Raw genomic sequence first — 113,207 nt, 5'->3', positions numbered from 1 at the left:
AGCGGCGTCAGCGGCTGGTGGTTGGCTGGATTCCTGTCGAGATCCTGTTCGTAGGGATTGCCCATCCCGTCCTCCGCTAGCGCATGCCCCCCAAAATCGGAATCGATTGTTGGGACATGCGCAAGATCTAAAGTGTTACAGCGTCCTTTGCGCGTCCGAAAGGACGCGCGGCGCTGTAATGTCTGATCGACAACTTCTAACCACAGGCTTCCGGCCCGTCACCACCAACGATGCCACGATAGGGCTCGTTTGGCGCAATGATGATCTAGATAAAGTAAGCGAAAGGGCATCGTTTACCCTCGCTCGGTTTGACTTTTGTCGACAGCCGTGAATAATGTCAGCGAGGAGATGGCATGGCGATCCGACCGGCAGAACAGCTTATCCACAAGGCCGCCTGGCTCTACTATGCCCATGGCCTGCGCCAGGACCAGGTAGCCCGCCAGCTCAAGATTTCCCGAGCCTCGGTCGCCATGTATCTGCGCAAGGCGCGCGAGACCGGCATCGTCAACATCTCGACCTCGACTCAGCTTTTCACCGACGACGTCATGGCGCGCAAACTCGAAGACGCATTGAAGCTCGATGCCGTCTGGATCGTGCCGGAAAACGGCCATGTCGCCGATCCGTCGACCGACATCGCGGTGCTGGCGGCCAGCGTCTTTCTCGAACTGATCAAGAAGGGCGATCGCATCGGCGTCGCCTGGGGAAGGACCATCTATACGATCGCCGACATCATGTCCTATGCCGATCTGCAGGATGTCACGGTGGTGCAGCTCTGCGGAAATCTCGGAGCCCCCTATTCCTACCGACCCGACCAATGCACCATGGAAATCGCCCGCCGGCTCAATGCTAAGGGACTCAATTTCTATGCGCCGCTGGTGCTGACGACAGAGGAACTGGCGCGCGGCCTGCGCGCCGAGCCGGTGATCCGCGAGCAGTTGTCGGGCATCAGTGCATGCAATCTGGCGCTTTACTCGGTCGGCACCGTCGACGCCGACAGCCATGTCGTCAAGTGCGGCGCGCTGACTGCCAGCGAAATGGAGGCGCTGCGTCGTGCCGGGGCTGCCGGCGTCATTGCCGGTCAGATCATCGACGCGCAAGGCAAGGCGCTCGACTGCAGCTACAACAGGCGGATCATTTCCGCGGAGCTGTCATCGCTGCGCAAGATTGAAAAGCGTCTCGTGGTGGTGCAGGAGGACAGCAAGTTCGGGCCGCTGGTGGCGGCGATCGCGGGTGGGCTATGCACGCATCTGGTGGTCGGCGCCCGGATGGCGCGACGGCTTCTCGATCACGCCGGACCGGCAGCAGAAAAGGTCGCCTAGAGAACACAAGCCGCCGCGGAGGCATTGTCATCAAGGCGTCGCGGCATTCCTGTTCACAAACGAAGAGAAATCGGACGAAGCGAACATGAAGAACCTGTGGAATGACGGCGACGCAGAAAAGCTGGTTGCCGACTATGCAATGAAGGGTGTTGCCCGCGACCTGGCGCTGCGCGTCTACACGACCAGGCTTCTGGGCGGCGAACCGCGGCTTGTCCTGCATGGTGGCGGCAACACATCGTGCAAGACAAAGGCCACCGACCTCGTCGGCGACGAATGGGACGTGCTCTGCGTCAAGGGCAGCGGCTGGGACATGGGCGTCATCGAGCCGCAGGGCCTGCCGGCGGTCAAGCTCGGCGCGCTGCTCAAGGCGCGGTCGCTCAAAAAGCTTTCCGACGAAGACATGGTGGCGCTGCAGCGGGTGAACCTGATCGATCCGTCTTCGCCCAACCCTTCGGTCGAGACGCTGCTGCACGCCTTCCTGCCGCATAAATTCGTCGACCATACGCACTCGACCGCCATCCTGGCCATCGTCGACCAGGACGACAGCGAGGCGCTGAGCAAGAAGGTGTTCGGCAACAGGATGGGGTTCGTGCCCTACATCATGCCGGGCTTCGACCTGGCGAAGGCGGCTGCCGATGTCTTCGACGCCGACCCGACGGTCGAAGGCCTGATCCTCGACAAGCATGGCATTTTCACCTTCGGCGACGATGCCAAGCAGGCCTACGACCGGATGATCCATTATGTGAACGTCGCCGAGGATTTCATCGCCAGCCACGGCAAGCCACGCACCGAGAAAGCCGCCTTGCCGGCCAGGCTGGCGAAGCCTGCGGAGATTGCGCCGATGCTGCGCGGCGCAGTGGCGGTGGCGCGCGGCGAAGGCCGCTTCGACCGCATGATCAGCGATTTCCGCACCTCGGACGCGATCGTTGATTTCATCAATTCGGCAAAAATTGCCGACTATGCCGGGCGTGGCGTGTCGACACCCGACCTGTCGATCCGCATCAAGACCGGGCCGATGGCGCTGCCGGCGCCCGACGCGGACAAGATCGGCGACTACAAATCCGTCATTCGCCAGCATGTCGAAAAATTCGCCAAGGACTATCGCGCCTACTTCGAAACCAACGACGCGCTCGATGATGTGACGCGCACGATGCTAGACCAGATGCCGCGCCTGACGCTGGTGCCGGGGCTCGGCATGTTCGGTCATGGCCGCACGCTGAAGGATGCGAAGATCGCCTCCGACGTCGGTGAAATGTGGATCGAAGCGGTGCGCGGCGCCGAAGCAATCGGCGATTTCCATCCACTGTCCAAGGCCGACCTGTTCCCGCTTGAATACTGGTCGCTGGAACAGGCCAAGCTCGCCTCCAACAAGCCGAAGCCGCTGACCGGCCAGGTTGTGCTGGTCACCGGCGGCGCTGGTGCGATCGGTGCCGCCACGGCAAAACTGTTCGCCGACAACGGCGCTCATGCGGTCGTCGTCGATCTCGACGCGGCAAGGGCGGCGGAAGCGGCAAAAAAGGCCGGCAACGGTTCGATCGGAATCGGCGCCGACATCACCGATCCGGCGCAGATGCGCGCTGCCTTCGACAAGGCCGTCGCCGTCTACGGTGGCCTCGACATCCTCGTGTCGAATGCCGGTGCGGCCTGGGAAGGCAGGATCGGCGAACTCGACGACGCCACTTTGCGCAAGAGCTTCGAACTCAATTTCTTCGCCCACCAGTCGGCGGCGCAGAATGCGGTGCGCATCATGCTCGAACAGGGCACCGGCGGCGTGCTTCTGTTCAACACCTCGAAGCAGGCAATCAATCCGGGTCCGAAGTTCGGCGCCTATGGCATGCCAAAGGCGGCGACGCTTTTCCTGTCCAGGCAATATGCTGTCGACTACGGCGCCCATGGCATCCGCTCCAATGCCGTCAACGCCGACCGCATCCGTTCGGGGCTGTTGACCGACGCCATGATCGCCAGCCGTTCGAGCGCGCGCGGCGTGTCGGAAAAGGAATATATGGCGGGCAATCTGCTTGGCCAGGAAGTTACAGCCGAAGACGTGGCCCAGGCCTTCCTGCATCAGGCGCTGGCAGAGCGCACCACCGCGAATGTGACGACAGTGGATGGCGGCAACATCGCGGCGGCGTTGAGGTAGTGCATGTCGCTCAAAACGCCGCACATTTTCGGGCGGTACGAATTGAACCGAACGGCTTGCGAATTTGGCGCTGGCGCCTGTTCGCTCCGGGCAATTCCGCCCTGACGTGAAACATGCGGAAAAAGGTGGCAAAGATCTTGGCAAGCTGCGCGAGTTGTTAGGCCTACTGCTCGCCGGGGGTGAACTGCCCCGATCTGTTCAACGACCAAGACAGGCAGTGCTATCGGCACGTCGGCTGTGAAACAACCGAGCCGCTTGCAACAAACTTGTTGCAAGCGGCTAGAGATCCCCGACACAGTGATTTTGACGCTAGGATTGGCTGATATATCCATCCCTTCGTCATCCCAGGGTCTGCGCCGCGTCGCTTCGCTCCTTGCTCCGCCCTGGGATGACGAAGACATGGTGGCTTGGCTAATCACCAGCGTCAGAGATGATGGCTGCAGGCCGGCCGGCAGCCATCATCAGTCAAAGAACCAAATCCCCTGTGTAGAGGAAACTAGATCCAGGTGTTGAGGGCGCTGTCCGCTCTATCGAATTACTTGGCGTTCGGGTTCGGCATCCAGGCCGGCATCGCGACATCGGCATGGGCGAACTGCGGCAGCTTGGCCGAGAGGTCTTCCATGTTCTTGATGTCCTTGTCGATCAGGTCCTTCTGGGTGATCAGCGTCGGCGGCACGATGACGTTGCGGCCGGGGTCTTCGCCGGCCAAAAGCTGCGCCAGCGCGCGCACCGAAACCTGGCCGACGACGGCCGGGTTGGTGGCAGCCGTCGCCGCCCAGGCGCTGTCGGGCTCGCGCATCGCGGCGATGTCGGATGTCGAGATGTCGGCCGAATAGATCTTGATGTCCTGGGACAGACCGGCCTCGTCGACGGCGATCTTCACCCCCTTGGCGAATTCATCATAGGGCGCGAACATCACCTTGATGTCGGGGTTGGCCGACAACACCGAACGGGCCTGGTTGGCGACGGAATTGGCGATCGGATTGTCGAGCGTGCCGAACATCGCCGCCTCTTTGATGCCCGGATATTTCTTCTTGAACTCGACCCAGGTCTCGTTGCGGCGGTCGAGCGGCGCGATGCCGGCGACATAGACGTAGCCGGCCTTCCAGCTCTCGCCATTGTCCTTGATCGCCTGCTCGAGCGCGAGGCGTGCAAGGTCGCGGTCGGACTGTTCGATCTGCGGTATCTTGGGGTTTTCGACATTGACGTCGAAGGCGACGACCTTGATGCCGGCGTCGACCGCGCGCTGGGCCGCTTCCTTCATCGATTCCGTCAAGCCGTGCTGGATGATGATGCCCTGGACGCCGAGCGCAATGGCCTGGTCGACCATGTCCGCCTGGAGGGCGGCATCCTGGCGGCTGTCGAGGACGCGCAGATCGACGCCAAGCGCCTTGGCCTGCGCTTCGACACCGGACAGATAGGCCTGGAAGAAGTCACCGGTCGAGAGATAGCGGACCAGCGCGATCTTGACGGCGCCGGGCTTGTCGAACGGCGCCGGCCTGTCTTGCGCCATTGCCGGTAGCTGCATCAGCAGCGCGGCACCGGCAGGCCCGAGTGCTGCCTTCGCCAAAAGTCTTCTTGTGATCTTCATGGTGTTTCCTCCACTTGTTGAAGTCAAATTTCAGCCGGCCGAAAATCCTATTCGTCGAAATCCTACCGCTTGCCCCTGCCGGAAAGGGCGAAGGTGAAGACCAGGGCAACGACGAGCACCGCGCCCTTGATGAAATCCTGCGTGTAATAGGGCGCATTCATCATCGTCAGGCCCTGCAGCAGCACGCCGACAAACACCGCGCCGACAGCCGTGCCGAAGGCGTTCGGCTTGGCGGCGCCAAGGACCGCATAGCCGATGAGCGCCGCCGCGACAGCGTCGAGCAGCAGATTATTACCCGAGGCGATGTCGCCGCGTCCAAGCCGGGCAGCGAGCAAAATGCCACCGATCGAGGCAAAAACCCCTGAAATAACGTAGGCCCAGATTTTGTATGCCTTGACAGGCGCGCCGGCGAGCTCGGCAGCCCGTTCGTTGCTGCCGACCGCATACATCATGCGGCCGAAACGGGTGTATTCGAGAAAGAACCAGATCAGCACCGCAAGCACCAGCAGGACGACGACCGAAACCGGGATGAGGTTGGGGATGAAGAAATCGAAGCGGTGGCGGCCGAGCGCCAGGAAGGCGGCGCCGAATGTGCCGTTGGCGACCGAGCCATCGGGCATCGTCATCCCGGTGGCGATCGAGCGGCCCTCGGTCGGGATGCGCTGCAAGCCGACGAGCAGGAACATCATGCCGAGCGTCGCCAGGAGATCCGGCACGCGCATACAGACGATCAGCCAGCCATTGATGAGCCCGACGATGGCGCCGATCAGGAGACAGGCGACGACCGCGACGACGGCGTTCTGCTCTAGCACCACCATGACATAGGCGGCTGCCATCATGGCGCTGGTGGCGACGGAGCCGATCGACAGGTCGAAGCCGCCGACGACCAGGGTGGCGGTGACGCCGAGCGCCAGCACGCCGGTGATGGCGACGGACTGGAAGATGAAGACGGCGCTCTGCGGCGAGACGAAGCCATCGGCGGCGATGGCGAAATAGGCGATCAACCCGAACAGCAGAACGATGAAGCCATAGCGGATGGCATGCTCGCGCGCCGCTGCCAGCCTTACCCAACCCGAACTCATGCCCTCTCCATTCCACGTCCCATTATCTGCCCGCCTCACGCTGCGCTGTGCAGCGGCCCGCCCGCCACTTCGGCCAGCAGGCGCTCGAGGTCGATGTCGGCATTGCGATGCTCGCCGACGATTGTCTGCTCCGACATCACCAGGATGCGGTCGGCGGTCTCCAGCGCCTCATCGAGCTCGGTGACGAACAGCAGCGTCGCACGGCCGTTGGCGCTCGCCCGCAGCTTGGCCGCGATATCGCGCCTGGCTGAAATGTCGACGCCCTGAAACGGCTCGTCCAGGATGAACAGTCTTGCCGCCTGCGATGTCCAGCGGGCGACCATCACCTTCTGCTGGTTGCCGCCGGAAAGGGCGGACATTTCGTCCTTCTCCGAGCGGCAGACGATGCCCAATTCGCCGATCTGCCGGCGAGCGATGGCGCGCTCGACGCGGCGGTTGAGGACGCCCAGACGCGACATCCGCCTGTGGAACGGCAGGCTGATATTCTCCTGGATGTTGAAGTCGCCGACGATCCCGTTTTCGCTCCGGTCCTTGGCGACGAGAAACACGCCGGCGGCGATCGCTTCGCCTGTCGACCCCGGCGCATAGGCTTTGCCGTTCAGCACCATGGTGCCGGACAGCGGCTTGCGGACGCCAAACAGCGTCTCGGCGAGCGCGGTCTTGCCAACGCCGACGAGGCCGGTGATGGCAACGACTTCGCCGTCGCCGAGCGTCAAAGAGATCGGCCCGGAACCTTCGGCAATGCGCAACCCGTCAATCGTCAGGACAGGTCTGGCCGAATTCCTGGCGACGATCCGGTCGAGGTGGATCTTGCGGCCGAGCATGGCGTTGACCGCGCCTTCATAATCGAGCGGCTTGCTGTCGAAGACACCTGAGACGACGCCGTCGCGCATCGAGACGATCCGGTCGGCAAGCCGCCTGATGTCCGACATCCGGTGCGAGATGTAGAGGATGGCGACGCCCTGCTCGCGCAGCCTGTCGAGCAGCGCGAAAAGCCGGTCGGCCTCGGCGCTGGACAGAGACGAGGTCGGCTCATCAAGGATCAGCACTTTCGGCCGATGCGCCATGGCGCGGGCAATCGCCACCATCTGGCGATCGGCCAGCGAGAGATCGCTGATCCGGGCTTTGAGGTCGATCATCAGCCCCATGCGGTCGGCAACCGCCTTTGCCTCGCGGCGCACCCGGCCCGGATTGAACAGGGTCGGCGCGCCGCTGCCGCTCAGCCTGTCGAGCGTCAAATTGGTAGCGACGTCGAGATCGGCAACGACACCGTCATTGATGTTCTGATGAACGGTGACGACGCCGGCGCGGATTGCCTCCGCCGGCGTTTTCGGCGCGAAGTTTTGGCCGGCGAGGCTCATCGTGCCGCCGCCGCGCTCGTAAACGCCACTGATGATCTTGACCAAGGTGGATTTGCCGGCGCCGTTGGCGCCCATCAGCACGGTCACTTGACCGGCATGCAAATCGAGCGAGACGCCGCCAAGCACCTCGATAGGGCCGAAGGATTTCCTCAGGCCGTCAACGCGGAACACGGCATCATTGCCCATTCGTTCCTCCCTGGCGACGACGCTATGGGCTGTTCCGGCAATTGTCAACACGATTGACAATTGCCAGAGAGCTTCCTAGCTTGGACCAACCGCCTTGGGCCCACTATGATGGGAGCACATCAGCGGGAGGGTGAGGATGACTGGGAAATTGCCGTTCGAAGCACTGTCGGTCGACACCCTGGCAGCACGCCTCGGCGCCAACCAGGCGCTGTGCTCGCATATCGGCAAGGACACGAGCCGCTGGAAAGTTCGCGAGGTCGGCGACGGCAATCTGAACCTGGTGTTCATCGTCGAGGGTGCGCAGGGAGCGGCCGTCGTCAAGCAGGCCCTGCCCTATGTCCGCCTGGTCGGCGACAGCTGGCCGCTGCCGCTGAAACGTTCCTTCTTCGAATATCACGCCCTGACGCGGCAACAAGCGAGAGCGCCGGGCTCGGTGCCTGATATCCATCACTTCGACGAAGGCCAGGCGCTGATCATCATGGAGTATCTGTCGCCGCACATCATCCTGCGGCGGGCGCTGATCGAGGGCCGGCAACTGCCGAACATCGCGAGAGACATCGGCCTGTTCATGGCCCGCACCCTGTTTCGCGGCTCCGACCTGCATATGGCGACCAAGGATCGCAAGGCCGATCTGGCGCTGTTCGCCGACAATGTCGAGCTCTGCGACATCACCGAGAACCTGGTGTTCTCGGACCCGTATTTCGACGCCAAGATGAACCGGCATACGAGCCCGCAGCTCGACAGCATCGTCGCAGAGTTGCGCGCCGACCGCGACCTCAAGGTCGAGGCGCAGCGGCTGAAGCATATCTTTGCGGCCAATGCGGAGACGCTGCTGCATGGCGACCTGCATTCCGGCTCGATCATGGTCACCGAGGCAGAAACGCGGATGATCGATCCGGAATTCGCTTTCTACGGCCCGATCGCCTTCGACGTCGGCATGCTGCTCGCCAATTTCTGGATGGCGTTCTTCTCGCAGCGCGGTCACGAGCAGAACGGCAAGCGCGACGCCATGCGCGCCTATCTGCTCGACGTGACGGTCGAGACATGGTCGGTATTCCGCAGCGAGTTCTCGCATCTGTGGCGAACCGAGCGCACCGGCATGCTCTACCAGAAAAGCCTGTTCGAGGACCAGGGCGACAGGCTCGGCGCCGAGCAGGCGCTCGACCACATGCTGCACCAGATCTGGACCGACATGCTGGGTTTTGCCGGCGTCGAGGTGCACCGGCGCATTCTTGGCCTCGCGCACAATGCCGATTTCGAGACCATTGCCGACGCCGATCTGCGCGCCACATGTGAGGCAAAGGCGCTGAAATTCGGCCGTCATATCGCCGTCAACCGGCGCCAGATCCACAGCATCGATGAGGTCAGCAAATTGGCCGCGCTGATCGAACGGGAGAACAGAATTTGAACGTCGGCGACCGCCACTACCGCACCATCTGGCTGAGCGACGACGGGCGTTCGGTGGAGATCATCGACCAGCGCTGGCTGCCGCATGATTTCCGCGTCGAAAAAGTCGACACCGTTGCCGGCATCGCCACGGCGATCCGCGACATGTGGGTACGCGGCGCGCCGCTGATCGGCGTCACCGCGGCCTATGGCGTCGCCATGCAGATGGCCGACGACCCTTCCGATGCGGCACTCGACGGCGTCTGGGAGGTCTTGCACGAAACCCGCCCGACGGCGATCAATCTGCGCTGGGCGCTTGATGAGATGCGCAATTTCCTGCGGCCGCTTCCATCTGGACATCGCGCCGAGGCTGCTTACCGGCGCGCCGGCGAAATCGCCGACGAGGATGTCGGCCTCAACCGCGCCATCGGCGTCAACGGGCTCGAAATCATCAGGGAAATCGCGGCGTGCAAAAAACCGGGCGAGCCGGTCAACATCCTGACCCACTGCAACGCCGGCTGGCTGGCCACCGTCGACTACGGCACCGCCACGGCGCCGATCTATCTTGCAACGGAAGCCGGCATTCCCGTTCACGTCTATGTCGACGAAACCCGCCCGCGCAACCAGGGCGCCCAGTTGACCGCGTGGGAGATGGCCGGCCACGGCGTGCCCCATACGCTGATCGTCGACAATGCCGGCGGCCATCTGATGCAGCGCGGCCAGATCGACATGGTCATCGTCGGCACCGACCGCACCACCGCCGCCGGCGATGTCTGCAACAAGATCGGCACCTATCTGAAGGCGCTGGCCGCTGCCGACAACGACGTGCCGTTCTACGTCGCGCTCCCGTCGCCGACCATCGACTGGACGGTTGGTGACGGGCTGGCCGAAATCCCGATCGAACAGCGCTCCGGCGACGAGGTCTCGCTGGTCTGGGGCAAGAGCGCGAATGGCGAGATTGCGCAGGTCCGCATCTCGCCGGAGACGACGCCCGCGGCAAACCCGGCCTTCGACGTGACACCGGCGCGGCTGGTCACCGGATTGATCACCGAGCGCGGCGTCGCCAAGGCTTCGCGCGACGGCTTGAAGGCGATGTTTCCCGGACGGGGATGATCCTGCTCCCAGGGTTACTGCTGAAACGGTTGGCGGCGGGCCCTTAAACATCAAGACTGACGGCTCGCCGGACCCCTGCAAAGATCCGGCCTTGCGGGCAATGCCAAATGCGATGTCGCTCCACCGCATGATCCGACAGGGCCGCCACCTGCTGGTCCAACGACGGAACTGCGGAATTGGCTCTCGTGAACGCGTTCGTCCCAAATCGGATTGCCAATCCTTGGTAGTGTGATTATACCAGTTACTAAGGTGACGATCGGCAGGGCCATCGTTGGAGAGCAGGAGTACGGCTAGATGACAACGATTGCGCTGTTTGGTGCCGGCGGCAAAATGGGTTACCGCCTGTCGACCAATTTTCGCGGCTCTCCCTACATCATACGCCATGTCGAGGTCAGCGACGCCGGCCGCGAGCGGCTGAAGACCGGGCTGGGCATCGAGGCGGTCAGCGCCGATGAAGCGCTGAACGGTGCCGAGGTGGTGATCCTAGCGGTTCCCGACACCCATATCGGCAAGGTTGCGGCCAGCATCGAGGGCAAGCTTGCGTCCGGCACCATGGTAGTCGTGCTCGACGCCGCAGCGCCTTTCGCCGGTCATTTGCCGAAGCGGCCGGACCTGACCTATTTCGTCACCCATCCCTGCCATCCGCCGATCTTCAACGACGAGACCGACATGGCGGCCAAGAAGGACTATTTCGGCGGCGTCAAGGCCAAGCAGCATATGGTCAGCGCGCTGATGCAGGGACCGGAGGAGGATTTCGCCAAGGGCGAAGCGATCGCCAAAATCATCTGGGCCCCGGTGATGCGGTCGCATCGCGTCACGGTCGACCAGATGGCGCTGCTCGAGCCGGGCCTTTCGGAGACCGTCTGCGCTTCGCTGCTGGTCGTCATGAAGGAAGCCGTCGATGAGGTCGTCGCGCGCGGAGTCGACCAGCAGGCCGCGCTCGACTTCCTGCTTGGCCATATGAATGTGCTCGGCGCCGTCATCTTCGGCGAGACCAAGGGCGTGTTCTCCGACGCCTGCAACAAGGCCATCGAGTTCGGAAAGCCGGTGCTGATGCGCGAAGACTGGAAGCGGGTCTTCGAGCCGGAAGAGATTGCAGCGAGCATCCAGCGCATCACCTGAGGCGGAAGCCGCCGAAAATCATGGAATAATATTGAGCCGGCTTATAATTGATTGATTTGCGCCAGGCGCGTCCTATGTCACCGCGGTGACCCTGCCCGCCGCATCGAGGCGACAGCCGACTCGCGCCTGCCGAACCTCGACGCCGCCTTGTCTTGCATAGTGTATGCGCACCTCGATCCGCGCCGTGAGTGCGCCCCGAAATTGCTGCAACGCACCTGCGCTTACCGCTTGAACACGCACGGCGCCAAGCGGCGCCGCGGCCGACGCGATCGCCGTGCGGCAGGCGCGCACCACAGCTGGTGGGATACCGGGTTTGGCTTTCAGTGGCGCCATAAACGGATAGCCATAGGTGTTCGGCGCCAACGCGTCGCGACCAGTTCCGGAAGGCCTGAGCTTGCGCGGCAGGATGGCGAATTGTCTCGCGGCCATGGCCTTGGTAGTGGCTGGCGTGACGCCGGCATTGCTGCTCGCGGCTTGGCCGGCGCCCAGGGCCGGGTTGCCTAGCTTACCTCCTGGAGCGGTGGCCGATGGGGACGAACGGTCGCCCACCCCGACACCTGTGGATAGGCCCCCGCTTGCGCCGCCGAGGTTGCCGCTGACGCCAAGTCCGGCACCGAGCGATCCGTTGCCCGCGCCGAGCGATCCGCCAAGGCTTGCTCCCCCTACTCCGTCGACGCTCGAGCCGCCCGCCACAGAGGCGCCTTTCGAGCCGGCGCTAAGGCCAGCACCGACCCCGACACCGCCAAGTTTACCACCAAGCCCCGCCTCAAGAGCCGAGGCAGGGCCAATTGCGATCGCGACTGTCAATGCGGCTGCGACGTATTTGTTCATCATTATACTCCTCCTGCGGCATGTATCTCGGTCCACGGAAATGCCCTTCACGATCAGCCCTCGCTAGTGAGCGCCGAGCTTCGGCGGCCGCGTCGGGAGCAACGCGTCGGGAAGCGCGATGGTCGCCACCAGGACTGGTCGCGATGGTCTTTTGGCCTTCACTTTGTGGTTTTCCCGCAACCCCGATTGACGGGCTGGTCGCGAGCGCACGGACACATCTGCACGCGAAGTTGCGCCGGCACGCGCTTTCGGATCGCGGTTGATACGCTCGGTGCGACGCTCATCCCGGGCCTTTTCAATGTCAATCGCCTTACGCGCAGCGCTGAGCTCGCGGGCCAGGCCGATGGCTTTGTTGCGCTCTTGCTCCAACGCCACGCTCAGATCCATCGAGACGCGGCTCGCTTCCTGCTTTGCCGCGTCGCGTTCCCGGCGGGCGCTGTCGAGATCACGCGCAGCTGAATCTGCCCGTTCGCGCTCCAGTTCGAGTGCGTCGCCAGTTCGCTTTAAAGCCGCCTCTGCCACCTGTCGTTCCCTGATGGCGCTGGTGCGCGCGGCCACAGCCAGATCCGCGCTTGCCTTAAGCGCGTCGATAGTCTGGCGCGCCGCGGTGAGTTCGTGTTGGAAGCGCTCAGCCTTGTGCCGCTCTTCATCAAGCGCTCGCTGCGCCTCTGCCACAGAGGCCTCCATAGAGTGACGCGCTTCAAGCATGGCGGCCTTCTCGTGATCGGCGAGAATGGCTTTGGCCTTCAAGCCTTTGACTTCGCGTTGCGCCACTTCCAGATCAAGCGCGAGCTCTTCGGCTCTTCGCCGCTGCTGTTTTAGGGCCTGTCCTTGTTCAGCCATCATGTCGGCTACCGCACGCGCCTGCGCGCTGGCGTCGCGGGCGCCGCGCTGCATCACGGCCAGTTCCGCTCGCGCCGCCGCCAATTTGCGGCCGTCATGGTCACCGCGAGCCGGCGGCACGCTCTTCCTGAGCGTGTCGACTTCCCTCAGCGCCGCAAAGAGCTGCTGTTCCAGTGTGCCGCGGTCAGTCCGCACCGCATCGAGTTCCCGCACCAAGGCGTCAGCCCGTTGACGCGCCGTCGCAAGGTTCTGATTATGTCGGACGGCATCGTTGCGAGCAGTCTGGCGAGCCGCAAGTGCTTCCTCACGAGCTGCCGCAATTTCCATGCGAGCGGCGGACAGCTCATTCAGCAATGCCCCTTGCAGAGCTTGCTGTTGCTCCGCTGCAGGCTGCCAGGGTGTGTGGGGACCGCGCACGCTCGGTTGCGCCTCGGCCTGGCCGTTCTCGACACTGGCGCGTTGCGAAGCCACGGCCGAAGAGCCGTCGCTGGCTGCGTCCGCCGGCGGTTCGGGCGCTTCTTGTTTGACCTCCACCGAACCTGTGAGATCAGAAGCCGAATTTTGTATCAGTTTGACGGTTATGTCAGCCCGTTCTTGACGGCCGCTCCTGGCTTGCAAGCGATCGGAAATCAGCTTTGCCAGCTCTTCCTCACGCAGACCTGCGGCGGCAATGCTCCCGATCAATGGAAGGTCAAGCGTGCCAGTCGAGTCGATAGTGAAAGTATGGTTGAGCTGCAACGCTTCCAGAACGCCATCGCGCAAGGCAGTCCATTGCCAAACGTGCAGTTCGATCGTGTCTCGCGGGGCAAGTCTGTCGTCAGCCTTCGGCCGACCGTGTGCTGCAGATCCCAGCAGCAGGATGATACACAACGAAATGAGGCACAGAATGGCGCTGCAGCTCCTGCCGCACATGCCACGCAATGAAGCCAAATGTCGTCGGTCAGAAAAGCTTGGCGCGGGGCTGCAGGATGGCGGCCTGAAACTCTGCACGAAAGTCATAGCTGCACCTCACCGGCAACGCGACCCTTGCCGCGAACGGATTCATAAGGAAAACCGCGCGCAGGCTGGGGTCGCGGAGAAATTCCACAACCACGACGCGATACTAGCAAAGCCTGCGCGTATCGCTGAGCACCGAATAAGGCTTAGGAGTGTCTCCTCCTTACTTATTTATAGCGCCCTCACCCGAGAATCATACCCCTTAAGGTGGTGGTTCTCCGGCTTGGCCAGCTGCAGGCGCATGGTAGGGAACGAAGTATCGCTCTGGTGGGATGACTCTCCGGTGGCCGGTGGCTGATGCAGGAATCGCTTGCTTCTCATCAGATACATATCATCTGAATTTGTGGTTGACTCATTATACCAGTTGTCTTAGCTGTTGGAATGGCTTTGGCCAGCCGGGGCCGGGCTGAAATTGGGCAGGTGGCAGGTGGAGGGCAGCCTAAGGACGGACCGACCCGGATGATCCGCCCGCCGGCAAAGGACCCGATCCGCGACACCCGACGCGATTCGCCTGACAAACTGGAATGCATTTCAGCCTGGGCCGCGGAAGCACAGGCTTTTTCAATGGGAGGAAATCATGAAACTCACTCGCAGAATGACATTTGCGGCTTTTGCCGGCATGCTGGCGCTTGGCGCCGCCGCACCCGCCTATGCGGCGGATCTCATTGCCATCATCACGCCCTCGCACGACAACCCATTCTTCAAGGCCGAAGCCGTCGGCGCGGAAGGCAAGGCCAAGGAACTCGGCTACGAAACGCTGGTGCTGGTCCATGACGACGACGCCAACAAGCAGTCCGAGCTGATCGACACGGCGATCGGCCGCGGCGCCAAGGCGATCATCCTCGACAATGCCGGCGCCGACGCCTCGGTCGCCGCCGTGCAGAAGGCCAAGGACGCGGGCGTTCCGTCGTTCCTGATCGATCGCGAGATCAACGCCACCGGCGTCGCCGTCGCGCAGATCGTCTCCAACAACTACCAGGGCGCCCAGCTCGGCGCGCAGGAGTTCGTCAAGCTGATGGGCGAGAAAGGCAACTACGTCGAGCTGGTCGGCAAGGAATCCGACACCAATGCCGGCATCCGCTCCAAGGGTTATCACGACGTCATCGACGACTATCCGGACCTCAAGATGGTGGCGCAGCAGTCGGCCAACTGGAGCCAGACCGAGGCCTATGCCAAGATGGAATCGATCCTCCAGGCCAACCCGGACATCAAGGGTGTGATCTCCGGCAACGATACGATGGCGATGGGCGCCCATGCCGCACTTGCCGCCGCCGGCCGCAAGGACGTTATCGTCGTCGGCTTCGACGGATCGAACGACGTGCGCGACTCGATCGCCTCTGGCGGCATCAAGGCCACAGTCCTGCAGCCGGCCTATGCGCAGGCGCAGATGGCAGTCGAGCAGGCCAACGACTTCATCAAGAACAAGAAGTCTCCGGCCGAGGAAAAGCAGCTGATGGACTGCGTCCTGATCAATGGCGACAATGCCGCCAAGCTGGAAACCTTCGCGCTGACCAACTGAGCCGGTGTGACATCAATCGCAAGGGACGAGCTCCCGGCTCGTCCCTTGCTTTCATTTCGTGGGTGCCCTGACCGCCATGCCGAACAAGCCGACATGTTGAACAAGCTGACTTGGCCGACCGTTGCCGTGATATTTGGCATCAGCCTGACCGCCTGCAAGATCCTGCCGACACCGTCCGCGGAAGATGGCGGCAATGCACCGGCCTTCGATGCGGACAAGATGGTCGGCGATATCTGGGCTGCCAAGGTGGTGCCCTATGTCAAACAGAAGGCCGGATCGTTTCCCGAGGTTCACGCCCTGGCGAAAGCCGATCCTGCCGCCGCCGGCGCCAAGTATGGCAATCCCAGGAAGCAGGCGAATTCGCCGTGGACCTTCGCGGTTCGCCTCGAAGGCAAGATTGTTGCGGCGAACACACAGTCACGCGCGGCAACCATGGATGTCGATGCCGACGGTGACGGCAAGGCGGATGCGCGGGTGCAGATCGGACCCGCGATGCGTGGCACCGCGCTGCGCGACAGCCTCGACTTCATCCAGTTCAACGATTTCACCAATCAGATCGACTTCGCCCAGTTCGGCAAGGCGTTCAACATCCATGCCGACAAGACGGTGCTCTCCAAGCTGCCGCGCGAAGCGCTGGAGGGCCGCAGCGTCAGGGTCGTCGGCGCTTATGTCATGGGCAGTGGCCAGGACTTGCCGCTGGTGACCCCGGCGGAGGCAGAGATCGGGCCGAAGCCATGACTGCCGCCGGCGATCAAGATGTCATCCTGAAGCTGGAAGACGTCTCCAAGGTCTATTCTGGCACAGTCGCGGTCAAGCGCGCGAATTTCGAGGTGCGCAAGGGCGCCGTCAACGTGCTGGTCGGCGAAAACGGCGCCGGCAAATCGACGCTGATGAAGATCATCGCCGGCGTCGAACAGCCGACGCTCGGCCGCATCCTGCTGGAGGGCGAGGAGGTTTCCTTCTCCTCATCCGGCGACGCGGTGAACCGCGGCATCGGCATGGTGTTCCAGGAGCTGAACCTGTTCGGCAATCTGACGGTCGCCGAGAATATTTTCGCCACCCGCGAGATCACCAACCGGTTTCGCAAGATTGACAGCCGGGAACAGGAGCGACGTGCGGCCGAATTTCTCGAGCGCCTGCAAGCCGGCATCCGGCCGGATATGCTGGTCGAGGATTTGCGCATCGGCCAGCAGCAGCTGGTCGAGATTGCCAAGGCGGTTTCGCTCGATGCGCGCATCCTGATCATGGACGAACCGACCTCGGCGCTGAGTGCGGCGGAAGTCGAGATCCTGTTCAAGGTGATCGCCGACCTCAAGGCGCGCGGCGTGGCGATCGTCTACATCTCGCACCGGCTCGAGGAGCTGATCCGCATCGGCGACACCATCACCGTGCTGCGCGACGGCCGCATCACCGGCCAGGAGAAGATGAAAAACGTCGACACGCAATGGATCGTGCGGCAGATGATCGGCTCCGACGCCAAGGACTTCGCCAAGGCCGACGGCCATGTTCCGGGCGAAGAGATCTTCCGCGCCGAGGACATCTGCCTGCCGCGCGTGACCGGCGGGCTTGCGGTCGATCACGTCTCGCTGTCGCTGCGTGCCGGCGAGATCCTCGGCATATACGGCCTGATGGGCGCCGGGCGCAGCGAGCTGTTCGACTGCATCATGGGGCGCCACGGCCATGCCACCGGGGCGATCTTCATTGCCGGCAAGAAGGTCAGAGAACGCGACACCACGAGGCGCATCCGGCGCGGGCTGGCGCTGATCCCCGAGGACCGCCAGCGCGAAGGGCTGGTGTCGATCCTCTCGGTCGCCAGCAATCTGACGCTGGCCAGCCTGTCGCGGTTTGTGCGCCTGTTCCATATCAGCAGCGCCAAGGAGAACCAGGCGGTGACGCAGATGGTGCGGGAGCTGGCGATCAAGGTCGCCGACCCGGCACAGGAGGTCTCGTCGCTGTCGGGCGGCAACCAGCAGAAGGTGGTGATCGGCAAGGCGCTGCTCACCGGACCAAAGGTGCTGCTGATGGACGAGCCGAGCCGCGGCATCGATGTCGGCGCCAAGGCCGACGTCTTCCGCACCATGCGCAAACTGTCCCGCGACGGACTGGGCATTCTGTTCGCCACCTCCGATCTCGACGAGGTGATGGCGCTGTCCGACCGGATCGCGGTGATGAGCAATGGAAAACTGACCGGCTTGTTCGATCGCGCCGAGGCGACGGAGGCGGCACTTGTCGCCGCATCGGCGCTTGGCCACGGGCCGGTCCCGCACACGGAGAGCCACGCCCATGACTGACATCCCGGCCAAGGCTTCGGTTGCCTCAGCCTCGAACGGCTCCGTCCTGCTGACGCTGATGAAGGCGAGGACGTTCATCGCGTTGATCGCCGTTCTGATCTTCTTCTCGATCGCGGCGCCGAATTTCCTGTCGGCCGCCAACCTGATCCTGATGTCGAAGCACGTGGCGCTGAACGCCTTCCTGGCCATGGGCATGACCTTCGTCATCATCACCGGAGGCATCGACCTCTCGGTCGGCTCGATCGTCGGCCTGTGCGGCATGGTCGCCGGCTATCTCGTACTCAACGGCATCGACCTGCAGGTCGGCTATACGATCTATTTCAACGTCTTCGAGATCGCACTGATCACGCTGGCGGTCGGCATATTGATCGGCGCCGTCAACGGATTGCTGATCACCAGGCTGAATGTCGCGCCGTTCATCGCCACGCTCGGCGTGCTCTATGTCGCACGCGGCCTGGCGCTGCTGTCGTCGGATGGCCGCACCTTTCCGAACCTCGTCGGCAAGCCCGATCTGGGCACGACCGGGTTCAGCTTCCTCGGCGCCGGCCGGCTGCTCGGCCTGCCGGTCTCGATATGGATTCTTGTCGTCGTAGCAGTTGGGGCGGCCTATCTGGCGAAATACACCCCGCTCGGCCGCCACATCTTCGCCGTCGGCGGCAACGAACGGGCGGCGCGGATTTCGGGCGTCAGGGTCAACATGGTGAAGATGTTCGTCTACATGTTCTCCGGCTTCTGCGCGGCGGTCGTCGGGCTGATCATCTCGTCCGAACTGATGGCCTCGCATCCGGCGACCGGCGAAAGCTTCGAGCTCAACGCCATCGCCGCGGCGGTGCTCGGCGGCACCTCGATGTCGGGTGGCCGCGGCACGATCGGCGGCACCATCGTCGGCGCCTTCGTCATCGGTATCCTTTCCGACGGGCTGGTGATGATGGGGGTGAGCTCATTCTGGCAGATGGTGATCAAGGGCCTCGTGATCATCGTCGCCGTCGTCGTCGACCAGGCGCAGCGCCGGCTGCAGAGCCGGGTGACGCTGATGCAGATGGCAAAGGCAGGCTGATGGTGGCGGAACTGCGTGGAGCGCTGATTGGCTGCGGCTTCTTTGCCGTCAACCAGATGCATGCCTGGCGCGACATCGAAGGCGCCTCGATCGTCGCCATCTGCGACCGCGACCCGGAACGGCTCACGGTGGTCGGCGACCAGTTCGGCATTGAGCGACGCTACACAGACGCGGCGGCACTTTTTGCCAGCGAAAAGATGGATTTCGTCGATATCGCCACCACCGCGCCGAGCCACCGCCCGCTTGTCGAGATGGCGGCACAAAACCGCGTCCCGGCGATCTGCCAAAAACCGTTTGCGCCGTCGCTTGCCGATGCCAAGGCTATGGTGAAGGCATGCACCGATGCCGGCGTGGCGTTGATGGTGCATGAAAATTTTCGCTGGCAGTCGCCGATCCAGGCGGTGCGCGCCGTGCTCGACAGCGGCGACATCGGCACACCCTTCTTCGGACGGATCTCGTTCCGCTCGGCCTATGACGTGTTTTCAGGCCAGCCCTATCTGGCGAGAGGAAAGCGCTTCATCATCGAAGACCTCGGCATCCACAGTCTCGACATAGCCCGCTTCCTGCTGGGCGACGTTTCGACGATCACGACCCGAACCGCTCGCATTAATCCCCAAATTGCCGGCGAGGATGTCGCAACCATGCTGATGGACCACAAGAGCGGCGCAACGTCTGTGGTCGACTGCAGCTATGCGACCAAGCTCGCCATCGAGCCGTTTCCACAGACACTGGTCGAGATCGACGGCAGCGACGGCACGATCCGGCTCGAGCACAATTACCGGCTCACCGTCACCGGCAGGAACGGAACGGCGGTCAGTGACGTCTCGCCGCCGCTGCTGCCCTGGGCATCGCGGCCATGGCACAACATCCAGGAAAGCGTCGTCGCCATTCAAAGGCACTGGGTCGACTGCCTGGCCAACGGGACCGAGCCGGCAACCTCGGGTGCGGACAATCTGAGGACCTTGGCGCTGGTCGAGGCCGCCTATGCGGGGGCGGCGAGCCGCGAGCCGGTGCAGCTCGACGCTTTGCTGAGATGAACGCCGACGCCTTCCTCCTCTATGGCGCGCACGCGGTCGAGGCCGAGCCGGTCAGGTTGCGCGCCGGCGCGCTCAGCGCCGACTTCGTCAACGGCAATCTGCGCACGATCCGCCATGTCGGCATCGAACGACGCCGCCTTGTGATGACGCCTTCCGCGATCACCCAGATCGGGTGAATCAGCTGTCGGAATTCATCACCCGGAGTTCATCACCCGGAGTTCATCACGTAGAGCGCGCGTGAGCGCTCGAGGTGCTTGATCATCGCCTTCTCGGCGCGATCCGCGTCCTTCTGCTCGATGCGGCCGATGATCTCTTCATGCTCGGTCAGCGTAAAATTTTCCTTGCCGGTCCAGATCAGCATCTCGGTGTGATATTCCTTCAGCCAGCCAAGCATCGCTTCGCTGACCGCGACATAGATCGGGTTGCCAGATATCGCCGCGATCTGGGTATGAAACTTCATATCGGCGGCTATGAAGGCTTCGGAATCGCCGCGAAAGCTGCGCTGTTCGGCAACGGTCGCCCACAATCGCTGCACGTCCTCGGCGGTTGCCTTTTCGGCGGCTTCCCTGACCATGCCGCGCTCAAAGAAGATGCGCGCGTTCTTGAGGTGCTCCAGCGTGTCCTTCGACGACGACAGGATGATCTTGGCCGCGCCGTCGACTTGTCTGATGATCGACTTGGCGGTCAGCTGCAGCACTTTCGCCCGCTCGCCATGCGAGATCGCGACGAGGCCCATATTGCTCAACGCCTGCATCGCCTCGCGGATCGCCGGCCTGCCGACCTCGAAGCGCTCCATCAACTCGCGCTCCGACGGCATGTCGTCGCCCGGCTGCAATTCCCCGCTGGTGATCAGGCGCTTCAGCCTCAAAAATACTTCGTCGGAAAGTTTGCGCCGGACGATCGGCTCCGAACGGTTCATCGTCGCGAATCACTCCTTTGACCGGTCTCTATTTAGCATTGCCACGAGGATTCCCAGAATGCCTGCCCGAGCAGGATATCGCTTGCAATACTTATGTACTCATTATACCAGATTTCGAAGATCAGGGAATTTTTTTCGAACTATGATCACCCTCACCTATCGCCTCGAAACCTCAGGCAGCATCGAGGCGCTGGCGGCCAAGATCGCCAGCGACCAGTCGACAGGAACCTTCGTCGCGCTGGCCGGCGAGACCGAAGAGCTCAAGGCGCGGGTGGCGGCGCGGGTTCTGGCGATTAGGCCTCTGCCGGACGCCGATCGCCCGTCCCTTCCCGAAGCCGGGGACGGGCCCTCCAAGCGCGCGGATGTCGACATCGCATTTCCGTTTGATGCCATCGGCACTGATCTTTCGGCGCTGATGACCATCGCCATCGGCGGTGCCTTTTCGATCAAGGGTCTGTCCGGCATTCGCATCATCGATATGAAGCTGCCTGAGGAATACCGGGGCGCGCACCCGGGTCCGCAATTCGGTGTCGCCGGCAGCCGGAGGCTGACCGGTGTGAACGGCCGCCCGATCATCGGGACAATCGTCAAGCCGGCGCTTGGGCTGCGCCCGCCCGAGACGGCCGCAATGGTGGGTGAGCTGATCGCCGCCGGCGTCGATTTCATCAAGGACGACGAGAAGCTGATGAGCCCGGCCTATTCGCCGCTGTCGGAACGGGTGATAGCGATCATGCCGCTCGTCCTCGACCATGAGCAGAAGACCGGCAAAAAGGTGATGTATGCCTTCGGCATCTCGCATGCCGACCCGGACGAGATGATGCGCAACCATGATCTGGTGGCGAAGGCCGGCGGCAATTGCGCCGTGGTCAACATCAACTCCATCGGCTTCGGCGGCATGGCTTACCTTAGAAAGCGCTCCAGCCTGGTGCTCCATGCCCACCGCAACGGCTGGGACATTCTCACCCGTCACCCCGGCCTCGGTATGGATTTCAAGGTCTGGCAGCAGTTCTGGCGGCTGCTCGGCGTCGATCAGTTCCAGATCAACGGCATCGCTTCGAAATACTGGGAGCCGGACTGGTCCTTCATCAGTTCCTTCGAGGCGGTGACCACGCCGATCTTTTCGCCTGATGATTGCGCATTGCCAGTCGCCGGCTCCGGCCAATGGGGTGGACAAGCCCCCGAAACCTACCGGCGAACCGGCCGAACGGTCGATCTTCTCTATCTCTGCGGCGGCGGCATCGTCAGCCATCCTGACGGGCCGGGCGCCGGCGTGCGCGCCGTGCAGCAAGCCTGGCAGGCGGCCGTCGATGGCATACCGTTGGCGGACTTCGCCCTGAGCCACCCCGAACTGGCGCGGTCGATCGAGAAATTCGGCGACGGCAAAGCGGCCTGACGCCATGCAAAGCCTGCTCCTGAGCTACTATGGCGATGACCTCACCGGCTCGACCGACGTCATGGAGGCGCTCGAGCTCGGCGGCGTGCCGACCGTGCTGTTCATGCGCCAACCGGACGAGGCCCTGCTTTCGCAGTTCGGGCACTGCTGTGCGATCGGCCTGGCCGGCACCAGCCGAAGCGAGACGCCGCAGTGGATGGACATGCATCTCCGAGGCGCCTTCGCCTGGCTGAAGACCCAGAACGCCGAGATCTGCCACTACAAGGTCTGCTCGACCTTCGATTCCAGCCCGGCGATCGGCAGCATCGGCCGGGCGATCGAGATCGGCCGCTCGGTTTTCAGCCAGGACAGCGTGCCGCTGGTGGTCGGCGCGCCGCAGCTCAAGCGCTACACCGCTTTCGGCCATCTGTTCGCGGCTTACCGCGACAAATATTTCCGTATCGATCGCCATCCCGTAATGAGCCGCCACCCGACCACGCCGATGGATGAATCCGACCTGCTGATCCATCTGTCGCGCCAGACGGACCTCACCTGCGGCCTGGTCGATCTGGCGACGCTGCAGTCGGCGTCCCGATCGGAAGCGTTCGATCGCTTGCTCGCCGATGGCACCAACATCGTGCTTTTGGACATCGCCAGCCTGCAAACTCAGGCGCTTGCCGGCAAGGAGATATGGCGCGTTCGCCGGCCGGGCGGCACTTTCGTCGTCGGCTCTTCGGGCATCGAATATGCGCTGCTGGCCGAATGGGTCGCCAACCGGACCGTCCGTGCCGAGCCCAGCTTTTCGCCGCCGGGTGCGGCCGACCGGATCGCGGTGGTCTCGGGCAGTTGCTCGCCGATAACGGAGCGACAGATCCGGCATGCTTTGACGGACGGTTTCGACGGGATCGCGGTGGACCCTGTCGAACTGGTTTCCGAAGCCTCCAGCGATGCGATTGCGCGCGCGGTTTCCGCCGGCCGTGCCAGCCTGGAAGCCGGTCGCAGCGTCGTCCTCTACACCGCCCTCGGCCCCACAGCCGACCGGGGCGCCGAGATCGACCGGCAGGAAGGCGCCCGCCACAAGCTTGGCCGCGGCCTCGGCGAACTTCTTCGCGAGCTGACGATCCAACAAAAATTGCAGCGCGTGGTCATTGCCGGCGGCGATACGTCGAGCCATGCGCTCGGCCAGATAGGCGTTGATGCGCTGACGGTCATGATGCCGCTGCCCGCGTCGCCAGGCTCGCCGCTTTGCGTCGCCCACTCGCGCGTCAAGGCAATCGACGGACTGGAGATCGCCCTTAAGGGCGGGCAAGTCGGAACCGATCGCTATTTCTGCGCCATCCGCGATGGGCTCGGCGGCTGACAGGATTGCCTGATCTCACGACTTCTTGAACACGGCGCGGTTACCATCGCGCGTTGCCTGTCCCACATTAGGCGCCGGATGCGTAGCGGCGGGGCGGCGCACAACGCTCAAGCCGGGGCTGACCACGGCCCGCCGAGTGAACCAGCGGGATGCCGCGATGTCATTCAGACCATTGCTTGGTGAAGGACGGGTCCAGAGCCAGGAAGAGAAGTCGGAGCCCCTGCAAACCGCGTCATGGGGCAGTTCGTCGATCGTTTTCGACAACCGGCGGTGGGCGTGTCGCGAGGCGGAGCTCTGCTGGACAGCCCCACATCATCTGATCGTGCTGACCGAAGAAGGCGGAACCTCCCATAAGTCCATCCGGCACGAGGCGAGATCGCTCTACGACGGAATGGACCGTCCCGGAGCCCTCACCTTCGTCCCCGCAGGTGCGGAGCGGCAGGGCTTCTATCGCGATGTAAACCTCTCCTACTCAGCCTTGTGGATCGATCCCGAGATCAGACTTCCTGGCTGCGAACGCTTGAGAGACCTGCCGATTCTGGTGAACAGAAAAGACGTGGTGATCGCCACTCTGCTGAGTTCGCTTCGCGACGAGATGGCACTCGGCCATAGGCCGGACACTGCCTATATCGAGCATCTGGTCGCACTGGTCAGCCTCCGCGTGGCCAACCTGAACCGCGAGCAACACCCGTCAGTGCGTCACGGCTGTCTCAGCCGTCGCGCGCTTGGTCGCGTTCGGGCTTACATCGATGCCCATATGAATGCTGACGTTTCGCTCAGCGAGTTGGCAGTCGTCGCGGGCATGGCCGTCGACAGTTTTGCACGCCGATTCAAGGCGACGACCGGCCTTGCACCCTATGCTTATGTTATCGAGGAACGCGTGCGGCGAGCCGAGATACTGCTGCGCGAAACGGGTATGTCGATCGGTAGCATTGCCTTTCGGCTCGGCTTTTCAAGCCAGAGCCACTTCACCACGACTTTCCGGCGTCTCAGGGGCATGACGCCTCGGGCCTATCGGGTGAATTCTTCTCCGGAATCCTGATATTGCCGCCGGTTTCTTGAAAGAAAGCCGCCGCGCGCCTTCCCACCTCCAAGGTCGATGAGTGACAGAACCCGACGGTACGCCATCGGGTCAAGTCGCCGTCTTCCGTTCTTGTCATTGCGACTGGGAGATCATGCATGGCCGAAACTGACAACAGAAACGGGCCGACTCGTCGAACGGTTCTGGAGGGCGGGGTGGTGACCGGCGTGCTCCTGGCTACCGGCATACCGGTGTACGCCGAGCCGGCCGGCGCCGTTGCGGCGGCCGCATCGCCGACACCGGCGCCGACCATGCCGATATCCCTGCGGATCAACGCGAAGGATTTTGCCGTCGAGCTCGACCCGCGGACGACGCTGCTCGACGCGTTGCGCAACCACCTCGGCCTCACCGGCTCGAAGAAAGGCTGCGACCACGGCCAGTGCGGCGCATGCACGGTGCTCATCGATGGCCGCCGGATCAATTCCTGCCTGACGCTTGCGGCAATGCATGAAGGCGATGAGATCACCACGATCGAGGGCCTGGCCGTGGGCGACCGGCTGCATCCGGTGCAGGCTGCCTTCGTTGCCCGCGACGGCTTCCAGTGCGGTTACTGCACGCCGGGCCAGATCTGCTCCGCGGTCGGTATGCTGGGCGAGGCCAGGGCCGGCTGGCCGAGCCATGCGAGCGCCGACGTGGCAGCGGCTTCTGTCGCTCTCACCGATGCCGAGATCCGCGAGCGGATGAGCGGCAACATCTGCCGTTGTGCCGCTTATCCGAACATTGTCGCTGCAATCCGAGACGCGGCAGAGGGGGCGTGAGCAATGCAGTCCTTCACCTATGAGCGTGCGGCGAGTGCCGAGCAGGCAGCCGCCGCGGTCGCGGCCCGGCCGGACGCCAAGTTCATCAGCGGCGGCACCAACCTGCTCGACCTGATGAAGCTCGAAATCGAGCGCCCAGCGCATCTCGTCGACATCAGCCGGCTGCCGCTCGATCGGATCGAGGAGACGGCGGCAGGCGGGCTTCGGGTCGGCGCCCAGGTCCGCAACAGCGATCTCGCCGCCGATCCGCGGGTAAGGTCACGCTACCCGATGCTCACGCAAGCGCTGCTGGCGGGAGCGTCCGGCCAGATACGCAACAAGGCCTCGACCAGCGGCAATCTCCTGCAGCGCACGCGCTGCCCCTATTTTTACGACCGCAACATGCCTTGCAACAAGCGCCAGCAAGGTTCGGGCTGCGCGGCGCTGCAGGGCTTCAATCGCATGCACGCCGTACTCGGCGCGAGCGAAGCCTGCATCGCGGTCCATCCCTCCGACATGGCGGTCGCCATGGCCGGGCTAGACGCCAGGATTGAGACCATATCGCCCGGCGGCGAGACCCGGACGATCCCGATCGGCGATCTCCATCGATTGCCCGAGGCGACGCCGCATGTGGAGACCGCGCTCGGCCACGGCGAGATGATCGCCGCGGTCACCCTGCCGCCGCCGCCGCCCGGCCGGCAGGTTTACCGCAAGGTGCGCGACCGTGCCTCCTACGCCTTCGCGCTGGTGTCGGTGGCAGCAATCGTCGAGAAAAGCGGCGATCGTATCCGAAGCGCTCGGATCGCCATCGGCGGCGTGGCCGCGAAGCCCTGGCGCGCGACGGAGGCGGAGCGCACCCTCGCAGGAGCGGCGGCGTCCGACGGCGCTTTTACCGATGCGGCCGAAGCCGCGCTCGCCGGAGCAGTCGGGCATGACGGCAATGATTTCAAGATCCCGCTGGCGAAACGGACGATGCGGCACACGCTCGCTGCTGCCGCCGAGAGTGCGTGAGGTGACATGATGACAGAGACGAAGACCTCGAACCGTCCGCGCGAAACACGCAGCGGCATCATCGGGCGTCCATTCGATCGCATTGATGGTCCGCTCAAGGTGAGAGGCGACGCCACCTACGCCTACGAGACTACGCTGGAGGGCATAGCCTTTGGCTATATTCTCGGCGCCGCCGTCGCCAAGGGGCGCATTGCCGAGATCGACACCGCCGAAGCCGAACGGGCGCCGGCAGTGCTGCTCGTCATGACGCACCGGAATGCACCGGCCCAGCCGGATTTCGGCCCGGCGGTCACGCCGACGGTGCCGGAGGTCTTCACGCGCGCCCGGCCCGCGCTCAACAGCGAGCGGGTGCGCTATTACGACGAGCCCGTCGCACTGGTCGTTGCGGAGACGTTCGAGGCGGCACGCGCTGCCGCCGGCCTCATCAAAGTGCGCTACGACGAGGAGCCGGGCCTCTACGATTTGCCGGCGCATGTGGCCGACGCCTACGCACCAAAGCGGACCAATGCCGGCTTCGAGACCGACAGCGTGATCGGCGACTTCGAGAGCGCCTTTGCCGCGGCTCCGGTCAAGGTCGATGCCACTTACCGGACGCCCTTCGAACATCACAATCCGATGGAGCCCCATGCGACGCTCGCCGCCTGGTCAGGCAACGAGCTGACGATCCATACATCGGCGCAGACCCTGGCGAATCCGGGCGGGCGTCGCCAGCACGCTTCGCATCCCGCCCGAGCGTGTGCGCATCGTGAGTCCGTTCATCGGCGGAGGCTTCGGCTCCAAGCTGATTGCCCATGCCGATACAATCCTGGCCGCGCTTGCTGCGCAGGTCCTGCGGCGTCCCGTCAAGATCGCGCTGACGCGACAACAGATGTTCGCCAATGCCGGTCATCGCGCAGAGATGATCCAACAGGTGCGTCTCAGACGGCGATCTTCTCCAGCGCATCCGGCACGGACACCGACGGGCGGCTCAGCGGGATCGCGCACGACGTCTGGTCGGCAACGTCCAGTTTCGAGGAGTACTGCGAGCAAACAGCAGTTTTTGCCCGCTCGCTCTATGCGGCGCCGAACCGTGTCACCCGGCATCGGCTGGTTCCGCTGGATATCAACCGCGGCGAATGGATGCGCTCGCCCGGCGAAGCCCCGGGCATGCTGGCCTTCGAATGCGCCATGGATGAGCTCGCCGAGCGGCTCGGACTGGACCCGATCGAGCTCAGGATCCGCAATGAACCGGCACAGGATCCTGAGCGCGGCGTGCCGTTCTCCACCCGCAATCTCGTTGCCTGCATGGAGGAAGGGGCACGCCGTTTCGGTTGGGAGCGGAGAAACCCGACGCCGGGCAGCACCCGAGAGGGCCGCAAGCTCATCGGCTACGGCATGGCGGCGGCGATCCGTCCGAACTACATCGGCGCGGCGACGGCGCGGGTTGCGATCGACCGGGACGGCCGGGTGACGGCGCGGCTCGACATGACGGATATCGGGACCGGCACTTATACGATCCTGACCCAGATCGCTGCGGACAGCCTCGGTCTGCCGATCTCGTCCATCAAAGTGGAGCTTGGCGACAGCCGCTTCCCGCGCACCGCCGGCTCCGGCGGGTCCTGGGGCGCGGCGAGCGCGGGGTCGGCGCTGCACAACGCCTGCAACGCCCTCAAGGAACGGATCCTGAAGGCGGCGCAGTCGAGCGAGGCCTCACCGTTGCGTAGTACGAACGCCACCGAGGCAAGTTTTGCTAACAGCGAGGTCAGGGTCGGCCAGAGGTCGGCAGGCCTGGCTGACCTCATCCGGCGGATCGCTCCCGACGGGTTCGAGGCCGAGGGTTCCGTGGCCGCCGGCGCTGCCACCCCGTCTTACAAGGCTTACTCGCAGCATTCCTATGGCGCGCATTTCGCCGAGGTCGCAGTCGATTGCGATACCGGTGAGATCCGCATGCGCCGAATGCTGGCGGTGATGGGCGCCGGTCGTATCCTCAACGCTAAGACCGCGCGCTCGCAAATCATCGGCGGCATGACCTGGGGGATCGGTGCGGCGCTGATGGAGCAGACGGTGCTCGATCGGCGCTATGGCCACTTCGTCAATCACGATCTTGCCGAATATCACGTCCCGACCAACGGCGACGTCCCCGAGATGGAGGTCGTCTTCCTCGAGGAGCATGACGACAAGGCCAATCCACTTGGCGCGAAGGGTCTCGGCGAGCTCGGCGTCTGCGGTGCCGGGGCTGCAGTCGCCAACGCCATTTACAACGCGACCGGCGTGCGGGTGCGTGAATTTCCCATCACCTTGGACAAGCTGCTGCCTGCCTTGCCGGTGATCGCCATTTGACGCGGCAAGTTATCAGCTCTTCCCATCGCTTCTTCTTCGAGCACTTCAGGGGCAAATGAGGCAGCCCACGCCTGCATGCAGATCCTAGCCGCGCGGGAACATATTGCCGCGTGAAATGTCCGTCCCGGGTGGAAATTCCGGTAACACGCTGTACTATCTGCGAAAATACCGAAATCGGGAGGCTGCCGGTGCAGACCAAGAAGATCATCAACGACGGCAACCGCACTGTCGACGAGATGCTGGAGGGCATTCTGGCCGCGCATCCCGGCCGTCTCAAAAGCATGGAGGGCAGCCCACGCTCGATTGTTGCCCGCGATGGACCTCGCCAGGGCAAGGTTGGCCTCGTCATCGGCGGCGGCTCCGGCCACGAGCCGACCTTCCTCGGTTTCGTCGGCAAGGGGCTGGCCGACGCGGCGGCAATCGGCAATGTTTTTGCCTCGCCGCCGCCGGACCCGATCCTCGAATGCGCCAAGGCGGCCAGCGGCGGCGCCGGCGTGCTGTTCATGTATGGCAACTATGCCGGCGACGTGATGAACTTCGACATGGCTGCAGAGATGGCGGCGATGGATGAAATCGAGGTGCGCACCGTGCTGACCACCGACGACGTGGCATCGGCGCCGCGCGACCAGAGGCAAAAGCGCCGTGGTGTCGCCGGCAATTTCTTCATCTTCAAGGCCGCCGGTGCCGCCTGCGAGCGGATGCTGTCTTTCGACGAATGCGAGCGCATCGCCAGGAAGGCCAACGATCACACCTTCACCATGGGGGTCGCTCTTTCGCCCTGTTCGCTGCCGCAGACCCGCCGGCCGAATTTCGAGATCGGACCGGATGAGATGGAGATCGGCATGGGCATCCATGGCGAGCCGGGCATCGCCCGCGGAAAATTGAAAACGGCCGACGAGATCACCGACGAGATGCTGGACAAGATCGTCGACGAGATGGCGCCGGCACGCGGCGACAAGGTCGCTGTGCTCGTCAATTCGCTCGGCTCGACGCCGCTGATGGAACTCTACATCATGAACCGGCGCGTCAAGCAGCGGCTCGATGACATCGGCGTGTCAGTTCACGCGACCTGGGTCGGCAATTATTGCACCTCGCTCGAAATGGCCGGCGCCTCGGTGACGCTGATGCATCTCGACGCCGAATTGCAGACCATGCTCGACTATCCTTGCGACTGCGCTATGTTCCGCGCCGGCTGAAGGTGCATCCATGACATCCATCGATGCAGCCGATTTGAAAAGAATGTTCGATGCGATCGCGGTGGCGATCGAAGCCGACAAGGACAGGCTCTGTCAGCTCGACGGCGTCATCGGCGACGCCGATCATGGCATCGCCATGGCGCTCGGCTTTGGGGCGGTGCGCGATGCGCTGGCCCCGCTGGAGCTCACGGCAACCGAGCCGACAGCTCTCCTCAACACTGCGGCGAAGTCGTTCCTCAACGCAGTCGGCGCCTCGTCAGGCCCGCTCTACGCGACGGCCTTCATGCGTGGTGCGGCTGCCGTCAAGGGCAAGGCGGCCTTGGAGGGCGCCGACGTCGTCGGACTGTTCCAGGCAATGGCGCAAGGCATCCAGGATCGCGGCAAGGCCGAGATTGGCGAGAAGACGATGGTCGACGCTTGGCTGCCGGCGGCGCAGGCCGCGGCCGCTGCCCATGCCGCCGGCAAGACCCTGTCCGAAAGCCTGGCAGCCGCCCTCGAAGCAGCCGAACGGGGCGCCGAGGCGACCAAGGATATGATCGCCGCGAAGGGCCGCTCCTCGCGGCTCGGCGAGCGGTCGCTCGGGCACATCGACCCCGGCGCGGCGTCGGCGGTCACCGTCATCGGCGCGATGCGGAAAAGCCTGGCTTAGCCCAGCTTCGCCGCGTCGAGCGCGTCGATCGCCTGGACATTGCCGGCCGATGGCCCGTTTTCGTCGAACTCCGATGCGAGCCAGGCGTCGACGATCGACTTGGCCAGTTCCGGGCCGATGACGCGGGCGCCCATGGTGATGATCTGGGCATTGTTGGATTTGGCCGCGCGCTCCGCCGAATAGGTGTCATGGGTGAGTGCTGCGCGAATGCCGGGCACCTTGTTGGCCGAGATGGAAACGCCGATGCCGGTGCCGCAAAACAGAATGCCGCGATCGTTCTCGCCGTCGAGGATGGTCTGGGCGAGCTTCTGCGACAGGTCGGCATAGTAGCCCGCCTGGCTGAGATCGCTGACGGCGAGGCCGGGTTTGGTGGCGAGATGCGCGGCAATGACGTCGAGCAGCGGTTTGCCGGCACTGTCGGCTCCAATGGCTATTTTCATTTTTCTGTCCTTTCCTATTCGATTGATTCAGATCGCCGCCGAGGCGCGTTGAAGGATGTCGATGTAACCATCCGCCTGCCAGGCGGAGCGGCCAATGAACAGCCCGTCGATATGAGGCTGGCCGATCAACTCGGCGGCATTTTGCGGATTGACGCTGCCGCCATAAAGCACCGGCGGTATGGCCGGCAGGAGATCGCCGGCGATCTTCTTGATCAGCCCCTGCTGCCTATCGGCATAGTCCGCACTTGCCGGAATGCCCTTGTCGCCAATCGCCCAGACCGGTTCGTAAGCAAACACGATCGTCGCCGCCTTTGCCTGGCCTTCGAGGTATTGCAGCGCGCCACGCACCTGCATGGCCAACACCGCGTCGGCCTGGCCGCTGTTGCGTTGCGCCAATGTCTCGCCGACGCAGATGAGCGGCACCAGCCCGTGCTTTACCGCCGCTGCGGTCTTGAGGCCGACCGCATTGTCGGTCTCGCCGAAATGCTCGCGCCGTTCGCTATGGCCGAGCTCGACGAGGTCGAGCCCGCAATCCGTCAGCATCACGGGCGAGATCTCGCCGGTCCAGGCGCCGGCGTCGGCCCAGTGCATGTTCTGGGCACCGACCTTGACCCGCGTCGATGCCAAGGCTTTCTTGACCTCGCGGACCGCGGTGAAGGGCGGGATGACGAAGGGGTGGATACGGTCGTCGAAACCGGGGACGAAGCCCGCCAGCGCGTCAGCGAAGTCAATCGCCTCGGCCAGCGTCTTGTTCATTTTCCAGCTTGTGCCGACCCAGTAGACCATGTGTCCTCCTCAAATCTTCTCGACCAGTGTTAGCGAAACACCGGCGCCATCCAACACCTCACGCATCTGCGATTCCAGTTCGCGACCGGTGAAGACGGCGTCGAACGCCTTGAGATCGGTCAGGAAATGCAAGGCCGTGCGGCCGAACTTGCCGTGATCGACCAGCAGATATTTACGCGCGGCGGCGGCCATCATCAGCCGCTTGGTATGAACCACTTCCTGGTCCTGGTGGAAGGCGGAAGCGCCATGAATGGCCGACGACGACAGGAAGGCCACATCGGCGCGCAACGATCTCAACGTGTCCTCGGCAAGCAGGCCGAAGAAACCGTGAAACTTCTTGCTGTACTGGCCACCGAGCGCGATCAGGGTGATGCCGCCAACGCCTGCCAGCTCCTGGATAACGGCCAGATTGTTGGAGATCACCGTCAGCGGGCGGAGATCCGCAAGTTGGCGCGCAATGCCGCCCGCCGTCGAGCCGTCGTCGATGATCACCGTCTGGCCCGGTTCGATGACAGCCACGGCGGCAGCCGCGAGACGCTGCTTCTCCTCGGCGGCCTGCTTCTGGCGGTAGCGGAAATCGCTCTCGAACAGGCCGCTCGGCTGGATCGAGGCGCCGCCGCGCACCTTGCGCAGGAAGCCGCTTTCCTCAAGCTCGTCGAGGTCGCGATGGACGGTCATCTTCGACACGCCGAAGCGGGAGGCAAGGTCATCGACACTGGCCGTGCCGGTGTCCATCAGAAAATCCATGATGCCTTGCCGCCGGCCGTCGCTCTTCATCGTCCAGCCCCTGAATCCGACCCGCTGCGAATCCGCGGTGGCGGAAACCGCGATTTCACACCATTATAACAGAGAAAATCGCATAGTTGTCAAATTTTTTGTGATGGTGTTATCTTTTATCGGGATATTACTCGCTTCTGATTGCTGCCTTGTAACAAGAATTGCTCCCGGCGGCATGGCCAAAGGTTGCGGTTCTCCGGAAATCCGGCCAGAAGCATCAATGGGCTGAATGACGACCGGACAGCTCGCAACATCGGCTTGAAACCAAATACGGGAGACTATTGGGTGGCTCGCATCACATTGAGACAATTGCTCGACCATGCCGCCGAACACGGCTACGGCGTGCCTGCCTTCAACATGAACAATATGGAACAGGGCCTTGCGATCATGGAGGCGGCCGAGGAGACCAAATCGCCTGTCATCCTGCAGGCGAGCCGCGGCGCCCGCGCCTATGCCAACGACGTCGTGCTGGCCAAGCTGATCGACGCGCTGGTCGAAATCCACCCCGATATCCCGGTCTGCATGCATCTCGACCATGGCAACAACGAAGCCACCTGCGTGACCGCGATCCAGCACGGCTTCACCTCGGTGATGATGGACGGATCGCTGAAGGAAGACGGCAAGACGCCGGCCGATTATGGCTATAATTCCGGCATCACGCGGCGCGTCGTCGACATGGCGCATTGGGGCGGTGTGTCGGTGGAAGGCGAGATCGGCGTTCTCGGATCCCTGGAGATGGGCGGCGGCGAACAGGAAGACGGCCACGGCGTCGAGGGCGCCGTCAGCCACGACCAGCTGCTGACCGATCCGGAACAGGCGGTGCAATTTGTCAAGGACACGCATGTCGACGCGCTGGCCGTCGCCATGGGCACCAGCCACGGCGCCTACAAGTTCTCGCGCAAGCCCGACGGCGCGGTGCTCGCCATGAATGTGATCGAGGAGATCCACCGCCGCCTGCCGAACATGCACCTGGTCATGCACGGCTCATCCTCGGTGCCAGAAGAACTGCAGGAGATCATCAACAAATATGGCGGCCAGATGAAGCCGACATGGGGCGTGCCGGTCGAAGAGATCCAGCGCGGCATCAAGCACGGCGTGCGAAAGATCAACATCGATACCGACAACCGCATGGCGCTGACCGGCGCGATCCGCAAGGTGCTGACCGAGAACACGAGCGAGTTCGACCCGCGCAAATATCTGACGCCGGCAATGGCCGCGATGAGGAAGCTGTGCAAGGAGCGCTTCGAGCAGTTCGGCACCGCCGGCAATGCGTCGAAGATCAAGCCGCTGCCGGTCTCGGAAATGGCAAAGCGCTACAAGTCTGGCAGTCTCGATCCGAAATTCGGCTGACGTATTCTGGTTCTAAGCAGGAGCCGAATCGGCTCCTGCTTATCTATTCTGTTCGCGGCAAAATCGCCGTCCTGCCGGTCTCGATGAACGGCGCCCAATAGTCGACCGACTCGCGGATCATGGCGACGACCTGATGGTCGACAGGCTCGCGTTCGCGAAACGACAGTTCGAGGCAGATCTCGTTGTCGACGCCGCCGCCGCGGCGAAGCGTCTGCAAAAATTTTTCCGGGGTGATGCGGCCGTCCTTGTTGTAGGCGGCGATGAACGGCCAATGGCCGCCCTTGTTCATCGACGACTGTTTGATGTGGATGATCGGCGATAGCCTGGGGAAGGCTTCGGCCCAGGCATAGGGGTCGATGTCGGCCGGATTGCTCGAGGTCACGTCGCCATGGTCGATATCGACCATCATCTTCATCGGGATGGCCATGCCGGCCGCTTCGATCTCGTTGTGCAGGGTCCGGCAGCTCTCGATCGTATGGCCGAATTCGCGGCCGACCGACATCGGCTCCCAGAACAGATGGGTTAATCCGGCCGCCTTGGCGTGCTCGGCGACCTCGCGCCAGCATTCCAGTGCGATCTCGAAAAGCCGCGCGCGACGCTCCGGATCGTCAAAATCCCTGTGCGTGAAGATCGCGAACTGGGTGCCCATGCCGCTGGCGCCGAGCTCGGCCGAAATGTCGGCAAAGGTCTTGAACCAATCGACGTAGTAGCGACGCACGTCGGCGTCGGGATGGCCGAAATGGTTGAGCCGCCCATAAGGACCGGTCATGCCGGATGTCACGCGCACGCCAGTGCGGTCGAGCGCGGTGCGGAACAGGCGGACGAATTTCGAGATCGTCGCCGCAGGCCAGCCGGGATTGACGAATTCGTGCGTGAGCTGCACGTCACGGATGCCGATGTCGTAAGCGATCGCGTCGATCAGATCGTCCGGTTCGGCAAAACGGTTGACCAGCGGATTGGTGTTGAGGGAAAGCGTAAAACTCATCAGCCTGCCCTCACCAGTCGGCCAACGCACCAGTCCTCGAAGGCGGCTCTTTCCGCGGCGGACAGATGCAGGCCGTGTTTGGTGCGCCGTTCGAGAATATCGGCTGATGTCAGCGCCCATTCATGCTCGAACAAATAACTGGCCTCGCGTTCGAAAAAATCCTTGCCGAAGCACCGCCCCAGATCGGTGAGCGACCTGGACGCACCGACCAGAACGCGCGTCCTGGTGCCGTAGAGCCGGCCATAGTGCTTGACCAGCGATGCCGGCATCCATGGAAATTCGCGGCCGAGATCGCCGAGAAACTGCTCAAAGTCGGCATTGGCGATATCGCCGCCCGGCAGATAGCCTTTTGACGTCCACGGCTTGCCCATTTTCGGAAAGAACGGGGCGATCCTGTCCAGCGCGTGCTCGGCCAGCTTGCGGAAGGTGGTGATCTTGCCGCCGAAGACCGAGAGCAGCGGCGCCTGCCCGGCCGATGCATCGAGCTCGAAAATATAGTCGCGGGTTACCGCGCTTGGATTGTCGGCGTTGTCGTCATAGAGCGGCCGGACGCCGGAAAACGAGTAGATGACATCATCGCGGGCAAGTTCGCGCTTGAAGTAGCGGTTGACCACCCCGATCAGATAGTCGACCTCGCTGGTATCAGCCTTCACGTCTTCCGGCCGCCCATCATAGGGAATGTCGGTAGTGCCGATCAGGGCCAGATCGTTCTGGTAGGGATTGATGAAGATCACGCGTTTGTCGCTGTTCTGGACGAGATAGGCCTGCCGCCCTTCCCAAAATTTCGGCACCACGATGTGGCTGCCCTTGACCAGCCGGACATTCCGCTTGGAGTTCTGGCCGGCCACGCGGTTGATGATGTCGTTGACCCAGGGACCGGCGGCGTTGATCAGTGCCCGCGCCCGAACCGTGGTCCTGACGCCGGTTCGACTGTCGCGCATCTCGACCGACCACAGGTCGTTTTCACGTCGGGCGGCGGTGCAGGCGGTCCTGGTAAAGACCTTGGCTCCCCGTTCCGCCGCGTCGAGCGCATTGATGATGACGAGACGGGCATCGTCGACCCAGCAATCGGAATATTCGAACCCGCGCTTGAATGCATGTTTGATCGGCGCGCCTTCGGGCGCGGTGCGAAGGTTGAGCGTGCGGGTGGCCGGCAGCCGCTTGCGGCCGCCGAGATGATCGTAGAGAAACAGGCCGAGCCGGACCAGCCAGGCCGGCCGGTCGTCAGGGCTGTGCGGCAGCACGAAGCGCATCGGCCAGATGATGTGCGGCGCCGATTCAAGCAGCACTTCGCGCTCGATCAGCGCCTCGCGCACTAGCCGGAATTCGTAGTATTCGAGATAGCGCAGGCCGCCATGGACGAGCTTTCCCGATCGCGAACTGGTGCCTTCAGCAAGATCGTCTTTTTCGCACAGGATGACGGAAAGCCCGCGGCCGGCTGCGTCGCGCGCGACGCCGGCGCCATTGACGCCACCGCCGATGACGAAGAGATCGACGATTTCGGTGGCGCCGCTCATCTCGCGGGGTCCTCAGTGGCTAGATTGTGTTTCATGGCTCTGCGACCTCAGCATGGGTTGACCGGTGGTAGCCCGGCGATGAAGCGGCGCACCTCTTCGGCCGCCTGCTCGGCCGCATAGGTCACCGTGCGCACCGATGCGCCGGCGATATGCGGCGTCAGGGTGACATTCGGAAGCTGCAGCAGCGGCCAGTCGGCAGGCGCCGGCTCGACCGCGAACGTCTCCAGCATGGCGCTGCCGATATGGCCTGAGACCAGCGCATCGTAGAGCGCGTCGTAGTCGACCAGCGGCCCGCGCGCGGTGTTGACGAAAATCACCCCCGGCTTCATCCGGGCGATGGTGTCTTTGTTGACAAGGCCGCGGGTCTCCTCGGTCACCCGGGGATGAAGCGTGACCACATCGGAGCGGGACAGGAGATCGTCCAGCGCGACCAGTTCGACGCCGGCATTGCGGTCTTCGGCGCTCAGTTGCACATAGGGATCGGTGACGAGGATGCGGCAGCCGAAGGCGCGCAACAGACGGACAACCTTGGTGCCGATATTGCCATAGCCGATGACGCCGACCGTCATTTCGTTGAGCTCTCGGCCGGTGCGGTCGGCGCGGTAGAGATCGCCGCGCCATTCCCCCTTGCGCAACGCTTCGTGCCCGACTCGGATCAGCCGCGTCTCGGCAAGGATGGCGCCGATGGTGAACTCGGCCACAGCACTTGCATTGCGGCCGGGCACATTGACGACGGTGATGCCGTGGGCTTTGGCGGCGGCCATGTCGATGTTGATCGGGCCGCCGCGCGAGACCGCAACCAGCTTCAGCGCCGGCAGACGCTGCATCATGGTCTCGGAGAGCGGCGCAAGCTGGGTGACGAAGATCTCGGCGTCGCCGATGAAATCGACCACCTCGTGCGGATCGCCAAAATACTCCTTGACCTTGTCGAGGCCGAGCGCCGCATTGCCGAATTCCATCGGCTCGTCGGGCCAGGCCGCCTCAAGCGTACGAATGTCGAGATTGTCTCCGCAGGCCTCCTCGATTTTCTCGCGAAACACTTCGGGAAGCATGAAGCGGTCGCCAATGATTGCAATCTTCTCACGCATGCTCGACTTCTCAGTTTGCCCTGGATGCGGCCATCGACCGCCAGACCGGCCGCAGCGCCTCATGCGCCAATGTGTAGGACGGAACCGCCCGCTCATAGATCGCTGCAAGTTTTCGGTCGCTCGGTTCCGCCGCGCCAAGCAGCGGCGTGACCCATTCGCCGACGCATTCGTCCATCGACGCGTATTGGCCGACGCAGACCGCAGCGATCATCGCGGCGCCCGCCGCACCGGCTTCCTCGCGTTGGCTGGTGCGAATGTCGGCGCCGACGACAGCACCCAGGATCTTGCGCAGAGCCGGGCTTCTGGCCGCACCGCCGGTCAGCCGGATCTCGCTCGGTAGCGGCCCCATGGCGGCATAGCAATCGCGCGACGCGAAGGCCAGTCCCTCGATAACGGCGCGGACCATGTCGGCGTAACCGTGCCGCGACGAGATGCCGACGAAACCGGCCCTGGCATTGGCGTCGACGAACGGCCCGCGCTCGCCGGCCTCCGACACATAGGGCTGATAGAGCAGCGAGGCCGGCTCCGATGACGATATCCATTCATCGACCAGCGCGATCATCTCGCCGTTGCTGCGGGTAATGCCTTGGGAGGCGAGAATGCCGGAGGCGAGGCTAAGGATCCAATCGATGTTGAGCGTCGCTGCCATGTTCGATTGCATCTGCGCAAAGACGCCGGGCGCCGGCATCGTCATCGTGTAGCCGGTCCTGGCCTCGTTGAGCAGCACCTCGTCCGGCGTCTGAGCAAGCCGCATATGCATGCCGGTAGAGCCGATGATGGAGCAGCCGGGCTTGCGCTCGCGGTCGAGCAGGCCGGCGCCGAGCGCGGTGCAGGCGACGTCGACATAGGCGAGCACCACCGGCGTACCGGAAAGCAGCCCGGTCGCTTCGGCAGCCGCCGCCGACAGCCCGGCGCTCTGCCTGGTGCCGTCGACGATTGGCGGCAGCAGATGCCTGAGATCAGCGACGCCGAGCACCTCAAGCACATCGTCGCAATAGCCACGAGTGCGGAAGTCACCGAAGGTGAAGGTGCCCTCGGACGGATCGGTGGCGCGGTCGCCGGTCAGGTTGAAATAGAGCCAGTCCTTGCAATGAAATGCCGTCGTGGCGCCGGCAAGCATGTCAGGCGCGTTGCGCTTCATGAAGGCAAGCTGCGGTCCCTGCTGGCAGGCGGCCAGGCCGCTGCCGGTCTTTTCGAAACGGAGCCGGTCATCGGGCCGCGCGCGGATCTCCTCGACTATCGCGGCAGCGCGCGCGTCGAGCCACAGCCAGCCCTTCGCGACCGGCTCACCCTCCTTGTCGATCAGCCAGGTGCCGTCGCCCTGCCCGGTCACGGCGATGGCGATGGTGCGGCCGGCGAGGTCCGGCACCTTGTCGGCAAGCTGGCGCAGGGTGGTCGCGGTATCGGCCCAGGTGCGCGCCAGATCCTGCTCGGCGCCTCCGCCCGGCAAGGTCTCATACCGGTTCGGCAACGCCGCGGCCGCGAGCTGCCGGCCCGCCGTGTCGAAGGCGACGGACTTGATGACAGACGTGCCGGCGTCGATGCCGATCAGCACATCCCGCATCAGGCAAGCTCCATGCCGTGCGAAATGGCCATGCCGCTGGACTGATCGAAGACGTGCAGGTTTTTCGGATCGATGCTGATATTGATCGGCGCGCCAAGCTCCAGCCGGGTCCGGTCATGTTCGACCAGGACGAGCGAGCCGCCGGCGAAATCCGCGGCGATATGGGTCTGATCGCCGAGCCATTGGTTGGCCGAAACCGTGGCCGGCACGCCGTCCTTCGAGCGGCGAACCGCATAGGGTCTGATACCGATGACGACCCGCTGCCGTTTGAGCAATTCGTCGCGAACCGAGCCGCTGAACGCGTCCTTGTCATAGTCGAGCGAAAGCCCGTCGGGCAGTCGCAAATTGATCTTGTCGGCAGCCGTGCCGACATAGGCCTCGAAGACATTCATCGGCGGCTCGCCGACGAAGGTGCCGGTGAACAGGTTGGCCGGCCGCTGCTTGAGCATATCGGGCGTATCGAACTGCTGCAGCACGCCGCCTTCCATCACCGCGATCCGGTCGGCAAGCGCGTTGGCCTCGGTCTGGTCGTGGGTGACCAAGATTGCGGTCAGGCCGCGCTCCTTGATGAAGTGCTTGATGCGGCCGCGCAGCACGGCGCGAAGCTGCGGCTCGAGCTGGCCCATCGGTTCGTCCAGCAGATGCAGGTCGGCCTCGCGGATCAGCGCCCGGCCGAGGCTGGCGCGCTGCTGCTGGCCGCCGGAGATGGAGCTTGGATAGCGCTCCAGAATGTCCTCGATCTCGAGCAGCTTGGCGATGCTGGCGACCTTCGCATCGACGTCGCTTTTCCGCAGCTTGGCCGCCTTGAGCGCAAACGCCATGTTCTCGCGCACGGTCAGCGGCGGATACAGCGAATAGCCCTCGAACGCCATCGCCACATTGCGCTTGACCGGCGGCAGCGTGTGCACCTTGCGGCCGGCAACCGAGATGGTGCCGCGCGAGACCTCCTCGAAGCCGGCGATCATGCGCAATGTCGAGGTCTTGCCGCAACCGGACGAGCCGAGCAGTGCGACGATCTCGCCTTTGTCAATTTCCATCGTCAGATTCTGGACAGCGTGCACACCTCGGTCGATCGGGCCGTAGAACTTATCGACGCCTGAAATGGTGAGTGCGCTCTGGCTCATGCCGCTTCTCCGCTGTGCAAATTGACGACGTTCTTCGAGCCGATACGGTCGCCACTGGCACGATCGAACAGCAGGGCGCCTTTGCCGTCGACGGCGATATGGGCCCTGCCCTCGATTTGACCCGCTGTTCCGGCCGGCCGGGAGACCAGGATTTCGCGGCCGCGCACGGTGCGCACCAGCGTGACAATCTTTTCGTTGAGCGGCGTCTCCGCCTCGATCGTCACCGGTATGGCAGCGGGCGTTCCGTCGTCGACGAAGCGCAGCGCTTCGGGCCGCAAGCCGATCACGCAATCGCGGCCGACCGTCGCGTCATAGGCGCCGGTCAGATGGACCTGAACATTCGACAGACCGACATAGATGCCCTTGGCATCGCGCGACGGCTTGACGTCGAGCAGGTTGATTGTCGGATCGCCGAACAGCCGCGCGATCTCGATGTTCGCCGGCTCACGATAGATCTGCTCGGGCGTGCCAAGCTGCTTGATGACACCTTGCGACATCACCGCGATGCGATCGCCGAGCGCCATGGCCTCCTTGTAGTCCTGGGTGACGTAGACGACGGTCGCGCCGCGATCGGCCAGCAGCCTCGGCAGTTCGAGCCGCATCTCGAAGCGCAATTTGGCATCGACGTTGCGCAAGGGGTCGTCGAGCAGCAGCACCGGCGGCGAGCCGACCAGAGCGCGGGCGAGCGCGGTGCGCTGCTTCTGGCCGTTGGACAGCGCCCGTGGCTTATGGCTGAGCACGTGGCCGATCTTCAGCAGCTTGGCGACGCTCTCGACGCCCGCCTTCATCGCATTTTGTGACGATCGCTTGGCCTGAAGCGGCGTGGCGATGTTGTCGAAGGCGGTCATGTGTGGAAACAGCGCGAAATTCTGGAACGCCATGCCGACGCCGCGGAACTCGGCGTCAAGATCGGTCATGTCCTCGCCGCCGATGAAGATCTTTCCCTCATCGGGGTCGATGACGCCGGCGACGAGCCGCAGCAGCACCGTCTTGCCGGCGCCGGACGGTCCGAACAGGACCAGCGTTTCGCCGTCGGCGACGCTCAGCGACAGATTGTCGAGCACAGTCTGGCTCTTGTAGCGCTTGACGACATTTCGCAATTCGAGGCTGGCCATCGGAGCTATCCTTTCACCGCGCCGAGCGACAGGCCTTCGACGAGATAGCGCTGCGCATAGAGGGCAAGCGCCAGCGTCGGCGTGATCGACAGCACGATCGCCGCCGAGATCTGGCCGTACTGGATGCCGGAGGAGGTGATGAAGGCGAGCGCGCCGACCGTCACCGGCTGCTTGTCGGCCGAAGCGAGCACGAGCGCGAAGATGAAATTGTTCCAGGCGAAGATGAAGGCGAGCAGGCCGGCAGCCGCGATGCCGGGGCCGGCGAGCGGCAGCGCGATCTTGCGGAAGGTGGCGAACCAGGAATGGCCGGCGATGCGATAGGCATATTCGATATCGGCCGGGATGTCCTCGAAATAGCCGCGCACGATCCACAGGATCAGCGGCAGGCAGATCAGCTGATAGACCCAGATCAGCCCGATATAGGTGTTTGCCAGTCCAAGCTTCTGGAAATAGAGGGTCAGCGGCAGCAGCACCAGCAGCGCCGGCGCAAACCTAAACGACAGCAGCGTGAAGGCGATGTCCTCCGAGCCGCGGAATTTGTGCCGGGCAAAGGCATAAGCAGCGGGAACGCCGAGCAACAGCGCAACGGCGACCGAGGTGACCGACAGGAACACCGAATTCCACAGGTTGCGCATGAAGGCAATGTCGAGCGTTCCGGCTGCCGTCGTCAGCTTTCCGGTGATCAGCGCGGTGTAGTTGGCCAACGTCGGCTTGAAGACAAGCTGCGGCGGAATCCGCAGGATGGTTTCGTTGGTCTGGAAGGACATCATGAGGATCCAGACGATGGGGAACATAAAGAAGATAACGACCAGGGTCAGTGCTGCGCCGCGCAGGATGCGTTCGAGAAGCGAGGTGTGTTCCATCTCAGCCTCCTATGCCTGGCCGCGGGCGCGTTCGCGCAGCCGCAGCCAGTTCTTGATGAAGATGTTGGAGAGGAAATAGGTGATCGCCCACAGGATAATCATCAGCGCCGCCGAGCGGCCGACATTGGTCGACTGGAAGAAGTTGAGGTAGGCCTCGACCTGGAAGACGGTCAGCGTGTCGCCCGGACCGCCCTGGGTCATGGCATAGATGATGTCGAACTGCTGGATGGAATCCAGCAGACGGAACAGCGTCGCCGTCAGGATGTAGGGCGTCAGCATCGGCAGGGTGATGCGGAAAAACACGAAAGTCCTCGGCACGCCATCGAGTGCTGCCGCCTCGAAGGGCTGCGTCGGCAGGCTGCGCAGCCCGGCAAGCAGAAGGATCATGATGAAGGGCGTGTAGACCCAGATGTCGACAAGAACCACGGTGAAAAGTGCGGTGGACGGCGACGAGGCCCAGCGGAAATCCTGCAGTCCGATGAGGCTGGCGAGATAGCTCAGCACGCCGAAGCCGGGATTGGTCATGAGCTTCCACATCAGCGCAGCGAGCGCCGGCGCCGTCATCAGCGGCATCAACAGCATGATCGAGATGAAATTGTTCAGCGTCGAGCGCTTCTGCAGCAGCATGGCGATGCCGAGACCGAGAAGCAGTTCGAGCAGCACGGTGATACCGGCATAGAGCAGCGATATCTCCAGCGTGTTCCAGAACCTCGGGTCAGTGAAAAAGGAGATATAGTTGTCGCCCCAGTTGAACTGCCGCGCCCAGGGCTGGCTCAGCCGGTAGCGCTGGAACGAATAGACCACCGATGTGAAGAACGGGATCAGGATGCCGATGCAGACGAGCAAGGCCGGCAGGCTGAGCACATAGGGCAGCACCCTCTTGCTGATCCTGAAGCCGGAAGGCCTGTTTCTTTGCATTGTTGCCGCAGTCATCGTGGCTCTCACCCGTCATCTCTGTTGTTTCGCCCTGCCGGCCGCCCAGGGAGCAAGGCGGCCGGTTGGGCGAGTGGCGGCACCGCCAGTGTTGAGCATCCGATTTCCCAAATCGGTTTCCACTTTTGGGTCCGATGCTCCAGGCGCCGCTTTGCAGTGAAATCGCCGGCTGGCCCGCAGAAGCGGGCCAGCCGTTCGCCAGGACTTTAGCCGAGCCCGGCTTCCTTGAGCTGGCCGTCGACGCTGGTGGCCAGCATGTCGAGGCCTTCGTCGACCGGCACTTCCTTGGCCACCATCTTCTGCAGCGTCGCCGCCCATTCGGTGGTGAGATCGAAGAACAGCGGCTGCGGGGTGAACTTGATGCTGGCGCCCGGCGCCGAGACGTCGAACATCTCGACATAGCCCGGATAGCTCTTGTTCAGCTTCTCGCGGAACATCTGGTCGTTCCAGACCGACTGACGGACCGGATTGACGAAGTCCATCTTGGTAGCACCGAACAGTGCATGCTCGGGCCCGGATGCCCATTGCATGAAGTACCAGGTGGCGTCCTTGTCCTTCGAGAAATTGGACATGGACAGCGACCAGATCCAGATATTGGGCGTCGGAGCCTTGGCGGCGGGATTGGCCTTGAAGGCGGAGAAGGCAAGCTTGCCGGCCATCTTGTTGTCGCCGCCGTTCATGAAGTAGCCGAGGATGTCGGCGTCGAAAATCATCGCCGAGGCGCCGGCGCCAAGATCGGTGCCGACCTGATACCACGTGTAGGTCGACCAGTCCTTGGGGCCGCTCTCCTGGATCATCTGGACCCACTGCTTGTGGAATGCCTTGGATTCGGCGGTGTTCATCGCGGCCGACAATTTGCCGTCGGCCGAGACATTCAGATCTTTCTGGTCAAAGTTGGCGTAAGCCGAGAGGAAGCCGGGATGGATCGTCGCCCAGGAGCGCGAACCGCGCACGCCGATGCCATAGACGCCGCCGCCAACATCCTTGGTGAGCTTCGCCGCCGTTGCGACCATCTCGTCCATATTGCCGGGAACGCCGACGCCGACCTTGTCGAACATGCCCTTGTTGTAGGTGATGTTGTTCTGTTCGAAACCCCACGGAATGCACCACTGCTTGGCGTCGTCGGAACCAAGCACGCCGCCGGGCTGGCCGTTCCAGGCGCAGGACTTCCTGACACCGGGCAGGAAGTCGTCCCAGGCATAGTTCACGTTGGTTTTGGTCGGGTCTTTGATCCACTCGTTGAGGTCGGTAATCCAGCCGGCCGGGCCGTAGGTCCAGGTCATGTAGGCGCCGGTCATGAAGGCATCGTATTCAGGCGAGCTGGCCGACAGCGCAGCGGTGACTTTGTCGAAATAGACGTCTTCCGGGAAGACGTCGTAGACGACTTCCATGCCGGTCAGCTTCTTGAAGTTTTCGAGGTTGGCGATCATCGCATCGGCGTAAGGATGCTTGTTGAGCAAGAGCTTGATGGTCTTGCCCTTGTGCGCCTGCCAGTCGAAATCCGCCGCCAGCGCGCGGGTCTGCCCCAGGTTGAGCAGCGTGCCGGCCGTGCCGGCGGCAAGGCCCATCGCGCCGAGGCCTTTGATCAGCCCACGACGATCGACTTGTCCGCGCAGGAACGCGTCGATCAGGTCTTTCTCTTTCTCATGCATTGTCTTCTCCTCCACAGGGTAGTTTCAATCGAATGGTTGCCGGCTACCCGACCGGCGTCTGCTCCACGAGTGATCGCGCCGTCCGCTCATCGGTGACCAGGCCCTTGAGATAGCGGCCCTCCAATACCGATTTGATGGCACGAACCTTCACCTTGCCGCCGGCAACGGCGACAATCCTGCGATTGCTGATGTCTTCGCGCGCCAGCGCCAGCGCCCGGTTGGAAAGCGTCGTCTCGACCGCTTTTCCAGCATCGTCGAAGAAATGGCCGAGCAGTTCGCCAACGCCGCCCTTGCGACGTATCTCTTCCATTTCGCCCTTCTCGATCATGCCGGTGGCGACCAGCGACGCCTCGCGCTCGGCGGTGCCGATACCGGCAATGAGCAGGTCGGCGGCCTTGCCGAGATCGAAGACCTCGCTGATGCCCTTCTGCCCAAGCAGCACGGTTCGATCCTCGACCGTGTTGGCGAACATCGGCACCGGCATCACGTAGGCTTCGGCGCCGGTCCGTTCGGCCAGGCGGTGAATGACGTCGTGCGGATTGGCCGAGAACTTGCGCGTCAGGCCGCCGAGCAGCGAAACGAAGCGGGTCTTTTCGGCCGATATGCGCGGCAGATACTCCACGCAGGCGGCGAGCGTGCGGCCATGACCGACGCCGATCAGCGTATCCTCGCCGCGTTCGATCTCACGCTTGAGGAACTGCGCGCCGGCAATGCCGAGCGCCTTGAGCGGCAGGTCTTCGCCATCGAAGTCGGGAACGACCTCGCAATAGTCGAGACCGTAGCGGCTGGACAAATCGTCCTCAAGCGCGACGCATTCCGACACTTCGCCGTCGATATAGACTTTGACCAGCCCTTCCTGATTGGCCTTGGTGATGAGGCGATGCGCCTTGAGGCTGGTCAGGCCAAGTCGCTTGGCGACCTCCGACTGGGTCAGGCCGCCAGCATAATGAAGCCAGGCGGCACGCGTAGCCATACTGGTTTCATCGTCGCGCAGCAGGCCGTTTCCAAAACCAACCATTTCCGCCCTAAGATATTTTTATCAGTTCATGCAAAATTTTTCACAAGCCGTTGCAGGAGTCAAGCACCGCGCGGTTCAAATCATACCAAGAGGGCACAAAAGCCCGCAGGAGGGCGATCGTGAGGGTTAGCACGAGACACACGGGCGCGGCTTGGGTTCGCTCCCTGACTTATCTGGTCATGAGCTTTAATCCCGCATGCGCCACGGCAATGCGAGCGGCGAGCGCGGCGTTGTTGCGGACCAGCGCGATGTTGGCTTTCAGGCTGCGGCCCTGCGAAAGCTCGTTGATGCGGGCGAGCAGGAACGGCGTCAGTTCCTTGCGCCCGATGCCGCGTTTCTCGGCCTCTGCCACCGCTGCCGTGATCGTGCCGTCGATGAAGGCCGGATCGAGCGCATCCACTTCCGGAATTGGATTGGCGACGAGGATGCCGGTGCCCGAGCCGATCTGCTCGTGCAGCAGCATGGCCTGCGCAATGTCCTCGGGCGTATCGAGGCGGTGATCGGCTTTCAGTCCGCTGGAGCGCGTATAGAAGGCCGGAAAATCGTCGCTCTGATAGGCAATCACCGGCACGCGCTGGGTCTCCAGATATTCCAGCGTTTTTGCAATATCGAGGATCGATTTCACGCCGGCGCAGACGACGGTGGTGCCGGTCTGGCCGAGTTCGGTCAGGTCGGCCGAGATATCGAAAGTAGCCTCGGCGCCACGATGCACGCCGCCGACGCCGCCTGTCGCGAAAATGCCGATGCCGGCGAGTGCGGCGATCCGCATCGTCGCCGAAACCGTGGTTCCGGCCGACCCGCCGCCCACCATGATGGCGGCGAGGTCGCGCCCGGACGCCTTGGCCACGTCCTTTGCCGCTGCCAGCGGCTCGAACTCCCGGTCACCGAGCCCGACTTTGATCATGCCGGCGACCACCGCGATCGTGGCTGGCACCGCACCGTTCTCGCGCACCACGGTTTCGACGCCGCGCGCAGTCTCCAGATTGGCCGGATAGGGCATGCCATGGGTGATGATCGTCGATTCCAGCGCCACCACCGCGCGGCCTTCACGAACTGCTGCCGCGACTTCGTCGTTCAGATGGAGAAGGGAAGGTTTCATCGTCATTTCGCTTTCAGAGTTCGGCTCGCGTTCAAGCGGGAATGCGGTCCATGCCGGCGGTGAGGAAGCGCGGCGACAGATCGGGATGAACGCTGGATTCGCTCTCGGTGGTCAGCGTGGCGAGCAGCGCCCCGGTGCGCGCCGCGTCGAGCACGGGATCGCCCGAAAGCACCTTGTACATGGTGCCGGCAATCATCGCGTCGCCGGCGCCGGTGATGTCGACGGCGCGGGCCGGGACGGAACGCATCGTCGCCACGCCGCCCTCGGTCGCCACCGCAAATCCATGCGCGCCCATGGTCACGATCACCTCGCTGGCGCCGGCCGCACGCAGCGCTGCAGCAGCCTCCTTCGGCTTAAGCCGCTTGTCGGCATCGGTGATGCCAAGCATCATATTGGCCTCGTCATGGTTGGTGAACAAAAGGTCGATGCCGGACAGGTCCTTCGGCAGGCGTGCCGATTTCGGCGACGAGACCGTGTCGACGGCGAGCTTGAAGCGCGCGCCCTGCTTGCGTGACATCAGCGCTGCGATCGTCGCGGCCGGCAGGTTGCAATCGATGAACACCCAAGTTGCCGAAGCAAGATGCGGCCAGAAACGGTCTAGATAGGCTGGCGAAAACAGATCGAAGATCTCCATGTCGGCGATGCCGAGCACGAGATCGTTGTTGAGGTCGAGGATCGCCGCATATTCCGCCGTCGGCCGCTCCGTCGTGGTGATGACCTGGCTGACATCGGCGCCGAGGTCGCGCAGATGCCGCACCAGCGAGCGACCGGTCTCGTCGTCGCCGACAATCGAGACGAAGCTTACGTCGACGCCGAGGCGGACAAGGTTCTCGGCGACGTTGCGGGCGACGCCGCCGAAGCTGCGATAGCCGTCGACCGGGTTCGACGTCCCGAAGATCAGATCCTTCTTGGCGTGGTACTTGCGGTCCAGGACGGCGCCGCCGATGCAGATCATGCGCTTGGAGGCCGGCAACACATAGCCACGACCAAGAATGTAGCCCTTGTTGACGAGTTGGACGATGTGCGCCGCGACGGTCGAGCGGGCGATGCCGAGCGCGGTCGCTATATCCTGCTGGCCGGCGAAAGGGTTCGCCGCGATGAGATCGAGAACCGCCTGTTCTTGTGCTCCAAGGTCGTCCATCGCCTTACCCGGCCCGCGCAATTGATGCTGAACTATAATAAACAACAGATGATGTTGTCAACATTTGTTTGGCGGGCCTATCGATGCCAGTCGCTGGTACTGGTCAACGCCTGGCGCCGCATCACATTACTTGTTGCCGATGGCAAGAACTTTGAAAGCAAGCGGATGAACGAACAGGAGTTGATGTCGGAGCTGGAGCAGTTGGTTTCCGAGGATCGGAACCCGAGGACGATGGATATCGACCTGCTGCCGACCATCGAGATCCTGCGCAGGATCAATGACGATGACAGCGGCGTTCCGGCCGCCGTCGAGAAGGTCATTCCGGAAATTGCTGCCGCGGTAGACCGGATCGTTAGTGCGTTTCAAAATGGCGCGCGGCTTGTCTATATCGGCGCCGGCACGAGCGGCCGGTTGGGAGTTCTCGACGCCTCGGAGTGTCCGCCAACATTTGGCGTGCCCGAGGACATGGTGCTCGGCCTGATCGCGGGCGGCCCCAAAGCGCTGGTGCGGGCTGTGGAAGGCGCCGAGGATGATCCGCAACAAGGCATCAAGGCCCTGCAGGACATCAAGTTGACCGCCGACGATGTGGTGGTCGGCATCGCGGTCAGCGGCCGCACACCCTACGTCATCGGCGGCTTGACCTATGCAAGGCAGGTGGGAGCAACGACCGTGGCGCTTTCCTGTAATCCCAGGTCAGTCATTGCCGGCATTGCCGACATTGCCATCTCTCCGCTTGTCGGCCCCGAGGTTCTCGCCGGCTCGACCCGGTTGAAGTCGGGAACCGCGCAAAAGCTGGTTCTCAACATGCTGACGACAGCCAGCATGATCCGGATCGGCAAGAGCTATCAGAACCTGATGGTCGACCTCAATCCCAGCAACAAGAAGCTCGTCGCCAGGGCGGTCGGGATCGTGATGCAGACCACCGGCTGCACAGCACAGCAGGCACGCCGGGCGCTCGATCAGACCGACAAAGACGTCAAGCTGGCGATATTGGTGACGATCACCGGGATGGGCATCGAAGAGGCGCGCAAGGCGCTCGACAATGCGGGCGGGTTTTTGCGAAAGGCGATCGGCGAAAAGACGCTGTGAAGCCGCCTGGATACCGGGATACTGGTATACTGGACAGATCGACTTCGACAAAGGCAGGGCATGGGACCTTGCTCACCAACCGGATCCATCCGACACATCATTTCGACAGGGGATTATCGAGATTCGGCAATCGGTCGGCGATCGCGTCAACGGAGCCTAACAAGTGATGATTGCAAAAAGTGGCGAACCAATCTGGGCCGTCGGCCTGATGACCGGCACCGTGCTGGACGGCAATATCGATGTTGCGCTGATCAAGACCGACGGCGAGCGGATCGCGGATTTCGGCACCTACACGCTGGCGCCCTACCCCGGATCGATCCGGACGCTGCTGGAGGAGACGCTGGATCAGGCCAGGGCGTGGAATTTTGCCGGGCCGGAGCCAACAATCTTTCGCGAAGCCGAAGAAGCGCTGACGCGCGCCCAGTCAGCAGCGGTCAAGGACCTGGTCGAAAGCTACGGGCTGACGATGGCCGATATCGGCGTCGTCGGCTTCCATGGCCAGACAGTGCTGCATCGCGCCCCGCAAACCGGCCGGCTCGGCCAGACCCGCCAGCTTGGCGATGGGGCGTTGATGCATGCCATACTGGGGACCACGGTCGCCTATGATTTCCGTTCGGCCGACATGCGCGCCGGCGGGCAAGGGGCGCCGCTGTCGGCCGCGTATCACGCCGCGCTGCTGCGCGATGCCGATATCAGCGGCGACACTGCGGTGCTCAATCTCGGCGGCGTCGCCAACATCACCTGGTGGGACGGCAAGGACAATGTCGTCGCTTTCGACACCGGACCGGCCAATGCGCCGCTGAACGATTTCATCAAAGCGAAGCGTTTGGGTGAGATGGACCGCGACGGCGCTCTGGCCCGCGCGGGCACCGTCGATGAAGCCCGGCTCGCCAAGCTCCTGCAGCATCCCTACCTAGCCAAGCCCTATCCAAAATCGCTAGACCGGTTCGATTTCGGCGCGGCCATGGCGGATGGGATGAACGCTGAAGATGGCGCCGCACTGCTGACGGCGTTCACCGCCGCAGCCGTCGGCAAGGCGCTCGACCTCCTGCCGCACCGGCCGAAGCGTCTGGTGGTCAGCGGCGGCGGCCGCCACAACCCGACGATCATGGCCATGCTCGCCAGCCGCGCCGGCATCGAAGCGGTGCCGGCGGAGGCGCTCGGCTGGAAGGGTGACGCGGTGGAGGCGGAGTGCTTTGCCTTCCTTGCGGTTCGCGTGCTCAGGGGCCTGCCGATCAGCTTTCCGACCACCACCGGTGTGCCACAGCCGATGCGCGGCGGGCGCCTTGCCGGCTAATCAAGCCAGCAATTTTTTCTGCAGGAAGACGCGGCTGCGGCCGATGGGAAAATCGGGAAGCACGCCGAATGGCCGATATCCCTGACGCTCACAGGCCTTGACCGCCTGGGGATTGAACGTGTCGATCAAGGCGCCGTGACAGCCGCGCGCGACGGCTTCTTGTTCGGCTGCGTCCAGCATCCTGCCAGCCATGTGCTGGCCGCGCAGTCGCTCATCGACCCAGAGCCATTGCACATAGAGCCAGCCCCAGGCGGTGTATCCCGAGATGCCGGCGACAACCGCGCCGTGCTCGTCGCGCACGAACACGGCGAGCGCCTTCCTCCCGGCCGCACCGACATCGCTGTCGTTGAACGCGCTGAGCCGCTCCCCGAGAAAAGCGAGCTCTTTCGGCGACGGGTCGGCGGTGGTTTCAAGCGTCGTGTTCATCGCAGGTCCAGACAGCCTCACAGCCGGATACCCGTATACTGCGCCGCGCGTCCTTGTGGACGCTGTGGCACTTTCATTTGCATTTATCGAAGGACAGGAGGGGCGCGCAAGCTCTGCCGCGGCGTGGCTCCGCGACTACACGGACCGCGGCGAATGCCACGCCGCCGCCGAAGCGGCAACCAGCATGAGCAACGCTGCGACCATGGCCGATGCCGCAAAACCAAAGCTGGAGTAAAGCGGTCCGAAGGCCGTGGTGCCGACAAACACCGCGAGATAGGTCACTGCGCTGTTCAAGCCCATGATCGTGCCGCGCCGCGCCGGATCGAGCGCCGAGAGGCGCATCACCAGGACGTTCAGCCCGAAATGATTGGCAAGACCCCAGACCGCGACCATCGCGATGGTCAGATGGAAACTGCTGCCTGCCGCGGCGAGCGCGACATAGACGGCCGCGACGAGAAGATAGGCGAACGGCATGACGCGTCGCGCGCCAAGCCGATCGATCACGCCGTCAAGCAGCGCCGCCATGCCGAAGCCAATGCCATAGGCGAGCGCGGCCAAGCCGTTGGCGCTGACCGGCCGGCCCAAGCCGTTCTGAAGGTGATCGCCAAGATAGCCATAGACGCCGTAGAAGGCGGTCATGAAGGCGCCGCAGGCGACCAGAAGCGGCACTATGCCGGGAACGGCCAAGGCGCCGAGCGGCGTCGGCGCCGGGCCGCTTTTCCTGACGTCGCTCAGCGACGTCAGCGTAAGGCCGGTCAACGCGAGCGCCGCAAGCACCGCGACCGCGGCGAACACGGCGCGCCAATGGACGAGATCGGCAAGCACCGCCGACAATGAGACGCCGGCGACCATGCTCAGGGTCCAGCCGGTCAGCACGACGCCGATCGTTCCGCTTTCGCGCCCAGGCGGCGCGATCGCAGCGGCGCTGGTATAGATTGCCGGCATGGCGATACCGGCAGCGATGCCGGCGAGAAGCTGGGCCGCAACTAGCGCTGTTACTGTCGGCGCGGCGGCGCTGGCGAGAAGCGCTATCGCCAGCAGCAGCAAGGCCCCTTGCAGCATGCGGCGAGCGCCAAGTCGGTCGATATAGCGTGCCAGGAACAAGGCGCTTGCGGATGTTCCGAGGCCGAACGCAGCGGACGCGATCATGACGGCCGGCACGCTCGTCGCAAACGACGCGGCCACCGCCGGTGCTATCGGACCGAGAACCAGCGAGTTCGAGCCGATCACCGCGATGCATCCGGTCAAGAGATAAGCGAGCGCCGGAATAGGCGGCCTTGCCGTCAATGTTGCGACTTGATCACTGTTCGTCATACGACGATAATCGCCGTATTAAATTCTGTATCAATAAGGAATTTCACCATGGATGAAGAAACACATGGCATTCTGCAGAACAGGCCTGCTGCCCGCGATGTCGACGCAACCGACCGAAAGATATTAGGCGTTCTGGTCGATGACGCCACGGTCAGCTATGCCGAGCTCGGCGATCGTGTCGGCCTGTCGCCGCCGGCCGCGCATGAACGGGTGAAGCGGCTTCGGCGCAGCGGCGCCATTCGCAACACCGCGGCAATCATCGATCCCAAGGCGGTGCGCAAGCCGCTGCTTGCCTTCGTGCATATCGACACCAAGGGCTGGGGAAAGACCCCCGAACTGATGGCGATCTCTGAGCATCCTGAAGTCGAGGAGATTCATTCGGTGGCCGGCGACACATGCATGCTGATCAAGGTCCGCACCGAGGACACAAGGGCGCTCGAAGGCCTGCTGTCGCGGCTTTACGAAACGCCCGGCGTGACCTCGACGCGAAGCTACGTGGTTCTGTCGACCTATCTCGAGCGGCCGGTGCAGCCCGGGATCACAACCGAATGGCCGGCACCCCGGCACATGGCCAAGCCGCTGTATTAGGGTCGCTTTGCGTTCAATCAACCAAGCTCCAGGGTCGTAATCGCAAAGACACCCGACTGCGCGAGCTGCGGAGCTTTTCCCCTGTACATTCGAGCCGTCTCGAAACCCGGTTGAAGACCGGCGGACGACAGCAAAGCTGCAAAACTTCCACTGGTCTCGGGAACATCGAGATGGACGTCTTCGGGACCGGACCTGTGCGCGAGCGCGGCGAAAAGGCGACTTGCCGCTTCCAGGCTGTTGGCAAAGAGTGGACCGATCTTGCAGCCCTCCCGGCATCGGCGCGCGACACCGTATCCTTCGATGGCGCCATCCCTGACGATCGCCAGCGCGACGTGCGGCGGGCGCAGCCAGTGTTTCAGGAAGGATCGCCTCGGAGCGGGAAAGAACCGGCTGTCGTAGTCCAGAACGTCGGGCACGAGTTCCGGGCCTATGGCGCGAATGCCACTGTCGACTTCTGCCGGACCGTTCGGCGATCCGACGAAGCGGATCGTCCGGTAGGCCGGCACAAAGCCCATGCTGCGGTAATTGGCCTGCTGTTCGACGACACCATCGAGGCCGATCGTGCGGTCGCCGAGCCGCGCCATGCCGGCATCCCAGACCGCCTTGCCATGACCCTCACCGCGCCTGTCCGGCCGACAGATGTAGAGGCCGATGAAACCGAAATCCTCACCATAGGCAACAGCCGAAATACCGGCCACCATCTCGCCATCGACAAAGGCGCCGATGAAGCCCTCTGGATCCGCCGCATGGAACGCCACGGCATCGCCGAGGCCGGGATTCCAGCCCTCGACTGCCGCCCAGTCGACAAGGATTTTTACATCTTCAAGTACGAGCGTTCTGATCGTTCGGCGCATTGCGATCACTCGGCGGCAACGGTACCGGGGGCAAAGGATTTCAATGCGCCACGATAGGGCTTTGCCAGTGGGTTTGCATAGGCGCCACGCTTGGACGTCGACAGACCGAGCGCAATCAGTGCCTCGGCCTGCTTGACCGCGGCGCCGACGCCGTCGATGACCGGAACGCCGAATTCCCGCCGCAGCGCGGCGGCGAGATCGGCCATGCCGGCACAGCCAAGCACGATGGCCTCGGCACGATCCTCCTCGAGTGCGCGCGCGATCTCGCCGCGCAGCTTCAGGATCGCATCGGAGGTTGGGTCTTCGAGCGCAAGAACCGGAATGTCGGCAGCGCGCACGCGTGCCCGCCCCGCCATGCCATAGCGCTGCACCAGCGCTTCGACCGGCACGCGCGAGCGCTCGGTCGTGGTGACGACGGTGAAGCGCTGGGCGATGAACGAGGCCGTGCTGAGCGCTGCCTCGCAGATGCCAATGACCGGAATGTTGGCCATGGCGCGCGCGGCATCGAGGCCGGTGTCGTCGAAACAGGCGATGATCGCGGCTTGCGCACCCGAGCGCTCGCCGGCGGCGATCTCGACCAGCAGGCCCGGCACGGCAAGCGCCTCGTCGTAATAGCCTTCGATCGAAACCGGCCCCATCGACGAGGTGACGGCGGCGATCTCAGTTCCGGCGCCGGCCACGAGCCGCGCCGCCGCTGCAATGGTTTCGGTCATGCTGGCGGTGGTGTTCGGATTAACAACGAGGATTTGCATGCGGTTCTCAAATTCGCGCCCGGCGACGGCCGACATAGAGGATTGCGCCGAGCGTCAGCAGGATCACCAGGAACGAAAATACCGTCGTCACGGTGCCCAGCGCATAGAGCACCGGCGTCGTGACATTTGTCGTCATGCCGTAAATTTCGAGCGGTAGCGTGTTGAACGTGCCCGAGGTCATCAGCGTGCGGGCGAACTCGTCATAGGACAGCGTGAAACCGAACAGGCCGACACCGATCAGGCTGGGAGCGATCATCGGCAGCACGACATGCGCGAAGGTCTGCCAGGAGGTCGCGCCCAAGTCCCGCGCGGCCTCCTCATAGGCCGGCGAGAACCGGTTGAAGACGGCGAACATGATCAGCACGCCGAAAGGCAAGGTCCATGTCAGATGGGCACCAAAAGCAGACGTGTACCAGGCGGGACGAAAGCCGATCTGCTGGAAGACGACGCCAATGCCGAGGCTAATGATGATCGACGGCACGACCAGGCTGGCGACGGCCAGATAAAACAGTGCGGTGGCGCCGCGAAATTTTTGGCGGAAGGCAAGACCGGCAAGCAGCGACACGCCGACGGTGACGATCATCACCATCAGGCCGAGGATAAAGGAGCGTTTGAAGCTGCCGCCGAAATCGCCGACCGCCTGGCGCTCGAACAGATTGGCGAACCAGTGCAGCGAAACGCCGTTCAGCGGGAAAGTCAGCCCGCCATTCTCGCCTTGGAAGGAGAGGATCAGGATGGCCGAAAGCGGGCCGTAGAGGAACAGCACGAAAAGGGCGAAGAACGCCGCAAGCACGTAGAATTCGAAGGTGCGCTTGTCATGGCTCATCGCCTCACAGTTCCTTTCGGATGTCGACGATGCGCAGGATGCCGGCGACCATCAGCAGCACCAGCACCAGCAGCACGACCGCGTTGGCGGCCGCCGCCGGATATTGCAGCAGCGACATCTGGTTCTTCATCATCAGCGCGACGGAGGCGCTCTGTCCGCCGGACATCACCTGCACCGTCGAAAAATCGGCCATCACCAGCGTGACGACGAAGATGGTGCCGATCGCCATGCCGGGCTTGGCGAGCGGGATGACGACGTTCCACAGCACCTGCCAGCCGGACGCGCCGGCATCGCGCGCGGCCTCGATCAGCGACTTGTCGATGCGCATCAGCGTGTTGAAGATCGGCGTCACCATGAACAGCGTGTAGAGATGCACCATGGCCAGCACCACGGCGAATTCGGAATAGAGCAGCCACTCGATCGGCTTCGGGATCAGCCCGATCTCAACCAGCGTCGAGTTGACCAGCCCGTTGCGGCCAAGCACCGGAATCCACGAGATCATGCGGATGATGTTGGAGGTCAGGAACGGCACCGTGCAGACCAGGAACAGCACCATCTGCATGGCCGTGGTCCTGATATGGAAGGCGAGGAAATAGGCGACCCAGAAGCCGATAAGCAGCGTCAGCGCCCAGACGATGGCGGCGTATTTCAGCGTGTTCAGATAGGTTTTCCAGGTGACCCAGGAGCCGAGCGTGTCGGCGTAGTTGATGGTCAGGAAATCCGGATACATCGCCGCGAAATCGTAATCCCAGAAGGAGACCACGGCGATCATCAAGATCGGCAGCAAAAGAAACGCGCCGAGGATCAGCGCCAGCGGCGCCGCCTGGAGGTAGGGGACGACGGCGCCGATCGAGACGCGGCGGCGCCTAGCGGGTTTGGCTTCGATCATTCCAGGACGTTCGAGCACTGCTGTCATCAAAATCTCGGTAGGCTGCGAGGCGGCTGGAGCTGCGTCCCTTCTCCCCTTGTGGGAGAAGGTGGCCGAGCGAAGCTCGGTCGGATGAGGGGTGCTCCAGCTTGGCCCGACGGCGATCCGTCCAACACCGCTCAACCGTCTTGGCGCTGCGCGCCAATCCACTTTCTCCCACAAGGGGAGAAGGGGAAGAGGTTGCGCTACGCCGCGATGAACTCGTTCCAGCGCCTCACCATGTAGCGGTCCTCGTCCATGACCGAGTTCCAGCAAGCGACCTTGCCCATGCGCTCGACGAAGGAGCCGCCGTCGCGCACCGCGCCTGCCTTCTCCATGACCTTGCCATCCGGCGCCATGATGTCGCCCTTGGCCGGCTTGCCGTCGACCCAGTAGCCCCATTCGTCCTCGGACATGAACTGCTTGGCCGTATCCATGGCGGCCGAGTAATAGCCCTGGCGATTGAGGTAGGCGCCGACCCAGCCGGACAGGTACCAGTTGATATATTCGTAGGCGGCGTCGAGCTCGGCGCCTTTGAGATGCGCCGCCAGGCCGAGGCCGCCGCCCCACGAGCGATAGCCTTCCTTGAGCGGCTGGTATTTGCAGGCGATGCCCTTGGAGCGGACCGCAGCGACGGCCGGCGACCACATCGACTGGATGACCACTTCGCCCGAAGCCATCAAATTAACGCTCTCGTCGAACGATTTCCAGAAGGCACGGAACTGGCCGTCCTGCTTGGCCTTGATCAGGAAGTCGATCGTCTTGTCGATCTCCTCCTTGGTCATGTTGCCCTTGTCGGCATATTTGATGTTGCCCATGGCTTCCATGATCATCGCCGCATCCATGATGCCGATCGACGGGATGTTTAGAATGGCGGCCTTGCCCTTGAAGGCCGGATCCATGATGTCGGCCCAGGTGGTGATGTCGCGACCGACAAGATCGGGGCGGATGCCGAGCGTATCGGCATTGTAGATGGTCGGAACCATCGTCATCCACTCCGTCGGCTGCTTGGCGAAGGTCCTGGCGTCCTGCGCCTCGACGAAGCCGACCGTATGCGGCGCGGTGCCCTGGGCGATGACGCTGTCGGGCGTCAGCTTGCCGGTGATGAACAGCGGCACGATCTTGTCGTAATATTTCAGCTTCTTGACATCCATCGGCTGCATCACGCCGGACGGATACACTTTCTTGGCGATCCAGTATTCGATGTCGGCGATGTCGTAGCTGTCCGGCTGGGTCACGGCGCGCTGCGCGGCGGCGTCGGAATCGGTCGCGGTCATTTCCAGCGTGATGCCGAGGTCGGCCTTGCACTTGTCGGCAATGGCGTTGAGGTTGGAAACGCCGGTGCCGAACTGGCGCAGCGTGATCGGGTTCTGCGCCCAGATCGTCGGAAACCCTGATATGGCACCTGAACCGGCGGTAAGACCGACGGCGGCAGCACCGGTCTTGAGCAGCAAGCGGCGGGAAATTCCTGTCTTCTTGTCGGTGGTGTTGGTCATGTCAGTTCCCCTGTTTTTGATTGGTGGTTCTGGTTCAGGAATCGAGACGGCCAAGGACAATCGCGTCCTCGGCGTCCCAGGCGATCGGCACCGCGTCACCGACGGCGACCGGCTTGGCGAAGAAGCTGGTGTCGTCGACGATGACGGTAAAATCCTCAATGCCGGCGCCATTGACCGAGAGTTTTACGGTCGAGCCGCGATACTCGATATTGGCGGCGATGCCGGTGAAGCCGAGCCCGGTGGCCGGCGGGTCGCCGATCCGCACGTGGTCGGTGCGAATGGCGATATCGATCGGCTCGCCGATCGCCCTGCCCTGCCCGCTGGCCGCAAGCGAGGCGCCACCCGGCACATCGAAGACAACCATGCCGTCGCGGCTGCCGCTGACGCGGCCGGAGACGACGTTGTGATCACCCATGAAACGGGCGACAAACGCAGTGGCCGGCCGCTCAAAGACGGTGCGTGGATGCGCCGCCTGCTCGATGCGGCCGTCATTCATGACCACGATCAGGTCGGCGAGCGCCATCGCTTCCTCCTGGCTATGGGTGACGTGGACGAAAGTGATGCCGAGCGACGTCTGCAGCTTCTTCAATTCCGCGCGCATGCGGATCTTCAGGAATGGATCGAGTGCCGATAGCGGCTCGTCGAGCAGCAGCGCTTCGGGATCGGTGATGAGCGCGCGGGCCAGAGCGACGCGTTGCTGCTGTCCGCCCGAAAGCTGCGCCGGGCGGCGGCTGGCGTAGCCCTCCATCTGCATCAGCTTCAGCATATCGAGCGCCCTGGCGCGGCGCTGTTCCTTGCCGATACCCTTCATCTTGAGACTAAACGCAACATTGTCGATCAGGTCGAGATGCGGAAACAGCGCGTAGGACTGGAACATCATGGCGGTGCCGCGCCTGGCCGGCGGCAGGTCGGTGACCACAATGTTGCCGAGACGCACGTCGCCGCTCGATATGCTTTCGTGCCCGGCAATCATGCGCAGCGTCGAGGTCTTGCCGCAGCCGGACGGCCCGAGCAGGCAGCAATAGGTTCCCGCGGGGATTTTCAAGCTGATGTCTTCGACGGCAGTGGTGGCACCATAGATTTTCGAAACGGACACGATGTCGATTTCGGCGGCTTTGGACATCCGGCTTCCTCTCTAAATCAACTTAATCAAAGCATCATGCATGCCAATTGCCCTAGATCGGCCTCAAACAGTTGATTCCTTGGGAAAATCAGGATTGCCTTCGGCTGCCCCTCGAAACGGCACGCCTGCGAATGCACAAATTATAGGCGATAGCCGGCGATTCCCGCAAAAATCGTATGCAATCTTTTCCGGCATCGTATTCACTTTGGCCCTCTGCAAGCGACCCGATTCAGGGTAGAAGGGTGCCGGGACCATCATCATGAATATAGCCGACCAGACTTTCCCTGCTGTCGACAGTGCCAACGAGGATCGGGCCCAGGCGATTCGCGACCAGTTGCGCGACGCGATCGTCGACCGCCGGCTGGCGCCCGGAACCAAGCTGTCGGAAGGCGAGGTCGGCACTTTATTTGATGTCAGCCGCACCGTGGCGCGCGCGGCGCTGCAGATGCTCTCCTTCGAAGGCCTGGTGCGGACTGAGCGCAATCGTGGTGCCTTCGTCGCCAACCCGTCGCCGGAGGAAGCGCGTCAGGTCTTCGCTTCGCGCCGGCTGATCGAGCCCGGCATAGCGATTGCCGCAGCCGGGCGGATGACGCCGGACCATGTCGCTGCCTTCAAAGCGCAGCTCGATGAAGAGGGCCGCTTCATTGCCGAACGCGGACCAAATGCAAGACGGTCGGAAATCAAGGCTTCGGGGGATTTTCACCTGCTGCTGGCTTCGGTTGCCGGAAACGCCATCCTCCAGCGCTTCATGGAAGAACTGGTGGCGCGGTCATCGCTGGTGATCGCGCTCTATGGCCGCTCGGGCGTCTCGAGCTGCGGCCATAGCGAGCACATGAATATCCTGGAGGCGCTGGAAAATGGCGATTCCGAACGCGCCAGCGCGCTGATGCTGCACCACATCGACCATATCGAGGCCGACCTCGATCTGCGCGTCAGGAGCGGTCCGGCGCTCAGGCAGGCGCTCGAGTCCTGACGGTCATTACCGGAGGGACGCGAAAACCGCGCCCCTCAAAGCCGCTCGGCACGGATCTTCAGGATCTGGTACAGCAAATCGCGGATGCGCCGCAGCCTCATCGACAACTTCTGGCTCATCTGCATTCCAGTTCTGTTTCGCCACTGCCTGCGTCTGATCGCCTCACTCAGAAGGCTTGGGCCGCCATGGCCATTCCAACCAGCGAGGTGGCAACCCCCGCGGTGCGGACCGTCGTCGGCCAACGGCCGAGCTTGAAGACGGACAACACCCCGATCGCATGCAGCATCGACGTGGCGAGCATGAAACCAGCGGCGTAGGCGATGCCGCCGGCGCTCTCGGGAATCTCGAGGCCGTGGGCGTTGCCGTGAAAGAGGCCGAACAGGGCCGTCAGCGCCGCGGCAGCGGTCAACGGCAGCGGCCTGGCGAGGCCGACCATGGCGCCGAAGACCACCAGCGACAGCGCGATGCCGGTTTCAAGCGCAGGCAGGCCGATGCCGGCCATACCGAGCAAGGCCCCTGCGATCATGGCCGAGAGAAAGAACAGCGGGACAATCACAATGCTGCGGCCCCCGGCGCGAGCGCCGATGATGCCGACCGCGACCATGGCGAACAGATGATCCACGCCGAACACCGGATGTTCGAGGCCGGCGAAAAAGCCGTGGACGTGAGCGCCGCCGCTATGGGCAAACGCCAGCGACGGCGTGAGGGCGGCGAGAGCTGAAAGGATGCCAAGTCTTGCTGATGTTTTCATGGTTATACCTGTTCGATGAGAATGACGGGCTTTTTGGTTTCAGTGTCCGGGAATGGTGAATTGCGAAGCGGCGGAACGGTCTGCAAGGGCCCGCGCCGCGGCGAAGCCGAGCGGCTTTTGCTCAGCGCCATCGTGATAGATGAAAGCGAGGCGGCGGCGATGCGATGTCAGGCGCGCCGGCAGCGGGTGATAGGCGACGCCGGTGCCGCCGACGAGCGGCATGACCGCGCCGACGTCGACCAGATCCTCGGTTTCGACGCGCAAGAGATGAAGCCGCACGCCGTCCGCCCTCTCGCCAACAAACGGTATGCCGGCCAGACGCAAAAAGCTGGATGGGTCCGGCGCCCGCGCAAAGCCTTCGAGGAAGGCGGTTTCGACAAGGTCGAGGTCGACCGATGCGGGATCAACCGGCGGCTCGTGAGCCTTCTCCGGCAGATGCGGCGTCTGCCATTGCAGCGGCTTGCCAGCGGGCCCATTGTGGCCGGGGGCGTGCGGATGGTCATGATGGCCGTTCGGCCCGTGATGATGGTGGCCTTCGTCATGGCCATTATTGTGGTGATGATGATCGTCGTGCATGGTCAAAAACTCACCGGTTTGTCGATGATGGATTTGTGCTTGCCGAGGTTGCCGTGGGCGACCATCGAGCCAAGCGCCTCGACGACGACACGCACACCGAACAGCGCCGTGATGTCCGAGGTGTCGTAGGGCGGCGAGACCTCGACCACTTCCAGCCCGCAAATGCCGGGCGCCGTCACCAGCCCAAGCAGCTTGAGCGCCTCGCGCGGCAGGAAGCCGCCCGGCTCCGGCCAGCCCGTGCCGGGCACGAAACCGCAGTCCAGGCTGTCGACGTCGAAGGAGATGTAGACGGCGTCGGTGTCCTTCCATGCGAGCTCGAGCGCGATTTCCGCCGCCTTCTCAAGGCCCATCTGCTCGATGTCGGCAATGGTCAGCACGTTGGTGCCGCGCTTCCTCGCCTCGGCGACGCCGTAGCGGGGGACCTGCCAGCCGCCGATGCCGAGTTGCACGAGATTGGTCGCCGAGACGTTCGGCAGGTTGGTCGCCCAGTACCAGGGCGTGGTGTGCATGCGCTCGTCGAGATCCTTTTCCTGGATGTCGATATGGCGGTCGAAATGGATGATGCCGATGCGTTTCGAGGTCACGTCGGCGATGCCGCGCACGCAGGGAAAGCCGATCGAATGGTCGCCGCCCAGCATGATCGGCAGCGCGCCCGACGAGGCGACATGGCTGACGCCCTTGGTGATCTGGTCAAAACTCTTTTCGAGGTTGGCGGGAATGGTGAAGACGTCGCCGGCGTCGCACAGCGTCATCTGCTCGCGTAGATCGACGCCGAGCTCGTAATTGTACGGCGTGTAGAGCGCTGAGATACGGCGGATACCTTGCGGGCCGAAGCGGGTTCCCGGCCGGTAGGTGGTGCCGCTGTCGAAAGGGATGCCGATGACGGCCGCGTCATATTTGCCGACATCGCGGACGTTCTCGACATAGGGCGCCTTGAGAAAGGTGTTGATGCCGGCGAAATGCGGCAGCTCGCCGCGCGCGAATGTCGGGATCGACTTGTCGACGATCGACTCCGATCCCGGCAGGCCCATGTCGAGTGCCCATTGCTGCTCCTTGCGCCAGCCGCTTTCTGGCAGCTTGCCCTCGGCCTCGATCGACTTCCAGCCCTGCGTGCCGCGGGCGTCGAAATCGGGATGGTGAAAGCGTTCCCTGGCCTCCCGGGCGACGAGCCCTGCCCGGCGGTGGCTGCGTTCGGGGATATTTCTGGACATTCACGGTCTCCGTTACGACGCCGTCGTCGCCATTGCTGTATCCGGCCGGGTCGTCCCGACCATCGCGGCCACCTTGGCCAAGTGATGAGACGAAGCCCGGGTCTTGCGATCGAGCTTCAGATCGTAGGTGATCGTCGCGCCGTAAGCCGACGGGAACTGCGGATCGTGGCGCACCTTGTCGAAAACCAGCACACGGGTGCCGAGCTTGAAGGCCTCGCCGATATCGTGGGTGACCATCACCACCGTCATGCCGTGCTCGGTCCACAGCTCGGTCAGCAGGTCGTGCATCTCGACGCGGATGCCGGGATCGAGCGCACCGAACGGCTCGTCGAGAAGCAGGATCTGCGGACGGCCGAGCAAGGTCTGCGCAATCGCCAGCCGCTGCTGCATGCCGCCGGAGAGCGATGCCGGATAGAGATCGCGCGCATGGGCGAGCCCGACCCGCTCCAGCATGGCTTCGGCCTCTTGCCTGACCTTTCTGCGCCTGGCGCCGAAGACGCGACCAAACGGCCCGCCGGAGCGAAAGTCTTCGACCAGCAGCAGGTTCTGGATGGCGGTCAGATGCGGAAACACCGAATATCGCTGAAAGACGATGCCGCGCTGCGGCGTCGGCTCGGGAACGATCGGGCCATCGCCGACGATGACGACGCCGCTGCTCTGCTGCTCCTGGCCGAGCAGGATGCGCAGGAACGTCGATTTTCCACAGCCGCTGGCGCCGACCAGCGACAGGAATTCGCCGGCTTCGGCAGTGACGTTGACCCGCTCGAGCACGCGGGCATCGCCATAATTCTTTTCCAGTCCGTGAACGACAATGCGGCTCATCTGGCCTCCACCGGATGCGCCCAAGGGGACATCGCTTGGGAAAGCCGCACCAGCAGCCAGTCGGTGATCACGGCAAGCAGCGTGATCCAGGCGACATAGGGCAGGATGACGTCCATCGAGAGATAGCGGCGGACGAGGAAGATGCGGTAACCCAGCCCTTCGGTCGAGGCGATGGCTTCGGCAGCGATCAGGAACAGCCAGGCCGGCCCGAGTGCCAGCCGCACGCAGGTGATGAGGCGTGGCATGATCTGCGGCAGCACCAGCCGCAAGATCATGGTCCAGCTGTTGCCGCCAAGCGTCTGTGCCTTGGCCACCAGTTCGGACGGCAATTCCATCACCCGGTTGGCGATGTCGCGCACCATCACCGGCGCGACGCCAAGGGCGATCAGCGTGATCTTGGCCGTTTCGCCGAGGCCGAGCGCGATGAACAGGATCGGCAGCAGCGCCAGCGGTGGGATGACGCAAACGACGGTGACAAACGGCAGCAGGAAGGCGCGCACCCGCGGGATGAAGCCGATGGCGATGCCGAGCGAAAGCGCGGCGAACGTGGCCACGCCGACGCCCGCAAACAGCCTGAGAAGACTGGCATAGGTGTCGACCCATAGGATGAGGTCGCCGGAGCGTTTGTCCGGAACCGTGGCAAGGTCCAGAAAGGCCGACCACATCTGTGGCGGCGAAGGCAGCAGCTTGTCGCTGGGATTGACGGCCAGCCGTTGCGCCGAGGCGATCAGATAAGCGATTGCCACGAACAGGAACGGCAAGCCGCCGAGGAACAAGGCGCCGCCGCGCGAGACCTTCGTATTGATCATGCGAAGGCGTACCCTCGGCTTCGGCCGGGACGGGCGCGTGATGCCCTCCCCGCCCGTCGCGGAAGCTTCATCCCTGGCACTCATTCCCTTGGCCAGCATGTCGCGTCAGGGCGTTGCGGTTGCGGCCTCGGCCATGAAGGCTGGATCGAAACGCAGCTTGACGTTGTTGGCGTCGCCCAGCGTGGATCCGTCGGGAAAGCTCATACCGACCATGTCGACACTCGTCGCGTTGGTGCCGAGGATGCCGTGGCTGAACAGGAAGTTGCGGACCAGATCCATCGTCTTCGGCAATTCGGCGCCGTTGGTGAACTCGACCGCCTTGGCGGGGTCGAAGAACATTGCCGTCGAAGCAAGCTGCGCGTCGAAGCCGGCGAGGTCCGTACCGGACGCCTTGGCCATCTCCTCCTTGGCTGCCTTGCCTTCCGGCGTGTCCGAGGTCATCAGCTCCATCACCTCGTACCACGCGCCGGCAAGCGCCTTGCCCAGCGCAGGGTTGTCCTTCAGCGTCTCGGTGTTGACGACCATCATGTCGATGATCTCGCCGGGAATCTGCGAGGAATCGAACACTTTGTGCGCACCCGGCATGGCGACGATCTCGGACACCAGCGGATTCCAGGTGACGACGGAGGTGACGTCGCTGGTGCCGTAGGCGGCGACCATGTCGGCGTCGGAGGTGTTGACAACGGTGATGTCCTTCTCGGCGAGCTTGACCGTGTCCAGCGCCCGCGCCAGCAGGTAATGCGAGACGGAGAGCTCGACGAGATTGACCTTCTGGCCGGCAATGTCGGCGAGCGCGGCCTTGTCCTTGAGGATCACGGCATCATTACCGTTGGAGAAGTCGCCGATGATCACGGCGGTGGTGTCGACGCCGCCGCCGGCGGGGATCGACAGCGCGTCCATGTTGGTCATCGAACAGCCGTCGAAGCCGCCGGCGGTGTACTGGTTGATGCTTTCGACATAGTCGTTGATGCGGGTGATCTCGACATTGATGCCGTTTCTGTCGGCCCATTTCTTCATGATGCCGCTGTCGGCAAGATAGCCCCAAGGCATCCAGCCGACATAGATCGACCAGCATATCTTGAAGTCTTTCTTGGGCGCCGCGTCGGCGGCGGAAACCATGGGAAGGCTGAGTGATGCGGCTAGGATGATTGCGGCCAGCTTGCGAAGCATTGCGTACCTCTGTTGGCGATCCGGATTGCGACCGGACTTTTTGTTGGGGTTTGCGGAGCGCGCATCCGGGAGAGGTTCGCGCCAGCAAACCCGTGCAGGGTTCTCCCGGGATTTTGGCCCGCCGTGTTCCGCCGGATGCCTCAGTGCATCCCTGGCGGTCGCATCTCTTGGACCAGCACCGCTGTGTTGCGGCCGGAACCCTAGACGCTCTGCACATTACCAACGAAGCAAGGAGCATGCCAAAGCCGAATTATGCCAAAAGGCCGGGATTTGTGGAGCTGTGCGGCTTCGAGCGTTCGCACGAGTGACGCGAAAATCATCGCATCGCCGACGGATTGGGCAGTTTGCCGGATTGCGAGCTAGCAAGACATCCCGATCGAACCCGCCGGTTTCATCGAGTCAACCGCGGCAAAGACGGCGCTCGCCTCGCTGACGATGGAAACGTGATCCTTGGCTGCTTGTCCTGCGGCAGCGCCGTCGCCGCGCATGATTGCGGTAACGATGACGTTATGCTCCTGCCAGGATTTGGCCAGGCGGCCCGGCAGCATGAATTGCGCGCGCCGGAACGGCGCCAGCCGGCTGCGGGTCATGACGGTCAGTTCATAGATGTGCTTGCTGTGCGCGCCGCGATAGAGCCGAGTGTGGAATTCGGTGTTGAAATACTCGTAGTCCTCCTCCGCACGCAGTTGCACGAGGCGCGCGGATGCCTGGTGCTCGATTTCGAGCGCTCGGCGCTCGGCGGTGGTCATGCGCTCGGCTGAGAACCGCGCGCAGATCGCTTCAAGCTCGGCCATGCTCTCGAACATCGAGGCAAGGTGCTCCTGCGTCACCACGGCGACGGTGGCGCCGCGGTTGGGCCGCCTTTCGACCAACCCCATGGCGCTCAGCCGGCCAAGCGCCTCCCTGACGGGGGTGCGCGACACGTCGAAACGGGCAGCGAGCGAGGCCTCGTCGAGCTTTTCGCCGGGGCGCAGGAAGCCGGTGACGATCCGGTCGCCGATCGCCCTCACCATCTGATCGACGGTCGTTCCCGACCTGATCAAGCTGCGCTTCCTCGACATTCTCCTCCGTCCAGTCTCTTGCAGAGTCGAGTGGCTCGCCGAAACTTTCGACTCGGACGCGTCCTCTATGCCTCAATTTTAATCTACCTGTCAAACTGACTATTCGAAAGGCAGAAAGTGTATGCAATTGCCTTTCTCTTGAGCACGGCAAATCGGCACGGTAACTGATTTAATTGGATAAATTCTATCTTTTGAACTGGCACAGCGATTGCATGCACTTTTACGAGAAGGGAATTAATCGACCCGAAAAGGGTTCAACAGGGAGCATTCACATGACCGAGAGATTCATGCTTAGCCGCCGCCTTAGCCGCCGCGAGTTGCTCAAGACCTCCGCCGCCGGAGCGGCGCTCGGTCTGGCCTCGGCGTCATTCCCGATCAGCAGGGCGTTCGCCGCCGCCCTCACTGTCGGCTTCATCTATGTCGGACCAAAGGACGACTACGGCTACAACCAGGCGCATGCCGAGGGTGCCGCCACATTGAAGGCCATCGAGGGCGTCTCCGTTGTCGAGGAGGAAAACGTCCCCGAGACGGTCGATGTCCAGAAGTCGATGGAATCGATGATCAACCTCGATGGCGCCTCGCTGATCTTCCCGACCTCGTTCGGCTATTTCGATCCGCACATGCTGGCCATGTGCGCGAAATTCCCCGACGTGCAGTTCCGGCATTGCGGCGGCATGTGGAACAAGGACAAGCATCCGATGAATGCCGGTTCCTATTTCGGCTATATCGGCTTGGGCCAGTATCTCAACGGCGTCGCCGCCGGCCACGCCACCAAGACCAAGAAGATCGGCTTCGTCGCCGCAAAGCCGATTCCGCAGGTCCTGCTCAACATCAACTCCTTCCTGCTCGGCGCACGCTCGGTCGACCCGACCATCACCTGCCAGGTGATCTTCACCGGCGAATGGTCGCTGGCGGTCAAGGAGGCGGAAGCCACCAATGCACTGGTCGATCAGGGTGCCGACGTCATCACTTGCCATGTCGACAGCCCGAAAGTCGTGGTCGAAACGGCGGCGGGACGCGGCGCCTTCATCTGCGGCTACCATGCCAATCAGAGCCCGCTGGCGCCGGAAAAATATCTGACCGGCGCGGAATGGAACTGGGCGAAGGTCTACAAGATGTTCGTCGACGACCTCGTGGCCGGCAAGCCGCTGCCCAATTTCACGCGCGGCGGACTGGCCGACGGCTTCGTCAAGATGAGCCCGCTCGGCCCCGCCGTCAGCGAGGCGGCGCGCGCGCAGTTCGACGGCACGCTCGCCGAAATGATGAAGGGCGGCTTTTCGGTGATCAAGGGACCGTTGAAGAACAACAAGGGCGACGTCGTCGCAACCGAGGGCCAGACCTTCGTCGAGGCCGCGATCGAGCTGGAAAGCATGGACTATCTCGTCGAGGGTGTCGTCGGCTCGACCGCTTGAGCATGGATCGGAGACGGGGGCCATGGCAGACACCGTGAGCAGTGCGAGCGTGCCAGTGATGCTCGGCGCCCAGGGCTATCCGACGGCGCTCGAATGGATCGCCCGGCGGGCGGAAGCCTTCGTCATCCCGCTCGCGGCACTGATCGTCGGCATGGCTCTGTTCAGCCTGTTCATCGCGCTGGTCGGCAAGTCGCCCATGCAGCTCTATGAAACGATGTGGCGCGGCGGCTTCGGCTCGTGGTTCTCGATCCAGAACTCGCTGTCGCGGGCCGCACCCTTGCTGCTTGCGGCGCTCTGCGTGGCACTGCCGGCCCGGCTTGGCCTCGTCGTCATCGGTGGCGAAGGCGCGATCGTGCTGGGGGGTGTTGCCGCGGCTGCGATGGGCGTGGCCACCAGCGGCGCCCCCGCCTTTTTCGTTATTCTTGCCATGGGCGTGGCGGGCCTGGCCGCCGGCGGCATCTGGATCGGTGCCGTCGGCGCGCTGCGCCACTACCGTGCCGTCAACGAAACGATATCGAGCCTTTTGATGGCCTATATCGCCATCGCCCTGATAAACCATCTGGTGGAAGGGCCGCTGCGCGATCCCGCCTCGCTCAACAAACCCTCGACCGAGCCGCTGGCTGAGACCTACCGCATCGGCAATATTCCGGGCATGGACGTGCATTGGGGCCTGGTCGTCGGTGTGATCGCCTGCATTCTGTCCTGGCTGCTGATTGAAAAGACCCGCTGGGGCTTCGCCGCCCGCATCGCTGGCGGCAACGTCAGGGCAGCCCAGGTGCAGGGACTTGCCGTCGGGCCGCTGATCGTCGGTTTCACCGCGCTGGCCGGCGGCTTCGCCGGCCTTGCCGGCATGCTGGAAGTCGCCGCCGTGCAAGGCAGCGCCAACGCCTCGCTCGCCGCCGGCTATGGGTATACTGGTATCCTGGTCGCCTTCCTCGCCCGCCACAATCCGCTCGCCATCATCCCAGTCGCCTTCCTGCTTGGCGGCATCGACGCCTCCGGCGGGCTGATCCAGCGCCGCATGGATCTGCCCGACGCCACCGTGCTGGTGCTGCAAGGCATGCTTTTCGTCGTCATCCTGTTCAGCGAAACCTTCTACGGCCGCTTCAAGGCATTCAATCCCGACCTCTGGCAGAGGGGCGATCTCTTGAAGGGGCCCGATCTCTTGAAGGGGCCCGATCTCTTGAAGGGGCCCGATCTCTTGAAGGGGATTGCCTGATGGACGCGACCGAGATCGGCCTCTGGGGCGTTCCGCTCGCCATGCTCGGCGGCGCCATCCGCGTGTCGACGCCCTTCATCTTCGTGTCGCTGGGCGAAGCCATCACCGAGCGTTCGGGGCGCATCAATCTCGGTCTCGAAGGCACGCTGGTGTTCGGCGCGATGACCGCCTATGCCGTGGCGGTGATGACCGGCTCACCATGGCTCGGCCTGCTGGCCGCCGCCGCCGCCGGTCTTTGTTTCGGCCTGTTCCACGGCTGGATCTGCAAATTCCGCGGGGTTAACGACATCGCCATCGGCATTGCGCTGATGCTGTTCGGCTCGGGTCTCGCCTTCTTCTTCGGCAAACCGTTCATCCAGCCCTCGGCGCCCGACCTGCCGGCCATCCCCTTTGGCGGCTGGTCCGATGTTCCGCAGGTGCAGGCGGCGCTCAGCGTCAACGTGCTGTTCCTGATCGGCGCAGCACTTGCCGTGTTCCTGTGGTGGGCTTTCCGCAACACCCGCGCCGGCCTGATCCTGCGCGTGGTCGGCGACAGTTCCGACGCCGCGCGCGCCATGGGGCTCAACCCGAACACGGTGCGCCTCCTCGCCACCGGCCTCGGCGGCGCGCTGGCCGGAATCGGCGGCGCCTATCTGTCGCTCTACTATCCCGGCAGCTGGACCGAGGGCATTTCGTCGGGACAGGGGTTGATGGCGGTGGCGCTGGTCATCTTCGCGCGCTGGAACCCGCTCGGCTGCTTTGCCGCCGCGCTGCTGTTCGGCGGCGCCGGCGCGCTCGGGCCGGCGCTGCAATCAGTCGGCGTCACGCAAGGATACTACCTGTTCTACGCCGCACCTTACATTCTCACCCTCGTCATCATGATCGCCACTTCGTCGCCGAGCCGTTCTCTGGCTGGCGCGCCGGGCGAACTGTCGATCACCAAATGACGTTTCCAGACTGGAGTTTTGCTCAATGAACGCCAGAGCCGAGGTCACGCAGCGGTACATCGACGCCGACCCCTATCCATGGCCCTACAATGGCGAGCTTCGGCCCGACAACACGGCGCTGATCATCATCGACATGCAGACCGATTTCTGTGGGCCGGGCGGCTATGTCGATCATATGGGCTACGATCTGTCGCTGGTGCGGGCGCCGATCGAACCGATTAGATCGGTGCTGTCTGCCATGCGGGCGAAGGGCTACACCATCATTCATACGCGCGAGGGCCACCGGTCCGATCTCGCCGACCTGCCGGCCAACAAGCGCTGGCGCTCGCGCCGCATCAATGCCGGCATCGGCGACCCCGGACCCTGCGGGCGCATCCTGGTGCGCGGCGAGCCGGGCTGGGATATCATTCCGGACCTCTATCCGGCCGAAGGCGAGCCGATCATCGACAAGCCGGGAAAGGGCTCGTTCTGCGCCACCGACCTGGAGCTGATTCTCAACCAGCGCGGCATCGAAAACATCGTGCTGACCGGCATCACCACCGACGTCTGCGTGCACACGACGATGCGCGAAGCCAACGACCGCGGCTTCGAATGCGTGATGCTGGAGGATTGCTGCGGGGCGACCGACTACGGCAACCATCTCGCTGCGATCAAGATGATCAAGATGCAAGGCGGCGTGTTCGGCGCGGTGTCGAACTCGGCGTCCTTCGTTGCCCAGTTGCCATGAGGTTCGACCATGAGTGACCGCGGCAAAAAAGCGCTTGGCGTCGAGACCATCGGCATGAGCATGCGCTTCGGCGCCTTCACCGCGCTGGACGACGTCTCGATCAAGGTGCCGGCGGGATCGTTTCATGCGTTGCTCGGCGAAAACGGCGCGGGCAAGTCGACGCTGGTCAAATGCATCATGGGTTTTTATCACCCGACCGCCGGCGACATTCTGATCGACGGCCGCGAGGTCGGGATCGCCAGTCCGAAGGATGCCTCGGCGCTCGGCCTCGGTATGGTCTACCAGCATTTTGCCCTTGTCCCGTCACTGACGGGTGCAGAGAACCTGGTCATCTCGCGCGAAAAGGTGCCGGGGATTATCGACTGGCGCAACGAGCGCGCCGCCCTTGCCCAATTCATGGAGCGGATGCCGTTCAAGCTGCCGCTCGACGTCAAAGTGGCCGAACTCGCCGCCGGCGAGAAACAGAAGCTCGAAATCATCAAGCAGCTTTATCTCGGCCGCAGCTTTCTGGTGCTGGATGAGCCGACGTCGGTGCTGACCCCCGGCGAGGCGCAGGAAGTGCTGGGCCTCGTGCGCAGCATGACCAAGGCGGGCGACCTCACCGTGCTGATGATCTCGCACAAATTCCACGAGGTGACGGCTTTCGCCGACGACATCACGGTGCTGCGCAAGGGCAGATTGACCGGAACTGGGAAAGTATCGGAGCTGTCTCACAAGCAGATGGCGGCGATGATGATCGGTGACCAGCCGATCGCCGCGCTCGACAGCCGCGCTCCAGTGCCTGTCGGCGCCAGGCAAATCCTGACGGTGAAGGCACTGAAGGCGCCCGACCGCACCGGCCTGAGGACCATCGACATCGGCGAGCTCGATGTGAAATCGGGCGAGATCGTCGGTGTCGCCGGTATCTCCGGCAACGGCCAGAAGGAGTTTTTAGAAGTCCTGGCCGGGCAACGCACGCGTGATGCCGGCGACGTCCTGGTGAAGGGTTCGCCCTACGGCGCCAGCCGCGCCGAGGCACGCACGCTCAATGTGCGCTTCATCCCGGAGGAACCGTTGCGCAATGCCTGCGCGCCGAGGATGACGGTTGCCGAAAACATGGCCTTCCGGACCTTCGACTTGAACGAGGCCGGCAAACCGATCAGCTGGATCAGGATGAGTGCCATCAGGGACTATGCGACCCGCCTGGTCGAGCAGTTCAAAGTCAAAACCGCCTCGCTCGCCTCGCCGATCGCGTCGCTGTCCGGAGGCAATGTGCAGCGCGCGGTGCTCGCCCGCGAACTGACCGGCGAGGTCGATCTTCTCATCGTGTCCAATCCCTGCTTCGGCCTCGACTTCTCGGCGGTCGCCGAAATCCGCGCCCGCATCATGAAGGCGCGCAATGCCGGGGCGGCGGTGCTGCTGATGTCGGAAGATCTCGATGAGCTGCTTGAACTTTCGGACCGCATTTTCGTCATGTCCGACGGCGCGCTGGTCTATGAGACGCCGATCGCGCAGGCGAGCGTCCAGACGATCGGCGAGCATATGGCGGGACATCACTGATGGCGGAGATCGACGCGCTGCCGTTTCCGTTTGGCTGCAAGCCTGAGGCGATGGCGCTGGTCGTGATCGACATGCAGCGCGATTTTGCCGAGCCGGGCGGCTTCGGCGCCAGCCTCGGCAACGACGTCAGCCGGGTGGTGGCGATCGTGCCGACGGTGAAAAGGCTGATCGAGGGATTTCGCGCAGCCGGCCTGCCGGTCATCCACACGATGGAGTGTCATCGGCCTGATCTCTCGGATCTGCCGCCAGCCAAGCGTAGTCGCGGCAATCCGTCGATCCGGATCGGCGACGTTGGCCCGATGGGCCGTGTGCTGATCGCCGGCGAGCCGGGAACGGCGATCCTCGACGAGCTTGCCCCGCTGCCTGGCGAGATCGTCATCGAGAAGCCTGGCAAGGGCGCCTTCTACGCCACCAGCTTCGGCGAGGACCTGAATCGGCTCGGGGTGCAGCAGCTCGTCTTCGCCGGCGTCACGACGGAAGTCTGCGTGCAGACGACGATGCGCGAGGCCAACGACCGCGGCTATGAATGCCTGCTGGCCGAGGATGCGACGGAGAGCTATTTTCCGGAGTTCAAGGCGGCTGCGCTGGCCATGATCAGGGCGCAGGGCGCGATCGTCGGCTGGACGGCGACAACGGACCAGGTGCTCAAGGGAATTGCCGATGCCTAACATTGCATACCCGGCTCTCATCCATGGGGGCTGGCGTGATCTGGCATTCGAGCATTTTCGCGACGGCATCACGGTGCATTGGCTGCTCAAGGGCGGACCGGCCGAACCGTCCGTAGCCATCCTGAACTATCGGCCCGGCGCCGGCGTGCCGCGCCATCGCCATGCCGCACTGGAAACCATCGTCGTGCTGGAAGGCACCCAGAGCGACGAGAATGGCGACTATCTTGCCGGAAGCGTGATCCTGAACCCGGTCGGGACCGAGCATTCGGTATGGACGAAAGACGGTTGCGTCGTGCTGATCCAGTGGAATTTGCCGGTGGTCATTCTGGACGAGACGAAATGAGCGACATCCGCTTCGATATCGGCAGCCTGCACGCGGCCTATGCCTCCGGCATATCGTTTGCGGCCGTCATCGAAACCGTGCTTCAGCGCATAGCGGAAGCGGACGATCCCGGCATCTTCATCCATCTGGCGAGCAAGGCGGGCCTGCTCGCCGAAGCCGAGGCACTCGGCGGATTCGATCCCGTGGCAAAGCCGCTCTGGGGGGTGCCGTTCGCAGTCAAGGACAACATCGATGTTGCCGGCATGCCGACCACAGCCGGCTGCGCCGAATACGCCTACTTGCCGGCGAAAGACGCAACCGTCGTCGCGCTTCTGAGGGCGGCCGGGGCGCTGGTCGTCGGAAAGACCAATCTAGACCAATTCGCCACCGGCCTCGTCGGCGTACGCACGCCCTGGCCGATCCCGAAAAATACGATCGATCCGAAACTGGTGCCGGGCGGCTCCTCGTCCGGCTCGGCTGTGGCGACGGCGCGCGGCATCGTTTCTTTCGCGCTCGGCACTGATACTGCGGGCTCCGGCCGCATTCCCGCCGGCCTCAACAACATCGTCGGACTGAAGCCGACGGTCGGCGCGCTGTCGGCCGCCGGCGTCGTGCCGGCCTGCCGCACGCTCGACTGCGTCTCCGTCTTCGCGCTCACTGTCAATGACGCCTACAGCGTCTTCAGGGCCGCGGCGGCAAAAGATGACGCCGATCCTTACTCGCGCTCCATCGCGGCGCCGTCACTCGGTCCGCGTCCACCCGTTCTGTCTGTCGGCGTTCCGGCAAAGACGGACCGGGAATTTTTTGGCGACGCGGCCATGCAGGCGGGATTCGAAACGGCGCTGCGGAAGCTGGAAAAACTTGGCTGCCGACTGATCGAAATCCCCTTCGGCGATTTCTATGCCACCGCCAATCTTCTCTATGAAGGCGCCTGGGTGGCCGAGCGCTATGCGGCGATCGCGGATTTCATGGACGTGAACGAAGCAGCCATGCACAAGGTGACGCGCCAGATCATCGGGAGCGCACGAAAACTTTCCGCAGCCGATGCTTTCAAGGGCCTGTATGCGTTGCAGGCCTACAAGACCAGGCTCGCGCCTGTTATCGCCTCGGTCGACCTCTTCTGCGTGCCGACGGCGCCGACGCACTATTCGCTGGAGGCTGTTTTGGCCGATCCGATCGTCACCAACAGCCGGCTCGGCACCTACACCAACTTCGTCAATCTGCTCGACATGTGTGGCATCGCCGTACCGACGGGCAAGCGCGACGACGATCTGCCGATGAGCGTCACCTTGCTTGCCGCTGCCGGCAAGGACGCGTTGACGGCGACGCTGGCCAGAGAGCTCCATGCGGCCAGCGGTCTCGGCCTTGGCGCGACAGGCTGGGCGATGCCTGCCAGCGTCGCCAAAACGCCTGATTTCGATGACGGCATGATCGAGATCGTGGTAGTCGGCGCGCACCTGTCGGGAATGCCGCTCAACGGCCAGCTCTGTACGCTAGGCGGCCGAATGAGCAGGGCCGTCAAGACGGTCGCCTCCTATCAGCTCTATGCGCTCGCTGGCCAATCCGTGCCGAAGCCGGGGCTCGTGCGTGTTGCCCATGGCAACGGGAAGTCGATCGATGTCGAGGTCTGGCGGCTTTCAGCGGACGCGTTCGGACGCTTCGTGGCCGCGATCCCGCCGCCGCTCGGCATAGGCACGATCGAGCTCGATGACGGGACATCGGCCAAGGGCTTCCTGGTCGAGACCGCCGGGTTGTCACGAGCTATCGACATTTCGGCCTATGGCGGTTGGCGTAGCTTCATCGCAAAGGCCGGCGGAGAGCAACTGGAAAGCGTTCCGGCCGATTGAACGACCGGCCGTCGAGCCGGCAGCGTCAGCGCGACCTAAAATCGTAGCAGCGATGCGCGGCGTGCCGTCGCGCCGTATGCCGTAAGCGATCCGTATGTGCGCGTGCTCTAAAGTTGCACTGTGATTTGGCAGGCGTCAGCACGCGCTTGCGACCGCCGGAGACTTCGCGATGCGAACAAGCCGTGCAGTTGCCCCAACAGACTCCGTCGGGACTCATCGGGCCCGGAGATGCTTCGTGCTGTCGGGCATTTCTTTACGCCGGATGCTGTCGAGGGCCACGGCGATATTTCTCAGCCTGTTGCCAAGCTGGGCGTTCGCGGGAGATCAGCCTCCCGATTGGCGCCTGAACGCTCGTATCGTTGCCGTCGGGCTGCCCGACGTGGCCGGCGTGCGCGAGGTGGGGCGCTTTCATGTCGGCGGGCCGATACCGGGAAATCCGGAATTCCTTATGGCGACGCGCGAAGGGCGGATGCTCGATCCACTCAGGGTCCTCGTCGCCGTGGGCAGCAATTTCGGCGCACCAGCGGACGATCCAGCGCTTGAGGTCGGGGCGATCCTGTCCATCGATCCGCGCGCCGGCAAGTCGGGTGGCACCATTATCGTTCCGCAAGATCTCACCGGCAACGGCGGAGATGCGAGGGTTCAGCTCTACACGGCGCAGAGCGAACGGTTTCTCAACCGGCGATACAATGCCGGAGCTCGAACCGCGCGCCTCGCAGCCGCATCCGGACCGCGATACATTTCGATCAACAACGCCTTCGGAAGACCCTGGATCGCTAACGCGCCGAACGGATTGGCTGGCGAGGGCAGCGTCACCGTCATCGATCCCGACGGTGCGCCGCTCGCCAACGCGCCAAGCCGCGAGGCCGGCGGCGTGTTCGCCGGCCGGCATACCGATCGCGAGCAGGCGCCGAAAGCACAGCCCAGCGGCTGGCTTGGCAAGCTGCTGAATTATCAGGCAAGCGGCCAGCTGACATCGGGCGGAATGCAGACGGGCGCGCTCGGAACGGCTTTTCTCGGTCCCTCGCCCGACGGCAGCGGCTTTGCCGTGTTCGCCGCGGTCACCGCGGATGGTGGCGTGGTTCAAATCCATGTCCAGGACGGCGTCGACGGCTTGGCCGCCCGGGGCACGGTGAGCGCCGGCCGGGGCATCGGCGACGATCCCGGCGTCATCGGCCTCGCCTTCAAGTGGAACCCGGACCGTGCTCTTTACATCGCCGATCCGGGGCGTGACCGACTGGTGCTGCTTGAATTGGAGGACGACCGGCGGCATTTCACGGTCGCCAGGACCCGCACGATCTCGCTGCCGCAGTTCGACCGTCCGGTCGACGTCGCCGCCGCAATTCCCGAGATCGCCAATCCGCAATTCTCGAGCCACACGACGCTCGCCGGCGGGTCCGATCTGTTCGTCGCCAATCGCGGCGACGGCTCATTGCTGCGCTTGAGCCAGGACGGCCGGCTTCTCGCCCGGGCGACGATCGAGGTTCCAGGGGTCGGCCCTTTGGGAGCCGATCGCCTTCGCGCGATTGCGACGTCGGCGGACGCACAGCATATCTGGATAACGATTGGCGGCGAGGTTCCGGGATTTCCGGGCCACGAAGGGGCGCTCGTCGAGGTTGGGGCCTTCGACGAGCACGGCGCGGCGGCAGCGACGCAGGAGACACAGAGCGCTGCCGCCGACGCCAATCTTGCGGCGCGCGGAAAACAGGTGTTCCAGACCGATTACACGCGGCGCATGGGCCTTGGCCCATTGTTTAACGCAATGTCCTGCGTGGCCTGCCACCCCGGTCCCGGCGGCGCAAGCACCGACGAAAGCCATTTTGCGCGCAGGATAGCCCATATGGATCCGGGGTCCGGACGCACGGTTCCAATCGACCATCCCAACAGTCCGGTCGCCAGGCGCTATACACTCGACGGGGGCGCCAGCAACGCGACCGTGCCGGCGGCGATGCCGCGCCAGGCCAACGTGATTTCGCTGCGCATGCCGCTCGCTCTCTACGGTATCGCCAGGATCGACGAAATACCCGACAGCGTCATCGAAGCGCAGGCGGTCAGCAAGGGCGACGGCATCAAAGGCCGCGCCCATCATGTCGTCGATGGCCAGGGCGCATCGCGGGTCGGCCGATATGGCTGGAAGGCTGATGTAGCCACTCTCGAAGACATGGTGGCGAACGCTTTCGCAAACGAACTCGGCGTCACCGGCCCGAGTGTCAGCCGCGAGGCGGGCGCACAGCCGATCGAAGACGATTCCGCACAGATCGAGGCGGTCGCTTCCTATCTGCGAGCGCTGCGCCTGCCCGATGGGGCAAAGCCATGAGCCTCGCCCTGACGCTCTCCCATGCGCCGGAAAAAATGCGCCCGGTCTTGCCTGGCGTCATCGTTGCTGCGGCACTCGCCCTTGCCGCCGGCTGGATCGCCGGCGGACTGGGCGAGCCGCTGTCGCGCAACCCGGTCCTGGTCGCCATGCTCTTCGGGCTGCTGATCGGCAGCAGCTTCGCCTGTCCGGACGCCTTGCGCCCGGGGCTCGACTTCACCAAGCGCTATCTGTTGCGGCTCGCCGTGGTGCTGGTCGGCTTCCGTATCACGACGCGGCTGTTCCTGGATTTGGGGTTCATGCCGCTTGCAGTGGCGGCCATCGAGCTGATCTTGGTGCTGACGCTGCTCTACGCCATCGCGCGCAAGCTGTTCAGGCTCGACGCCGAGATCGCGCTGCTTGTCGCGGTCGGCAGCGCCGTCTGCGGCGCCGCGGCGATCCTCTCCATGGCCGCGCTGGTGCGTGCACGCGACCAGAGCGCCGGCATCGCCATCGCCTTGATCACGCTGAGCGGCACGGTGGCGTTGCTCGCCTATCCGGTCATGTTTCTGGGCGGTTGGCTGCCGCATCTCGACGACCGCCTCTATGGCGTGTTCGTCGGGGCGAGCATTTTCGAGCTGGCGCAGGTCTACGGCGCCTCCTTCGCCATTTCCGACGACGCGCTGAACACCGCCACACTGGTCAAGCTCAGCAAAGTGCTGATGCTCGTCCCGCTTCTGCTGGCCGCCGGCCTGGTGTTTCGCAGCCGCAACAAGGCGCAAGAGGCCGCGCCAATCCCGTTCCCGTGGTTCATCGTCGCGTTCATCGCTGTGGTGATGCTCAATTCGGAGATCACCCTCAATCCGCAACTGCGCCGCGTCATCCTCGATGTCGACCAGTTCCTGTTCCTGATGGTGATGATTGCGCTCGGCATCACCACCCGGGTCGGCCGGCTCGGAGAGGCCGGCGGCGCCTGGCGCCTGATCGGCGTCGGTTTCGTCGGGGTGGCTCTGTCGGCGGCCCTGGCCTATGCTGCGCTGATCCCGTTCTCGGCGACCTTCCTGGCCGCGTCACCCTCATCGCGCCAAAGCGCAATGCTCGGCAGCCCTGGCGGACGGCTTTTCGCCTCGGTCGGCTGCGCCAAATGCCATGTGCCGGCGCTGGAGGGCGCCAACGGCGAAGTCGAGCTGTACTCCGACCTTTTGCTGCACGACATGGGGCCGGCGCTCGACGACAAGATCGCCCAGGGCGATGCTATCGGCGCCGAATGGCGGACCGCGCCGCTCGTCGGCATCCGCCTGCGCCACCGCTACCTGCACGACGGCCGCGCGACCACGCTGCGCGACGCCGTCTTCGCCCATGGCGGCACGGCGCGGATCGTGCGCGACCGCTTCTTCGACCTGGACGAGACCGATCGCCAGGCGCTCCTCGATTTCGTGGCGAAGCTATGATGCGGCTTTATCACGCCACCACCGTTTTTGATCGGCCGAACTGCCATGTATGAAGCCGTCATCGCAAAGCTGAACCATCTCGACGGACCCGACCTGCTGGCGCCGCTGGTCCGCGACGTGTTTTGCGGAAACATAGCGCTCGTGTCCTCGTTTGGCGCGGAATCCGCGGTGCTGCTGCACATGGCGGCCTCGATCGACCGGTCGCTCCCCGTCATCACGCTCGACACCGGAAAGCTGTTTTCGGAAACGATCGCCTATCGCGCGCAGCTGACGGCTCTGCTCGGCCTCACCGATCTGCGCGTCGTCACACCTCAAACGGATGTCTTGCGGGCGCTCGACGGCGCCGGATCGCTGCACCGCCGCGATCCGGACCGGTGCTGCCAGATCCGCAAGGTTCTGCCGCTCGAAAATACGCTGACTGGCTTCAAGGCCTGGATTTCCGGTCGCAAGCGATATCATGGCGGGCTTCGCGCAGATGTTGCGACGCTCGAGGAAACTGACGGACGCCTGAAGATCGATCCGCTTGCCCGCTTCACCCGCCAGCAGATCGAGGCCTATCTCGATCGCTATGATCTTCCCCGGCATCCGCTGCTCGAAAAGGGCTATCTCTCGATCGGGTGCGCGCCGTGCACGGTCGCGTGCGGCAGCGCGGACAATCCGCGCGCGGGTCGCTGGAGCGGACTGTCGAAGGTGGAGTGCGGGATTCACCGGTCGCCCATTGCCGCTCGCAATTCGGCCGCGTCTGCCGCCTGATTTCGAGGTCGCGCAGGCATCCAATCGACGCTTGCACTCGGCCGTTGCCGCTTCATCTGCCAAGCCCCTACGAATTGTCGCACGATTGCGCTACCCTAAGGTCAATCTGGGCGGCGGGACGGTCATCACGGCACGACCTGACGCTCGATATTGGTCGAGCGGGAGCCCCGATGACCGCCCTAGACACCATTGACGCCGATGCGAGGCGCCCACTCTCGGGCACAGGCCGGATCGCCAAGCTGGCGGCGCCGCGCAGCGCCAGGATATTGAGGCGGAACCGCGTTCTCGAAGCGATCGGTCTGAAATCGCGTTCGAGCGTATGCTGGGTGGCCGCGCCGGCCGGCTACGGCAAGACGACGGCGGTCATCGACTACCTCGAAAGCGTCGCGGCACCGCATGTGTGGTTCCGCATCGACGAGGGCGACCAGGATATCGCGCGCTTCTTTCAATATCTGGCGCAGTCACTCGCCTCGCCCGCGGTTGGGAACATGCCCGTCTTCGGCGTCGAGTATGCCGAGCAACCGAAGGAGTTCGCCAGGCGCTTCTTCAGAGCCTATTTCGCGCGGTTGAAGCCCGGCACCATACTGGTCCTCGACGATTTGCAGGACGCCGACACGCCCGAATTCCGGGCGGTGCTTTCCGTGATGTTCCGTGAGCTTCCTGAAACGGTCCGCTGCATCTGCGTCTCGCGCACGCTGCCCCACGACGAACTGGGCGATCTCGTTCTCAAGGGCCAAGTGACCGTTATCGATCGATCGGCGCTCGAATTCTCGACATCGGAAGCGCGCGATTTTGTCAAGCTGCGGTCGAGGAACGGCGCCGTTCCAGTCGATGTCGAAGCGGCGCGCGGCTGGGCGATCGGGCTGGTTCTCCTCGCCGATCACGGCTCGGCGGTCGGACCTGACGAGACGAGCGGGACAGCAGCCGGCGGGCAGAATGCGCTGTCGGACGTTCTCGGCCGCCATTTCTTCCTTTCCCTCTCCGCCGCCGATCAGGACATGCTGCTGAAACTCAATCTGCTGCCCGAGATCAGCACCGAACTGGCGGACGTGATGATCGGGTCGGGCGAAGCGGGCAAGCTGCTCGACAGGCTCTACAAGCGGCAATTGCTGGTCACGCGAACGGAAAACAGCCGCGACGTTTTCCACCTGCACGACCTCTTGCGGGACTTCCTCGACCGACGCTTCGCACAGCGTGTGACGGCAGAAGAGCAGAAGTCGCTCAAACAAAGGGCGACAAAGGTGCTCGCCGACGCCGGTCGTTATGACGAAGCCATACACCTCGCCTTGCAGGCAGAGGACTGGGACCAAGCGAGCGGGCTCATGCTGAGCCGGGCGGAGGCCGTGCTGGCGCAGGGACATCGAACGACCTTCATCGAATGGGTCGGCCGGTTGCCGGAAGCGTTCATGAACGGCTGGCATTTCTATTGGCTGGGCGTGGCCCACATGCCGAACGACGCCGCGGCAGAGCACTGGCTGTCGAAGGCATGGCATGCCTTTGGCGAGGCCGACGATCAACGCGGGCTATGTCTTACGGTGTCGCGAGCGGTTCTGGTCAAGACGGACAGTTGGCGCACCTATGAGGGTCTTTCGGCCTGGACCCGCCGGGCGTTCGAAATCATCGAGCGCGGCCTGCCGGAACTGCCTTCCGAGGAAGCGATGCTGGTGCGCATCGGCATGGTGCGGGCGCTGAACTTCGGCGATGAATACTACCGCAACAGCCCGGCTGGGCAAGCGCTGGAAACGGAACTGCTGGAGCGGCTGACCCGGAATCCCGAGCACGACCCAAGCGGCTTGCGGCTGCTTGCCAGCGAAACGCTGATCGAGCATTCGGTATCGATCATGCGGGCGGATCTGTTCACGAAGGCGGTCGACAGCATTGTCGAGGATTTGAGCGACAAGGATGTGCTGCCTTGGGTCCTCGGCATGTGGCTGGTCGAGTTTGGCGCCAAGAGTGGCCGTTACTTCCCGTATAAGAGACGGGGTTTTCCCTACTCGTCGGCCGAAGCGGCGTTGCGCGAGGCGATCGCCATCGGTGAGCGCGAGTCGCTCAAGGGTGTGGAGTTCGGTGGCCTGTATCATCTTCAGATGCAGATGAAGTTCCGAAACGACTTTGCCGAGCTCGACCAGGTGGTCGAACGCCTCGCCGAGATCGCCGACAGCCGTTTCAGCACACAGGTCGCCATCGTCGCCAATTGCTATGCCGCGCTTCATGCCAGGCAAGGCGATTTCGCGGCGGCCTATGAGGATTGCGAGCGCTTCATGGCGGCGAGCGAGGCCGCCAACGAGCCGATGGTCGAGCGCTGGGCGCACTACATCACGAAGTTCCAGGTGCTGCTCGCCGACAGGAAGCCGCGCGAAGCCGCCGCGCTACTCAGCGACCTGCTGCCGCGGCTGGACGGCGGCGCCCGCAAGCGAACCGAGATATGCATTCTTGCGGCGGCCGCGCTGGAGAGCCTGTGGGACCAGGATCCACGTTACGGCGATCGGCTGAAGGTCTTTATGGAGGCGCTGCGCGACATCGCCTGGCCAATGGTGCTCCTCAACGTTCCGGAATTGCTCGCCGAACTGCTTGGCGATGCGCTTGAGCGCGGCATCGAGCCTAAGCTTTGCCGGTCGCTTATCCGGGAACGCCGATTGGACGCGCCGCAACGGCGGCCCACCGCCTGGCCATGGCCGCTCAAGGTCCACGTCCTCGGAGGCTTTCGGCTCGAACTCGATGGAAACCCTCTTAATCTCGGCGCCAAGCCACCGACGAAGGCTCTCGACATCCTGCGGGTACTGGCGATCTCGAAAGACAACACCTGCTCCCTGGAGACCCTTCAGGACTGGCTGTGGCCCGACCTCGACGGCGACCAGGCGCGGGCAGCATGCGAGCAGGCGCTGCATCGGCTGCGCAGGCTGCTCGGGCGGATCGACCTCATCGTCCAGCGCGAAGGCAAGCTTCGCCTCGCGTCGGACAAGGTCTGGGTCGACCTCGCCGACTGGGATCGACGGCTCAAATCCGTGACGACAGCCAATGGCGAGGCGGCCGGGCTGCGACCGGAAGCGGAAGCGCTGTTCCTCGCATTCCCCGGTCCGCTGTTTTTGCACGAGCGAGCCAGCTTCTGGTCGCTCGCCGCCGCCGAAAAAGTGCGTCGCGATCTGATCGATCTTGGATTGCGGATCGGCCAGCGGCTGGAGACAACCGGCAACGTCCAGGAAGCGCGCTCGGTCTATCTGAGGGCGTTGGACCTCTATCCGGATGCCGGACCCGTCTGCAAGGCGCTGATCAGGGAGCGGCTGTCGCGCCGCGATTTCGAAGGCGCGGTCGACGACTATGCACGCTACGAACGGGCGCTGCGTGCTGCCGGCGAAGCGGCGCCCGCTGCGGAATTACGCGCCTTGGTCGAACCCTATCTTGTGCGGCACACGCGCTGAAGACGGTGCTTTGCGCTGTCTGGCGAAACACCAGGCTATCGTCGCTCTGGCAGCCACCCCTCAAGCTCCGAGCAGGATGTTTGCTAACAGCTAGACGGCGGCACACGGATCGTTTTGTTCAGACAGGTCGTGCTGCACGCACCCAATCGAGTCGTGCGGCGGGGACAAGGCCGTAATTGTAAAAATTGATACCGTCGACGTCCGGCGCCAGCGCCGGCTTCACCTTGGCGGCGAGGATTTCAGGGCCTGCCATTTCCGGATAGAAGAGCCGGTAACCGGCGCCTAGGAATTTCTCTGCTCCGAGCGCGGTGCGGCCAGCCGCCATCAGGCCCGTCACGTCGCTGGCCTGCATGTCGTAGGCACAAAGGATCGCCCCGTCGCAGACCTTGCCGAGCGCTGCTAGATCGCAGCCGCCGAGCCAGCCGTTTCTCAGGTCGATGACGAGGACACGTGTCCCCGGATCGGCAACCTCGCGCAGTTCGGCGACAAGGCTGGTCACCGGCTCGAACCGCCGCAACAGATAGGCGTGGAGTTGCGGCCAGGGCAGAAAGGTGTCGAGGCCACTTGCGGGAAATTCTGGAAAGCGCCGTTCAGGCACCGCGCGCTCACACGCCTCGGCTATCCACTGCTTGACGAGCTCACGCGCCGCCTGGCCTTCGATGCCGGCAGCAGCGGCGCGGGCGAGGCAGGACGGACAGAAGCACAGCGACAGAAGAAAATCGTCTTCCGGCGTCAGCCCGACACCATCCTTCTCGTGATGGTATTCATGGGCGAAGCCCATGAAGGACGGGCTTTCAAGTTCGATTCTGTCCGGCTTGTAAGTGTGCGTAACGTCGGCGACGAGCGCGCGGACATAAGCGCGCGCATCCGGATGCGATGGGCACAGATTGTAATAATTGGGATCGCCAAAAGCGTTGCGGGTGACGGCCTGCGGATAAAGCATGCCGAGGCGGGTATTGTGCAGGCAGGCCGTCCAGCACGACACCTGGAGGCCGCCTGCCTCGCGCCGTTGGATAAGTTCGGCCAGAACGTCGCCGCCTTCCGTGATCACGTCGGCGACCTTCGGCTGGATCACGAGATCGGCCCATCGGGCGGCGGTTGGCTTGAAGTAGATCGTGCCGTCCTCCGGGAAATAGGCTTTGCGGCGCGGGCTGCGCGGCTGCAGGAAGCGACCGGCGTGATAGGAGGTCGCGAGACTGATCATGTTGAGCCCGGCGCGCTCGACGAGATCGCGTTCGACGGCTTCCAAGCCCAGATCCTGGACATCCCAGGGGTAGGTCCACATCGAAAGCTGCATGAAATCTCCTCGGTTTTCTATAATGGCGCCGTGAGCAAACGCGATTGGTTTCCCGTCAGCCTTCCACCGGTTCGGCGACCTGCAACAGGCAGTCTCCCGCCTCGCACATCGTGTGCAGCCGGCGCGAAAGTACGATGCCGCCTTCGGCGAAATGCAGGGCTTCCTCGGCAAGATCGAGTCGTTCGAGGTCGTGATACCAGCCGGCCAATTGTCCGGCGCTAACGCCGTCGCCGAGCCTGACGGCGGGTTCGAACCAGCCGCGGCGGGTGGCGTACAGGCCCTGACCGTGCCGGGAAAGCGAGAGCACTCGCGTCGGCGCCGAAGGCTTTGACTCCGGCGAAAGAACCGGCGCCTCGACCACGCCAACGGCGACCATCAGATTGTCGATCGCGCGAGCGGTAATCGCCATCGTATCAACTGTTGCGGTGCCGCCGCCGCCGAACTCGCCGCTGACGCCAATGGCACCGGCCCGGCGGGCTGCGCCCATCGAGGTCGGCGAGGCCTGACCATTGTCGGCCACGAACCCATACGGCATGCCGAGCGTCCGCATCAACTCCAACCCGCGCCTGTGGCGGTCGGGTTCGGTATTGCGCTCGACGAGTGCTGTAGGCAGATGTTCCATCGAGGTGCCGCCCGAATGGATGTCAAAGACGACGTCGTGGCGAGGGAACAGTTCCGTCTCGAGGAAACTGGCAAGACGGCTTGTCGGTGTGCCCGACGGATCGCCCGGAAAGGCTCGGTTGAGATTGCCGCCATCGAGCGGCGAACAGCGTTTGGCGGCCATGACCGCCGGTGCGTTCGCCATCGGCAGGATGGTGACGCGGCCCTTGATCCGCTTGGGATCGAGCCGGCGGATCAGCTTTGCCAGCGACAGCTCGCCCTCATATTCGTCACCGTGATTGCCGGCCATCAGAAGCAGCGACGGCCGTTCACCGTTGCGTATGAGGCAGATCGGGATCTTGACCTGGAAATAGGGCGAACGGTCTATCGAGAAGGGAATACTGAGATAGCCTGATGTCTTGCCGTCCCGGTCGAAGTCGAGCGTATGGGTGAGTCCGGTGTGCATGGTGGAGACTCAGATGGCGGCGATCGCTGTGACCTCGATGCGGAGGTCGGGATCGGCGAGACGCGCCTCGACGCAGGCCCGCGCCGGCAGGCGTTGAGGCTCCACCCAGGCATCGTAGATGCTGTTCATGGCGTCGAAGTCGCCGATCTGCGGCAGGAAGATGTTGACCGCCACAAGCTTCGACTTGCTGCTGCCGGCCTCGACCAAAAGCGCCTCGATCTTTGAGAGCACATCGCTGGTCTGGCCTTCGATGCCGGCCTTGCGATTGTCGGCGACCTGGCCTGCGATATGGACGAGGCCACCATAGACGACCGCCTGCGACATGCGGGAGCCGGACTGGAAGTACTTGATCATATTGGATCCTTTCGAGGTTCTCTTGGGGCCGCCGCCACAAAATCCGATCAGCCGAAATAGGTGGGAAAGGCGTGGCGGACATGCCCGGCCGCGTCGACGCCGAAGATCACGCGATAGCGATCGAGGCAGGTGCAGGGATGGGAGATGCCGAATTCAATGATGTCGCCAACGGCAATGTCGTCGCCCGGCGCGATTGTCAGGAAGGCGTGCTGGTCGTTCAGCTTGAAGACGTCGGCGCGCGCTTCCGGCAGTGGCTTGCCGGTCCGGAAGACCGCGAGCACCATCGGAAAGCCCTGATCGAACGACACGTCGCGCATGCCCATGCCGCAGATCGCCAGGCCGGGCTCCGGCCGCGACAGCACCTCGGCCCACAGGCGCAAAGCCGGACGAAACGAATGTCGTGCGGAAACGCTGACGCCGCCGACCACAAAGCCGTTGCGGGCGTCAAGTGCGCTAAGCGAGCGATCATAGATACCATGGTCGTGGAAGAAGATGGCGCCGCTGCGCAACACCAGCGTCACATTGCCGTCCCTGGAAACGGCGGGCGAAAGCGCGGCGACCACTTTGTCGAAGAATACCGAGCCGCCGGCCGTGACGATCAGCGGCACGTCGCCACCGACGCGGGCGCGCAGCCGCAGGAACATGTCGGCGGTCATCGCCAGCAGAGCCGAGATCACCTCCTCGGTGCGGCCGGGGTCGGGTTGCGCCGCGGCACCTTCGTAGTTCGCAACGCCGGCAATCAGCAGCCGTCCGCCGGCTGCATCAACTGCATCGGCGATCGCCTCGGCTTCGCCAGTGGTCCGCGCGCCCGCCCTCCCCGCACCGAGTTCGACGAGCACGCGCAACGGCGGCAGCATTGCATTGGCCCGCCAGGCTTCGGCGAGCGCATTCACGGCGGCGATAGAGTCGGCGAAGACGAAGAGCTCGACGCTTGGCCAGGCGCCAGCCAGCGCTGCGAGCCGGTTCGCACCGCCTGATCCACCAACCTCGTTGGCGATGATCAGCCGTGTGAGGCCGGCCCTGAGCATCACCGCGGCTTGTCTGATATCCGCGACGGTCGTTCCCCATGCTCCGGCCTCTACCAACGATCGGGCAAGGTCGGGCGCCATCGGGGTCTTGGCATGCGGCGCGACCATGGCGCCCTGTTCGCGCGCGTAGCGCAGAAACAGGTCACGATTGGCGATGAAGGCCTCCTCGTCGAGGGTCAGCACCGGCAACGACATGCGCCCATCAGCCGGATGCCAGCGCTGAAATGCGACAAGGCTGCTGTCCAGCCCGAAGGTGCCGGGCGGCACGCCGCGGATGCGATCGTCGAGCAGGAAATTTTCACGGGTCGCGAGCGCCGGTACGGGTGAGTTTTCGGTCATCCGATGCTAGTCCTTTCGCGTTCGCAGGACGAAGTCCGGATCGATTTCCGATGCCGGCCACAGCATGAGAGAGATGCGTGTCAAAGCCTTACTCCGGACCGATCATCGATGCCCACCATCATCTTTGGGATCTCGGCCTCGGCCGCCACCCGTGGCTCGCCACAACGGCTGGCGAGCGCGGCGGCATGGGCGAGCTTGGCCCGTTGCGGCGAAACTATCTTCCTGAGGATTATTTGCGCGACGCCAGCCGGCACAATGTCGTCGCCACCGTCCATGTCGAAGCCGGTTGGGCCGGGGACGACTGCGTCGGCGAAACGCGGTGGCTTGAAACGCTCGGCAAGTCGCAGGGCGTGGCGGCCCGCTACGTCGTACACGTTCCTCTGGCGAACCGCCAAGCCCCGGCGCTGGTCGAGGCGCAGGCGGCATTCGACCGTGTCGTCGGCGTGCGCGACATACTGAGCTGGGATCCAGATCCTGCCCGCCGTTTCGCTGCCCATGACGGCATCATGGACGATCCGGCCTGGCGCGCCGGCCTGGCGCTGCTTGCCGGCCATCGGCTGATTTTCGATCTGATGGTGTTTCCGCGCCAGCTCGCCGGTGCCGCGCGCCTCGCAGCGGCCTATCCGAACCAGCTCTTTGTTCTCAACCACTGCGGCAGCCCGATCGACCGTGACGCCGATGGAATGCGGGCGTGGCGCGAAGCGCTTCGGCTTTTGTCGGAGCGCGACAACGTCGCCATCAAGATATCGGATCTGGTCGCCTACGATCATGATTGGACGCTCGACAGCCTGAAGCCGGTTGTCATGCATTGCATCGACTGTTTCGGCACGCAGCGGGCGATGTTCGGCAGTGACTTCCCGGTGGCCGGTCTGCACGCGTCGTTCGATGCGGTATATGACAGCTTCAAGGCCATTTCCGGGGAGCTTTCCGCAGACGAGCAGACGGCGTTGTTCTTCGGCAATGCAAGGCGCATCTACCGGCTGGACGATATGTCATCGGCGGGCCTGCTCCCTGCCTGAGAGAAGCAGCAGCCCCAGGATCAGCGAACCGAAAAGGATGCTGCGCCAGCCGGGCGATGCGTTGACGACGGTGATCAGAGCCGTGATCGTGACCAGCAGGATGGCGCCGGGAATGGTGCCGGCATAGGTGCCGAGCCCGCCGAGGATCGAGGTGCCGCCGAGCACGACGGCCGCAATCGAGGCGAGCAGATAGGGATCGCCGATCCCGACATAGCCTTGTCCGTTCATGCCGAGCACCAGCACGCCCGCAAGCCCGGAAGTGAACCCGCTGATGCCGTAGACCGCCAGGGTTGTCGAAGCGAAGGGAACGCCGGAGAGTGTCGCGGCGAGCGGGTTGGCGCCCATGGCGAAGAGCCGAGCGCCGAAGGATGTGGCATGCATTGCGGCCAGAACGATCACGGAGACGGCCACCCACAAGAGCACGCCTGCGGGTATACCGGCCGGCCGCGCATTGCCGATCCAGCGGACCAGCGGGTTCTCGGCGGTCACGGCGCTGCCGCCGGCGATGATGATCAGCAGGCCCTGCAGGAATGTCGCCATGGCCAGGGTCATGATCATGGGATGAACGCGCAACAATGCCACGCCCAGCCCGTTCACCAGACCGATTGTCGTCGTCAGCGCAAGGACGGCAAGGACGGCGGTGAGCCCGGTCGGATCCGCCTGCCACGACAGCAGCGGCAGGCTGACGGCGCTCACCGTGACGATCGCCGCGACGGAAAGGTCGATGCCGCCGGCAATGACTACAAAGGTCTGCCCCGCCGCAACCAGGCCAATCACCGCGGCCAGTTCGACCAGATAGCGCAAATGGCCATAGGCGCCGAAGCCGCGCGAGACGAAGCTCGCCACGATCCACACCGCGGCAACGATGGCAACGGTGAGAAAGGGCCGGCTACGCAGGATTGTCAGAGCGCGCCTGCCGCCCACGGTCTCTTTCCATGCTGTCATCGCTGCACCTTGCGGAATTGCGGGATGGCGACCGCCCCGATGATGATGAGGCCCTGGGCGACATACTGGGCGACCGGCGTGAAGCCGAGGAAGAACATCACACTGATCATCAGGCTGAGCAGCAGGCTACCGGCAAGCGCACCGCGCATCGTGCCTTGACCGCCGAGGAAGCCGATGCCGCCGAGCACGGCGGCGGCAATGGAATTCAGCGTGAACGCCGTGCCGATGATCGGATCGCCCGAACCTGTTTGCGCGGCGACGAACAGGCCGGCGCCTGTGCAAAGCAGGCCGCTGATCGCGTAGGCGGCTACCCGCGCACCATCGACCGGCACGCCGGAGCGATAGGCGCCGACCGGATTCTCGCCGGCGGCATAAAGGCTCAAGCCAAGCGGTGTGGCGAGATAGAGTTTCCACAGAAGGACGATGAGCACCAGCAGCACGAAGGCCGCGGGCGTGTTGCCGGCAAGCAGGTCCGACAGCCACTCCGGAATGGCGCCGCCGGGTCTCGGCAGGATGAGCAGCGCAGCACCGCCGATGATGAAGGAACCGGCGAGCGTCACCACGATCGCCGGCAACCGAAGTTTTACGACGATGAATCCGGTCGCGCCACCGATGCCGACACCGGTCAGCGCCACCGCAGTGGCACCGCCGGCTACGCCCAGCGGCCCGGTCATCGTCGTCGCGGCGATCACCGCGCCCAGGCTGACCATTGCGCCGATGGCCAGGCTGATGCCGCCGGTAAGCATGAGGATCGCCTGGGCCATGGCGACCAGCGCCAGTGGAAACCAGCTCTGGGTGAATTTGGCGAAGCCGGAAGCGGTAAACAGGCCGGGAAACAGGAAGCCATAGGCGACGAGGAACGCCATGACCACGGCGAACAGGCCACGCACGCCGACATTGCGGCGCAGCTGAACCGGCCAGTAGAGAGCGCCGGCTTGCCTTGAGGAGCCCACCGTGCTCATGCCGCCACCTGCCGCTGTTCGGCGCCCATCGCGGCGGAAACGATCGCTTCCTCGCTCAATGCGCCGCGCTCGAGCATGGCAACGATGTGGCCCTCCCGGACCACCGCGACGCGGTCGCAAAGGTGCACCAGTTCGGGTGTGTCGGAGCTGAGCAGCACGACCGCCTTGCCGGCGGCGGCGAAGTTGCGAAGCATCATGTAGATTTCGCGCTTGGTCTCGACATCGACGCCGCGCGTCGGGTCGTTGAGGAGAAGCGCAAGCGGGTGGTGCGGCATCCATTTCGCCAGCGCCACCTTCTGCTGGTTGCCGCCCGAGAGGGCCTGCGCCGGCCGGTCGAGGTCGCCCTTGATGCCAAGCTGGGCAGCGAGACCTCTCGCCGTCTCGCGCTCGGCACGGCGGCTGCGCAGTTTCAGCGCCGGCAGTCTTGCGAAAGCGGGCAGCATCATGTTGGTGATGATGGAATGGATCAGGTGCAGGCCTTCGCGCTTGCGGTCGGCCGGGACATAGGCGAGGCCAAGCGCGTTGGCTTTCGGCACACCGCTGGGCAGACTTGAAGCGCCGTTGATGGTCGCGGATGCCGTCCTGGCCGGAATGGCACCGTAGAGGCCGAGCAGCAGATCTTCCTGCCCTTGCCCGACCAGGCCTCCAATGCCGAGCACCTCGCCCGTCCTGATGTCGAGATCGACGTCGCGCATCAGGCCGGCCGAAAAATTGCGAACCGAGATGGCGTTGGCAGTCGATACCGAAGCCTGCCACTGTGGAAAAAGGTCGCCGGGGTCGCGGCCGACCATCAGCCGTACCAGCCCGCCGGCGTCGGTTCCTTCCAGGCTGCGATCCGCCGTGCAGGCGCCGTCCTTCAGGATGGTGACATGCTGGCACAGTGCCATGACTTCGTTCAGCCGGTGCGAAATGTAGAGAATAGCGATGCCCTCGCCGCGCAGCCTCTCCAACAATTCCGTCAGGACTTTCGTTTCGGTTGCCGAAAGCGACGAAGTGGGTTCGTCGAGAATGAGAACGCGCGGCCGGCGGTAAAGCGCCTTGGCTATCTCCACCATCTGCCGGCGGCCAAGCGACAAATGTCCAACCGGTACCGAGAGCGGTTCGCGAAGCCCGACAAGATCACATGCTGCCCTGGCCCGCACGGCGAGTTCGGGATAGTCGAGCAAACCGAACCGGCGCGGATAGGCGCCAAGGCCGATGTTCTCGGCGATGGAGAGGCTGGCCGTCAGGCTGAGTTCCTGCTGGACGACGGCGATCCCGGCCTGTTGGGCATAGGCGGGGGTCATGCGCCACACTGGGCGCCCATCGACCTCGATCGCTCCGCCATCCGGGCGCAAGGCACCGGACAAGAGGTTGATCAGCGTCGACTTTCCGGCGCCGTTCTCGCCGAGCAGCGCATGCACGCGGCCCGGCTGGAGAGCGATGGAAACGTCGCGCAGGACGGGGTTGCCGAAGAAGGACTTCGACACCCCCCGCGCGGCAAGAAGCGGAGCCGTGGCCACCAACTTCTGCGACCTTTCAGGCTTATTGTTCAGCCAGCAGCTTCTTGAACAGATCCTCGTCGTAGGGCGAATAGATGTAGCCGTCAGCCGGAAAATCGGCCGCCCGGGCGAGGTACTGATCGATGTTGGAATTGTCGATCACCGGCAGCGGGATCTTGACGAAAGCCGGCACATCCTTGCCCTCCAGCGCCTGGACGGCGGTGTAGGTGGCAAAGGCGCCGAGCCAGTTCGGCTGCATGGTCGCCCAGCTCTTGAGGCCCTTTTCCTTCCAGAGCTCGAGGAACTGACGGGCGTTCTCGCCGGTGATCGGCACTTGTTCGCGGCCCTGCTTGTCGAGGGCGAGTACCGCGCCCGCAGACAAGGCACCGCCGAGCGAAAGAATTCCGTCGATCTCGGAATTGGCGAACAGCAGGCTGGTGACGGCTTCCTGTGCAGGCGCGACATTGTAGGGGGTGTTGGTCTCGGCAACGACTGTCACCTCAGGATGGGCCTTGAGCGCCGCGTCAGCGCCTTTGCGCCGATCGTCGCTGACCGAAACGCCGGCCGGGCCGTTGAGGACGAGAATCTTGCCCTTGCCGCCGATGGCGTCGATCAGGAACTTGGCCGCCTGATCGCCCCACTGAGCGGAATCGGTGTTGACCTTGGCTGTGACCTGGTCGGTGTCGACGAGGCTGTCGAAGTTGATGATGGCGATGCCCTTGGCGCAGGCGGCCGCCAGCACACGCGCCGGCGCGGTCGACGAGCCGGCAATCAGGATGATGGCGTCGACGTCGGAATCGATCATCGACTGGATCTGCTGGATCTGGACGTTGGCGTCTCCCTGGGCGTCGGTCACGACAAGCTTGTCGACAAGCCCCTGCTTCTTCAGAGTCTCGATTTCGGCCTCGATCGTGCCCTGTGTCTGCTTCATCCAGGTCGGCACGGAATAAATGTTGGCCCAGCCAATCGTGTACGGCGCCTTGCGGTCGCCCTTGATGCATTTGGCGGCGGCATTTGCCTGCGAAGCGGGGCCGAGGCTCAGCAGGAGACCGAGGCAAAGGGCGCTCGCTGATGCGAAAAACGATGATTTCGTCATGATTGTTCCCTTCTGAGGTTATGCCTGGACGTGCGGGGTCGAGACGAGAAAACCCGCCGGTTGCCGCATCCGGAAACCGCCCGTTTTCTCGTCAGAACTTTCTGCGCCTGGCTCGTTATTGTCTGATATTTCAGACAATGTGTCTGTATATCGGACAAATGGGATGCTAGACTGAGCCTTGACATCTTTCAAGCGCCTTGAGACGAGGGCCGAATTGATTTTTTGGGGACGCGGCCGATATGAGCGATGGCGCCACTGGTCTGATCGAAACGGAAGCCGGCGCCGGGCCGCGTCATGGCGAACGGCGCCGCGGTATCGACCGCGTCATCGTGCTGCTGGAAGCGCTTTTGCGACACCGCGCCCCGATGCGCGTCGGCGACATCGCCAGGATGATCGGCGCACCGCGTTCGACCACCTACGAAATAGTCAACAGCCTGCTCGAAGCCGAAATGCTCGAAAACGTCGGGACGGAAGGCTACGTCTATTTCGGTCGGGCTATGCATCTGTTCGGCTGGGCCTATTCGCATCACAACGCCCACTATCGGCGCATCATAGAGACGCTGGACAGGATGGCCGCGGAGACAGGCGAGACCGTGCAATTGTGCGGCCTGCGCGGGAACAAATACATCGTTCTCGATTGCCGGGATTCTTCCGGCCCATTCCGGATTTCAAGCGATGTCGGGGTCGAGGTGCCGATCCCGTGGACGGCGTCCGGGCGGCTCCTGCTCGCCCATATGAGCGAGGAAGAGGTGAAGGACTTCATCCCGCCTGGCGACTACAAGCTTCCCGACGGCCGCGTCATTGCGCCGGCCGAATTCTTCAGCGATGTCGCTCTGGCCCGCCAGCAAGGTTTCAGCGAGACCGCCGCCCTCGCCGACCGCTTCACGTGGTGCATGGCCGCGCCCATCCGCGATGGCCACGGCGCCATCAACAAGACCCTTTGCTTCGTATTGCCGGTCGACACACCGGAAGCGCGGCGCAGCGAATTGCTTGCCCTGCTGTGCGAACGCGCCCGCGCATTGTCGTTGGCGGGAAGCTGATGCATGTCGCGCAAAAGCATGCCCCCGGGGCGCGGACCGGGGGTGTTCAGCGGTTTTGCGATAATGACATGCATAAAACAACAACCTAAGCGCGTCGCGTGAGGTCGGTCGAACGCGACGCGCTTTAGGGATTAAGAATCGGCCCTGATGCCTTCGCCAAGGGAGCGCGGGAAAATGGCCGGGCTCGAATACGGCCCGGGTCTCAATCCTCGTCTTGAGATCGGCATAGTGCCGGCGCGCCACGTCGGGACGCGAGCGCAGGCGACGCGCAACGCCGCGCCATAGCCGCTTTCCAGCCATCAACGCCCGTCTTGACAATAAATTTTGTCAATACGGAAATGAGTATGGTTGAGCTTTGGTGGGCGGCCGCATCGGCTCGGGGTGGCGTCGTACCGCACCTGACCCCGACCCCGCGACGCCAAACCTGAAAGGAGTCCCGCATGCCAATCAAGAAAGGCGAAACCGGAAAGCGTTGGGTCGAGATGGAGTTCATCACGCCCGGCACACCCGAGCAGGTGTGGCGGGCAATTGCGACGGGTCCCGGCAACACTGCCTGGTTCACAAAAACCACGATCGACGCGCCTGCTCCCGGCATCGCCCTGATCGGAACCTATGATACCGATGGCAGCGCAAACCCCAGCATGGCACTGTATCTTTACGGCGACGACGCCGAGCAGCGCGCCGCGGAGGGCGAGCCTAAGTGGCGGAACTGGTTTGGCGAAACCTTCAAGCACCCGGGCTGACGGATGTGCCTGGATCGGCCGGCCAGAAGGTCGGCCGCCTGGGCAGCGCCCATATCATGGCGCATATACATAGGAGAGTGTGATGAAGGTCGCCAAGTGGGGCAACAGCCTCGCCATCCGTCTTCCTGCCGTTGTGGTCGAGGCCCTCGAACTCAGAGAAGGCGATGAGATTGAAATCCATGTCGCCGATGTCCGACGACTCGGCGTCGCGCGCAAACCTGCGCGCGAGGAATTGCTGAAGCGGCTTCGCGCCTTCCGCGGCCGCCTTCCCGCCGATTTCAAGTTCGACCGGGATGAGGCGAATGCCCCGATAGCTTCTTCGACCGCGCAATTCGCCTGTCGGAACAGTGCTTTGTGAAAGCGGCGCCCCGATCCCCTGACAGGACGCGTCAGTCGTGGAGTTCTCTCGAGATCGCCGGGCCAACCGAAAAATCGCTGAATGTGACTTCGAAACCTTCACGTTGCGGCGAACAGCACATCATGCCGACATCGGCCATTTTCGAGGGCGGGAAGTAGGCGAGCCGCACCGGCTTCCAGTGGTGGTCGGAAGCATCAAAATATTGAACACGGATTGTCTCGGCATGGCGGGTAAGCCGGATCCTGACGCCGTCCGGACCGGCCGGGATGCTGACCAGTGACCAGTCGGAGGCATCATTGGTGACGACGACGGAAAAATAGGCGAGCCCGTCGGTGAACTCGATGCCGGCCTTGACCCAATGCGTCTCGCTCAGCCGGACCATCAAACCGGCCTGGTCGTAGAGCACCTTGTAGTCCCCCTTGACAGTGACCTCGGCGCTGAAATCGCCCTCGACCCGCCGGTAGAGGAAATGGCCATTGTCACGCCAGAAGCCATAAAAAGTCTCGCGCCAGAAATCAGTCTCCCTGCCGGTCCGCACCTGCACGGAGCTGTCACCGAAAGCATGATGCGGTGGCGGGTTGAGCCAGGTCAGTTCTGCAGACTGAGATGTCATCGACTTGCTCGTCTCGCCGGTTCGTGTTGCGTCATCCGCCGCTCATGCGACGAAGCGGATTTGTCTCTGGTACGCGGCTTCAGCCGTTTCATTTCGGCGCTTGGTAAAGCTCGGACGCGGCCTCCCTCAGGGCGCGCCGGCTCTCCGGCCTGAAATACATCATGTGGCCGCCTTCCAGAAGCTCGACGCGGATGGGCTTTGCGCCAGGAAGCGAAGGAACCTGGCCGACAAGGTAGCGTGACGCCAGATAGGGTGTCACCAGGTCGGTGTAGCCGTTGACGATCAAAACGCCGAGGCCGGAATTTAATACGCGCGCCTGCTGAAGCTCGTCCATCACGCCGACATAGCCCTGACGCGTCGGGCTCGTCCCATAATCCCAACTGCCGCTGATTTCACGGTTGAGGAGCCGATAGCTTAGATCGGTGCGAAATTTCAGTTCCTCACGCACATAGCTGACAAAGGCGGAAGTAAGCGCCGGCACGCTTCGGTCGAGCACCGGATCGGGACCCCTGGGCCTTGGGCTTTCCGGAGCGATGTCTGCGGTTTCGATCGTGCCGTCATAGACGCTGAGAACATTGCCCCTTGCCCGCGCAAACTCCTTGGCGAAGAGCGCGGTGGGAATGCGCGCAAAGTTTCGTTTGACGAGTTCGAGCGGCAGGCCGGTGATTTCGGCAACGCGCGGGCTCGCCAGACGCCCGCCCTGTTCGAGCCCGCTGGCAAGCGCGACGAGATAGTCGCCGAGCGCATAGCGTTCGACATCGGCCAACCGCTCCTGCAGTTCGGAACCGGTGACGCTTTCGCTGCGCAGGCGCACCGCCGCCAGCGACGGCAGCTCAAGCGCCCAGTGAAGCGGCTGGAACTCGTCGGGCCGCACGAGCGTGAATTCGAGCGCCGGCGAGATGAGCACGATGCCGCGAGGGCTGATGCCGATGTCATCCTGGAGCGTCTTGGCGAGCAGTGCCGCCCGAAACCCGCCATAGCTTTCGCCGGCAAGAAACACCGGCGACGCTGTGCGGCCCGCCTGTGCCAGATAGAGCCGGATGAATGCGCCCATCGCGGCGGCGTCCTGGTTGACGCCCCAGAAGCTGCGTGCTTCGGTGCCGGGTGCTTCGCGGCTGTAACCGGTGCCGACGGGGTCGACAAAGACCAGGTCGGTCATGTCGAGCCAGGTGTTCGAGTTGTCCAAAAGCCGCTGCGGCGGTGGGAGAAAACTTCCATCGGCCGCTGTCGCCATCACGCGTGGACCGAGCGCGCCAAGGTGCAGATAGGCGGAAGCTGCTCCGGGACCACCGTTGAATACGAAAGTGATCGGGCGCCGGGGATCAGGTTCCCGGCTTGGCTCGGGACGCAGCGTGTAGGCGACATGAAAGATTTCCGCGGTGACGTCGCCCTTGCCGGATAGCAATGACAGAGTGCCGGCCTTTGCCTGATAGTTGAGCGTGCGTCCCGCGATCACGATCGAATGATCTGAGATCTGCGGAGGCGGAAGCAGCGACAGAACGCCACCCGAAGGCGACGGCCGCTCGGCCACTTGCGCATGGCCGGCTGAAGGGCCGCCAGCCAGCAGCAGCATAGCGAGGGTGATTTCTAGCAGCTTGGCACGCATGGCGACTCCGCAGCGGAAACGACTGGAAGCTACCACGCTGATGGCTCAGCCGAAATCACAGGATCGTGCAGGCCCCTCGCTGCTGGAAGAAGACCGATGGCTTTCAACGCACGAATTTCGCCGAGACCAGCTTGCGCCACAACCCCATATGTGAAAATACTATTCACAAAAGAAGATTGACGGGAGGATCGATCATGCAGTTCACTGGTCCGCGGCGCGTTCGGACGAATGATCCGTGCCTCCATTGGATGCTGCCATGACTTGTTTCGCGCCGACGGTTGGCGTGGCGTCGACGCACCCCGCCAACATGCCGAAGGACCATGCCGATCTCCCTGTCTGGAACGCGGAGAACTGGTTCTATGAAGACTGGCCGGTCGGCCAGAAAATCCGCTCGCTGCGCAGGACTATGGCCGAGGGCGACAGCCACCTTTTCAACGCGCTGGTGCTCGATATCCACCCTTACGTGCAGGACCAGATGTTCGCCGAAACGGAAGGCATTTTCGGTAAGCGCCTGGTCGCCGGCGCGTTCGTATTCTCGGCAGGGCTCGGCCTCGTTGCCACCAATTGCGTCAACGCGTTTTCCTATGGCTACGACAAATTGCGCTTCATCAAGCCGGTGTTCATCGGCGACACGATCTATTCGATCCGCTCCAACCTCGACAAGAAACCGAAATACAAGGAGATGGGGCTGATCCGCGCCAGCTACGAAGTCTTCAAGGGTGAAGGAGAGCTTGTGCTTTATTGCGAGCACCTGCAGACGGTAAAGTACCGCAATCCGGCCGACTTAGCCGGCAAGACGGAGAAATAGGCAATGACCGCCATTGCCGAATTGCCCCTGACCGGACTCGTCGTCGTCGACATGAGCCAGTTCCTGTCCGGGCCCTACTGCTCGCTGCGGCTGCTCGACCTCGGCGCCCGCGTCATCAAGATCGAGCGCCCGGACGGCGGTGACCTGTCGCGCCGGCTTTATCTCAGCGACACCGAGATCGGCGGCGACTCTACAATCTTTCACGCCATCAATCGCGCCAAGGAAAGCTTTGCCATCGACCTCAAGGACGAGGCCGACCTTGCGGCGCTGCGCGGCCTGCTGGCCAAGGCCGACATGCTGATCCAGAATTTCCGCCCAGGCGTCATCGAGCGCCTGGGTCTCGACTACGAGGCGGTGCGCAAGATCAATCCGCGCCTAATCTATGCCTCGATCAGCGGCTATGGTGAGGAAGGCCCGTGGGTCAAGCGGCCCGGGCAGGATCTGCTGGCGCAAGCGCGTTCCGGCGTGATGTGGCTGAACGGCGACGAGGACCAGGGGCCGGTGCCCTTCGGCCTGGCGATTGCCGACATGCTGGCGGGCTCCGCCGCCGCGCAAGGCATCCTCGCCGCACTGGTGCGGCGCGGCCTGACCGGCACGGGCAGCCATGTCGAGACCAGCCTGCTCGAAGCGCTGGTCGACTTACAGTTCGAGGTGCTGACCACGCATCTCAATGACGGACGCCGCCTGCCGCGGCGATCGGCCTTCCGCAGCGCCCATGCCTATCTGTCGGCGCCTTACGGCGTCTATCCGGCCAAGGACGGCTATCTGGCGATCGCCATGTCGCCGATCCCGAAGCTGGCCGACCTCCTGGCGCTCGAGGAGCTAGCGCCCTTTCGCGATCAGCCGTCGACCTGGTTCACCGCCCGCGACGAGATCAAGGCGATCATCGCGCGAAAAATCGCGACGAAGACGGTCGACGAATGGCTTGCCATCCTCGAGCCTGCCGATATCTGGTGCGCCAAGGTGCTGACCTGGCCGGAAATGATGGCCAGCGAAGGCTTCCAGGTGCTCGACATGCTGCAGACGGTGACGCGGGAGGATGACGTCTCGATCCTCACCACGCGCTCGCCGCTCAGGGTCGATGGCGTCCGCGCCAAGGTCGACCGGGCTGCGCCACGCATCGGCGAGCACAGCGCAAAGATCCGCAAGGAGTTCGGATTGTGAGCGACGTGATGCTCAAAGGCATGACCTGGAGCCATCCGCGCGGCTACGATCCGATGGTCGCCTGTTCGGCGCTGTGGAAGCAGCGCACCGGCGTCACCATTGAATGGGATAAGCGCTCGCTGCAGGATTTCGAATCCTTTCCGGTCGAAGAACTGGCCCGTGCCTACGATCTGATCGTCATCGATCATCCGCATGTCGGCCAGATCACCGCCGAGAACTGTTTGGTGCCGCTCGACGTCGCGGGCCGCGAAGCGGAACGCGCGGCGCTGGCGGCGGGCAGCGTCGGCCGGTCCTATCCGAGCTACAACTGGCAGGGCCGGCAGTGGGCGTTTCCGATCGACACGGCAAGCCAGGTGCAGGCGTGGCGGCCGGACATGCTTTCCGCCGCCCGGACGAACTGGTCCGGCGTGCTCGACCTGGCGCGGCAAGGTCGCGTGCTGTTGCCGCTCAGGCCGCCGCATTCGCTGATGGTGTTCTACACGCTTGCCGGCAATTTCGGCCGACCAGCCGCCGAAGAGCCTGACGACCACGTAGACCCTGACGACCACGTAGACCCTGACGACCACGTAGACCCTGACATGGGCAGCCGTGTTTTCGAGATGATGCGCGAGATCGCGGCTCTCATCGATCCGGCCTGCCTCGGCATGGACCCGATCGACATCCTGGAGCAAATGGCCAGGTCCGGCTCACGGATCGCCTGCGCGCCGCTAATCTATGGCTATGTCTCCTATGCCATCGCCGGCTTTCGGAGCAACCGCCTTGCCTTCGCGGACATTCCGGCTGAGGGCAATGCCGGTCCGGTCGGCTCGGCGCTCGGCGGAACCGGCCTTGCCGTGTCGGCCTTTTCGAACGCGAAGCAGGCGGCCATCGACTTTGCCTACTGGATCGCCAGCGGCGAGGTGCAGCGCGGCCCCTATGCGTCGGCCGGCGGCCAGCCCGGCCATGCCGCAGCTTGGGACGATGCAGTCGTCAACGCAGCCACCGGTAATTTCTACATGGACACCCGCGCCACGCTCGAGGGTGCCTGGGTCAGGCCACGCCATGATGGCTACATGACATTCCAGCAAGCCGCGTCCGATCGCATCAATCTCGGCCTGACCGAGAAGCACGATGCCGGCCGCGTCGTTGCCGATCTCAATCGTCTGTTTGTGGAGAGTTTCCCAGCACCCGGCGCTGCCGGTGGAGGATCCTGAAACAGCTTAAATGGAGGAGAACATGAATAGTCTGATCCGCGGCAATCCACGCTGCGGATCGGCCTCGGCTTCCGGCAGTCGACGGTGCAGGCGGCGCTTGGCCTGGTCATCGTGCTGCTGGTTTCGCTCCACGGCCGCGAGCGGCACGTGTCGGCGACGATCTGAAGCCGCTTACAAACGCCAAAGCCGCTTCGCATTGGCGGAGAGCAGCTTTTGCCGTTCATTGGTGCTGGTGCCGGCAAGCAGCGCGTGCGTTGCCGCAATCCAGGTCGCAAGCCCGCCGCCAAGCGTGCAGACCGGCCAGTCGCTGCCCCACACGACGCGGTCCCAGCCAAAGCATTGGATGGTGTGCTCGACATAGGAACGCAGCGTTTCGACAGTCCACGATCCAGCGTCCGCATAGGCGACCACGCCGGAAATTTTGCCGACGACGTTCGGGCGCCGCGCAATCTCCGCCATATGCTCGCGCCAGGGATGCTCACCGCCGCCCTTGATGTCGGGCACGCCGCAATGGTCGAGCACGAACTGCACGTCCGGCGCGAGGTCGGCAAGCGCAATCGCCTTGGGGATCTGATGCGGAAGGACGACGAGGTCGAAGGTCAGTTTGGTGCCGGCAAGCCGCTTGATGTTTTCGCGAAACAGCGCGCCTTCCGAAAGCTCGTCCGGCACGACGTGGAGCACACGTCGAAAACCCTTGACGAAAGGATCGGCGCGCTGGCGCTCGAGATAGGCGACAAAGCCCGGCTCTTCCGGACGGCAGGAGGCGATCGCCCCGCGCAGCAAACTGTCCTTCTGATGTGACAGCGCTTTCACATGGCTGGTTTCGGCCTCGATGTCAGCCGGATCGACATCGACCTCCATGTGCAACGCGCCCTCTATCCCGGCGCGGCGAGCCTGGACTGCATATTCGTCGTAGGAAAAATCGCGGTTGAGCGCCGGCACGCCGGAAAGCCAGGGGTAGCGCAGCGCCGACTGGTCGATCAGGTGCAGATGGGTATCGAAGATCATGGCGGCGCGCTCCTCCTTGGCGACTTCGAGATCATCTCACGGAGAAATTTTTCATTCAAATAAGAATTTATTTCGCCTGCTTGGCCGCGGCTCCCGCCAGCTGCGATAGCTTTTCGGTCGCTGCCAGCAACAGTTCTATCGTCCTCGTAATGTCGGGCGCCTTGGGTGCGTTGATCAGAGTTATGTAGGGGATCGACAGCGCGGCGATCGCCCTGCCGTCCGAGCTAAGCACAGGTGCCGACAGGTTGAATACACCGGCGGTCTGCATCGATGCCATCATTTCATAGCCGCGTTGCCGGATTTGCTCGAGGCGGGCAAAGAAGTCCGGCGATTGAGGCGGCTTGTGGGTGCTGCGCAGATGTTCGGAGATCATCATCTGCCGCTCTTCCAGCGAACGGAACGCCAGCAGCACATGTCCGGAGCCGGTGTCGAACAGGCTGATATGCGAGCCGACGCGTATCGAGATGCCCCAATAGTCCGGCGCCTCCTGCTGCGCGATCACTACCGCGGAACCGCGGTCGAAGACGACAAGCTGGTTTGCCTGCTGCGAGGTTTCGGCAAGCTCGCGCATCAGCGGCGTCGCATAGGAAACCAGCCGGCGCACCGGCGCGTGCAGCTGCGCCAGGCCAAACAGCTTGAGCGTCAGCGAGTAACGGTCGCCGTCCGGCCGCGTGACATAGCCGCGCCGCACTAACCGGTCCAGCATGCGGTAGAACTCGTTGGGGCTGCGGTCGAGCTTCTTGGCGATTTCCGCCTGCGTCAGGCCGCCATCGACGCCGGCCAGCAGTTCGAGAATGTCGAGTCCCTTGTCCAGCGCCGGAGCGCGATAGCGGTCGTCGTCCTCATCCTCTGCCATTGCGCTTCTCCAGTGAATTTCTCTTTTCATATACGCATAAGGGCATTGCCCAAAACAACTTTCGGCTTGACGGCCCTATAAATGTTTTGTTTGTATATGAATGAAGCTGCCGATCAAACCTCGCTATGGATCGACGCAGGCTCTTTGGGAGGATACCAATGACGAAACTGTTTTGCGGCCTGACGGCCGGCGTGGCGCTGCTTGCACTTGGCACAAGCGCTGCCCTTGCTGCCGACCTGCCCGGCAAATTCGACGGCGTCACCATCGACGCCAAGCTGATCGGCGGCCAGCAATATGAAGGGCTCTACGCGCGCATCGGTGAATGGGAAAAGCAGACTGGTGCCAAGGTCAACGTGATCTCGAAGAAGAACCACTTCGAGCTCGACAAGGAAATCAAGTCGGACATCGCGTCCGGCAGCATCAACTGGTGCGTCGGCTCGAACCATTCGTCCTTCGCGCCGCAATATCCTGACATCTACAATGATCTCAACGCGCTGCTGCCCAAGGAGGAGATCGGCGCCTTCGTGCCGTCGACGATCAAGGCCTCGACGCTCGACGGAAAGCTGGTGATGCTGCCGCGTGCGCAGTTCGACGTCTCGGCGCTCTATTACCAGAAAAGCCTTTACCAGGACGAAAACAAGAAGGCCGCTTACGAGGCCAAACACGGCAAGGAACTGGTGCCGCCCGACACCTGGGACGAAGTTGCCCAGCAGGCCGAATTCTTCGCCAGCCCGCCGGACTTTTACGGCACCCAGTTCGCCGGCAAGGAAGAGGCGATCAACGGCCGCTTCTACGAGATGCTCATCGCCGAGGGCGGCGAGTATCTCGACAAGGACGGCAAGCCCGCCTTCAACTCGGAGGCCGGCGTGCAGGCGCTCGACTGGTTCGTCAATCTCTACAAGGCCAAGGCTGTGCCGGCAGGCACCACCAACTATCTCTGGGACGATCTCGGCCAGGGCTTTGCCTCGGGCACCGTCGCCATCAACCTCGACTGGCCGGGCTGGGCAGGGTTTTTCAATGATCCGCAGTCCTCGAAAGTCGCCGGCAACGTCGGGGTGAAGGTGGCGCCGAAGGGCTCGGCCGGCATTCGCACCGGCTGGTCGGGGCACCATGGATTTTCGGTCACCGAAAACTGCGCCAGCAAGGAAGCTGCGGCGTCCCTGATCTGGTTCCTGACCAACGAGGACAGCCAGAAGCTCGAAGCAGCGAGTGGACCGCTGCCGACCCGCACCGCGGTGTGGGACTGGGACATCCAGCAAGCGGCCGGCGATCCTTACAAGACGGAAGTGCTGGCGGCTTTCCAGGAACAGGCAAAGCACGCATTCGCCGTACCGCAGACGCCTGAGTGGATCGAAATCTCCAACGCCGTCTATCCCGAGTTGCAGGCGGCCATCCTCGGCGACAAGACCTCCAAGCAGGCGCTGGACGACGCTGCCGCCAAGGCCACCCAGATCCTCGAAGACGCCGGTAAACTTTGACATCTTCCCACGGCGGCGCTGCTCTTATCGAAGAGCGGCGCCTCCGATTTTTTGAACCATGCGCAATACGCTTTGTCTGATCACCGTTCGCCGATCGCGGCATCCGGCATCAGGGCACCAACCAGAACCGGATCGACATGAAAGGCTGGAGACCCTCGCCGCCATTGCTGCTCCTGCTTCCGGTGGTCGTCGTGCTGGCGGCGGTGGTGGTCTTGCCGCTGCTTCTTTCGCTCTACTCCAGCTTCACGCCGTTCCGGCTGACCAAGCCGGAGACACTCTGGGTCTTCATCGGCGCGCGCAACTACGTCAACATCCTGACCAACGGGGATTTCTGGATCGCCTTCGCCCGCACCGTGGTGCTGCTGACGGTCGCGCTCAATCTGGAAATGCTGATCGGGCTGGGGCTGGCGCTGCTGGTGGAGAAGGCCTCGCGCGGACAGCGGGTCCTGCGCACCATCATGATGTTCCCGATGATGTTTTCGCCGATCCTCGTCGGGTTCCAGTTCAAATTCATGTTCAACGACAATATCGGCCTGGTGAACAACGCATTGCAGGCGCTCGGCCTGACCGACCGCGCCATTCCGTGGCTGATCGACGGCAATCTGGCCTTCATCGCCATCCTCACCGCCGAGATCTGGTCGTCGACTTCCGTGTTCGCGATCCTGATCCTTGCCGGGTTGCTGGCGATGCCGCGCGAGCCGGTCGAGGCGGCCCGCGTCGACGGCTGCACGCCGTGGCAGACATTTCGCTATGTCACCTGGCCGTTCATCATGCCGTTTGCTTTCATTGCCATGACCATCCGCTCGCTCGACGTGGCGCGCGCCTATGACATCGTCAAGATCATGACCGATGGCGGTCCCGCCGGCCGCACCGAACTCGTCTGGACGCTCGTCGCCCGCACCGCCTACAGCGACGCCAGGATGGGGATGGCCAACGCCATGGCCTATTTCTCGATCCTGCTGTCGATCCTGTTCACTGTCTATTTCTACCGCAAGCTCGCCGCGGCGCGCACGCAGATCGCGGCGGAGTGGTGAGGATGGACCAGAACTGCCTGCATCGCGTCCGCAACAAGGCGCTCGGCATCGCTCACGGCGTCGGATTGTTCCTGGCCATGCTGGTCATCTGCCTGCCCGGCATCTGGATCGTCTTGTCGTCGCTGCGGCCGACCGTCGAGATCATGGCCAAGCCGCCGGTATGGATCCCGCAGCAGCTTTCGCTCGACGCCTACGTCGCCATGTTCAGCGGCGTCGGCAAGGGCGGCATCCCGGTGCTCGATTATTTCCGCAATTCGCTGATCATCTCGGTGACCTCGACGGTGATCGCCATCGCCATCGGCATGGCCGGCGGCTATGCCTTTGCCCGCTATCGCTTCCGTGCCAAGTCGGCCATGTTCCTTGGCCTGATGCTGACGCGCACAGTGCCCGGCATTGCACTGTCGCTGCCGCTGTTCTTCGTCTTTGCGCGGCTCGGCATCATCGACACGCATTTTGGGCTGATCCTCGTCTATGTCGCGCTCAACGTGCCCTTCACCATCTGGCTGATCGACGGCTTTTTCCGGCAGGTGCCGAAAGACCTCGCCGAGGCGGCGCAGATCGACGGCTGCACGCGCTGGCAGGCCTTCTGGCAGGTCGAGTTTCCGCTTGCCGGGCCTGGTATCGCCTCGGCCGGCATCTTTGCCTTCCTCACGTCGTGGAACGAGTTTGCGCTGGCCTCGCAGCTGACGCGCTCGATCAACTCCAAGACGCTGCCGGTGGGCCTGCTCGATTATACGGCCGAGTTCACCATCGACTGGCGCGGCATGTGCGCGCTGGCGGTGGTCATGATAATCCCGGCGCTCACGCTTACCTTCATCGTCCAGAAACACCTCGTCGGCGGCCTCACCTCCGGCGCGGTTAAAGGCTGACATGGCAACCGTATCCCTCAAGAAACTCACCAAAAGCTATGGCCCAGTGGCGGTCGTGCACGGCATCGACCTCGAGGTCGCCGATCGCGAGTTCATCGCGCTGGTCGGGCCGTCCGGCTGCGGCAAGTCGACAACCCTGCGCATGATCGCCGGCCTCGAGGCGATCAGCGACGGGGTCATCGAGATCGGCGGCCGCATGGTCAACGACCTGCCGCCGCGCTCGCGCAACATCTCGATGGTGTTCCAGTCCTATGCACTCTACCCGCATATGACCGTGCGCGAGAACCTCGGCTTCTCGCTGAAGATCGCTGGGGCCGCGAAAGAGGAGATGGATCGCCGCGTCGCCGAGGCATCGGGCATTCTCGACCTCGACCAGTTGCTCGACCGCCGGCCGTCACAGCTGTCGGGCGGACAGCGCCAGCGCGTCGCCATGGGCCGCGCCATCGTCCGCGATCCCGACGTCTTCCTGTTCGACGAGCCGCTTTCCAATCTCGATGCGAAGCTTCGGACGCAGATGCGCACCGAGATCAAGAAGCTGCACGCCAAGGTCCAGTCGACGGTGATCTACGTCACGCACGACCAGGTTGAGGCGATGACGCTGGCCGACCGCATCGTCATCATGCGCGACGGTTTCATCGAGCAGGTCGGCACGCCCGACGAGGTCTTCCGCCGGCCGCAGACGCGCTTCGTGGCGGGCTTTATCGGCTCGCCGCCGATGAACCTGCACGAGGCAGCCGTCGACGACGGACAATTGCTGTTCGCCAGCGGCGAGAGATTGCCTCTACCCAGCCAGTTCAAGGCCAATGTCGGAACCGGCGACAAGGTCGTGTTCGGCCTCAGGCCCGACGACATTTATCCGACGGGACACGGCATCAGCTCCGGCGAGGACGTTGACGTCCATCAGCTGGAATTGCCGGTGACCGTCACCGAGCCGCTCGGCAACGAGACGCTGGTGTTCGCCGAATTCAACGGCAGCGACTGGGTATCGCGCATGCTGAACCCGAAGCCGCTAAGGCCAGGCGACCGGCTTAAGATGAGTCTGGACCTCTCGCAGGCCCATCTGTTTTCTGCTGAAACGGGCAAGACATTGCGAGGTTAACGTCATGGCAAAGATCGAGAAAGTCGAACTGCGCATGGTCGACCTGGTGCCGAAGGTCAAGCGCACCGATGCGATCCAGAGTTTTGTCAGCCAGGAAACGCCGATCGTTACCATCACCGACGCCGACGGCGCAGTCGGCACCGGCTACAGCTACACGATCGGCACCGGCGGCTCCTCGGTGATGCGGCTCCTGGCCGATCACCTTGCACCGCGGCTGATCGGCCGTGACGCCGACACGATTGAGGCGATCTGGCACGAGCTCGAATTTGCCACCCACGCCACGACGATCGGCGCTATCACGGCAATCGCGCTCGCTGCCATCGATACGGCGCTGTGGGATCTCAGGGCGAAGAAGCAAAACCTGCCGCTGTGGAAGCTGGCCGGCGGCGCCAAGGACCGTTGTCCGCTCTACACGACCGAAGGCGGCTGGCTTCATATCGAGACCGAGGCGCTGGTCGACGATGCGCTGGCCGCCAAAGCCAAGGGTTTTCGCGGTTCGAAGGTCAAGATCGGCAAGCCGCGCGGCTCCGAGGATCTTGCCCGGCTGACCGCGGTGCGCCAGGCGGTCGGCTCATCCTACGAGATCATGACCGACTGCAATCAGGGCTTTTCGGTCGACGAGGCGATCCGCCGGGCGGAGCGGCTGCGCGACCTCGACCTCGCCTGGATCGAGGAACCGCTGCCGGCCGACGACATAGACGGCCATGTACGGCTGTCGAATGCGACGTCGACGCCGATCGCCATTGGCGAGTCGCTCTACTCGATCCGCCATTTCCGCGAATATATGCAAAAAGGCGGCTGCTCGATCGTGCAGGTCGATGTCGGCCGCATCGGCGGCATCACACCGTGGCTGAAGGTTGCGCATGCGGCCGAGGCGTTCGACATCCCGGTCTGCCCACATTTCCTGATGGAACTGCATGTCAGCCTGACCTGCGCCATTCAGAACGGCCGATATGTCGAGTATATTCCCCAGCTTGACGAGCTGACCGCCAAGAAAATGCGCATCAAGAATGGGCACGCATTGGCGCCGGACGAGCCCGGCATCGGCATCGACTGGGACTGGGACGCCGTCAAGGCGAAGAGCATCGCGGAATTCACGACCGATATAAAAAAATAGGAGCCGGACATGCAGCGGATGGGAATGGTGCTCGGCCTCAAGCCGGAAAAGGTCACTGAATATGTGCGGCTTCACGCTGCCGTCTGGCCTGAAGTGCTTGCCATGATTTCCGCCTGCAACATCAAAAATTATTCGATCTACCTCAAGGAGCCGGAGCACCTCTTGTTCAGCGCCTTCGAATATCACGGCACCGACTATGCCGCCGACATGGCGAAGATGGCCGCCGATCCCAAGACGCAGGAATGGTGGGCGCTGTGCATGCCTTGCCAGGAGCCGCTGCCGACCCGCAAGGAGGGCGAGTGGTGGGCATCGATGGACGAAGTCTTCCATCATGACTGATGGCGTTTTCGACCCAGCCTCGCTCTCCCAGGCATGGGCGCAGCCGTCCAAGCCGAGACCGATCGTGATTTTCGGCGCCGGCTCGATCGTCGGCGATGCGCATTTCCCGGCCTATGCGAAAGCCGGCTTCCCGGTCGCCGGGCTTTTCGATCCCGATCAGGGCAAGGCTGAAAAACTCGCGGCCAAATGGGGCGTCGCCGCTTACCGGTCGACCGAGGAGGCTGCGTCAATCGACGGCGTCATCTTCGACCTGGCGACGCCGCCGGCTCATCATGCCGGCGTGCTCAGGGCCTTGCCTGACGGCGCCGTAGCGCTGATCCAGAAGCCGATGGGCAGTGATCTGACCGAGGCGAGCGAGATCCTCGAAATCTGCCGCTCCAAAAACCTGAAGGCGGCGGTGAATTTCCAGCTCCGCTTCGCGCCGATGATGCTGGCGCTGAAGGATGCGATCGCCGGGGACTGGCTGGGCGAGGTGGTCGATTTCGACGCGTGGCTGGCGCTGGCGACGCCCTGGCAGCTGTGGGAGTTCCTGCTCAAGGCGCCGCGCGTCGAGATTGCCATGCATTCGATCCATTATCTCGACCTGATCCGGCAATTGCTCGGCGATCCCCTGGGCGTTCACGCAAAGACGCTCGGTCATCCCGGCCATAAGGTTGCGCAAACGCGCACCAGCGCGATCCTCGACTATCGCGATACAGTTCGCTGTGCGCTGTCGATCAATCACGATCATAAATTTGGCCGAAAACACCAGGTCTGCGAGTTCCGCATCTGCGGCACCGAGGGCGCCGCCTATCTCAAACTCGGGCTCAATCTCGACTATCCGCGCGGCGAGCCTGATATTCTTGAAATCTATCCGAAGGGCGGCTCCGACTGGACTACGGTGCCGCTCGTCGGCAAATGGTTTCCGGACGCCTTTGTCGGCCGCATGGCTAATGTCCAGCGCTATGCATCGGGCGAGGACGCCGAACTTGTCAGTTCCGTCGAGGACGCCTGGAACACCATGGCACTGGTCGAGGCCGCCTACCAATCGAGCGCGGCGCCGGCAACACCGATCGCGGCGAGGCCCTGACATGGAGCAGACTGTCTATTTCGAGGATTACCAGATCGGCGCGTCGCGCATGACCAGCGGGCGCACCATCACCGAGACCGACTTCGTCGTGCATGCCGGACATACCGGGGATTTCTTCCCTCACCACATGGACGCCGAGTTCATGAAGACGACGCCGTTCGGACAGCGCATCGCCCATGGCACGCTGGTGTTTTCGGTCGGCGTCGGGCTGACGGCAAGCGTCATCAACCCGGTCGCCTTCTCCTATGGCTATGACAGGTTGCGCTTCATCAAGCCGGTGTTCATCGGCGATACGATCAAGACCCGCACCACCATCTCAGCCAAGGAAGACGACCCGAAGCGGCCGGAGTCGGGTCGCGTCATCGAGCGCTGCGAGGTGATCAACCAGCATGGCAATGTGGTCCTGGTGGCTGACCATATCTACATCGTCGAGCGCCGCGACAAGCCGAAGCGCTTAGGGCTCCAGCGATCCGGTCCGCCGCATTGATGGCCGCTCCCGGCGGACGGTTCGTCAAAGGGGAAAGTGCGCCCGCGAGGGCCGCTTCGGTTACTTGCTCGTGGAGCCTCGCCTGGGTCGGCGGATGGCTCTCACCTTGCCGCTGTTTCCACCGCCGCAAAAAAATTGGTCGCCACCATCGGACTCGAGCCCTGACACGCCTGTTCCAGGCGGCATATCGAGCTTCTCCAGAACCTTTCCGGTTTCAGGATCTATCCGCCTGACGTCGCTCTCGTCACCTTCCCAGGTGCCGTGCCAGAGTTCGCCGTCGATCCAGGTGACCCCTGTGACGATACGGTTGGAATCGATTGTGCGAAGAACTGCCCCTGTCTGCGGATCGATCTGATGGATTTTGCGACCGCGATTCTGCCCCACCCAAAGTGAGCCTTCGGCCCAGGCGAGCCCGGAGTCGCCGCCGCCACCTGGCGCCGGAATCGTGGCGAGCACGCGGCCGGTGTTGGGATCGATCTTCTGGATGCGATCTTCGGCGATCTGGAACAGGTGCTGACCGTCGAAGGCCGTTCCTGCGTGCGCGGCGACATCGATCGCGCGCACCACCTTCCCGCTCGCAGGATCCAAGGCGTTCAGCCTGTCTCCTGACGCAAACCATACGTGCTGACCGTCGAACGTAACCCCAGCCACCTGATCGACACCCGGAAAGGGTCCATATTCGCGGAGGACTTCGGCTGCAGATCGTTTCATGCTTCTCCTCCACCTCAGATCTGTTGAATTGTCCCGACACTAATAACCCGACAGTGAGCCGGGGAGTAACAAGATTGTCGGGAATCCCGGCACGGGCGGGGTCATCCAACGGCGCGCTCGCCCGCGGCCGTACGACTGCACCTTGCCTGCCGCCGCAAGCTGCTCGAGCGAGCGCTGCACGGTGCGCGAGCTGGCTCCGAGCGCAATTGCGAGCGCCGAGCTCGACCACGACTCGCCGTCGGCGAGGAAGGCGAGCACCGCTGCATGCGGCTCGTCGACCGGCGGCGCCAGCACCACGACATCGCGTGGGCGGCGCGGCTTAAGCGCAAAGCCTCGCTTGGTCGCGCTCACATCGGCCAGTGACCGCAACTCCACCCGAAGCCGACCGACTTCGACCCGCAACCGTGCTCGATGCGATTCATCGGCGTGCTTGCCGCCGAAGGCGCGGGCGACGAGCGTGGCCCGCGGCACGTCGGCGGGCCAGGCTTCGCCCAGCGCGCGCGCAAGCGCGAACAGGACCGGGCGCGTCGCCAGCGAGACGATGGTGCCGGCGTCCCGCACGACATTGCGGCAAGCGTCGACGACGAGCGCCCCCGACGCCATCAGCGCTTCGACCTCCTCGAGCAGGAGCGGGCGCTCCTCACCACACGCGATCAGCCGCGCCGCGGGCGTGTTCATCACCAGGGATGCATCTTCAACCTCGGCCGTCAGCGCTGGAATGTCCGCCTGGCGGGCGGCGTGCTCGGCCCGCGCGAGCGCAGCCCGCGCCGCCTTGGTGCGGAGGCGGCGTATCGCGAGCCCCGCAGTCACCAGCTCGTGGGCGGCCCTCGACGCGGGCGGGAGCGTTGTCGGGTCGAACCCGGCGAGCCTGCTCTCGGCCTCATCAAGGCGTCCGATCAGGAGCAGGCGGCGAGCTTCGAGATTGCGCGCATGCGCGGCATTGACGTGGTCGCCGTGCTTTTCAAGCGTCGACCGCGCGGCGTCGAGTGCCTTCGCCGGCCAGCCGAGGTCGCGCGAGACGAGTGCGATCTCGGCTTCGGCGACGACGCACCTCGCGCGGGCCACAGCCTCTTTTGGACCGAAGGCGCGCGCAGCACTTTTGAGAAGAGCCTTTGCGCGAACGAGATCGCCGAGCTGCGCCATCGCGATGCCGCGCAGCGCAAGCGCAGGCGCATCGTCACGCAGGGCGACCCGCTTCAAAGCGCCAAGGGGATCACCCGTTGCGAGGGCGCGCGCCGCAGCGGTGATCAGCGAATCCAATCGGAATCCCGTCACACTTGTAACTCTCACCATTCGAAATCCGGTCCTAATCTATCTCAGGACCAACAACTAGCGCGCCGTAAGAAAACGGTGCGAACGAGGCAGGACATAGAGGAGGCAGAGAAGGAGCTCACGCGACAAAGCGACGAGGTGGCGCGGCGGCGGCAGGAACTGCCTTGGGTTCGGTTCGACAAGGATTACCGATTCGAGACCGACGAAGGCAGCGCTTCACTGGCAGACCTTTTCAGGGACGCTCGCAACTTCTCGTCTACCACTTCATGTTCGGGCCCGATTATACGGCGGGCTGTCCGGCCTGCTCAGCGATCGCGGATGGATTCGACGGCTTCGTCGTCCACCTGGCCAATCACGACGTCATGCTTTCGGCGGTATCGCGGGCACCGCTCTCGAAGCTGCAGGCGTACAAGCGGCGGATGGGATGGACGTTCCCCTGGGCCTCCTCACACGGCAGCGACTTCAATTTCGACTTCGACGTTTCGTTCACCGAGGAGCAGCAGCGCGAGCAAGGCATCGAATACAACTATGTCCGCGAGGCGCCTCTCGCCGAGATACCCTCGCGTACGACTGCCGACGGCTCCGTGACCTTCGCTGCAATGAGCGGAACAGACATGGCCACGTACACGCGCGAGAGGCCAGGCATGAGCGCATTCGTGCTAGACAACGGCGTCGTCTACCACGCCTATTCCACCTATGCGCGCGGACTGGACGGCCTCTGGGGCATGTATCAGTGGCTCGACCGCGCGCCCCAAGGGCGTAACGAGACGGGCGTCTGGTGGCGCCGCCACGACGAGTACGGCCAGGGCTGACGTTCGATGACACTGCACTCCAACCACACGCAGAAGATGCCGCCCGCAGGCAGCAAATCTGCCGATTTCCCAAGCGACAATGTCGCCGCCCGCGGCGCGGCCGACTGGCTATCCCTGGCAGCCGCGCCAACCTTCGCAATGATGGCGCTGCTGACGGCCGTCACCGGTGATGCGGACATGATCTGCTCGGCGGCGCAAGATGCGTCGCCGCTGAGCGGAATGGCGATGATGTACTTGCTGATGAGCGCCTTCCATTCGGCGCCTTGGCTGAAGCTGGTCGCCGGCCGACGAAGCGCTGCCCGCCGGTCGTGATCCGGCGTTCGCCAGATCAAACATAAACTACAGCGTTTCGCCGGACGTACTGACCTCGCCTGCATGACGCATCATGCGGCGAAAACTCATCGAGATATGAGCTCGCCTTATGTGCCCGATGGACTCCCAGTCGCCGATCTCGGCGGCGGCAAGCACCTCTTCCATTTCGCGGCGGAACGCAGTGAACTCTTCGACAAGGCCCAACTGCGGCATCATCTTCAGGACGACGCGCGCGACCTGAAAATACAGGCGCTCGCTGATCTCGCGCAGCGGCTGGTTGCCGGTCATCGCGGTGAGCTCGTAGAAAAAATCCATGTTGAGGCGCAGGAAAGCGCGCTGGTCGGGATTGAGCACATCGGAATCGCAGCGCGCGATGAGTGCCCTTATCCGGTCGAGGTCGTCCGCCGTGCGCGGGATCGGCGAAAGCTTGCCGACGAGGAGCGCCAGCTCCAGGCGCAAGTGATAGACCTGCTGCAATTCCTCGATGTCGACATCGGTGACGATCGTGCCGACGCCATGGACGGATTGAACCAGACCCTCGGATTCGAGGCGCGCCAGGACACGGCGAACCGGCGTGCGGCTGATCTGGAATTCCTGGGCAAGCTCTTTCTCGGAGAGATGGCTACCCGGCGCGTAGTCGAGCAGGCAGATGCGGTCGCGCAATATCCGGTAAATACGCTCGAACCGCTCCCGCGCCGAAAGCGGGCGCGGCGCGGCGGTCGCGACCAGCGGCGTGGCATCTGTCTCAAGCGTCATCCAGCCTCCAGGACAGCGTGCAGGAACTGCCGCGTCCGCTCGTTCTTGGGGGCGCCGAACAACTCGCTTGGCGGCCCCTGCTCGCAGATCTTGCCGGCATGGAAAAAGCAGACGCGATCGGAGAATTCCTTGGCAAATCCCATCTGGTGGGTGACCATCAACATGGTGAGGTCATGTTCCCTGCCGAGCTTTCGGATGACTTCAAGCACTTCGCCGACGAGTTCGGGATCGAGTGCCGAGGTCACCTCGTCGAACAGCATGATCTTGGGCCGCATGGCGCAAGCG

At 63.5% G+C, this 113,207-nt stretch carries 104 protein-coding genes, 3 pseudogenes and 1 riboswitch (2 of these 108 cut by a window edge); of the genes and pseudogenes, 54 read left to right on the top strand and 53 right to left on the bottom strand.

Translation table 11 applies throughout. The features are described from left to right. On the bottom strand, window positions 1-65 hold the 5' end (the start) of the coding sequence (locus NMG70_RS15515; protein ID WP_254025345.1) for an acyl-CoA synthetase. 1,573 nt of this gene lie to the left of the window's left edge; 65 of the gene's 1,638 nt are visible here — the first part of the coding sequence; it begins with the start codon at window positions 63-65; its stop codon lies off the left edge, out of view. 288 nt (window positions 66-353) lie between these two features. Here NMG70_RS15515 and NMG70_RS15510 point away from each other — a divergent pair, with 288 nt between their 5' ends. Both NMG70_RS15510 and NMG70_RS15505 read left to right on the top strand, forming a co-directional pair. Then, a complete protein-coding gene (locus NMG70_RS15510; protein ID WP_254025344.1) occupies window positions 354-1,319 on the top strand; it encodes a sugar-binding transcriptional regulator in 966 nt (321 codons plus the stop codon). An 85-nt stretch (window positions 1,320-1,404) separates the two neighbouring features. Then, window positions 1,405-3,459, top strand: a complete 2,055-nt coding sequence (locus tag NMG70_RS15505) for a bifunctional aldolase/short-chain dehydrogenase (protein ID WP_254025343.1) — start codon at window positions 1,405-1,407, stop codon at window positions 3,457-3,459. Between the two features lie 535 nt (window positions 3,460-3,994). On the opposite strand, the gene NMG70_RS15500 is transcribed toward NMG70_RS15505, so the two are convergent. The 3 genes from NMG70_RS15500 to NMG70_RS15490 form a co-directional block, all read right to left on the bottom strand. Next, window positions 3,995-5,050, bottom strand: coding sequence for a substrate-binding domain-containing protein (locus tag NMG70_RS15500; RefSeq protein ID WP_254025342.1), 1,056 nt, complete (start codon window positions 5,048-5,050; stop codon window positions 3,995-3,997). A 62-nt stretch (window positions 5,051-5,112) separates the two neighbouring features. Then, window positions 5,113-6,132 carry an ABC transporter permease gene (locus tag NMG70_RS15495; protein WP_254025341.1) on the bottom strand — a complete coding sequence of 340 codons (1,020 nt, stop codon included), beginning with the start codon at window positions 6,130-6,132 and terminating at the stop codon, window positions 5,113-5,115. 35 nt (window positions 6,133-6,167) lie between these two features. Then, window positions 6,168-7,679 (bottom strand): sugar ABC transporter ATP-binding protein, encoded by a 1,512-nt coding sequence (locus NMG70_RS15490; protein ID WP_254025340.1) that lies wholly within the window; start codon window positions 7,677-7,679, stop codon window positions 6,168-6,170. Window positions 7,680-7,815: 136 nt separating this feature from the next. On the opposite strand from NMG70_RS15490, the gene mtnK reads away from it, so the two are divergent. The 3 genes from mtnK (at window position 7,816) to NMG70_RS15475 (ending at window position 11,300) form a co-directional block, all read left to right on the top strand. Then, window positions 7,816-9,087 (top strand): S-methyl-5-thioribose kinase, encoded by a 1,272-nt coding sequence (gene mtnK, locus NMG70_RS15485; RefSeq protein ID WP_254025339.1) that lies wholly within the window; start codon window positions 7,816-7,818, stop codon window positions 9,085-9,087. Beyond that, complete coding sequence (gene mtnA, locus NMG70_RS15480) at window positions 9,084-10,178, top strand: S-methyl-5-thioribose-1-phosphate isomerase (protein ID WP_254025338.1); 1,095 nt, start codon at window positions 9,084-9,086, stop codon at window positions 10,176-10,178. Before mtnK ends, mtnA begins: the two co-directional genes overlap by 4 nt. A gap of 294 nt (window positions 10,179-10,472) precedes the next feature. Further along, entirely contained in the window at window positions 10,473-11,300 is an 828-nt protein-coding gene (locus NMG70_RS15475) for a phosphogluconate dehydrogenase C-terminal domain-containing protein (protein ID WP_254025337.1), read from the top strand. Between the two features lie 72 nt (window positions 11,301-11,372). Here NMG70_RS15475 and NMG70_RS15470 read toward each other — a convergent pair whose 3' ends face one another. Continuing rightward, window positions 11,373-12,134 (bottom strand): hypothetical protein, encoded by a 762-nt coding sequence (locus NMG70_RS15470; RefSeq protein ID WP_367185536.1) that lies wholly within the window; start codon window positions 12,132-12,134, stop codon window positions 11,373-11,375. 60 nt (window positions 12,135-12,194) lie between these two features. Continuing rightward, window positions 12,195-13,973, bottom strand: a complete 1,779-nt coding sequence (locus tag NMG70_RS15465; protein ID WP_254025336.1) for a polysaccharide biosynthesis/export family protein — start codon at window positions 13,971-13,973, stop codon at window positions 12,195-12,197. 574 nt (window positions 13,974-14,547) lie between these two features. Between NMG70_RS15465 and NMG70_RS15460 the strand changes: the two genes are divergently transcribed. The 6 genes from NMG70_RS15460 to NMG70_RS15435 all read left to right on the top strand — a co-directional run bounded on the left by NMG70_RS15460 (window position 14,548) and on the right by NMG70_RS15435 (window position 20,050). Next, window positions 14,548-15,489: a D-ribose ABC transporter substrate-binding protein gene (locus NMG70_RS15460; RefSeq protein ID WP_254025335.1), complete on the top strand. Its 942-nt coding sequence runs from the start codon at window positions 14,548-14,550 to the stop codon at window positions 15,487-15,489. A gap of 93 nt (window positions 15,490-15,582) precedes the next feature. Further along, the gene (locus NMG70_RS15455) at window positions 15,583-16,227 is read left to right on the top strand and encodes a DUF2291 family protein (protein WP_254025334.1); all 645 of its coding nucleotides are present in this window, start codon (window positions 15,583-15,585) and stop codon (window positions 16,225-16,227) included. Then, a complete protein-coding gene (locus NMG70_RS15450; protein WP_254025333.1) occupies window positions 16,224-17,780 on the top strand; it encodes a sugar ABC transporter ATP-binding protein in 1,557 nt (518 codons plus the stop codon). The genes NMG70_RS15455 and NMG70_RS15450 overlap by 4 nt, the downstream gene beginning before the upstream one ends. Next, the gene (locus tag NMG70_RS15445) at window positions 17,773-18,837 is read left to right on the top strand and encodes an ABC transporter permease (protein WP_254025332.1); all 1,065 of its coding nucleotides are present in this window, start codon (window positions 17,773-17,775) and stop codon (window positions 18,835-18,837) included. Before NMG70_RS15450 ends, NMG70_RS15445 begins: the two co-directional genes overlap by 8 nt. Window positions 18,838-18,839: 2 nt before the next feature. Beyond that, a complete protein-coding gene (locus NMG70_RS15440; RefSeq protein WP_254025420.1) occupies window positions 18,840-19,874 on the top strand; it encodes a Gfo/Idh/MocA family protein in 1,035 nt (344 codons plus the stop codon). Further along, on the top strand, window positions 19,871-20,050 hold the full coding sequence (locus tag NMG70_RS15435) for a hypothetical protein (RefSeq protein WP_254025426.1): 180 nt from the start codon (window positions 19,871-19,873) through the stop codon (window positions 20,048-20,050). The genes NMG70_RS15440 and NMG70_RS15435 overlap by 4 nt, the downstream gene beginning before the upstream one ends. Before the next feature lie 32 nt (window positions 20,051-20,082). On the opposite strand, the gene NMG70_RS15430 is transcribed toward NMG70_RS15435, so the two are convergent. Then, entirely contained in the window at window positions 20,083-20,793 is a 711-nt protein-coding gene (locus NMG70_RS15430) for a transcriptional regulator NanR (RefSeq protein WP_254025331.1), read from the bottom strand. A gap of 142 nt (window positions 20,794-20,935) precedes the next feature. On the opposite strand from NMG70_RS15430, the gene oiaX reads away from it, so the two are divergent. The 8 genes and pseudogenes from oiaX to dhaL all read left to right on the top strand — a co-directional run bounded on the left by oiaX (window position 20,936) and on the right by dhaL (window position 30,518). Further along, window positions 20,936-22,186: a 3-oxo-isoapionate-4-phosphate decarboxylase OiaX gene (oiaX, locus tag NMG70_RS15425; RefSeq protein WP_254025330.1), complete on the top strand. Its 1,251-nt coding sequence runs from the start codon at window positions 20,936-20,938 to the stop codon at window positions 22,184-22,186. A 4-nt stretch (window positions 22,187-22,190) separates the two neighbouring features. After that, window positions 22,191-23,525 carry a four-carbon acid sugar kinase family protein gene (locus tag NMG70_RS15420; RefSeq protein WP_254025329.1) on the top strand — a complete coding sequence of 445 codons (1,335 nt, stop codon included), beginning with the start codon at window positions 22,191-22,193 and terminating at the stop codon, window positions 23,523-23,525. Between the two features lie 157 nt (window positions 23,526-23,682). After that, complete coding sequence (locus tag NMG70_RS15415) at window positions 23,683-24,567, top strand: helix-turn-helix domain-containing protein (protein WP_254025419.1); 885 nt, start codon at window positions 23,683-23,685, stop codon at window positions 24,565-24,567. A 137-nt stretch (window positions 24,568-24,704) separates the two neighbouring features. Then, window positions 24,705-25,364 carry a 2Fe-2S iron-sulfur cluster-binding protein gene (locus tag NMG70_RS15410; protein WP_254025328.1) on the top strand — a complete coding sequence of 220 codons (660 nt, stop codon included), beginning with the start codon at window positions 24,705-24,707 and terminating at the stop codon, window positions 25,362-25,364. Window positions 25,365-25,367: 3 nt separating this feature from the next. Next, on the top strand, window positions 25,368-26,354 hold the full coding sequence (locus NMG70_RS15405) for an FAD binding domain-containing protein (protein WP_254025327.1): 987 nt from the start codon (window positions 25,368-25,370) through the stop codon (window positions 26,352-26,354). Between the two features lie 9 nt (window positions 26,355-26,363). Next, a pseudogene (locus NMG70_RS15400) lies at window positions 26,364-28,673 on the top strand (xanthine dehydrogenase family protein molybdopterin-binding subunit). Window positions 28,674-28,861: 188 nt separating this feature from the next. Further along, entirely contained in the window at window positions 28,862-29,869 is a 1,008-nt protein-coding gene (locus NMG70_RS15395) for a dihydroxyacetone kinase subunit DhaK (protein WP_254025326.1), read from the top strand. A 10-nt stretch (window positions 29,870-29,879) separates the two neighbouring features. After that, window positions 29,880-30,518, top strand: coding sequence for a dihydroxyacetone kinase subunit DhaL (gene dhaL, locus NMG70_RS15390; RefSeq protein ID WP_254025325.1), 639 nt, complete (start codon window positions 29,880-29,882; stop codon window positions 30,516-30,518). Here the strand turns inward: dhaL and derI are convergent. Genes derI through NMG70_RS15375 form a run of 3 tightly spaced genes read right to left on the bottom strand, consistent with a single transcriptional unit; the run spans window position 30,515 to window position 32,521 of the window. Continuing rightward, window positions 30,515-30,958, bottom strand: a complete 444-nt coding sequence (gene derI / locus NMG70_RS15385) for a D-erythrulose-4-phosphate isomerase (RefSeq protein ID WP_254025324.1) — start codon at window positions 30,956-30,958, stop codon at window positions 30,515-30,517. The two genes, dhaL and derI, sit on opposite strands and share 4 nt — an antisense overlap. Window positions 30,959-30,985: 27 nt before the next feature. Beyond that, complete coding sequence (locus tag NMG70_RS15380; RefSeq protein ID WP_254025323.1) at window positions 30,986-31,744, bottom strand: triose-phosphate isomerase; 759 nt, start codon at window positions 31,742-31,744, stop codon at window positions 30,986-30,988. A 9-nt stretch (window positions 31,745-31,753) separates the two neighbouring features. Next, window positions 31,754-32,521, bottom strand: a complete 768-nt coding sequence (locus NMG70_RS15375) for a DeoR/GlpR family DNA-binding transcription regulator (protein WP_254025322.1) — start codon at window positions 32,519-32,521, stop codon at window positions 31,754-31,756. A 285-nt stretch (window positions 32,522-32,806) separates the two neighbouring features. On the opposite strand from NMG70_RS15375, the gene fba reads away from it, so the two are divergent. Further along, entirely contained in the window at window positions 32,807-33,871 is a 1,065-nt protein-coding gene (gene fba / locus NMG70_RS15370) for a class II fructose-bisphosphate aldolase (RefSeq protein WP_254025321.1), read from the top strand. 43 nt (window positions 33,872-33,914) lie between these two features. On the opposite strand, the gene NMG70_RS15365 is transcribed toward fba, so the two are convergent. The 12 genes from NMG70_RS15365 to NMG70_RS15310 form a co-directional block, all read right to left on the bottom strand. Next, entirely contained in the window at window positions 33,915-34,856 is a 942-nt protein-coding gene (locus NMG70_RS15365; RefSeq protein ID WP_254025320.1) for a sugar phosphate isomerase/epimerase family protein, read from the bottom strand. Beyond that, the gene (locus NMG70_RS15360; protein WP_254025319.1) at window positions 34,856-36,373 is read right to left on the bottom strand and encodes a glycerol-3-phosphate dehydrogenase; all 1,518 of its coding nucleotides are present in this window, start codon (window positions 36,371-36,373) and stop codon (window positions 34,856-34,858) included. Before NMG70_RS15360 ends, NMG70_RS15365 begins: the two co-directional genes overlap by 1 nt. A 47-nt stretch (window positions 36,374-36,420) precedes the next feature. Continuing rightward, window positions 36,421-37,461, bottom strand: a complete 1,041-nt coding sequence (locus NMG70_RS15355) for a 2-hydroxyacid dehydrogenase (RefSeq protein WP_254025318.1) — start codon at window positions 37,459-37,461, stop codon at window positions 36,421-36,423. A gap of 10 nt (window positions 37,462-37,471) precedes the next feature. Continuing rightward, window positions 37,472-39,025, bottom strand: coding sequence for an FGGY-family carbohydrate kinase (locus tag NMG70_RS15350; protein ID WP_254025317.1), 1,554 nt, complete (start codon window positions 39,023-39,025; stop codon window positions 37,472-37,474). Beyond that, window positions 39,025-40,149, bottom strand: coding sequence for an ABC transporter ATP-binding protein (locus tag NMG70_RS15345; protein ID WP_254025316.1), 1,125 nt, complete (start codon window positions 40,147-40,149; stop codon window positions 39,025-39,027). The genes NMG70_RS15350 and NMG70_RS15345 overlap by 1 nt, the downstream gene beginning before the upstream one ends. Continuing rightward, window positions 40,146-41,264, bottom strand: coding sequence for an ABC transporter ATP-binding protein (locus tag NMG70_RS15340; protein WP_254025315.1), 1,119 nt, complete (start codon window positions 41,262-41,264; stop codon window positions 40,146-40,148). The genes NMG70_RS15345 and NMG70_RS15340 overlap by 4 nt, the downstream gene beginning before the upstream one ends. Window positions 41,265-41,269: 5 nt before the next feature. Further along, window positions 41,270-42,127, bottom strand: coding sequence for a carbohydrate ABC transporter permease (locus tag NMG70_RS15335; protein WP_254025314.1), 858 nt, complete (start codon window positions 42,125-42,127; stop codon window positions 41,270-41,272). Window positions 42,128-42,136: 9 nt separating this feature from the next. Further along, a complete protein-coding gene (locus NMG70_RS15330; RefSeq protein WP_254025313.1) occupies window positions 42,137-43,060 on the bottom strand; it encodes a carbohydrate ABC transporter permease in 924 nt (307 codons plus the stop codon). A gap of 206 nt (window positions 43,061-43,266) precedes the next feature. Further along, window positions 43,267-44,712, bottom strand: a complete 1,446-nt coding sequence (locus tag NMG70_RS15325) for an ABC transporter substrate-binding protein (RefSeq protein ID WP_254025312.1) — start codon at window positions 44,710-44,712, stop codon at window positions 43,267-43,269. A gap of 43 nt (window positions 44,713-44,755) precedes the next feature. Continuing rightward, complete coding sequence (locus tag NMG70_RS15320) at window positions 44,756-45,730, bottom strand: sugar-binding transcriptional regulator (protein WP_128284199.1); 975 nt, start codon at window positions 45,728-45,730, stop codon at window positions 44,756-44,758. A 169-nt stretch (window positions 45,731-45,899) separates the two neighbouring features. Then, window positions 45,900-46,829, bottom strand: a complete 930-nt coding sequence (locus NMG70_RS15315; RefSeq protein ID WP_254025311.1) for a pseudouridine-5'-phosphate glycosidase — start codon at window positions 46,827-46,829, stop codon at window positions 45,900-45,902. A 31-nt stretch (window positions 46,830-46,860) separates the two neighbouring features. After that, entirely contained in the window at window positions 46,861-47,970 is a 1,110-nt protein-coding gene (locus NMG70_RS15310) for a carbohydrate kinase (protein WP_254025310.1), read from the bottom strand. Between the two features lie 165 nt (window positions 47,971-48,135). On the opposite strand from NMG70_RS15310, the gene murQ reads away from it, so the two are divergent. From murQ to NMG70_RS15295, 3 genes and pseudogenes are all read left to right on the top strand, one after another. Then, window positions 48,136-49,059: an N-acetylmuramic acid 6-phosphate etherase gene (gene murQ, locus NMG70_RS15305; RefSeq protein WP_254025418.1), complete on the top strand. Its 924-nt coding sequence runs from the start codon at window positions 48,136-48,138 to the stop codon at window positions 49,057-49,059. Between the two features lie 37 nt (window positions 49,060-49,096). Beyond that, window positions 49,097-49,219: pseudogene (locus tag NMG70_RS15300) on the top strand (esterase); the annotation flags it as partial. A gap of 6 nt (window positions 49,220-49,225) precedes the next feature. Beyond that, window positions 49,226-50,356, top strand: a complete 1,131-nt coding sequence (locus NMG70_RS15295; protein WP_254025417.1) for an anhydro-N-acetylmuramic acid kinase — start codon at window positions 49,226-49,228, stop codon at window positions 50,354-50,356. Here NMG70_RS15295 and NMG70_RS15290 read toward each other — a convergent pair whose 3' ends face one another. Both NMG70_RS15290 and NMG70_RS15285 read right to left on the bottom strand, forming a co-directional pair. Further along, entirely contained in the window at window positions 50,357-50,782 is a 426-nt protein-coding gene (locus NMG70_RS15290; protein WP_254025309.1) for a GNAT family N-acetyltransferase, read from the bottom strand. It abuts the gene before it with no gap. Window positions 50,783-50,917: 135 nt separating this feature from the next. Then, complete coding sequence (locus NMG70_RS15285; RefSeq protein WP_254025308.1) at window positions 50,918-52,096, bottom strand: MFS transporter; 1,179 nt, start codon at window positions 52,094-52,096, stop codon at window positions 50,918-50,920. A 48-nt stretch (window positions 52,097-52,144) separates the two neighbouring features. Between NMG70_RS15285 and NMG70_RS15280 the strand changes: the two genes are divergently transcribed. Further along, window positions 52,145-52,684, top strand: a complete 540-nt coding sequence (locus NMG70_RS15280) for an Lrp/AsnC family transcriptional regulator (RefSeq protein ID WP_254025307.1) — start codon at window positions 52,145-52,147, stop codon at window positions 52,682-52,684. Between the two features lie 17 nt (window positions 52,685-52,701). On the opposite strand, the gene NMG70_RS15275 is transcribed toward NMG70_RS15280, so the two are convergent. The 6 genes from NMG70_RS15275 to NMG70_RS15250 all read right to left on the bottom strand — a co-directional run bounded on the left by NMG70_RS15275 (window position 52,702) and on the right by NMG70_RS15250 (window position 58,642). Beyond that, the gene (locus NMG70_RS15275) at window positions 52,702-53,538 is read right to left on the bottom strand and encodes a GNAT family N-acetyltransferase (protein ID WP_254025306.1); all 837 of its coding nucleotides are present in this window, start codon (window positions 53,536-53,538) and stop codon (window positions 52,702-52,704) included. Between the two features lie 5 nt (window positions 53,539-53,543). Beyond that, window positions 53,544-54,290: an aspartate/glutamate racemase family protein gene (locus NMG70_RS15270; protein WP_254025305.1), complete on the bottom strand. Its 747-nt coding sequence runs from the start codon at window positions 54,288-54,290 to the stop codon at window positions 53,544-53,546. A 7-nt stretch (window positions 54,291-54,297) separates the two neighbouring features. Beyond that, a complete protein-coding gene (locus NMG70_RS15265) occupies window positions 54,298-55,116 on the bottom strand; it encodes an ABC transporter permease (RefSeq protein WP_254025304.1) in 819 nt (272 codons plus the stop codon). Between the two features lie 4 nt (window positions 55,117-55,120). After that, entirely contained in the window at window positions 55,121-56,005 is an 885-nt protein-coding gene (locus NMG70_RS15260) for an ABC transporter permease (protein WP_254025416.1), read from the bottom strand. A gap of 224 nt (window positions 56,006-56,229) precedes the next feature. Next, the gene (locus tag NMG70_RS15255; RefSeq protein WP_254025303.1) at window positions 56,230-57,519 is read right to left on the bottom strand and encodes an ABC transporter substrate-binding protein; all 1,290 of its coding nucleotides are present in this window, start codon (window positions 57,517-57,519) and stop codon (window positions 56,230-56,232) included. Between the two features lie 34 nt (window positions 57,520-57,553). Further along, a complete protein-coding gene (locus tag NMG70_RS15250) occupies window positions 57,554-58,642 on the bottom strand; it encodes an ABC transporter ATP-binding protein (RefSeq protein WP_254025302.1) in 1,089 nt (362 codons plus the stop codon). 259 nt (window positions 58,643-58,901) lie between these two features. On the opposite strand from NMG70_RS15250, the gene NMG70_RS15245 reads away from it, so the two are divergent. Further along, complete coding sequence (locus tag NMG70_RS15245) at window positions 58,902-59,615, top strand: GntR family transcriptional regulator (RefSeq protein WP_254025301.1); 714 nt, start codon at window positions 58,902-58,904, stop codon at window positions 59,613-59,615. Window positions 59,616-59,781: 166 nt separating this feature from the next. Here NMG70_RS15245 and NMG70_RS15240 read toward each other — a convergent pair whose 3' ends face one another. The 7 genes from NMG70_RS15240 to NMG70_RS15210 all read right to left on the bottom strand — a co-directional run bounded on the left by NMG70_RS15240 (window position 59,782) and on the right by NMG70_RS15210 (window position 66,015). Further along, the gene (locus tag NMG70_RS15240) at window positions 59,782-60,366 is read right to left on the bottom strand and encodes a HupE/UreJ family protein (RefSeq protein ID WP_254025300.1); all 585 of its coding nucleotides are present in this window, start codon (window positions 60,364-60,366) and stop codon (window positions 59,782-59,784) included. Between the two features lie 39 nt (window positions 60,367-60,405). After that, the gene (locus NMG70_RS15235; protein ID WP_254025299.1) at window positions 60,406-60,942 is read right to left on the bottom strand and encodes a hypothetical protein; all 537 of its coding nucleotides are present in this window, start codon (window positions 60,940-60,942) and stop codon (window positions 60,406-60,408) included. 2 nt (window positions 60,943-60,944) lie between these two features. Next, window positions 60,945-62,153: an agmatinase family protein gene (locus NMG70_RS15230; RefSeq protein WP_127289529.1), complete on the bottom strand. Its 1,209-nt coding sequence runs from the start codon at window positions 62,151-62,153 to the stop codon at window positions 60,945-60,947. Window positions 62,154-62,165: 12 nt separating this feature from the next. Continuing rightward, window positions 62,166-62,975: an ATP-binding cassette domain-containing protein gene (locus NMG70_RS15225; RefSeq protein ID WP_254025298.1), complete on the bottom strand. Its 810-nt coding sequence runs from the start codon at window positions 62,973-62,975 to the stop codon at window positions 62,166-62,168. Then, on the bottom strand, window positions 62,972-63,784 hold the full coding sequence (locus NMG70_RS15220; protein WP_254025297.1) for an ABC transporter permease: 813 nt from the start codon (window positions 63,782-63,784) through the stop codon (window positions 62,972-62,974). The genes NMG70_RS15225 and NMG70_RS15220 overlap by 4 nt, the downstream gene beginning before the upstream one ends. Window positions 63,785-63,889: 105 nt before the next feature. Further along, complete coding sequence (locus NMG70_RS15215; RefSeq protein WP_254025296.1) at window positions 63,890-64,954, bottom strand: putative urea ABC transporter substrate-binding protein; 1,065 nt, start codon at window positions 64,952-64,954, stop codon at window positions 63,890-63,892. A gap of 100 nt (window positions 64,955-65,054) precedes the next feature. Further along, window positions 65,055-65,169, bottom strand: a riboswitch (guanidine-I (ykkC/yxkD leader). A gap of 144 nt (window positions 65,170-65,313) precedes the next feature. Next, window positions 65,314-66,015: a GntR family transcriptional regulator gene (locus NMG70_RS15210; RefSeq protein WP_254025295.1), complete on the bottom strand. Its 702-nt coding sequence runs from the start codon at window positions 66,013-66,015 to the stop codon at window positions 65,314-65,316. Between the two features lie 272 nt (window positions 66,016-66,287). Here NMG70_RS15210 and NMG70_RS15205 point away from each other — a divergent pair, with 272 nt between their 5' ends. The 12 genes from NMG70_RS15205 to NMG70_RS15150 all read left to right on the top strand — a co-directional run bounded on the left by NMG70_RS15205 (window position 66,288) and on the right by NMG70_RS15150 (window position 82,591). Next, window positions 66,288-67,427 (top strand): BMP family ABC transporter substrate-binding protein, encoded by a 1,140-nt coding sequence (locus NMG70_RS15205; RefSeq protein ID WP_254025294.1) that lies wholly within the window; start codon window positions 66,288-66,290, stop codon window positions 67,425-67,427. 58 nt (window positions 67,428-67,485) lie between these two features. After that, window positions 67,486-68,646: an ABC transporter permease gene (locus NMG70_RS15200; RefSeq protein WP_254025415.1), complete on the top strand. Its 1,161-nt coding sequence runs from the start codon at window positions 67,486-67,488 to the stop codon at window positions 68,644-68,646. Continuing rightward, on the top strand, window positions 68,646-69,572 hold the full coding sequence (locus tag NMG70_RS15195) for an ABC transporter permease (RefSeq protein ID WP_254025293.1): 927 nt from the start codon (window positions 68,646-68,648) through the stop codon (window positions 69,570-69,572). Before NMG70_RS15200 ends, NMG70_RS15195 begins: the two co-directional genes overlap by 1 nt. A gap of 25 nt (window positions 69,573-69,597) precedes the next feature. After that, window positions 69,598-70,299 (top strand): biuret amidohydrolase, encoded by a 702-nt coding sequence (gene biuH / locus NMG70_RS15190; RefSeq protein WP_254025292.1) that lies wholly within the window; start codon window positions 69,598-69,600, stop codon window positions 70,297-70,299. 9 nt (window positions 70,300-70,308) lie between these two features. Continuing rightward, window positions 70,309-71,838 carry an ABC transporter ATP-binding protein gene (locus NMG70_RS15185; RefSeq protein WP_254025291.1) on the top strand — a complete coding sequence of 510 codons (1,530 nt, stop codon included), beginning with the start codon at window positions 70,309-70,311 and terminating at the stop codon, window positions 71,836-71,838. Further along, window positions 71,838-72,506, top strand: a complete 669-nt coding sequence (locus tag NMG70_RS15180) for a cysteine hydrolase family protein (protein ID WP_254025290.1) — start codon at window positions 71,838-71,840, stop codon at window positions 72,504-72,506. Before NMG70_RS15185 ends, NMG70_RS15180 begins: the two co-directional genes overlap by 1 nt. Further along, window positions 72,499-72,849 (top strand): cupin domain-containing protein, encoded by a 351-nt coding sequence (locus NMG70_RS15175; protein WP_254025289.1) that lies wholly within the window; start codon window positions 72,499-72,501, stop codon window positions 72,847-72,849. Before NMG70_RS15180 ends, NMG70_RS15175 begins: the two co-directional genes overlap by 8 nt. After that, on the top strand, window positions 72,846-74,675 hold the full coding sequence (atzF, locus tag NMG70_RS15170) for an allophanate hydrolase (protein WP_254025288.1): 1,830 nt from the start codon (window positions 72,846-72,848) through the stop codon (window positions 74,673-74,675). The genes NMG70_RS15175 and atzF overlap by 4 nt, the downstream gene beginning before the upstream one ends. A 235-nt stretch (window positions 74,676-74,910) precedes the next feature. After that, a complete protein-coding gene (locus NMG70_RS15165) occupies window positions 74,911-76,992 on the top strand; it encodes a di-heme oxidoredictase family protein (RefSeq protein ID WP_254025287.1) in 2,082 nt (693 codons plus the stop codon). Continuing rightward, window positions 76,989-78,419, top strand: coding sequence for a putative sulfate exporter family transporter (locus NMG70_RS15160; RefSeq protein ID WP_254025286.1), 1,431 nt, complete (start codon window positions 76,989-76,991; stop codon window positions 78,417-78,419). Before NMG70_RS15165 ends, NMG70_RS15160 begins: the two co-directional genes overlap by 4 nt. Window positions 78,420-78,464: 45 nt before the next feature. After that, entirely contained in the window at window positions 78,465-79,172 is a 708-nt protein-coding gene (locus NMG70_RS15155) for a phosphoadenylyl-sulfate reductase (protein ID WP_254025285.1), read from the top strand. 170 nt (window positions 79,173-79,342) lie between these two features. Next, complete coding sequence (locus NMG70_RS15150; RefSeq protein WP_254025284.1) at window positions 79,343-82,591, top strand: AfsR/SARP family transcriptional regulator; 3,249 nt, start codon at window positions 79,343-79,345, stop codon at window positions 82,589-82,591. A 118-nt stretch (window positions 82,592-82,709) separates the two neighbouring features. On the opposite strand, the gene NMG70_RS15145 is transcribed toward NMG70_RS15150, so the two are convergent. Genes NMG70_RS15145 through NMG70_RS15130 form a run of 4 tightly spaced genes read right to left on the bottom strand, consistent with a single transcriptional unit; the run spans window position 82,710 to window position 86,675 of the window. Then, a complete protein-coding gene (locus tag NMG70_RS15145; protein ID WP_254025283.1) occupies window positions 82,710-83,888 on the bottom strand; it encodes a hypothetical protein in 1,179 nt (392 codons plus the stop codon). Between the two features lie 55 nt (window positions 83,889-83,943). Further along, window positions 83,944-84,954, bottom strand: coding sequence for a succinylglutamate desuccinylase/aspartoacylase family protein (locus NMG70_RS15140; RefSeq protein WP_254025282.1), 1,011 nt, complete (start codon window positions 84,952-84,954; stop codon window positions 83,944-83,946). Between the two features lie 9 nt (window positions 84,955-84,963). Further along, on the bottom strand, window positions 84,964-85,308 hold the full coding sequence (locus NMG70_RS15135; protein WP_254025281.1) for a RidA family protein: 345 nt from the start codon (window positions 85,306-85,308) through the stop codon (window positions 84,964-84,966). A gap of 47 nt (window positions 85,309-85,355) precedes the next feature. Further along, window positions 85,356-86,675: an alanine racemase gene (locus tag NMG70_RS15130; protein ID WP_254025280.1), complete on the bottom strand. Its 1,320-nt coding sequence runs from the start codon at window positions 86,673-86,675 to the stop codon at window positions 85,356-85,358. Window positions 86,676-86,752: 77 nt separating this feature from the next. Here NMG70_RS15130 and NMG70_RS15125 point away from each other — a divergent pair, with 77 nt between their 5' ends. After that, window positions 86,753-87,694 carry an amidohydrolase family protein gene (locus tag NMG70_RS15125; RefSeq protein WP_254025279.1) on the top strand — a complete coding sequence of 314 codons (942 nt, stop codon included), beginning with the start codon at window positions 86,753-86,755 and terminating at the stop codon, window positions 87,692-87,694. Here the strand turns inward: NMG70_RS15125 and NMG70_RS15120 are convergent. Genes NMG70_RS15120 through NMG70_RS15105 form a run of 4 tightly spaced genes read right to left on the bottom strand, consistent with a single transcriptional unit; the run spans window position 87,668 to window position 92,178 of the window. Further along, a complete protein-coding gene (locus tag NMG70_RS15120; RefSeq protein ID WP_254025278.1) occupies window positions 87,668-88,639 on the bottom strand; it encodes an ABC transporter permease in 972 nt (323 codons plus the stop codon). The genes NMG70_RS15125 and NMG70_RS15120 overlap by 27 nt on opposite strands. Continuing rightward, a complete protein-coding gene (locus NMG70_RS15115; protein ID WP_254025277.1) occupies window positions 88,636-89,601 on the bottom strand; it encodes an ABC transporter permease in 966 nt (321 codons plus the stop codon). The genes NMG70_RS15120 and NMG70_RS15115 overlap by 4 nt, the downstream gene beginning before the upstream one ends. Further along, on the bottom strand, window positions 89,598-91,106 hold the full coding sequence (locus tag NMG70_RS15110; protein WP_254025276.1) for a sugar ABC transporter ATP-binding protein: 1,509 nt from the start codon (window positions 91,104-91,106) through the stop codon (window positions 89,598-89,600). Before NMG70_RS15110 ends, NMG70_RS15115 begins: the two co-directional genes overlap by 4 nt. A gap of 19 nt (window positions 91,107-91,125) precedes the next feature. Continuing rightward, window positions 91,126-92,178, bottom strand: coding sequence for a substrate-binding domain-containing protein (locus NMG70_RS15105; RefSeq protein WP_254025275.1), 1,053 nt, complete (start codon window positions 92,176-92,178; stop codon window positions 91,126-91,128). Between the two features lie 239 nt (window positions 92,179-92,417). Between NMG70_RS15105 and NMG70_RS15100 the strand changes: the two genes are divergently transcribed. The 3 genes from NMG70_RS15100 to NMG70_RS15090 all read left to right on the top strand — a co-directional run bounded on the left by NMG70_RS15100 (window position 92,418) and on the right by NMG70_RS15090 (window position 94,319). Further along, window positions 92,418-93,218, top strand: a complete 801-nt coding sequence (locus NMG70_RS15100) for an IclR family transcriptional regulator (RefSeq protein ID WP_254025274.1) — start codon at window positions 92,418-92,420, stop codon at window positions 93,216-93,218. Window positions 93,219-93,658: 440 nt separating this feature from the next. Further along, the gene (locus tag NMG70_RS15095) at window positions 93,659-93,961 is read left to right on the top strand and encodes a hypothetical protein (protein ID WP_254025273.1); all 303 of its coding nucleotides are present in this window, start codon (window positions 93,659-93,661) and stop codon (window positions 93,959-93,961) included. 82 nt (window positions 93,962-94,043) lie between these two features. Beyond that, on the top strand, window positions 94,044-94,319 hold the full coding sequence (locus NMG70_RS15090) for an AbrB/MazE/SpoVT family DNA-binding domain-containing protein (protein WP_254025272.1): 276 nt from the start codon (window positions 94,044-94,046) through the stop codon (window positions 94,317-94,319). A 31-nt stretch (window positions 94,320-94,350) separates the two neighbouring features. On the opposite strand, the gene NMG70_RS15085 is transcribed toward NMG70_RS15090, so the two are convergent. Beyond that, window positions 94,351-94,932 (bottom strand): DUF1349 domain-containing protein, encoded by a 582-nt coding sequence (locus NMG70_RS15085; RefSeq protein WP_254025271.1) that lies wholly within the window; start codon window positions 94,930-94,932, stop codon window positions 94,351-94,353. A gap of 88 nt (window positions 94,933-95,020) precedes the next feature. Then, window positions 95,021-96,538: a S10 family peptidase gene (locus NMG70_RS15080; protein WP_254025270.1), complete on the bottom strand. Its 1,518-nt coding sequence runs from the start codon at window positions 96,536-96,538 to the stop codon at window positions 95,021-95,023. 256 nt (window positions 96,539-96,794) lie between these two features. Between NMG70_RS15080 and NMG70_RS15075 the strand changes: the two genes are divergently transcribed. The 3 genes from NMG70_RS15075 to NMG70_RS15065 are packed head-to-tail and all read left to right on the top strand — an operon-like array spanning window position 96,795 to window position 99,703. Further along, complete coding sequence (locus NMG70_RS15075; RefSeq protein WP_254025269.1) at window positions 96,795-97,346, top strand: MaoC family dehydratase; 552 nt, start codon at window positions 96,795-96,797, stop codon at window positions 97,344-97,346. A gap of 3 nt (window positions 97,347-97,349) precedes the next feature. Next, window positions 97,350-98,510 carry a CaiB/BaiF CoA transferase family protein gene (locus tag NMG70_RS15070; RefSeq protein WP_254025268.1) on the top strand — a complete coding sequence of 387 codons (1,161 nt, stop codon included), beginning with the start codon at window positions 97,350-97,352 and terminating at the stop codon, window positions 98,508-98,510. Beyond that, window positions 98,507-99,703: an ABC transporter substrate-binding protein gene (locus tag NMG70_RS15065; RefSeq protein WP_254025267.1), complete on the top strand. Its 1,197-nt coding sequence runs from the start codon at window positions 98,507-98,509 to the stop codon at window positions 99,701-99,703. The genes NMG70_RS15070 and NMG70_RS15065 overlap by 4 nt, the downstream gene beginning before the upstream one ends. A 171-nt stretch (window positions 99,704-99,874) precedes the next feature. Here NMG70_RS15065 and NMG70_RS15060 read toward each other — a convergent pair whose 3' ends face one another. Beyond that, on the bottom strand, window positions 99,875-100,711 hold the full coding sequence (locus NMG70_RS15060) for an amidohydrolase family protein (RefSeq protein WP_254025266.1): 837 nt from the start codon (window positions 100,709-100,711) through the stop codon (window positions 99,875-99,877). Between the two features lie 67 nt (window positions 100,712-100,778). Next, window positions 100,779-101,567, bottom strand: coding sequence for an IclR family transcriptional regulator (locus NMG70_RS15055; protein ID WP_254025265.1), 789 nt, complete (start codon window positions 101,565-101,567; stop codon window positions 100,779-100,781). Between the two features lie 158 nt (window positions 101,568-101,725). Here NMG70_RS15055 and NMG70_RS15050 point away from each other — a divergent pair, with 158 nt between their 5' ends. The 8 genes from NMG70_RS15050 to NMG70_RS15015 all read left to right on the top strand — a co-directional run bounded on the left by NMG70_RS15050 (window position 101,726) and on the right by NMG70_RS15015 (window position 109,059). Continuing rightward, window positions 101,726-103,045, top strand: a complete 1,320-nt coding sequence (locus NMG70_RS15050) for a type 2 periplasmic-binding domain-containing protein (RefSeq protein WP_254025264.1) — start codon at window positions 101,726-101,728, stop codon at window positions 103,043-103,045. Window positions 103,046-103,182: 137 nt separating this feature from the next. Further along, the gene (locus NMG70_RS15045; RefSeq protein ID WP_254025263.1) at window positions 103,183-104,079 is read left to right on the top strand and encodes a carbohydrate ABC transporter permease; all 897 of its coding nucleotides are present in this window, start codon (window positions 103,183-103,185) and stop codon (window positions 104,077-104,079) included. Between the two features lie 2 nt (window positions 104,080-104,081). Then, complete coding sequence (locus NMG70_RS15040; protein ID WP_254025262.1) at window positions 104,082-104,948, top strand: carbohydrate ABC transporter permease; 867 nt, start codon at window positions 104,082-104,084, stop codon at window positions 104,946-104,948. 1 nt (window position 104,949) lies between these two features. Then, window positions 104,950-106,047 (top strand): ABC transporter ATP-binding protein, encoded by a 1,098-nt coding sequence (locus tag NMG70_RS15035; RefSeq protein WP_254025261.1) that lies wholly within the window; start codon window positions 104,950-104,952, stop codon window positions 106,045-106,047. A gap of 4 nt (window positions 106,048-106,051) precedes the next feature. Then, window positions 106,052-107,164 (top strand): mandelate racemase/muconate lactonizing enzyme family protein, encoded by a 1,113-nt coding sequence (locus NMG70_RS15030; protein WP_254025260.1) that lies wholly within the window; start codon window positions 106,052-106,054, stop codon window positions 107,162-107,164. Window positions 107,165-107,173: 9 nt separating this feature from the next. Next, window positions 107,174-107,503, top strand: coding sequence for an L-rhamnose mutarotase (locus NMG70_RS15025; RefSeq protein ID WP_254025259.1), 330 nt, complete (start codon window positions 107,174-107,176; stop codon window positions 107,501-107,503). Next, on the top strand, window positions 107,496-108,572 hold the full coding sequence (locus NMG70_RS15020) for a Gfo/Idh/MocA family protein (protein ID WP_254025258.1): 1,077 nt from the start codon (window positions 107,496-107,498) through the stop codon (window positions 108,570-108,572). The genes NMG70_RS15025 and NMG70_RS15020 overlap by 8 nt, the downstream gene beginning before the upstream one ends. A 1-nt stretch (window position 108,573) precedes the next feature. Then, window positions 108,574-109,059: a MaoC/PaaZ C-terminal domain-containing protein gene (locus NMG70_RS15015; protein ID WP_254025257.1), complete on the top strand. Its 486-nt coding sequence runs from the start codon at window positions 108,574-108,576 to the stop codon at window positions 109,057-109,059. A 60-nt stretch (window positions 109,060-109,119) separates the two neighbouring features. Here the strand turns inward: NMG70_RS15015 and NMG70_RS15010 are convergent, their stop codons facing one another. Further along, window positions 109,120-109,770: a Vgb family protein gene (locus NMG70_RS15010; RefSeq protein WP_254025256.1), complete on the bottom strand. Its 651-nt coding sequence runs from the start codon at window positions 109,768-109,770 to the stop codon at window positions 109,120-109,122. Between the two features lie 39 nt (window positions 109,771-109,809). Beyond that, on the bottom strand, window positions 109,810-111,030 hold the full coding sequence (locus NMG70_RS15005) for a helix-turn-helix domain-containing protein (protein ID WP_254025255.1): 1,221 nt from the start codon (window positions 111,028-111,030) through the stop codon (window positions 109,810-109,812). Between the two features lie 90 nt (window positions 111,031-111,120). Between NMG70_RS15005 and NMG70_RS15000 the strand changes: the two are divergent. Next, window positions 111,121-111,854: pseudogene (locus NMG70_RS15000) on the top strand (DUF899 domain-containing protein). Window positions 111,855-111,860: 6 nt separating this feature from the next. Further along, on the top strand, window positions 111,861-112,166 hold the full coding sequence (locus NMG70_RS14995; RefSeq protein WP_436798394.1) for a hypothetical protein: 306 nt from the start codon (window positions 111,861-111,863) through the stop codon (window positions 112,164-112,166). 27 nt (window positions 112,167-112,193) lie between these two features. On the opposite strand, the gene NMG70_RS14990 is transcribed toward NMG70_RS14995, so the two are convergent. Both NMG70_RS14990 and ehuA read right to left on the bottom strand, forming a co-directional pair. Next, window positions 112,194-112,922, bottom strand: coding sequence for a GntR family transcriptional regulator (locus NMG70_RS14990; protein ID WP_254025254.1), 729 nt, complete (start codon window positions 112,920-112,922; stop codon window positions 112,194-112,196). Beyond that, on the bottom strand, window positions 112,919-113,207 hold the end of the coding sequence (ehuA, locus tag NMG70_RS14985) for an ectoine/hydroxyectoine ABC transporter ATP-binding protein EhuA (RefSeq protein WP_301555157.1). It continues 491 nt past the right edge of the window; the window shows 289 of its 780 coding nt (coding positions 492-780); the start codon falls outside the window, past its right edge; its stop codon occupies window positions 112,919-112,921. The genes NMG70_RS14990 and ehuA overlap by 4 nt, the downstream gene beginning before the upstream one ends.

This window comes from Mesorhizobium ventifaucium (assembly GCF_935822925.1).
Lineage (GTDB): Bacteria > Pseudomonadota > Alphaproteobacteria > Rhizobiales > Rhizobiaceae > Mesorhizobium > Mesorhizobium ventifaucium.
The sequence above is the reverse complement of the archived record's forward strand: the minus strand, read 5'-3'. Positions and strand labels throughout refer to the sequence as shown.

Excerpts from the sequence above, each read along its gene's own strand:
- NMG70_RS15510 (WP_254025344.1), top strand. The coding sequence starts at position 354 with ATGGCGATCCGACCGGCAGAACAGCTTATCCACAAGGCCGCCTGGCTC.
- NMG70_RS15505 (WP_254025343.1), top strand. The coding sequence starts at position 1,405 with ATGAAGAACCTGTGGAATGACGGCGACGCAGAAAAGCTGGTTGCCGAC.
- NMG70_RS15500 (WP_254025342.1), bottom strand. The coding sequence starts at position 5,050 with ATGAAGATCACAAGAAGACTTTTGGCGAAGGCAGCACTCGGGCCTGCC.
- NMG70_RS15495 (WP_254025341.1), bottom strand. The coding sequence starts at position 6,132 with ATGAGTTCGGGTTGGGTAAGGCTGGCAGCGGCGCGCGAGCATGCCATC.
- NMG70_RS15490 (WP_254025340.1), bottom strand. The coding sequence starts at position 7,679 with ATGGGCAATGATGCCGTGTTCCGCGTTGACGGCCTGAGGAAATCCTTC.
- mtnK (WP_254025339.1), top strand. The coding sequence starts at position 7,816 with ATGACTGGGAAATTGCCGTTCGAAGCACTGTCGGTCGACACCCTGGCA.
- NMG70_RS15475 (WP_254025337.1), top strand. The coding sequence starts at position 10,473 with ATGACAACGATTGCGCTGTTTGGTGCCGGCGGCAAAATGGGTTACCGC.
- NMG70_RS15470 (WP_367185536.1), bottom strand. The coding sequence starts at position 12,134 with ATGATGAACAAATACGTCGCAGCCGCATTGACAGTCGCGATCGCAATT.
- NMG70_RS15465 (WP_254025336.1), bottom strand. The coding sequence starts at position 13,973 with ATGACTTTCGTGCAGAGTTTCAGGCCGCCATCCTGCAGCCCCGCGCCA.
- NMG70_RS15460 (WP_254025335.1), top strand. The coding sequence starts at position 14,548 with ATGAAACTCACTCGCAGAATGACATTTGCGGCTTTTGCCGGCATGCTG.
- NMG70_RS15455 (WP_254025334.1), top strand. The coding sequence starts at position 15,583 with ATGTTGAACAAGCTGACTTGGCCGACCGTTGCCGTGATATTTGGCATC.
- NMG70_RS15450 (WP_254025333.1), top strand. The coding sequence starts at position 16,224 with ATGACTGCCGCCGGCGATCAAGATGTCATCCTGAAGCTGGAAGACGTC.
- NMG70_RS15445 (WP_254025332.1), top strand. The coding sequence starts at position 17,773 with ATGACTGACATCCCGGCCAAGGCTTCGGTTGCCTCAGCCTCGAACGGC.
- NMG70_RS15435 (WP_254025426.1), top strand. The coding sequence starts at position 19,871 with ATGAACGCCGACGCCTTCCTCCTCTATGGCGCGCACGCGGTCGAGGCC.
- NMG70_RS15430 (WP_254025331.1), bottom strand. The coding sequence starts at position 20,793 with ATGAACCGTTCGGAGCCGATCGTCCGGCGCAAACTTTCCGACGAAGTA.
- oiaX (WP_254025330.1), top strand. The coding sequence starts at position 20,936 with ATGATCACCCTCACCTATCGCCTCGAAACCTCAGGCAGCATCGAGGCG.
- NMG70_RS15420 (WP_254025329.1), top strand. The coding sequence starts at position 22,191 with ATGCAAAGCCTGCTCCTGAGCTACTATGGCGATGACCTCACCGGCTCG.
- NMG70_RS15415 (WP_254025419.1), top strand. The coding sequence starts at position 23,683 with ATGTCATTCAGACCATTGCTTGGTGAAGGACGGGTCCAGAGCCAGGAA.
- NMG70_RS15410 (WP_254025328.1), top strand. The coding sequence starts at position 24,705 with ATGGCCGAAACTGACAACAGAAACGGGCCGACTCGTCGAACGGTTCTG.
- NMG70_RS15405 (WP_254025327.1), top strand. The coding sequence starts at position 25,368 with ATGCAGTCCTTCACCTATGAGCGTGCGGCGAGTGCCGAGCAGGCAGCC.
- dhaL (WP_254025325.1), top strand. The coding sequence starts at position 29,880 with ATGACATCCATCGATGCAGCCGATTTGAAAAGAATGTTCGATGCGATC.
- derI (WP_254025324.1), bottom strand. The coding sequence starts at position 30,958 with ATGAAAATAGCCATTGGAGCCGACAGTGCCGGCAAACCGCTGCTCGAC.
- NMG70_RS15380 (WP_254025323.1), bottom strand. The coding sequence starts at position 31,744 with ATGGTCTACTGGGTCGGCACAAGCTGGAAAATGAACAAGACGCTGGCC.
- NMG70_RS15375 (WP_254025322.1), bottom strand. The coding sequence starts at position 32,521 with ATGAAGAGCGACGGCCGGCGGCAAGGCATCATGGATTTTCTGATGGAC.
- NMG70_RS15365 (WP_254025320.1), bottom strand. The coding sequence starts at position 34,856 with ATGAGTTTTACGCTTTCCCTCAACACCAATCCGCTGGTCAACCGTTTT.
- NMG70_RS15360 (WP_254025319.1), bottom strand. The coding sequence starts at position 36,373 with ATGAGCGGCGCCACCGAAATCGTCGATCTCTTCGTCATCGGCGGTGGC.
- NMG70_RS15355 (WP_254025318.1), bottom strand. The coding sequence starts at position 37,461 with ATGCGTGAGAAGATTGCAATCATTGGCGACCGCTTCATGCTTCCCGAA.
- NMG70_RS15350 (WP_254025317.1), bottom strand. The coding sequence starts at position 39,025 with ATGCGGGATGTGCTGATCGGCATCGACGCCGGCACGTCTGTCATCAAG.
- NMG70_RS15345 (WP_254025316.1), bottom strand. The coding sequence starts at position 40,149 with ATGAGCCAGAGCGCACTCACCATTTCAGGCGTCGATAAGTTCTACGGC.
- NMG70_RS15340 (WP_254025315.1), bottom strand. The coding sequence starts at position 41,264 with ATGGCCAGCCTCGAATTGCGAAATGTCGTCAAGCGCTACAAGAGCCAG.
- NMG70_RS15335 (WP_254025314.1), bottom strand. The coding sequence starts at position 42,127 with ATGGAACACACCTCGCTTCTCGAACGCATCCTGCGCGGCGCAGCACTG.
- NMG70_RS15330 (WP_254025313.1), bottom strand. The coding sequence starts at position 43,060 with ATGACTGCGGCAACAATGCAAAGAAACAGGCCTTCCGGCTTCAGGATC.
- NMG70_RS15325 (WP_254025312.1), bottom strand. The coding sequence starts at position 44,712 with ATGCATGAGAAAGAGAAAGACCTGATCGACGCGTTCCTGCGCGGACAA.
- NMG70_RS15320 (WP_128284199.1), bottom strand. The coding sequence starts at position 45,730 with ATGGTTGGTTTTGGAAACGGCCTGCTGCGCGACGATGAAACCAGTATG.
- NMG70_RS15315 (WP_254025311.1), bottom strand. The coding sequence starts at position 46,829 with ATGAAACCTTCCCTTCTCCATCTGAACGACGAAGTCGCGGCAGCAGTT.
- NMG70_RS15310 (WP_254025310.1), bottom strand. The coding sequence starts at position 47,970 with ATGGACGACCTTGGAGCACAAGAACAGGCGGTTCTCGATCTCATCGCG.
- murQ (WP_254025418.1), top strand. The coding sequence starts at position 48,136 with ATGAACGAACAGGAGTTGATGTCGGAGCTGGAGCAGTTGGTTTCCGAG.
- NMG70_RS15295 (WP_254025417.1), top strand. The coding sequence starts at position 49,226 with ATGATTGCAAAAAGTGGCGAACCAATCTGGGCCGTCGGCCTGATGACC.
- NMG70_RS15290 (WP_254025309.1), bottom strand. The coding sequence starts at position 50,782 with ATGAACACGACGCTTGAAACCACCGCCGACCCGTCGCCGAAAGAGCTC.
- NMG70_RS15285 (WP_254025308.1), bottom strand. The coding sequence starts at position 52,096 with ATGACGAACAGTGATCAAGTCGCAACATTGACGGCAAGGCCGCCTATT.
- NMG70_RS15280 (WP_254025307.1), top strand. The coding sequence starts at position 52,145 with ATGGATGAAGAAACACATGGCATTCTGCAGAACAGGCCTGCTGCCCGC.
- NMG70_RS15275 (WP_254025306.1), bottom strand. The coding sequence starts at position 53,538 with ATGCGCCGAACGATCAGAACGCTCGTACTTGAAGATGTAAAAATCCTT.
- NMG70_RS15270 (WP_254025305.1), bottom strand. The coding sequence starts at position 54,290 with ATGCAAATCCTCGTTGTTAATCCGAACACCACCGCCAGCATGACCGAA.
- NMG70_RS15265 (WP_254025304.1), bottom strand. The coding sequence starts at position 55,116 with ATGAGCCATGACAAGCGCACCTTCGAATTCTACGTGCTTGCGGCGTTC.
- NMG70_RS15260 (WP_254025416.1), bottom strand. The coding sequence starts at position 56,005 with ATGATCGAAGCCAAACCCGCTAGGCGCCGCCGCGTCTCGATCGGCGCC.
- NMG70_RS15255 (WP_254025303.1), bottom strand. The coding sequence starts at position 57,519 with ATGACCAACACCACCGACAAGAAGACAGGAATTTCCCGCCGCTTGCTG.
- NMG70_RS15250 (WP_254025302.1), bottom strand. The coding sequence starts at position 58,642 with ATGTCCAAAGCCGCCGAAATCGACATCGTGTCCGTTTCGAAAATCTAT.
- NMG70_RS15245 (WP_254025301.1), top strand. The coding sequence starts at position 58,902 with ATGAATATAGCCGACCAGACTTTCCCTGCTGTCGACAGTGCCAACGAG.
- NMG70_RS15240 (WP_254025300.1), bottom strand. The coding sequence starts at position 60,366 with ATGAAAACATCAGCAAGACTTGGCATCCTTTCAGCTCTCGCCGCCCTC.
- NMG70_RS15235 (WP_254025299.1), bottom strand. The coding sequence starts at position 60,942 with ATGCACGACGATCATCATCACCACAATAATGGCCATGACGAAGGCCAC.
- NMG70_RS15230 (WP_127289529.1), bottom strand. The coding sequence starts at position 62,153 with ATGTCCAGAAATATCCCCGAACGCAGCCACCGCCGGGCAGGGCTCGTC.
- NMG70_RS15225 (WP_254025298.1), bottom strand. The coding sequence starts at position 62,975 with ATGAGCCGCATTGTCGTTCACGGACTGGAAAAGAATTATGGCGATGCC.
- NMG70_RS15220 (WP_254025297.1), bottom strand. The coding sequence starts at position 63,784 with ATGATCAATACGAAGGTCTCGCGCGGCGGCGCCTTGTTCCTCGGCGGC.
- NMG70_RS15215 (WP_254025296.1), bottom strand. The coding sequence starts at position 64,954 with ATGCTTCGCAAGCTGGCCGCAATCATCCTAGCCGCATCACTCAGCCTT.
- NMG70_RS15210 (WP_254025295.1), bottom strand. The coding sequence starts at position 66,015 with ATGTCGAGGAAGCGCAGCTTGATCAGGTCGGGAACGACCGTCGATCAG.
- NMG70_RS15205 (WP_254025294.1), top strand. The coding sequence starts at position 66,288 with ATGACCGAGAGATTCATGCTTAGCCGCCGCCTTAGCCGCCGCGAGTTG.
- NMG70_RS15200 (WP_254025415.1), top strand. The coding sequence starts at position 67,486 with ATGCTCGGCGCCCAGGGCTATCCGACGGCGCTCGAATGGATCGCCCGG.
- NMG70_RS15195 (WP_254025293.1), top strand. The coding sequence starts at position 68,646 with ATGGACGCGACCGAGATCGGCCTCTGGGGCGTTCCGCTCGCCATGCTC.
- biuH (WP_254025292.1), top strand. The coding sequence starts at position 69,598 with ATGAACGCCAGAGCCGAGGTCACGCAGCGGTACATCGACGCCGACCCC.
- NMG70_RS15185 (WP_254025291.1), top strand. The coding sequence starts at position 70,309 with ATGAGTGACCGCGGCAAAAAAGCGCTTGGCGTCGAGACCATCGGCATG.
- NMG70_RS15180 (WP_254025290.1), top strand. The coding sequence starts at position 71,838 with ATGGCGGAGATCGACGCGCTGCCGTTTCCGTTTGGCTGCAAGCCTGAG.
- NMG70_RS15175 (WP_254025289.1), top strand. The coding sequence starts at position 72,499 with ATGCCTAACATTGCATACCCGGCTCTCATCCATGGGGGCTGGCGTGAT.
- atzF (WP_254025288.1), top strand. The coding sequence starts at position 72,846 with ATGAGCGACATCCGCTTCGATATCGGCAGCCTGCACGCGGCCTATGCC.
- NMG70_RS15160 (WP_254025286.1), top strand. The coding sequence starts at position 76,989 with ATGAGCCTCGCCCTGACGCTCTCCCATGCGCCGGAAAAAATGCGCCCG.
- NMG70_RS15155 (WP_254025285.1), top strand. The coding sequence starts at position 78,465 with ATGTATGAAGCCGTCATCGCAAAGCTGAACCATCTCGACGGACCCGAC.
- NMG70_RS15150 (WP_254025284.1), top strand. The coding sequence starts at position 79,343 with ATGACCGCCCTAGACACCATTGACGCCGATGCGAGGCGCCCACTCTCG.
- NMG70_RS15145 (WP_254025283.1), bottom strand. The coding sequence starts at position 83,888 with ATGCAGCTTTCGATGTGGACCTACCCCTGGGATGTCCAGGATCTGGGC.
- NMG70_RS15140 (WP_254025282.1), bottom strand. The coding sequence starts at position 84,954 with ATGCACACCGGACTCACCCATACGCTCGACTTCGACCGGGACGGCAAG.
- NMG70_RS15135 (WP_254025281.1), bottom strand. The coding sequence starts at position 85,308 with ATGATCAAGTACTTCCAGTCCGGCTCCCGCATGTCGCAGGCGGTCGTC.
- NMG70_RS15130 (WP_254025280.1), bottom strand. The coding sequence starts at position 86,675 with ATGACCGAAAACTCACCCGTACCGGCGCTCGCGACCCGTGAAAATTTC.
- NMG70_RS15120 (WP_254025278.1), bottom strand. The coding sequence starts at position 88,639 with ATGACAGCATGGAAAGAGACCGTGGGCGGCAGGCGCGCTCTGACAATC.
- NMG70_RS15115 (WP_254025277.1), bottom strand. The coding sequence starts at position 89,601 with ATGAGCACGGTGGGCTCCTCAAGGCAAGCCGGCGCTCTCTACTGGCCG.
- NMG70_RS15105 (WP_254025275.1), bottom strand. The coding sequence starts at position 92,178 with ATGACGAAATCATCGTTTTTCGCATCAGCGAGCGCCCTTTGCCTCGGT.
- NMG70_RS15100 (WP_254025274.1), top strand. The coding sequence starts at position 92,418 with ATGAGCGATGGCGCCACTGGTCTGATCGAAACGGAAGCCGGCGCCGGG.
- NMG70_RS15095 (WP_254025273.1), top strand. The coding sequence starts at position 93,659 with ATGCCAATCAAGAAAGGCGAAACCGGAAAGCGTTGGGTCGAGATGGAG.
- NMG70_RS15090 (WP_254025272.1), top strand. The coding sequence starts at position 94,044 with ATGAAGGTCGCCAAGTGGGGCAACAGCCTCGCCATCCGTCTTCCTGCC.
- NMG70_RS15085 (WP_254025271.1), bottom strand. The coding sequence starts at position 94,932 with ATGACATCTCAGTCTGCAGAACTGACCTGGCTCAACCCGCCACCGCAT.
- NMG70_RS15080 (WP_254025270.1), bottom strand. The coding sequence starts at position 96,538 with ATGCGTGCCAAGCTGCTAGAAATCACCCTCGCTATGCTGCTGCTGGCT.
- NMG70_RS15075 (WP_254025269.1), top strand. The coding sequence starts at position 96,795 with ATGACTTGTTTCGCGCCGACGGTTGGCGTGGCGTCGACGCACCCCGCC.
- NMG70_RS15070 (WP_254025268.1), top strand. The coding sequence starts at position 97,350 with ATGACCGCCATTGCCGAATTGCCCCTGACCGGACTCGTCGTCGTCGAC.
- NMG70_RS15060 (WP_254025266.1), bottom strand. The coding sequence starts at position 100,711 with ATGATCTTCGATACCCATCTGCACCTGATCGACCAGTCGGCGCTGCGC.
- NMG70_RS15055 (WP_254025265.1), bottom strand. The coding sequence starts at position 101,567 with ATGGCAGAGGATGAGGACGACGACCGCTATCGCGCTCCGGCGCTGGAC.
- NMG70_RS15050 (WP_254025264.1), top strand. The coding sequence starts at position 101,726 with ATGACGAAACTGTTTTGCGGCCTGACGGCCGGCGTGGCGCTGCTTGCA.
- NMG70_RS15045 (WP_254025263.1), top strand. The coding sequence starts at position 103,183 with ATGAAAGGCTGGAGACCCTCGCCGCCATTGCTGCTCCTGCTTCCGGTG.
- NMG70_RS15040 (WP_254025262.1), top strand. The coding sequence starts at position 104,082 with ATGGACCAGAACTGCCTGCATCGCGTCCGCAACAAGGCGCTCGGCATC.
- NMG70_RS15035 (WP_254025261.1), top strand. The coding sequence starts at position 104,950 with ATGGCAACCGTATCCCTCAAGAAACTCACCAAAAGCTATGGCCCAGTG.
- NMG70_RS15030 (WP_254025260.1), top strand. The coding sequence starts at position 106,052 with ATGGCAAAGATCGAGAAAGTCGAACTGCGCATGGTCGACCTGGTGCCG.
- NMG70_RS15025 (WP_254025259.1), top strand. The coding sequence starts at position 107,174 with ATGCAGCGGATGGGAATGGTGCTCGGCCTCAAGCCGGAAAAGGTCACT.
- NMG70_RS15020 (WP_254025258.1), top strand. The coding sequence starts at position 107,496 with ATGACTGATGGCGTTTTCGACCCAGCCTCGCTCTCCCAGGCATGGGCG.
- NMG70_RS15015 (WP_254025257.1), top strand. The coding sequence starts at position 108,574 with ATGGAGCAGACTGTCTATTTCGAGGATTACCAGATCGGCGCGTCGCGC.
- NMG70_RS15010 (WP_254025256.1), bottom strand. The coding sequence starts at position 109,770 with ATGAAACGATCTGCAGCCGAAGTCCTCCGCGAATATGGACCCTTTCCG.
- NMG70_RS14995 (WP_436798394.1), top strand. The coding sequence starts at position 111,861 with ATGACACTGCACTCCAACCACACGCAGAAGATGCCGCCCGCAGGCAGC.
- NMG70_RS14990 (WP_254025254.1), bottom strand. The coding sequence starts at position 112,922 with ATGACGCTTGAGACAGATGCCACGCCGCTGGTCGCGACCGCCGCGCCG.